This window comes from Mycobacterium lehmannii (assembly GCF_001499925.1).
GTDB lineage: Bacteria > Actinomycetota > Actinomycetes > Mycobacteriales > Mycobacteriaceae > Mycobacterium > Mycobacterium lehmannii.
On the sequence record NZ_LQIR01000003.1, the window covers coordinates 1 to 115,343 of the forward strand.

General features: G+C 66.3%; 106 protein-coding genes, 1 tRNA gene and 1 other RNA gene (1 of these 108 running past the window's edge). 56 read left to right on the forward strand and 52 right to left on the reverse strand.

Features of this window, described 5'->3' with window-relative positions:
- Positions 1-100 precede the first annotated feature (100 nt).
- Positions 101-1,318 (reverse strand): Rv3212 family protein, encoded by a 1,218-nt coding sequence (locus AU192_RS03405; RefSeq protein WP_064394330.1) that lies wholly within the window; start codon positions 1,316-1,318, stop codon positions 101-103.
- 18 nt (positions 1,319-1,336) lie between these two features.
- A complete protein-coding gene (locus AU192_RS03410) occupies positions 1,337-2,803 on the reverse strand; it encodes a DEAD/DEAH box helicase (RefSeq protein WP_064394331.1) in 1,467 nt (488 codons plus the stop codon).
- Between the two features lie 252 nt (positions 2,804-3,055).
- Here AU192_RS03410 and AU192_RS03415 point away from each other — a divergent pair, with 252 nt between their 5' ends.
- Positions 3,056-3,751 (forward strand): ferritin-like fold-containing protein, encoded by a 696-nt coding sequence (locus AU192_RS03415; RefSeq protein WP_064394332.1) that lies wholly within the window; start codon positions 3,056-3,058, stop codon positions 3,749-3,751.
- A gap of 1 nt (position 3,752) precedes the next feature.
- Here the strand turns inward: AU192_RS03415 and AU192_RS03420 are convergent, their stop codons facing one another.
- Positions 3,753-4,499, reverse strand: coding sequence for a hypothetical protein (locus AU192_RS03420; RefSeq protein WP_064394333.1), 747 nt, complete (start codon positions 4,497-4,499; stop codon positions 3,753-3,755).
- Positions 4,500-4,735: 236 nt separating this feature from the next.
- On the opposite strand from AU192_RS03420, the gene AU192_RS03425 reads away from it, so the two are divergent.
- A complete protein-coding gene (locus AU192_RS03425) occupies positions 4,736-4,981 on the forward strand; it encodes a DUF3107 domain-containing protein (RefSeq protein ID WP_064394334.1) in 246 nt (81 codons plus the stop codon).
- On the opposite strand, the gene fasR is transcribed toward AU192_RS03425, so the two are convergent.
- On the reverse strand, positions 4,968-5,630 hold the full coding sequence (gene fasR, locus AU192_RS03430; protein WP_064394435.1) for an HTH-type transcriptional activator FasR: 663 nt from the start codon (positions 5,628-5,630) through the stop codon (positions 4,968-4,970). The two genes, AU192_RS03425 and fasR, sit on opposite strands and share 14 nt — an antisense overlap.
- Before the next feature lie 184 nt (positions 5,631-5,814).
- Here fasR and AU192_RS03435 point away from each other — a divergent pair, with 184 nt between their 5' ends.
- From AU192_RS03435 to AU192_RS03445, 3 genes are all read left to right on the forward strand, one after another.
- Positions 5,815-6,843 carry a DUF3152 domain-containing protein gene (locus AU192_RS03435; protein ID WP_064394335.1) on the forward strand — a complete coding sequence of 343 codons (1,029 nt, stop codon included), beginning with the start codon at positions 5,815-5,817 and terminating at the stop codon, positions 6,841-6,843.
- A gap of 193 nt (positions 6,844-7,036) precedes the next feature.
- Entirely contained in the window at positions 7,037-8,215 is a 1,179-nt protein-coding gene (gene moeZ / locus AU192_RS03440; RefSeq protein WP_064394336.1) for an adenylyltransferase/sulfurtransferase MoeZ, read from the forward strand.
- 36 nt (positions 8,216-8,251) lie between these two features.
- Positions 8,252-9,106: a TIGR02569 family protein gene (locus AU192_RS03445; protein WP_064394437.1), complete on the forward strand. Its 855-nt coding sequence runs from the start codon at positions 8,252-8,254 to the stop codon at positions 9,104-9,106.
- Positions 9,107-9,224: 118 nt separating this feature from the next.
- Here AU192_RS03445 and AU192_RS03450 read toward each other — a convergent pair whose 3' ends face one another.
- Positions 9,225-9,521: an MGMT family protein gene (locus AU192_RS03450; protein WP_064394337.1), complete on the reverse strand. Its 297-nt coding sequence runs from the start codon at positions 9,519-9,521 to the stop codon at positions 9,225-9,227.
- 2 nt (positions 9,522-9,523) lie between these two features.
- Positions 9,524-10,297 carry an alpha/beta fold hydrolase gene (locus AU192_RS03455; protein WP_064394338.1) on the reverse strand — a complete coding sequence of 258 codons (774 nt, stop codon included), beginning with the start codon at positions 10,295-10,297 and terminating at the stop codon, positions 9,524-9,526.
- 64 nt (positions 10,298-10,361) lie between these two features.
- Here AU192_RS03455 and AU192_RS03460 point away from each other — a divergent pair, with 64 nt between their 5' ends.
- Both AU192_RS03460 and AU192_RS03465 read left to right on the forward strand, forming a co-directional pair.
- Positions 10,362-13,484, forward strand: a complete 3,123-nt coding sequence (locus AU192_RS03460) for an ATP-dependent helicase (RefSeq protein WP_064394339.1) — start codon at positions 10,362-10,364, stop codon at positions 13,482-13,484.
- The gene (locus AU192_RS03465; protein WP_082694894.1) at positions 13,421-16,714 is read left to right on the forward strand and encodes an ATP-dependent helicase; all 3,294 of its coding nucleotides are present in this window, start codon (positions 13,421-13,423) and stop codon (positions 16,712-16,714) included. Before AU192_RS03460 ends, AU192_RS03465 begins: the two co-directional genes overlap by 64 nt.
- Before the next feature lie 13 nt (positions 16,715-16,727).
- Here AU192_RS03465 and AU192_RS03470 read toward each other — a convergent pair whose 3' ends face one another.
- Entirely contained in the window at positions 16,728-17,123 is a 396-nt protein-coding gene (locus AU192_RS03470; RefSeq protein WP_064394341.1) for a DoxX family protein, read from the reverse strand.
- Between the two features lie 48 nt (positions 17,124-17,171).
- Between AU192_RS03470 and AU192_RS03475 the strand changes: the two genes are divergently transcribed.
- Both AU192_RS03475 and nudC read left to right on the forward strand, forming a co-directional pair.
- Positions 17,172-18,248, forward strand: coding sequence for a potassium channel family protein (locus tag AU192_RS03475; RefSeq protein WP_064394342.1), 1,077 nt, complete (start codon positions 17,172-17,174; stop codon positions 18,246-18,248).
- A gap of 10 nt (positions 18,249-18,258) precedes the next feature.
- A complete protein-coding gene (gene nudC / locus AU192_RS03480; protein ID WP_064394438.1) occupies positions 18,259-19,185 on the forward strand; it encodes an NAD(+) diphosphatase in 927 nt (308 codons plus the stop codon).
- Positions 19,186-19,189: 4 nt separating this feature from the next.
- On the opposite strand, the gene AU192_RS03485 is transcribed toward nudC, so the two are convergent.
- A complete protein-coding gene (locus AU192_RS03485) occupies positions 19,190-19,441 on the reverse strand; it encodes a mycoredoxin (RefSeq protein WP_064394343.1) in 252 nt (83 codons plus the stop codon).
- Between the two features lie 83 nt (positions 19,442-19,524).
- Between AU192_RS03485 and AU192_RS03490 the strand changes: the two genes are divergently transcribed.
- The 3 genes from AU192_RS03490 to AU192_RS03500 all read left to right on the forward strand — a co-directional run bounded on the left by AU192_RS03490 (position 19,525) and on the right by AU192_RS03500 (position 22,433).
- On the forward strand, positions 19,525-21,660 hold the full coding sequence (locus tag AU192_RS03490; protein ID WP_064394440.1) for an ATP-dependent DNA helicase UvrD2: 2,136 nt from the start codon (positions 19,525-19,527) through the stop codon (positions 21,658-21,660).
- Positions 21,661-21,816: 156 nt separating this feature from the next.
- Positions 21,817-22,008, forward strand: coding sequence for a hypothetical protein (locus AU192_RS03495; RefSeq protein WP_064394344.1), 192 nt, complete (start codon positions 21,817-21,819; stop codon positions 22,006-22,008).
- 143 nt (positions 22,009-22,151) lie between these two features.
- Complete coding sequence (locus tag AU192_RS03500; RefSeq protein ID WP_064394345.1) at positions 22,152-22,433, forward strand: WhiB family transcriptional regulator; 282 nt, start codon at positions 22,152-22,154, stop codon at positions 22,431-22,433.
- A 131-nt stretch (positions 22,434-22,564) separates the two neighbouring features.
- Here AU192_RS03500 and AU192_RS03505 read toward each other — a convergent pair whose 3' ends face one another.
- From AU192_RS03505 to AU192_RS03515, 3 genes are all read right to left on the reverse strand, one after another.
- Positions 22,565-23,905 carry a macrolide-binding ATPase MABP-1 gene (locus AU192_RS03505; protein WP_064394346.1) on the reverse strand — a complete coding sequence of 447 codons (1,341 nt, stop codon included), beginning with the start codon at positions 23,903-23,905 and terminating at the stop codon, positions 22,565-22,567.
- A 42-nt stretch (positions 23,906-23,947) separates the two neighbouring features.
- Entirely contained in the window at positions 23,948-24,778 is an 831-nt protein-coding gene (locus AU192_RS03510; RefSeq protein WP_064394347.1) for a hypothetical protein, read from the reverse strand.
- 69 nt (positions 24,779-24,847) lie between these two features.
- Complete coding sequence (locus AU192_RS03515; RefSeq protein ID WP_064394348.1) at positions 24,848-26,227, reverse strand: zinc-dependent metalloprotease; 1,380 nt, start codon at positions 26,225-26,227, stop codon at positions 24,848-24,850.
- Between the two features lie 162 nt (positions 26,228-26,389).
- Between AU192_RS03515 and AU192_RS03520 the strand changes: the two genes are divergently transcribed.
- The 6 genes from AU192_RS03520 (at position 26,390) to AU192_RS03545 (ending at position 34,101) form a co-directional block, all read left to right on the forward strand.
- Positions 26,390-27,412: a YlbL family protein gene (locus tag AU192_RS03520; RefSeq protein WP_064394349.1), complete on the forward strand. Its 1,023-nt coding sequence runs from the start codon at positions 26,390-26,392 to the stop codon at positions 27,410-27,412.
- Positions 27,413-27,489: 77 nt separating this feature from the next.
- Positions 27,490-30,501 (forward strand): UPF0182 family protein, encoded by a 3,012-nt coding sequence (locus tag AU192_RS03525; protein WP_064394350.1) that lies wholly within the window; start codon positions 27,490-27,492, stop codon positions 30,499-30,501.
- A 203-nt stretch (positions 30,502-30,704) separates the two neighbouring features.
- Positions 30,705-30,778, forward strand: a tRNA-Met gene (locus AU192_RS03530).
- 152 nt (positions 30,779-30,930) lie between these two features.
- Positions 30,931-31,674, forward strand: a complete 744-nt coding sequence (locus AU192_RS03535) for an MBL fold metallo-hydrolase (protein WP_064394351.1) — start codon at positions 30,931-30,933, stop codon at positions 31,672-31,674.
- 123 nt (positions 31,675-31,797) lie between these two features.
- Entirely contained in the window at positions 31,798-33,318 is a 1,521-nt protein-coding gene (gene mbtM, locus AU192_RS03540) for a long-chain-fatty acid--ACP ligase MbtM (protein ID WP_064394352.1), read from the forward strand.
- Between the two features lie 30 nt (positions 33,319-33,348).
- Positions 33,349-34,101: an alpha/beta hydrolase family protein gene (locus AU192_RS03545; RefSeq protein ID WP_064394442.1), complete on the forward strand. Its 753-nt coding sequence runs from the start codon at positions 33,349-33,351 to the stop codon at positions 34,099-34,101.
- On the opposite strand, the gene AU192_RS03550 is transcribed toward AU192_RS03545, so the two are convergent.
- On the reverse strand, positions 34,102-35,073 hold the full coding sequence (locus tag AU192_RS03550; RefSeq protein WP_064394445.1) for an NADPH:quinone oxidoreductase family protein: 972 nt from the start codon (positions 35,071-35,073) through the stop codon (positions 34,102-34,104).
- A gap of 146 nt (positions 35,074-35,219) precedes the next feature.
- Here AU192_RS03550 and AU192_RS03555 point away from each other — a divergent pair, with 146 nt between their 5' ends.
- Positions 35,220-36,188: an alpha/beta fold hydrolase gene (locus AU192_RS03555; RefSeq protein ID WP_064394353.1), complete on the forward strand. Its 969-nt coding sequence runs from the start codon at positions 35,220-35,222 to the stop codon at positions 36,186-36,188.
- Here the strand turns inward: AU192_RS03555 and AU192_RS03560 are convergent, their stop codons facing one another.
- The gene (locus AU192_RS03560; RefSeq protein ID WP_064394354.1) at positions 36,189-37,553 is read right to left on the reverse strand and encodes a flavin monoamine oxidase family protein; all 1,365 of its coding nucleotides are present in this window, start codon (positions 37,551-37,553) and stop codon (positions 36,189-36,191) included. It lies immediately after the preceding gene.
- 19 nt (positions 37,554-37,572) lie between these two features.
- Between AU192_RS03560 and AU192_RS03565 the strand changes: the two genes are divergently transcribed.
- A complete protein-coding gene (locus AU192_RS03565; RefSeq protein WP_064394355.1) occupies positions 37,573-38,562 on the forward strand; it encodes a TIGR03617 family F420-dependent LLM class oxidoreductase in 990 nt (329 codons plus the stop codon).
- 40 nt (positions 38,563-38,602) lie between these two features.
- Complete coding sequence (locus AU192_RS03570; protein WP_064394356.1) at positions 38,603-40,099, forward strand: flavin-containing monooxygenase; 1,497 nt, start codon at positions 38,603-38,605, stop codon at positions 40,097-40,099.
- A gap of 67 nt (positions 40,100-40,166) precedes the next feature.
- Here the strand turns inward: AU192_RS03570 and AU192_RS03575 are convergent, their stop codons facing one another.
- Both AU192_RS03575 and AU192_RS03580 read right to left on the reverse strand, forming a co-directional pair.
- Positions 40,167-41,279 carry an Rv3169 family protein gene (locus AU192_RS03575; RefSeq protein WP_064394357.1) on the reverse strand — a complete coding sequence of 371 codons (1,113 nt, stop codon included), beginning with the start codon at positions 41,277-41,279 and terminating at the stop codon, positions 40,167-40,169.
- Complete coding sequence (locus AU192_RS03580) at positions 41,279-42,412, reverse strand: phosphotransferase family protein (protein WP_064394358.1); 1,134 nt, start codon at positions 42,410-42,412, stop codon at positions 41,279-41,281. Before AU192_RS03580 ends, AU192_RS03575 begins: the two co-directional genes overlap by 1 nt.
- Before the next feature lie 43 nt (positions 42,413-42,455).
- Here AU192_RS03580 and AU192_RS03585 point away from each other — a divergent pair, with 43 nt between their 5' ends.
- Together AU192_RS03585 and AU192_RS03590 are read left to right on the forward strand one after the other, a co-directional pair.
- Positions 42,456-43,058 (forward strand): TetR/AcrR family transcriptional regulator, encoded by a 603-nt coding sequence (locus tag AU192_RS03585; protein WP_064394359.1) that lies wholly within the window; start codon positions 42,456-42,458, stop codon positions 43,056-43,058.
- 5 nt (positions 43,059-43,063) lie between these two features.
- Positions 43,064-43,744 carry a PIG-L deacetylase family protein gene (locus AU192_RS03590; RefSeq protein WP_064394360.1) on the forward strand — a complete coding sequence of 227 codons (681 nt, stop codon included), beginning with the start codon at positions 43,064-43,066 and terminating at the stop codon, positions 43,742-43,744.
- Between the two features lie 214 nt (positions 43,745-43,958).
- Here AU192_RS03590 and AU192_RS03595 read toward each other — a convergent pair whose 3' ends face one another.
- On the reverse strand, positions 43,959-44,732 hold the full coding sequence (locus AU192_RS03595) for an enoyl-CoA hydratase (RefSeq protein ID WP_064394361.1): 774 nt from the start codon (positions 44,730-44,732) through the stop codon (positions 43,959-43,961).
- Positions 44,733-44,809: 77 nt separating this feature from the next.
- On the opposite strand from AU192_RS03595, the gene AU192_RS03600 reads away from it, so the two are divergent.
- A complete protein-coding gene (locus AU192_RS03600; protein ID WP_064394362.1) occupies positions 44,810-46,264 on the forward strand; it encodes an FAD-dependent monooxygenase in 1,455 nt (484 codons plus the stop codon).
- On the forward strand, positions 46,261-46,866 hold the full coding sequence (locus AU192_RS03605) for a TetR/AcrR family transcriptional regulator (RefSeq protein WP_064394363.1): 606 nt from the start codon (positions 46,261-46,263) through the stop codon (positions 46,864-46,866). Before AU192_RS03600 ends, AU192_RS03605 begins: the two co-directional genes overlap by 4 nt.
- Here AU192_RS03605 and nuoN read toward each other — a convergent pair.
- From nuoN to AU192_RS03690, 17 genes are all read right to left on the reverse strand, one after another.
- Positions 46,863-48,437, reverse strand: coding sequence for an NADH-quinone oxidoreductase subunit NuoN (gene nuoN, locus AU192_RS03610; protein WP_064394364.1), 1,575 nt, complete (start codon positions 48,435-48,437; stop codon positions 46,863-46,865). The genes AU192_RS03605 and nuoN overlap by 4 nt on opposite strands.
- Positions 48,434-49,999: an NADH-quinone oxidoreductase subunit M gene (locus AU192_RS03615; protein WP_423202665.1), complete on the reverse strand. Its 1,566-nt coding sequence runs from the start codon at positions 49,997-49,999 to the stop codon at positions 48,434-48,436. The genes nuoN and AU192_RS03615 overlap by 4 nt, the downstream gene beginning before the upstream one ends.
- Positions 49,996-51,876 carry an NADH-quinone oxidoreductase subunit L gene (gene nuoL / locus AU192_RS03620; protein ID WP_064394366.1) on the reverse strand — a complete coding sequence of 627 codons (1,881 nt, stop codon included), beginning with the start codon at positions 51,874-51,876 and terminating at the stop codon, positions 49,996-49,998. The genes AU192_RS03615 and nuoL overlap by 4 nt, the downstream gene beginning before the upstream one ends.
- A 7-nt stretch (positions 51,877-51,883) precedes the next feature.
- Positions 51,884-52,183 (reverse strand): NADH-quinone oxidoreductase subunit NuoK, encoded by a 300-nt coding sequence (nuoK, locus tag AU192_RS03625; protein ID WP_064394367.1) that lies wholly within the window; start codon positions 52,181-52,183, stop codon positions 51,884-51,886.
- Entirely contained in the window at positions 52,180-52,950 is a 771-nt protein-coding gene (locus AU192_RS03630) for an NADH-quinone oxidoreductase subunit J (protein WP_064394368.1), read from the reverse strand. The genes nuoK and AU192_RS03630 overlap by 4 nt, the downstream gene beginning before the upstream one ends.
- Positions 52,947-53,492, reverse strand: coding sequence for an NADH-quinone oxidoreductase subunit NuoI (gene nuoI, locus AU192_RS03635; RefSeq protein ID WP_064394369.1), 546 nt, complete (start codon positions 53,490-53,492; stop codon positions 52,947-52,949). The genes AU192_RS03630 and nuoI overlap by 4 nt, the downstream gene beginning before the upstream one ends.
- The gene (nuoH, locus tag AU192_RS03640; protein ID WP_064394370.1) at positions 53,485-54,726 is read right to left on the reverse strand and encodes an NADH-quinone oxidoreductase subunit NuoH; all 1,242 of its coding nucleotides are present in this window, start codon (positions 54,724-54,726) and stop codon (positions 53,485-53,487) included. Before nuoH ends, nuoI begins: the two co-directional genes overlap by 8 nt.
- Entirely contained in the window at positions 54,723-57,113 is a 2,391-nt protein-coding gene (locus tag AU192_RS03645) for an NADH-quinone oxidoreductase subunit G (RefSeq protein ID WP_064394371.1), read from the reverse strand. Before AU192_RS03645 ends, nuoH begins: the two co-directional genes overlap by 4 nt.
- 51 nt (positions 57,114-57,164) lie before the next feature.
- Positions 57,165-58,481, reverse strand: a complete 1,317-nt coding sequence (gene nuoF, locus AU192_RS03650; RefSeq protein WP_064394372.1) for an NADH-quinone oxidoreductase subunit NuoF — start codon at positions 58,479-58,481, stop codon at positions 57,165-57,167.
- On the reverse strand, positions 58,478-59,341 hold the full coding sequence (gene nuoE / locus AU192_RS03655; RefSeq protein ID WP_064394373.1) for an NADH-quinone oxidoreductase subunit NuoE: 864 nt from the start codon (positions 59,339-59,341) through the stop codon (positions 58,478-58,480). Before nuoE ends, nuoF begins: the two co-directional genes overlap by 4 nt.
- Entirely contained in the window at positions 59,338-60,699 is a 1,362-nt protein-coding gene (gene nuoD, locus AU192_RS03660; protein ID WP_064394374.1) for an NADH dehydrogenase (quinone) subunit D, read from the reverse strand. Before nuoD ends, nuoE begins: the two co-directional genes overlap by 4 nt.
- Positions 60,699-61,415, reverse strand: coding sequence for an NADH-quinone oxidoreductase subunit C (locus tag AU192_RS03665; protein ID WP_064394375.1), 717 nt, complete (start codon positions 61,413-61,415; stop codon positions 60,699-60,701). Before AU192_RS03665 ends, nuoD begins: the two co-directional genes overlap by 1 nt.
- Entirely contained in the window at positions 61,412-61,966 is a 555-nt protein-coding gene (locus AU192_RS03670; RefSeq protein WP_015305533.1) for a NuoB/complex I 20 kDa subunit family protein, read from the reverse strand. Before AU192_RS03670 ends, AU192_RS03665 begins: the two co-directional genes overlap by 4 nt.
- A complete protein-coding gene (locus AU192_RS03675) occupies positions 61,957-62,331 on the reverse strand; it encodes an NADH-quinone oxidoreductase subunit A (protein ID WP_064394376.1) in 375 nt (124 codons plus the stop codon). The genes AU192_RS03670 and AU192_RS03675 overlap by 10 nt, the downstream gene beginning before the upstream one ends.
- A gap of 166 nt (positions 62,332-62,497) precedes the next feature.
- Entirely contained in the window at positions 62,498-62,899 is a 402-nt protein-coding gene (locus tag AU192_RS03680) for an Rv3143 family two-component system response regulator (RefSeq protein WP_064394377.1), read from the reverse strand.
- A gap of 15 nt (positions 62,900-62,914) precedes the next feature.
- Positions 62,915-63,448: a YceI family protein gene (locus AU192_RS03685; protein ID WP_064394378.1), complete on the reverse strand. Its 534-nt coding sequence runs from the start codon at positions 63,446-63,448 to the stop codon at positions 62,915-62,917.
- A gap of 53 nt (positions 63,449-63,501) precedes the next feature.
- Complete coding sequence (locus tag AU192_RS03690) at positions 63,502-63,894, reverse strand: nuclear transport factor 2 family protein (RefSeq protein WP_064394379.1); 393 nt, start codon at positions 63,892-63,894, stop codon at positions 63,502-63,504.
- Between the two features lie 48 nt (positions 63,895-63,942).
- Between AU192_RS03690 and AU192_RS03695 the strand changes: the two genes are divergently transcribed.
- Positions 63,943-64,569, forward strand: a complete 627-nt coding sequence (locus tag AU192_RS03695; RefSeq protein ID WP_064394380.1) for a class I SAM-dependent methyltransferase — start codon at positions 63,943-63,945, stop codon at positions 64,567-64,569.
- 55 nt (positions 64,570-64,624) lie between these two features.
- On the opposite strand, the gene AU192_RS03700 is transcribed toward AU192_RS03695, so the two are convergent.
- The 11 genes from AU192_RS03700 to AU192_RS03750 all read right to left on the reverse strand — a co-directional run bounded on the left by AU192_RS03700 (position 64,625) and on the right by AU192_RS03750 (position 74,602).
- Positions 64,625-64,978: a DUF6285 domain-containing protein gene (locus AU192_RS03700; protein ID WP_064394381.1), complete on the reverse strand. Its 354-nt coding sequence runs from the start codon at positions 64,976-64,978 to the stop codon at positions 64,625-64,627.
- Positions 64,975-65,946: a phosphotransferase family protein gene (locus AU192_RS03705; RefSeq protein WP_064394382.1), complete on the reverse strand. Its 972-nt coding sequence runs from the start codon at positions 65,944-65,946 to the stop codon at positions 64,975-64,977. Before AU192_RS03705 ends, AU192_RS03700 begins: the two co-directional genes overlap by 4 nt.
- Positions 65,943-67,181, reverse strand: coding sequence for an acyl-CoA dehydrogenase family protein (locus tag AU192_RS03710; RefSeq protein ID WP_064394383.1), 1,239 nt, complete (start codon positions 67,179-67,181; stop codon positions 65,943-65,945). Before AU192_RS03710 ends, AU192_RS03705 begins: the two co-directional genes overlap by 4 nt.
- A gap of 20 nt (positions 67,182-67,201) precedes the next feature.
- Positions 67,202-67,759: a TetR/AcrR family transcriptional regulator gene (locus AU192_RS03715; RefSeq protein WP_174523545.1), complete on the reverse strand. Its 558-nt coding sequence runs from the start codon at positions 67,757-67,759 to the stop codon at positions 67,202-67,204.
- A 69-nt stretch (positions 67,760-67,828) separates the two neighbouring features.
- On the reverse strand, positions 67,829-68,737 hold the full coding sequence (locus AU192_RS03720; protein ID WP_064394385.1) for a hydroxymethylglutaryl-CoA lyase: 909 nt from the start codon (positions 68,735-68,737) through the stop codon (positions 67,829-67,831).
- Positions 68,734-69,939: a CaiB/BaiF CoA transferase family protein gene (locus tag AU192_RS03725; protein WP_064394386.1), complete on the reverse strand. Its 1,206-nt coding sequence runs from the start codon at positions 69,937-69,939 to the stop codon at positions 68,734-68,736. The genes AU192_RS03720 and AU192_RS03725 overlap by 4 nt, the downstream gene beginning before the upstream one ends.
- The gene (locus AU192_RS03730; RefSeq protein ID WP_064394387.1) at positions 69,936-71,165 is read right to left on the reverse strand and encodes an alpha/beta hydrolase family protein; all 1,230 of its coding nucleotides are present in this window, start codon (positions 71,163-71,165) and stop codon (positions 69,936-69,938) included. The genes AU192_RS03725 and AU192_RS03730 overlap by 4 nt, the downstream gene beginning before the upstream one ends.
- Positions 71,162-72,256 carry a homogentisate 1,2-dioxygenase gene (locus AU192_RS03735; protein ID WP_064394388.1) on the reverse strand — a complete coding sequence of 365 codons (1,095 nt, stop codon included), beginning with the start codon at positions 72,254-72,256 and terminating at the stop codon, positions 71,162-71,164. The genes AU192_RS03730 and AU192_RS03735 overlap by 4 nt, the downstream gene beginning before the upstream one ends.
- Positions 72,257-72,344: 88 nt before the next feature.
- Positions 72,345-72,734 (reverse strand): nitroreductase/quinone reductase family protein, encoded by a 390-nt coding sequence (locus tag AU192_RS03740; protein ID WP_064394389.1) that lies wholly within the window; start codon positions 72,732-72,734, stop codon positions 72,345-72,347.
- 13 nt (positions 72,735-72,747) lie between these two features.
- Positions 72,748-73,911, reverse strand: a complete 1,164-nt coding sequence (locus AU192_RS03745) for an acyl-CoA dehydrogenase family protein (protein WP_064394390.1) — start codon at positions 73,909-73,911, stop codon at positions 72,748-72,750.
- Between the two features lie 133 nt (positions 73,912-74,044).
- Positions 74,045-74,602 (reverse strand): TetR/AcrR family transcriptional regulator, encoded by a 558-nt coding sequence (locus tag AU192_RS03750; protein ID WP_064394391.1) that lies wholly within the window; start codon positions 74,600-74,602, stop codon positions 74,045-74,047.
- Positions 74,603-74,912: 310 nt separating this feature from the next.
- On the opposite strand from AU192_RS03750, the gene AU192_RS03755 reads away from it, so the two are divergent.
- Positions 74,913-75,890 (forward strand): esterase family protein, encoded by a 978-nt coding sequence (locus tag AU192_RS03755; RefSeq protein ID WP_064394392.1) that lies wholly within the window; start codon positions 74,913-74,915, stop codon positions 75,888-75,890.
- An 89-nt stretch (positions 75,891-75,979) separates the two neighbouring features.
- Positions 75,980-76,978 (forward strand): acrylyl-CoA reductase family protein, encoded by a 999-nt coding sequence (locus AU192_RS03760; protein ID WP_064394446.1) that lies wholly within the window; start codon positions 75,980-75,982, stop codon positions 76,976-76,978.
- Between the two features lie 82 nt (positions 76,979-77,060).
- Here the strand turns inward: AU192_RS03760 and AU192_RS03765 are convergent, their stop codons facing one another.
- The 3 genes from AU192_RS03765 to hisN all read right to left on the reverse strand — a co-directional run bounded on the left by AU192_RS03765 (position 77,061) and on the right by hisN (position 80,579).
- Complete coding sequence (locus AU192_RS03765; protein ID WP_064394393.1) at positions 77,061-78,275, reverse strand: acyl-CoA dehydrogenase family protein; 1,215 nt, start codon at positions 78,273-78,275, stop codon at positions 77,061-77,063.
- A 22-nt stretch (positions 78,276-78,297) separates the two neighbouring features.
- Entirely contained in the window at positions 78,298-79,689 is a 1,392-nt protein-coding gene (locus tag AU192_RS03770) for an acyl-CoA dehydrogenase family protein (protein ID WP_064394394.1), read from the reverse strand.
- Positions 79,690-79,784: 95 nt separating this feature from the next.
- Positions 79,785-80,579, reverse strand: a complete 795-nt coding sequence (gene hisN, locus AU192_RS03775) for a histidinol-phosphatase (RefSeq protein ID WP_064394395.1) — start codon at positions 80,577-80,579, stop codon at positions 79,785-79,787.
- Between the two features lie 23 nt (positions 80,580-80,602).
- On the opposite strand from hisN, the gene AU192_RS03780 reads away from it, so the two are divergent.
- Positions 80,603-80,959 carry a hypothetical protein gene (locus AU192_RS03780; RefSeq protein WP_064394396.1) on the forward strand — a complete coding sequence of 119 codons (357 nt, stop codon included), beginning with the start codon at positions 80,603-80,605 and terminating at the stop codon, positions 80,957-80,959.
- A gap of 32 nt (positions 80,960-80,991) precedes the next feature.
- Here AU192_RS03780 and AU192_RS03785 read toward each other — a convergent pair whose 3' ends face one another.
- Positions 80,992-82,356, reverse strand: a complete 1,365-nt coding sequence (locus tag AU192_RS03785; RefSeq protein ID WP_064394397.1) for an FAD-dependent oxidoreductase — start codon at positions 82,354-82,356, stop codon at positions 80,992-80,994.
- Between the two features lie 163 nt (positions 82,357-82,519).
- Between AU192_RS03785 and prfB the strand changes: the two genes are divergently transcribed.
- From prfB to AU192_RS03855, 16 genes are all read left to right on the forward strand, one after another.
- The gene (prfB, locus tag AU192_RS03790; RefSeq protein ID WP_064394398.1) at positions 82,520-83,626 is read left to right on the forward strand and encodes a peptide chain release factor 2; all 1,107 of its coding nucleotides are present in this window, start codon (positions 82,520-82,522) and stop codon (positions 83,624-83,626) included.
- Positions 83,619-84,596 carry a mechanosensitive ion channel family protein gene (locus tag AU192_RS03795; RefSeq protein ID WP_064394399.1) on the forward strand — a complete coding sequence of 326 codons (978 nt, stop codon included), beginning with the start codon at positions 83,619-83,621 and terminating at the stop codon, positions 84,594-84,596. The genes prfB and AU192_RS03795 overlap by 8 nt, the downstream gene beginning before the upstream one ends.
- Positions 84,593-84,997 (forward strand): Rv3103c family proline-rich protein, encoded by a 405-nt coding sequence (locus AU192_RS03800; RefSeq protein WP_064394400.1) that lies wholly within the window; start codon positions 84,593-84,595, stop codon positions 84,995-84,997. Before AU192_RS03795 ends, AU192_RS03800 begins: the two co-directional genes overlap by 4 nt.
- Positions 84,998-85,033: 36 nt before the next feature.
- Positions 85,034-85,723 (forward strand): cell division ATP-binding protein FtsE, encoded by a 690-nt coding sequence (gene ftsE / locus AU192_RS03805; RefSeq protein WP_064394401.1) that lies wholly within the window; start codon positions 85,034-85,036, stop codon positions 85,721-85,723.
- Positions 85,723-86,619: a permease-like cell division protein FtsX gene (gene ftsX, locus AU192_RS03810; RefSeq protein WP_064394402.1), complete on the forward strand. Its 897-nt coding sequence runs from the start codon at positions 85,723-85,725 to the stop codon at positions 86,617-86,619. Before ftsE ends, ftsX begins: the two co-directional genes overlap by 1 nt.
- Before the next feature lie 2 nt (positions 86,620-86,621).
- Positions 86,622-87,128 carry an SsrA-binding protein SmpB gene (gene smpB / locus AU192_RS03815; protein WP_064394403.1) on the forward strand — a complete coding sequence of 169 codons (507 nt, stop codon included), beginning with the start codon at positions 86,622-86,624 and terminating at the stop codon, positions 87,126-87,128.
- Positions 87,125-87,970 carry an EamA family transporter gene (locus AU192_RS03820; RefSeq protein WP_082694895.1) on the forward strand — a complete coding sequence of 282 codons (846 nt, stop codon included), beginning with the start codon at positions 87,125-87,127 and terminating at the stop codon, positions 87,968-87,970. The genes smpB and AU192_RS03820 overlap by 4 nt, the downstream gene beginning before the upstream one ends.
- 118 nt (positions 87,971-88,088) lie before the next feature.
- Positions 88,089-90,353: a putative bifunctional diguanylate cyclase/phosphodiesterase gene (locus tag AU192_RS03825; RefSeq protein WP_242656894.1), complete on the forward strand. Its 2,265-nt coding sequence runs from the start codon at positions 88,089-88,091 to the stop codon at positions 90,351-90,353.
- A gap of 34 nt (positions 90,354-90,387) precedes the next feature.
- Positions 90,388-91,233: a maleylpyruvate isomerase family mycothiol-dependent enzyme gene (locus AU192_RS03830; RefSeq protein WP_064394406.1), complete on the forward strand. Its 846-nt coding sequence runs from the start codon at positions 90,388-90,390 to the stop codon at positions 91,231-91,233.
- Positions 91,234-91,345: 112 nt separating this feature from the next.
- Positions 91,346-91,715: a transfer-messenger RNA gene (gene ssrA, locus AU192_RS24955) on the forward strand.
- Positions 91,716-91,801: 86 nt separating this feature from the next.
- Positions 91,802-92,923 carry a tyrosine-type recombinase/integrase gene (locus AU192_RS03835; protein ID WP_064394407.1) on the forward strand — a complete coding sequence of 374 codons (1,122 nt, stop codon included), beginning with the start codon at positions 91,802-91,804 and terminating at the stop codon, positions 92,921-92,923.
- A gap of 177 nt (positions 92,924-93,100) precedes the next feature.
- The gene (locus AU192_RS03840; RefSeq protein ID WP_064394408.1) at positions 93,101-93,361 is read left to right on the forward strand and encodes a helix-turn-helix domain-containing protein; all 261 of its coding nucleotides are present in this window, start codon (positions 93,101-93,103) and stop codon (positions 93,359-93,361) included.
- Positions 93,358-93,510: a hypothetical protein gene (locus tag AU192_RS25630; protein WP_165593262.1), complete on the forward strand. Its 153-nt coding sequence runs from the start codon at positions 93,358-93,360 to the stop codon at positions 93,508-93,510. The genes AU192_RS03840 and AU192_RS25630 overlap by 4 nt, the downstream gene beginning before the upstream one ends.
- Entirely contained in the window at positions 93,507-95,705 is a 2,199-nt protein-coding gene (locus AU192_RS25340) for a DUF3631 domain-containing protein (protein WP_120275406.1), read from the forward strand. Before AU192_RS25630 ends, AU192_RS25340 begins: the two co-directional genes overlap by 4 nt.
- A 671-nt stretch (positions 95,706-96,376) precedes the next feature.
- A complete protein-coding gene (locus AU192_RS03850; RefSeq protein WP_064394409.1) occupies positions 96,377-96,589 on the forward strand; it encodes a hypothetical protein in 213 nt (70 codons plus the stop codon).
- A 401-nt stretch (positions 96,590-96,990) separates the two neighbouring features.
- Complete coding sequence (locus AU192_RS03855; RefSeq protein WP_064394410.1) at positions 96,991-97,419, forward strand: hypothetical protein; 429 nt, start codon at positions 96,991-96,993, stop codon at positions 97,417-97,419.
- 6 nt (positions 97,420-97,425) lie between these two features.
- Here AU192_RS03855 and AU192_RS03860 read toward each other — a convergent pair whose 3' ends face one another.
- Positions 97,426-97,773, reverse strand: a complete 348-nt coding sequence (locus AU192_RS03860; RefSeq protein ID WP_133148010.1) for a hypothetical protein — start codon at positions 97,771-97,773, stop codon at positions 97,426-97,428.
- 88 nt (positions 97,774-97,861) lie between these two features.
- On the opposite strand from AU192_RS03860, the gene AU192_RS03865 reads away from it, so the two are divergent.
- Both AU192_RS03865 and AU192_RS03870 read left to right on the forward strand, forming a co-directional pair.
- Positions 97,862-98,749: a hypothetical protein gene (locus AU192_RS03865; RefSeq protein ID WP_133148011.1), complete on the forward strand. Its 888-nt coding sequence runs from the start codon at positions 97,862-97,864 to the stop codon at positions 98,747-98,749.
- A 240-nt stretch (positions 98,750-98,989) separates the two neighbouring features.
- The gene (locus AU192_RS03870) at positions 98,990-99,574 is read left to right on the forward strand and encodes a recombinase family protein (protein ID WP_082694897.1); all 585 of its coding nucleotides are present in this window, start codon (positions 98,990-98,992) and stop codon (positions 99,572-99,574) included.
- On the opposite strand, the gene AU192_RS03875 is transcribed toward AU192_RS03870, so the two are convergent.
- Positions 99,575-100,219, reverse strand: a complete 645-nt coding sequence (locus tag AU192_RS03875; protein ID WP_242656895.1) for a DUF7255 family protein — start codon at positions 100,217-100,219, stop codon at positions 99,575-99,577.
- A 120-nt stretch (positions 100,220-100,339) separates the two neighbouring features.
- Between AU192_RS03875 and AU192_RS03880 the strand changes: the two genes are divergently transcribed.
- The 5 genes from AU192_RS03880 (at position 100,340) to AU192_RS03900 (ending at position 108,666) form a co-directional block, all read left to right on the forward strand.
- Positions 100,340-102,316, forward strand: coding sequence for a type I restriction-modification system subunit M (locus tag AU192_RS03880; RefSeq protein ID WP_064394413.1), 1,977 nt, complete (start codon positions 100,340-100,342; stop codon positions 102,314-102,316).
- Positions 102,313-103,656, forward strand: coding sequence for a restriction endonuclease subunit S (locus AU192_RS03885; RefSeq protein ID WP_064394414.1), 1,344 nt, complete (start codon positions 102,313-102,315; stop codon positions 103,654-103,656). The genes AU192_RS03880 and AU192_RS03885 overlap by 4 nt, the downstream gene beginning before the upstream one ends.
- Before the next feature lie 2 nt (positions 103,657-103,658).
- A complete protein-coding gene (locus tag AU192_RS03890) occupies positions 103,659-106,760 on the forward strand; it encodes a type I restriction endonuclease subunit R (protein ID WP_064394415.1) in 3,102 nt (1,033 codons plus the stop codon).
- A 13-nt stretch (positions 106,761-106,773) separates the two neighbouring features.
- A complete protein-coding gene (locus tag AU192_RS03895) occupies positions 106,774-107,682 on the forward strand; it encodes a hypothetical protein (protein ID WP_133148012.1) in 909 nt (302 codons plus the stop codon).
- A gap of 159 nt (positions 107,683-107,841) precedes the next feature.
- Positions 107,842-108,666 carry a GIY-YIG nuclease family protein gene (locus AU192_RS03900; RefSeq protein WP_064394417.1) on the forward strand — a complete coding sequence of 275 codons (825 nt, stop codon included), beginning with the start codon at positions 107,842-107,844 and terminating at the stop codon, positions 108,664-108,666.
- Positions 108,667-109,815: 1,149 nt separating this feature from the next.
- Here AU192_RS03900 and AU192_RS03905 read toward each other — a convergent pair.
- Positions 109,816-110,994, reverse strand: a complete 1,179-nt coding sequence (locus AU192_RS03905; protein WP_064394418.1) for a class I SAM-dependent methyltransferase — start codon at positions 110,992-110,994, stop codon at positions 109,816-109,818.
- A gap of 570 nt (positions 110,995-111,564) precedes the next feature.
- Between AU192_RS03905 and AU192_RS03910 the strand changes: the two genes are divergently transcribed.
- From AU192_RS03910 to AU192_RS03925, 4 genes are all read left to right on the forward strand, one after another.
- Positions 111,565-112,338 (forward strand): SDR family NAD(P)-dependent oxidoreductase, encoded by a 774-nt coding sequence (locus tag AU192_RS03910; protein ID WP_064394419.1) that lies wholly within the window; start codon positions 111,565-111,567, stop codon positions 112,336-112,338.
- Positions 112,339-112,404: 66 nt separating this feature from the next.
- The gene (locus AU192_RS03915) at positions 112,405-113,193 is read left to right on the forward strand and encodes an alpha/beta fold hydrolase (protein ID WP_064394420.1); all 789 of its coding nucleotides are present in this window, start codon (positions 112,405-112,407) and stop codon (positions 113,191-113,193) included.
- 65 nt (positions 113,194-113,258) lie between these two features.
- Positions 113,259-113,762, forward strand: a complete 504-nt coding sequence (locus tag AU192_RS03920) for a DUF2505 domain-containing protein (protein WP_064394421.1) — start codon at positions 113,259-113,261, stop codon at positions 113,760-113,762.
- Positions 113,763-114,179: 417 nt separating this feature from the next.
- Positions 114,180-114,431 carry a hypothetical protein gene (locus AU192_RS03925; RefSeq protein WP_064394422.1) on the forward strand — a complete coding sequence of 84 codons (252 nt, stop codon included), beginning with the start codon at positions 114,180-114,182 and terminating at the stop codon, positions 114,429-114,431.
- A gap of 30 nt (positions 114,432-114,461) precedes the next feature.
- Here the strand turns inward: AU192_RS03925 and ponA2 are convergent, their stop codons facing one another.
- Positions 114,462-115,343, reverse strand: partial view of a transglycosylase/D,D-transpeptidase PonA2 gene (gene ponA2, locus AU192_RS03930; protein WP_064394423.1) — the final stretch only. Its footprint extends 1,491 nt past the window's final position; only the last 882 of its 2,373 coding nucleotides appear in the window; its start codon lies off the right edge, out of view; it ends in the stop codon at positions 114,462-114,464.

Here is a 115,343-nt window from a genome sequence, read left to right on the forward strand (position 1 = left end):
CGAACGAGCCATACCTCATCGTTTCGTGCTCACCGGCCAACACAAAGGACATCCATCGGCATTTCGCAACAGCCACTGCGCGACTGGTAGTGCACCCAAGTCACGACTGGCCGAGGGCCACCAGTTCCTCGCCGCGCTGTTCGATCACCATCGAACCGGCCACCGCGGGCACTACCGGCGCCGCGCTCGGCGGCCGTGTCACGGGAATGTGGCGTTCACCCTGCCCGGTCGCGGGGTCGAACACGTCGTAGCCGTCGGTGACGGGGACCAGCAATCGCCCCGCCATGATCGTCGCCGGTCCCAGCGGCTTGTTGCGACCCTCGGGCGTGACGGTGTATCGGTATTCAAATCCGTTGGCGGAGAATACTATTACGCTGTCGCCGGTCCACCACGTGATCAGGTCACCCGCCCGCGACATCGTGGCCTGCGGCGACGGCGGGCTTGGCACCGGGGTGCTGGCGACCGTCGCGCCCGTCTCGTCGACGATGTTCACCACGGGCTTGGGTGTGGGCACGTAGACTGCGGTCATCGTGTCGGCCACGGCCACCACGCGTGCGCCCGAATCCGGTGCGACACCCGGTTGCTGGACATACCTCAACTCGGGGGTGTCCTCCTCGTCGGAGGGCCGCAGCAGCGTCAGGCGCAGATCGGGCTGCCGCGGGCACGCCTCGAGCACCGACACCGCGCTCGAACTCGCTTGAGCGGACACCAGCCGACACAGCGGCTGCGAGGGGACATCCGGCTTGATGCGAGCATCCAGCGCGCCGTAGCTCAGCATTCGGACCATGTCGGAACGCCACAGCTCGAGCCGGTTCTCACCCGCCGAGAGCACCGCGGTGCCGTCCGAAGACAGGGTCACTGAGGGGTCGGCGTAGGACGACCGCGCCGGACCGCGCATGCCGGTCTTGGCGTCGATCGTGCTGACCTGGCCACAGCCGCGGGTGTCGGGGTAGACGGCGACCGCGTACTGGTAGACGTAGCTGACCCCGCACAGGTCGAGATCACGCTCGTAACTCCACAGCGTGGTCCCGGTCGCGGGGTCGCGGCCCTCCACGGCCCGTCCGTCGCCGGTCACCACCGCACCGCCGACGACCAGCGGCATCGTGGTGGCTGCGCTGGGTGCGCTCCACACCTGGCGCAGCGACTGCGGAACCGCCTTGGCGGGGGTCAGTGCCGGAACCGGGCCGTCCGCGGGTCTGCTGATCGTGGCCCGCGCGTCGCTGGTCCACCACACCAGCCCGGCCGTCACCGCGACCACGACGCCAATCGCCAGCGCCACCATCACATCGGTGCGCGTGCGGCGTTCGGGTTTGACCATCGCGGGGGAGGCGGTGGACTAGCCGGTGCTGGCCGGAGCCTTGCGGGGTCGGCGCCTGCGCCTGCGCTTGGCAGGAGCCGTATCGCCGGACCCTTCGCCCGTCTCGCCGGAAGCCTGATCGGACGGCGTTGTGGACGCGTCCGGGTGGCCGGTGGCCGACTTGCCGCCGCGGGTGCGGCGACGTGTGCGGTTGCGGTTGCGCGCGGGGCGGTCGTCGGACTTCTCGGCCGGGGCGCGCCTGCTGCTCTGCACCTTCACGGGCTCGCCGACGGTGCCGGAGGCATCGGCGGGAATGCCCAGTTCGCTGTAGAGGTGCGGTGAGCTCGAATACGTCTCGGCGGGATCGGGGCAGCCGAGGTTCAGCGCCTTGTCGATCATCGTCCAGCGCGCCAACTCGTCCCAGTCGACGAGGGTCACCGCGACACCGGTCTTCCCTGCGCGCCCGGTGCGGCCGATGCGGTGCACGTAGGCCTGCTCGTCCTCGGGGATCTGGTAGTTGATCACGTGGGTGACGTCGTCGATGTCGATGCCGCGGGCGGCGACGTCGGTGGCGACCAGGACGTCGATCTCGCCGGTGCGGAACGCCTTGAGCGCCTTCTCGCGCGCGCCCTGACCGAGGTCACCGTGCACGGCGCCGACCTTGAAGCCGCGCTCGGCCAGTTCGTCGGAGACCTTCTGCGCGGTGCGCTTGGTGCGGGTGAAGATCATCGTCGCGCCTCGACCCTCGGCCTGCAGGATGCGGGCGACCATCTCGACTTTGTCCAGGGCGTGCGCGCGGTAGGCGAACTGCTCGGTGGTGTCGTGGGTGGCCGCCGAATGCGGGGCCTCGGCCCGGATGTGCGTCGGCTGGTTCATGAAGGTCCGGGCCAGCGTGATGATGGGGTCCGGCATCGTCGCCGAGAACAGCATCGACTGCCTGTTGTCGGGGATCTGGCGCAGGATCCGCTCGATGTCGGGCAAGAAGCCCAGGTCGAGCATCTCGTCGGCCTCGTCGAGCACCAGCATGGACAGTCCGCCCAGCTTCAGGTGCCCTTGCTGGGCCAGGTCGAGCAGCCGGCCCGGTGTGCCGACGACCACGTCGACGCCCTTCTCGAGCGCCTCGATCTGTCCTTCGTAGGGCCGTCCACCGTAGATCGAGGTGACCGACAGCTTGCGGTCGCCGACGGTCAGGTACTTCGCAGCGGCCGCCAGGTCGCCGTATACCTGCAGACACAGCTCGCGGGTGGGTACGACCACCAAGGCCCGCGGGACGCCCGTCAGGGGGCGGTCGGGGTCGGTGGTGATCCGCTGGAGCAGGGGCACGCCGAATGCCAGCGTCTTGCCCATACCGGTGCGGGCCTGGCCGATCAGGTCGTCGCCGGCCAATGCCATCGGCATGGTCAGCTCTTGGATGGCGAAGGGATGCTGCTTGCCGTCCTCGGCGAGAGCGCGGACAATTTCGTCGCGAACTCCCAGTTCAGCAAATGTGGGATTGAGATGCGTCATACGCGAAACGAGGCCTTTCAGTTGTCGTCCTCATGGCTTCCACGCGCGCACGAGTTCGACAAAAGCTGGCCTGTGAAGACCAAGGCCCTGCACTGAGGTAGGCGGACCGACTGCGTGCACGCACATTTCTTTGGGTCGCGGCGGGCTCTGTAAATGTTTTGCAGATGCCTTGAAATGCCACCGCCCGAACCCATCGTACCTGGCGGCGCTCGCCCGACGAGCCACCCGCCGTCGGCGTTTATTGTTGGGCCCATGAACGCGACGCCTCCGGCACCCGGGCAGACCGACTCGGCAACCTCGGGTGTGTCGGCCGACCATCCCGGCGTCAACGAGCTTTTCGCGCTGCTGGCCTATGGCGAGGTCGCCGCGTTCTACCGCCTCACCGACGAAGCGCGAATGGCGCCGAACCTTCGCGGGCGCATCAACATGGCGAGCATGGCGGCCGCGGAGATGAACCACTACGAGGTGCTGCGCGACGCGCTCGAGCGCCGCGGAGTCGACGTCGTGCCCGCGATGACGAAATACGCGTCCGCCCTTGAGAATTACCACCGGCTGACCACCCCGAGCACCTGGCTCGAGGCACTGGTGAAGACCTATGTCGGCGACGCGCTGGCGGCCGACTTCTACCTCGAGATCGCCCATGCCCTGCCCGACGAGGTCGCCGACGTGGTGCGCGCGGTGCTGTCGGAGACCGGCCACTCCCAGTTCGTCGTCGCCGAGGTGCGCGCGGCGGTGACGGCCAGCGACCGGCAGCGCCACCGGCTCGCGCTGTGGTCGCGGCGGCTCTTGGGTGAGGCCATCACCCAGGCGCAGTTCGTGATGGCCGATCACGACGAGCTCGTCGACCTGGTGCTGGCCAGCGGTGAAGGTCTGACCCAGATGACCGAGTTCTTCGACCGGCTCCAGCGGACACACGCCTCCCGGATGGAGGAGCTGGGCCTCGCCTGACCTACTGGGTGCAGGTCGCGATCATCGAGTTGTTGTTCTGCGCGGCGATCAGCGTGCCGGCGGCGTCGAGGATGCTGCAGTTCAGCTGGCCGCCGACGCTGGTCGCGGTGACCGATTTCAGTTCAACGCCCGGGTCGAGGACCACCTGCTTGACCCAGGGCAGCGCGACGTTGACGTCGGTGCGCAGCGCGCCCTGGCCGTCGGTGTAGATCACGGTCACCAGGTCGAGCAGCTGGCGGTTACCCGTCACCCGGTAGGTCACGGTGCGCGGTGACGGCGGTGCGGGCGGCGGAACGGCTGCCTGTGCCGTCGTGCTCGGTGCGGGCGGTGGCGTCGTCTCGGCGCTCGGGGTGACCGTCGTGACGGTCTCCGGCGGCAGCGAGGGAACGAGGGGCGCCGCCGTTCCCGCGCTCGGCGCGGTGGTGGCGGGAGCGCTCGACGGCACCGGCGCCTCCGATGTCGCGGTGGCCGACACCGAACCGCTGTCGCCGCCGCCGAGGATGATGCCGGTGGTGCCGATCGCGATGAAGAGGATCACCCCGGCGATGCCGGCGACCCACATCCAGCGTCGGTCGATGCTCTCCTCGTCGTATGACTGCTCGTAGTCGTCGTAGTCCTCGAACTCGGGCGAACCGGGGTAGTCGTAGTCGAAGTCTTCGGCAGGCGGCTCCGAGTAATCGGAGTAGCTGGGAATCCGCTCCGTCGGGGCCAGCGAATACGGTGAGTGCGCGGTGTAAGACCTGTTCATGTGGGTTTTCCCGGTGTCGTCTCGAGCGTAGAAGATCTTGCCGCGCCTGATGCTATCGAGGCAGAAGTGACAGATGAGGTTCAGCGGCTGGTGTGTTGGTTACGGTCCGGACTCGGTTCGGTCGCCGTAGGTCTCGGCGCTTCGCCGACCGCGAACTCACCGCCGTGGTGCGGTCGGTCAGCGGGTCGTCCACTAGCCTTGGCTCAAGTTCTTCGAAAACGAAAGGGGCCCAAGGCGTGGAGGTCAAGATCGGTGTCACGGACAGCCCGCGCGAGCTGAGCTTCAACAGCGCGCAGACACCCAGCGAGGTGGAGCAGTTGTTCACCGAGGCGCTGGCCAAGGATTCGGGTGTGCTGGCCCTGACCGACGAGAAGGGCCGGCGCTTCCTCGTGCAGACATCCAAGATCGCCTACGTGGAGATCGGCGCTGCCGATGTCCGACGCGTCGGCTTCGGGGTCGGGATCGGATCTAAGACCGGGTAAGCGGCACGTGTGACAGTCCGCCCCAAGCGAACTGGACCGTGCCCTCGACCGCGTCGTCCTTGGAGATCGGGCGGTCATTGTTGAGCCAGTAGCGTGCGGAGTCGACGCTGATGGCGACCAGGCCGACCGCGATCATCCTGGCCCGGTGCGCCTCGAGTCCGGAGTCGCGGCTGATCAGGTCGAACACTGCGTCGGTGCACGCCTCGGTGGCCACCTTCACCTGCGCGGCGACCTGCGGTTCGTTGACGTAGTCGTTCTCGAAGATCAACCGGTAGCCCTGGCCGTCGTGCTCGATGAAGTCGAAGAACGCCTGGACCGCCGCGCGCAACCGCTGCCGGTTGTCGGTGGTCGTGCGCAGCGCCTGGCGCACACCGGAGACGAGGTTCTCCACATGCTTGGCGAGTACCGCCAGGTAGAGCTCCAACTTGGACGAGAAATGTTGGTACAGAACGGGTTTGCTGACCCCGGCGCGTTCGGCGATCTCATCCATGCCCGCCGCGTGGTAACCACGGTCGACGAAAACCTCGCTGGCAGCGACCAGTAGCTGCCCTCGACGCTCATCGCGCGGCAGCCTGCCGCCGCGCCGATTCAACACTTCGCCGCCCGGCTGCGCGCCTCTCCTCGCGGCGGTGTTGGCGAGATCGCTCATCACATCCTTCATCTGCGTCGACGGGCACCGGTTATCGCAATGACCTTACTACCGTTGATAAAGCATGCAGGTGAGGCGCGGATCACAGCGCTTAAGGTGGTCGATGGCGCGCCGAAAGTATGAGGACGTCGGCCTGTGTCATCCTGTTGCGGTGACCTACGACTCCCGTACGCGAGGAGGACAGATGGGTCCCGAACCCGGCGGGGGTGTTCGCGTGCCCGCGCTGCGCAATGAATGGCGCGAGCCGTTGCGCGCCCAACGCGATCCCCTCGCAGAGAGCTCGGGACGGGTGAGGTCCAATCGCGATGAGCACCGCGGCTTCCGCAAGCAGTCGTGGCTCGGTCGCTTCGTCTCCACTTACGGCTGGCGGGCATATGCGTTGCCCGTTTTGATCGTGTTGACCGCGGTCGTCGTCTACCAGACCATCACCGGCACGGGCGCGCCCGCACCCAAGCAGGCCGAGGGCCCGGTGCAGGGCCCGCCGACCATCGGCGTGGCCAGCACCGCGATCATCGGTGCCCCGCCCAAGGGGTTGACCCAGTTCGACGCGGACCTGCCGACCGGAATCCTGCCCCAGGGTGGCCCGTTCACCGAGGCCGGAGCCAAGACGTGGCAGGTCGTGCCCGGGGCGACCTCGCAGGTCGGCCAGGGCACCGCGAAGGTGTTCACCTACACCGTCGAGGTCGAGGACGGGATCGACACCACGACATTCGGCGGCGACGAGGCGTTCGCCCGCATGGTCACCGAGACGCTGGCCAACCCCAAGAGCTGGACCCACAATCCGCAGTTCGCCTTCACCCGCATCGACGGGACGTCAGGAATCGAACCGGACTTCCGGGTGTCGTTGAGCACGCCGATGACCGTGCGCGAGGGCTGCGGCTACGACATCCAGCTGGAGGCGTCCTGCTACAACCCGGCCTACCGGGACGGGCAGCCGCGCGTGTTCATCAACGAGGCGCGCTGGGTGCGCGGTGCGGTGCCCTTCCAGGGTGACGTCGGCTCCTATCGGCAGTATCTGATCAACCACGAGGTCGGCCACGCGATCGGTTACCAACGGCACGAGCCGTGCGGGGGCAACGACCAACTCGCGCCGGTCATGATGCAGCAGACCTTCTCGACCAACAACAACGACGCCGCGCGCTTCGACCCGCAGTCGGTCCAGCCCGACAATCACACCTGCAAACCGAACCCTTGGCCGTACCCGATCGCCTGAGTTCCTTCCTTCCCCTGCCGCGAGTGACCGTGGCTGTGCGGCGACACGCCGTGCCTGGGCGTACAACGGCGGTCGCTCGCCCACGGTGAGCGGCCACGGTCCTGGGGGAAGCGATCGCCGCTCGTTGCTGTTGAATGTCGTAACTGCTGTGATGGTCATAGACGTTGAATCAGGTGGATCAAGGAGAAACACGGTGTCGACACCGTTGCCGCCGCTGGTAGAACCGGCGGCCGAACTCACCCGCGAGGAAGTGGCGCGCTACAGCCGTCACCTCATCATTCCCGACCTCGGACTGGACGGGCAGAAGCGACTGAAGAACGCCCGGGTACTGGTCATCGGCGCCGGCGGGCTGGGCTCGCCGACGCTGCTGTACCTGGCGGCCGCGGGCGTCGGCACGATCGGGATCGTCGAGTTCGACGTGGTCGACGAGTCCAACCTGCAGCGCCAGATCATCCACGGCCAGTCCGACATCGGCCGGTCGAAGGCCGAAAGCGCGCGTGACTCGATTCTCGACATCAACCCGCTGGTCGACGTGCGGCTGCACCAGTTCCGGCTCGAACCCGAGAACGCCGTCGAGCTGTTCGAGCAGTACGACCTGATCCTGGACGGCACCGACAACTTCGCGACGCGCTACCTCGTCAACGACGCCGCCGTGCTGGCCCACAAGCCCTATGTGTGGGGTTCGATCTACCGGTTCGAGGGCCAGATCTCCGTGTTCTGGGAAGACGCCCCGGACGAGCTCGGGCTGAACTACCGCGACCTGTATCCCGAACCGCCGCCACCGGGAATGGTGCCCTCGTGTGCCGAAGGCGGGGTGCTCGGCATCCTGTGCGCCTCGGTGGCATCGGTGATGGGCACCGAGGCCATCAAGCTGATCACCGGCATCGGCGAAACGCTGCTGGGCCGCCTGATGGTCTACGACGCACTCGACATGACCTACCGCACGATCAAGATCCGCAAGGACCCGTCGACCCCGAAAATCACCGAGCTGATCGACTACGAGGAGTTCTGCGGCGTGGTGTCCGACGCCGCCGCCGAGGCCGCCGCCGATGCGACGATCACCCCTCGCGAACTCAAGGAGCTGCTCGATTCGGGCAAGCCGTTGGCGCTGATCGACGTGCGCGAACAGGTCGAGTGGGACATCAACCGCATTCAGGGCGCCGAGCTGATCCCCAAGGGCGCCTTCGAATCCGGGGAGGCGCTGGCCAAGTTGCCGACCGACCGGACGCCGGTGTTCTACTGCAAGACCGGTGTGCGCTCTGCCGAGGTGTTGGCGATCGCGAAGAACGCCGGGTTCTCCGACGCGATGCATGTGCAAGGCGGCATCGTCGCGTGGGGTAGACAACTCGAACCCGACATGGTCATGTACTAACGGCTGGTTTGCCGAAACTCCGCTTACGCTGAGGTGGTGACTGTCGAACGGCCACCGGATCATGTGCTGGCCGCGTTCGGCCTGACCGGTGTTGAGCCCGTTGCACTCGGGCCGGGCTGGGAGGGCGGCTGGCGCTGTGGCGAAGTGGTGGTGTCGATGGTCGCCGACCACGCCCGCGCCGCATGGTCGGCCAAGGTCCGCGAGACGTTGTTCGTCGACGGGGTGCGCCTGGCGCGTCCGGTGCGTTCGACGGACGGGCGGTATGTGGTAGCTGGGTGGCGTGCGGACACCTTTGTCGCCGGGACGCCGGAACCCCGCCACGACGAGGTGGTTTCGGCCGCGGTGCGACTCCATGAGGCGACGGCCAAACTCGAACGCCCGAGGTTTCTGACACAGCCGCCGGTCGCGCCGTGGGCCGACGTGGACGTGTTCATCGCGGCCGACCGCGCCGCCTGGGAGGAACGGCCGCTGCACTCGTTGCCGCCGGGTGCCAAGGTGTCGCCGGGGTCGGCCGACGGGCAACGCTCGATCGAGTTGCTCAGTCAGCTTGCCACTCTGCGTAAGCCGACGAAGAGCCCCAGCCAGCTGGTCCACGGCGACCTCTACGGCACAGTGCTTTTCGCAGGCACCGCCGCGCCCGGGATCACCGACATCATCCCGTACTGGCGGCCGGCGTCGTGGGCCGCCGGTGTCGTCGTGGTGGACGCACTGTCCTGGGGCGAGGCCGACGACGGGCTGATCGAACGCTGGAGTCCGCTTCCCGAGTGGTCGCAGATGTTGTTGCGCGCGTTGATGTTCCGCATCGCCGTGCACGCCCTTCATCCGCGTTCGACGGCCGCCGCGTTCCCCGGTCTCGCGCGGACGGCGGCTCTGGTCCGCCTGGTGCTCTGAGCGTCGTGCTCTGACCGTCGCCCTCTGAGCATCGCGCTCTGAGCGTCGCCACGCCGAACGTGGGTTACCCGCACGCGCGCGGCGCTCGGAGCGTGCGTCAACCCCACACTCGACACCTTCAGAATTCGTGGCGCACGGCGCGCAGGTTCACCCGGCCGTCCTCGGCAAGCACACCCTCGGCGCGCAGTCGTTCGAGCTGTCGAGCGCTCAGGTGCGGCGCGGGCCGACCGGACGCGCGAATCACCCGATGCCACGGCAGGTCCGACGAGTCGGTGCGCATGATCCAGCCGACGATGCGGGGACTGGAAAGCCCGGCGGCATCGGCGATGTCGCCGTAGGTCGACACCCGGCCCGGCGGGATCGCGGCCACCAGCGCGCGCACGGCCTCCACCTGTTCGTCGGTGACCGGCGCCATCGCTAGGAGCCGAGCTGCTCGCGGATCAACGCCGCCGTCTCGGCGGGCTTGGCCTGCGCAACCATGTGGTCGCAGTCCCACTCCAGCAACGTGAAGTCCGCGCCGAGGCGCTGCGCCAGCGCCGTGACGATGTCGTCGGTCGCATACGGTGGTCTGGTGCGTGCTGCCCGCACGAGTGTCGTGGGAATACCCCTGGGGGGCAACGTGACCGGGCGAGCGAGCTCGCTCCAGTACGACAGCATCGCCGGGATGCTGATCCGCCAGCCGACCCGTCCGGACGGCAGATCGATCAGATGCTCGTCGAGCTCGCGATCCAGCTCGGCCGACTCGACCTCACCCCATGAGCCGTTCGCCTTCTCGGCGCGCGCCTCGGCGCGGTCGGTGTAGTCGGGGGAGGCGAACATGTCGTCGGCGATCTGGCGCATCCAGTCGCCGTCCAGGCCGACGGCCGGGTCCAGCAGGATGATCCGCGACACCAGGTCTGGCCGGGCGGCAGCCAGATTCAGCGCCACCGCTCCGCCGAAGGAGTGGCCGACCACCACCGCGGGACCCTCGAGCAGCGCGGCCAGCGCCGCGACGTTCGAGTCGATCGACCACGGAGCCGCCCAGGAGGCACGGCCGTGCCCGATGAGGTCTGGTGCGAGAACCGCGTACTCGCGCAAGTGGCGTGTGGCCAGCGTCTGCCATCGCTGCCCGTGCCCGGTCAGGCCGTGGATCGCCAACACCTGTGCGGGCCCGGCAGGCCCGTAGCGGTGAACGTGCAGGAGTTCGGTCACGGCTATCGATGCTGCCAGCCTCGGGCGACGGCCACTTGTCGGACCCCCGTGGTGTCATGCCCACATGTCCGCACCGCACACCGACCTCACGCCGAGCGCACTCACCGATCCCGGCGCGCGCGGCGTTTTCCGTGTGATCGGCGGACCCGGCACCGGCAAGAGCTCGCTGCTGATCCAGACGGCGGTCGCGCACATCGCCACCGGCGTCGATCCGGAATCGGTTCTGCTGCTGACCGGTTCGGCACGCCTCGGCGCGCAGGTGCGGGCGCGCATCACCTCGACGCTGTTACAGGCCGGCACCCGCACAGTCGTGCGCGAACCGTTGGTGCGCACCGTGCACTCGTATGCGTTCGCGGTGCTGCGGCTGGCCGCTCAGCGCAACGGCGATCCGCCGCCGCGGCTGATCACCAGCGCCGAACAGGACGGGATCATCCGGGAGCTGCTCGCCGGCGACATCGAGGACGGCGACCGCGCGGCGACGGCGTGGCCGCACCATCTGCGCCCGGCGTTGAGCACGGTCGGCTTCGCCAACGAGCTGCGAGACCTGTTGGCCCGCTGCGCCGAGCGCGGGGTCGATCCCGTCGAACTGCAGCGCATCGGGCGGCGCTCGGGCAGGACGGAGTGGCTGGCGGCCGGCCAATTCGCCCAGGCCTACGAGCAGATCATGCTGTTGCGCTCGGCCGTCGGTATGGCGGCGCCGCAGGCCACCATCCCCGCATTGGGAGCGGCCGAACTGGTCGGGGCGGCGCTGGAGGCGTTGGGCACCGACGGAGAGCTGCTGGCCGCCGAACGTGGTCGCGTCAAGATCCTCCTCGTCGACGATGCGCAGCAGCTCGATCCGCAGGCGGCGCTGCTGGTCCGGGTGTTGGCCCAGGGCGCCGAAACCGCCGTGTTCGCAGGTGATCCCAATCAGGCGATCTTCGGCTACCGCGGCGCCGACCCGGCGCTGCTGCGCGGTGACGAGCCGGCGATCGTGCTGACCGAATCGCACCGCTGCGCACCCGCGATCGCCGAGGCCATCACCGACGTCGCGCGACGACTGTCCGGTGTCGACGGGGGGCGCGTGCTGACCGGGGCGCCCGGCCGAACAGGCGCACTGGCCGTACGCATCGCCGCCTCTCCGCACGCGCAGGCGGCGATGATCACCGACGCGCTGCGACGGGCGCACCTCGTCGACGGCGTCCCGTGGTCCCAGATGGCCGTCGTCGTGCGTTCGATGCCCCGCCTCGGTGCGGCGCTGGCTCGCACACTGGCCGCGGCCGGAGTCCCGGTGGACGCGCCGTCGCCCGCGACACCGCTCGGCGACCAACCCGCCGTGCAGGCGCTGCTCACCGTGCTGGCGGCAACGTCGCAGGGACTCGACGCCGAGCAGGCGGTGTCGCTTGTGACGGGACCGATCGGCCGCGTCGATCCGGTGTCGCTGCGCCAACTTCGACGCGCGCTGCGACGCATCGACGGCTCGCAACCGCCACGAGATTTCGGCGATCTGCTGGTCGAGGCGGTGGAGCACGGAGTCGACGGATTGCCGGAGAACCTGGGCCGGCCCTTGGATCGCGTGCGCAAGGTGCTGGCGGCGGCCCGGCGCAGTGCCGAGACGGGCGCCGATCCGCGCTACACGCTGTGGCAGGCCTGGCAGCGCTGCGGGCTGCAACGACGCTGGCTGGCGGCGAGCGAACGCGGCGGTGTGTCCGGCACACAGGCCGACCGGGACCTCGACGCCGTCACCGCGCTCTTCGACGTCGCCGAGCAGTACGTGAACCGCACCGCAGGCGCGACGCTGCGCGGGTTGCTCGACCATGTCGCCGGTCTCGGATCGCCCGCCCGCGATGAGCGCGTGGACGCCGAAGCGGTCGCCGTGCTCAGCGCGCACGCCGCGACGGGCCGCGAGTGGGAGCTCGTCGTCATCGCCGGTGTGCAGGAAGGGCTGTGGCCCAACACCGTTCCGCGTGGCGGGGTGTTGGCCACCCAGCAGCTGGTCGACCTGCTCGACGGTGTCACCCAGCACGCTGCAAGCGTGTCGACGCGGGCGCCGCTGTTGGCGGAGGAACGCCGGTTGCTCATCGCCGCGATGGGTCGTGCCCGCAGCCGTCTGTTGGTGACGGCAGTCGACAGCGATAACGGCGACGAGTCGCTGCTCCCGTCGGCGTTCTGCTACGAGTTGGCCGCACTATCGGGCGATCGCGATTCCGACCTCACCGAGCCGGTCAGCGCACCGCGCGTACTGGCCCCCGCAGCGTTGGTCGGCCGACTGCGCGCCGTGGTGTGCGCGTCCGACGATGCGGTCGACGACACCGCAAGGGCTTGCGCGGCAACACTGCTGGCGCGGCTGGCGGCCGCCGACGTGCCCGGTGCGGACCCGGCGCAGTGGCAGTCGATGACTCCGCTGTCCAGCGAGGACCCATTGTGGAGCGGTGACGGCCACACCGTGACATTGTCGCCGTCGACGCTGCAGATGCTCACCGACTGCCCATTGCGCTGGCTGCTGGAACGGCACGGCGGCGCCGACGGTCGCGATGTGCGCTCGGCGGTCGGCTCGTTGGTGCACGCCCTGGTCGCCGATCCGGGGCGCACCGAGAGCCAGATGGTCAACGAGCTCGAGAAGATCTGGCCCAAGTTGCCATTCGAGTCACGCTGGTACGCCGACAACGAACTCGACAGGCATCGTGCGATGTTGGCGACGTTTGAGCAGTGGCGTGCGCAGACCCGCGGCCAGCTCACCGAGGTGGGCAGCGAGGTCGGTGTCGATGGTGTCGTGATCGAGGGTGTCGATGGTGGACCCGACGTGCGTGTGCGCGGACGTGTCGACCGCCTCGAACGCGACAGCGAGGGCCGGCTCGTCGTGGTCGATCTCAAGACCGGCAAGAGCCCGGTGACCAAGGATGACGCCCAGAATCACGCCCAGTTGGCGATGTATCAGCTGGCCATCGCGGAAGGTCTGCTGGGACAAGGGGACTCTCCGGGTGGTGGCCGCTTGGTCTATCTCGGCAAAACCTGCGCATCGGGGCCTACCGAGCGCACACAGGACGCGCTGACACCGGAGAAGCACGCCGAGTGGCGCGACACGGTGCGCGCGGCAGCGGCTGCCACCCAGGGCCCGCAGTTCGTCGCGCGGATCAACGACGGATGCGGCCATTGCCCCGTCCGGGCCATGTGTCCCGCCCAGGCCCGGACCGGAGGACAGCCATGACCGCGCGATACAGTCCACACGAACTCGCCGCGGCCCTCGGCCTTTTCGCGCCGACCGAGGAGCAGGCCGCCGTGATCGCCGCCCCGCCCGGGCCTCTGGTGGTCATCGCCGGCGCCGGCGCGGGCAAGACCGAGACGATGGCCGCGCGGGTGGTGTGGCTGGTCGCCAACGGGTACGCGCGTCCCGGCGAGGTTCTCGGCCTCACCTTCACCCGCAAGGCCGCCGGCCAGCTGCTGCGCCGGGTCCGCACCCGACTGGCCCGGCTCGCGGGCGCCGGCCTTCTCGGCGGCGCTGCCTTCGCCGACGAGCCACCGACCGTCAGCACGTATCACGCCTTCGCCGGTAACCTGCTGCGCGAGCACGGCCTGCTGCTGCCGGTCGAACCTGAGACCCGGCTGCTGAGCGAAACCGAACTGTGGCAGTTGGCCTTCCGCGTGGTGTGTCAGCACCCCGAACTGCACACCGAGAAGACACCGGCGGCGGTGACGTCGATGGTGCTGCGGCTCGCGGGTCAGCTCGCCGAGCACCTTGTCGACACCGACCAGTTGCGCGACACACACGTCGAGCTCGAGCGGTTGGTGCATACGCTGCCCGCCGGTCCGTACCAACGCGACCGGGGCCCCAGCCAGTGGCTGCTGCGGCTGCTGGCCACCCAAACCGAGCGCACCGAGCTGGTCCCGCTGATCGACACCCTGCACCAGCGGATGCGGGCCGACAAGGTGATGGACTTCGGCATGCAGATGGCGTCGGCGGCCAGGCTGGCCGAGAACTTCCCGCACGTGGGTGAACAACTGCGCCAGCGGTATCGGGTGGTATTGCTCGACGAATACCAGGACACCGGGCATGCGCAGCGGGTCGCCTTGTCGTCGTTGTTCGGCGGCGGAGCCGACGACGACCTCGCGCTGACCGCGGTCGGCGATCCCATCCAGTCGATCTACGGGTGGCGCGGTGCGTCGGCCACCAACCTGCCGCGCTTCACCACCGACTTCCCCCGTTCGGACGGCACGCCGGCGCCCACCCTGGAACTGCGCACGAGCTGGCGCAATCCGCCGCGTGCGCTGTATCTGGCCAACGCGGTTTCGGCGCAGGCGCGGCGTCGTTCGGTGGCGGTGCGCTCACTGCTGCCCAGGCCGGACGCACCGCTGGGCACCATCCGCTGTGCCCTGCTGAACGACGTTGCGGCCGAACGGGAGTGGCTGGCCGGCCATATCTCCGACATCTTCGAGCGGTCGCGCAAAGACGGGGTGCCAGCGCCGACGACGGCCGTGCTGGTGCGCCGAAACGCCGACGCCGCGCCGATGGCCGAAGCGCTCAGCGCCCGCGGGGTGCCGGTCGAAGTCGTCGGGCTGGCCGGCCTCCTTGGTGTGCCGGAGGTCGCCGACGTGGTGGCGATGTTGCGGATGATGGCCGACCCGACCGCGGGCAGCGCGGCCATGCGGGTCCTCACCGGGCCACGGTGGCGGCTGAGTGGCCGCGACATCACCGCGCTGTGGCGGCGCGCTGTACAACTCGACGACAGAGCCGAAGCCCCAGCCGGGGCCGCCGAACGCATCGCCGCCCAAGCGGCACCCGACGCCGATACCGCGTGTCTCGCCGAAGCGGTCACCGATCCCGGTGCATCTGCGGCGTATTCGCCGACGGGGTACGCGCGGATCGTCGCGCTGGGCCGCGAGCTGACCGCTTTACGGGCCCATCTGTCGCACCCGCTTCCCGAGCTCGTCTCCGAGGTGCGCCGCGTGCTCGGCATCGACACCGAGGTACGCGCGCGCCGCCCCGTCACGGCGGGCTGGTCGGGCACCGAACATCTCGACGCGTTCGCCGATGTGGTGGCCGACTTCGCCGACCGTCCCGGCGCCGATGTCAGCAGCCTGCTTGCCTACCTCGACGCCGCCGAGGAGGTGGAGAACGGCCTGGCCCCGGCCCCAGGGTCTGTCGCGGCCGACCGGGTGCAGATCATGACCATCCACGCGGCGAAGGGACTCGAATGGCAGGTGGTCGCCGTTCCGCACCTCAGCGGCCGCGTCTTTCCTTCGACCGGCACCGCCCGCACGTGGCTGACCGACGCCGGCGACCTCCCTCCGCTGCTGCGCGGCGACCGGGCCACGCTCTCCGAGCACGGCGTCCCGGTGCTCGACACCAGCGACGTCAACGACCGCAAACGATTGTCCGACGTGATCGGCGAGCACAAGCGAAGCCTCGAACAGCGCCGAATCGATGAGGAACGCCGCTTGCTCTACGTGGCGCTAACGCGCGCCGAGGACACCCTGTTCCTGTCGGGCCACCACTGGGGAGCCTCGGAGAGCAAGGCCCGCGGCCCGTCGGAGTTCCTCTGCGAACTCAAAGACATCATCGACAAGTCCGCCGACGAGGGCGAGCCCTGCGGTGTGATCGAACACTGGGCGCCCGCCCCACCCGATGGCGAACCGAACCCGTTGCGGGACAAGTTGGTTGAAGCTGTCTGGCCCGCAGATCCTGCGGGTGCGCGCCGCGCCGACGTGGCGGGTGGGGCCACGCTTGTGGCGGAGGCGATGTCGAACGCCCGCGACGACGAACCCATCGACTCCGCAGAAGGGTGGGAGGCCGACGTCGACGCGCTCATCGCCGAACGCACCCGGGCCGTCGAACCGTCGGCGCCTCCGCTTCCTCTACAGGTGTCGGTCAGCACCATGGTGGAGCTCGGCAAGAACCCCGAAGCCGTCGCGCAGCGGCTGCGCCGTAGGCTGCCGACGCGTCCGGATCCACATGCGTTGCTGGGCACGGCATTTCACGACTGGGTGCAACGTTTCTATCACGCCGAGCGGTTGTTCGACCTCGACGACCTGCCGGGTGCGGTCGATCATGACGCCGCCGTGGCCGAGGAACTCGCCGAGTTGCAGGCGGCGTTCGCGGTGTCGCCGTGGGCGGCGCGCACCCCGGTCGACGTCGAGGTGCCGTTCGACATGGTGATCGGCGGCAGGGTGGTCCGGGGACGTATCGACGCGGTGTTCGTCGACGACGACGGCGGAGCCACCGTGGTGGACTGGAAGACGGGCGAGCCGCCGAGCACCGCGGAAGCCCTACAACACAATGCGATTCAGCTCGCGGTGTACCGGTTGGCGTGGGCCGCGCTGCACGGATGTCCGGTCGAGTCGGTGCGGGCGGCGTTCCACTATGTGCGCAGCGGTACCACCGTCACCCCCGAGACGCTGCCCGGCGTCGACGAACTCGCCGGCCTGCTGGAAGCGGCCTGAAGGCCTAGGAGGCTTACGACTCGCGGTAGACCTTCACGGCCTGGACGATCATCGGAATCTGCAGCGGCAGGCGCGCGATCGCGACCAACCGCATCGGCAGCGGCTTGTCCCACCACAACCGGACCATGTTGACGTTGCCCGGGAACACCGCGACGAACAACGCTACCGCGGCCAACGCACCGAAGCGTCGCGTCTTCGGCGCCAGAAGCAGGCCCGCCACCCCGAGCTCGGCGACGCCCGAGGCGTACGTGTAGAACCGCGGACTGCCGGGCAGCTCGGCGGGGATGATGTCGTCGAACGGCTTCGGCGCGACGAAGTGCAATGTCCCGATACCCAGCAGGCCGGCCGCCATCCGGTAGGCGCGCGACGGGCTGGCCATTTGCTGCAGTTCGGGCGGGGGAGAGGTCATGATTACATTGTGGCGTGCACACCCCTGCGGGACCGGTAACGGGTCCTCGTGGCAAAAGGTAGGTTGCGGCGCCGGCTCGCCGCGATCGAGCAGGACCTGACTACACAGCCCGACTCGCGGCTCGTCGACATCCTGCGGATCCCCGAACCGTTCATCAGCCCGACCCAGCGGATCATCCGCCGCGTCATCTACGCGACGTTGGCGCTGGCCGCCGCCGTGCTCATCGTGTATTTCGACCGCGACGGCTACCGCGATGTCCAGGACAACCAGCTGTCGTTCCTGGACTGCCTGTACTACGCGACGGTCTCGCTGTCGACGACCGGCTACGGCGACATCACCCCGTTCACCCCCGAAGCCCGGTTGATCAACGTCCTGGTGATCACCCCGCTGCGCGTCGCCTTCCTGATCGTGCTCATCGGCACCACCGTCGAGACGCTGACCAGCCAATCGCGCGCGGCATTGAAGATCCAGCGATGGAGGAGCAGAGTGCGCAACCACACCGTCGTCATCGGCTACGGCACCAAGGGCAGAACGGCGGTCGCCGCGATGGTCGGCGACGAGGTCGCGCCCGCCGACATCGTCGTCGTCGACGAGAACGCCGGCGCTCTCGAACGCGCCCGCAGCGCCGGGTTGGTCACCGTCCACGGCGACGCGACCAAGGCCGACATCCTGCGCCTGGCCAGCGCCCAGCACGCGAAGTCGATCATCGTCGCCACCGACGACGACGCCAGCGCGGTGCTGGTCACCCTGACCGCGCGCGAACTGGCGCCCAAGGCCAAGATCATCGCCGCGGCCCGCGAGTCCGACAACCAGCACCTGCTCAAGCAATCGGGCGCCGACTCGACGGTGGTGTCGTCGGAAACCGCGGGCCGACTGCTCGGCATCGCCACCCAGACCCCCAGCGTCGTGCAGGTCATGGAAGACCTGCTGACACCGGACGCCGGTTTCGCGATCGCCGAGCGGGAGGTGACGCCCAAGGAGGTGGGCGGATCCCCGCGGCACCTGCACGACATCGTCCTCGGCGTGGTCCGCGGAGGGGAGTTGCTGCGCGTCGACTCACCGGAGGTGGACACCGTCGAGTCCGGCGATCGGCTGCTCTACATCCGCAATGCCGACGCCGAGTGACAGCCGGCAGATGACGCCGTTTCGCCTGCGCAACATACCGCTGCTGTCCCGCGTGGGTGCCGACCGCGCCGACACCCTGCGCACCGACGTCGACGCCGCGCTGGCCGGATGGCCCGACGCGCTGGTGCTGCGCGTCGATCGCCGCAACCAGGTCCTGATCGCCGACGGCAGCGTCGTCCTCGGCGGCGCCGCCAAACTGGGCGATCGGCCGCCGGAGCACGCGGTCTTCCTCGGGCGGCTCAACGACGGTCGCCATGTGTGGGCGATCCGCGGCGCCCTCGAGGGGCCGGAAGACCCGCACACCCAAACCGAGGTGCTCGACCTGCGCCGGGCCGGTCAGGTCTTCGACGACACCAGCGCGCAACTCGTCGCGACGGCGACCGCGCTGCTCAACTGGCACGACAGCGCGCGGTTCAGCAGCGTCGACGGCTCACCGACCAAATCCGCCAGGGGCGGCTGGGCTCGGGTCGACCCCGTCAGCGGTCGCGAGGAGTTTCCCCGTATCGACCCCGCGGTCATCTGCCTGGTGCACGACGGACACGACCGCGCGGTGCTGGCCCGCCAGGCGGTGTGGCCGGAGCGGCTGTTCTCGATCCTGGCCGGCTTCGTCGAGGCCGGTGAGTCGTTCGAGACCTGCGTCGCCCGCGAGATCTTCGAAGAGATCGGGCTGACGGTGACCGACGTGACCTACCTGGGCAGCCAGCCGTGGCCGTTTCCGCGGTCGCTGATGGTCGGGTTCCACGCCATCGGCGACCCCGAGCAGGAGATGTCGTTCAACGACGGCGAGATCGGCGAGGCCGGCTGGTTCACCCGAGCCGAGATCCGCGAGGCCCTCGACCACGGAGACTGGAGCACCAACTCGCCGTCACGGCTGCTGCTGCCCGGGTCGATCTCGATCGCGCGGGAGATCATCGAGTCCTGGGCCGCGCTCGACTGATCGCTCAGCCGCCGAGCTTCGCCTTCACCTCGCGTGCGGTCGGGTTCGTCAAGGTCGAACCGTCGGGCAGCTTCAGCGTCGGAACGGTCTGGTTGCCGCCGTTGGCGTTGGCGACGAACTCCGCAGCCGCGGGGTCCTTCTCGATGTCGACCTCGGTGAACGCGATGCCCTCGGCCTGTAGCGCCTTCTTCAGACGCACGCAGTAGCCACACCAGGTGGTGGTGTACATGATCACGGGAGTCTGTGCTGCGCTCATAAGGCGTTCAACGTATCCGATGAACCGAACATGCCCGACGGCGTACCGGTCATTTGTCACCGGCCCCTGCCAAGATGGACCGCATGTCGGTAGAGGTCGCTTCGGTGGGTAGCCGCCCGGACACCGTCGACGACCTCGACGACGAGCAGCGCGAGGCCGTGCTCGCCGCACGAGGTCCGGTGTGCGTGCTCGCCGGCGCAGGCACCGGTAAGACCCGCACGATCACCCGGCGCATCGCCCACCTCGTCGCGGCGGGCCACGTCGCGCCCGGGCAGGTCCTCGCCGTCACCTTCACCCAGCGCGCGGCCGGTGAGATGCGGGCCCGGTTGCGTGCGCTCGACGCGGTCTTCGGCGGCGTCGGCACCGGTTCGGTGCAGGCGATGACGTTTCACGCCGCCGCGCGCCGCCAGCTGTCGTACTTCTGGCCCCGCGTCGTCGGCAACACCACCTGGGAGCTTCTCGACACCAAATTCGCGGTGGTGGCCCAAGCCGCCAACCGGGCCCGGCTGTCGACCAGCACCGACGACGTGCGCGACCTCGCCGGCGAGATCGAGTGGGCCAAGGCGTCGCTGATCAGTCCCGAGGACTATCCGAACGCGGTCGCACAGGTCGGCCGCGACATCCCGTTCGACGCGGCGAAGGTGGCCGCTGTCTACACCGGCTACGAGGCGCTCAAGGCCCGCAGCGACGGGACCACCCTGCTCGACTTCGACGACCTGCTGCTGCACACCGCCGCGGCAATCGAGAACGACGCCGCGGTGGGCCAGGAGTTCCGCGATCGCTACCGCTGCTTCGTCGTCGACGAATACCAGGACGTGACGCCCCTGCAGCAGCGGGTGCTCGACGCCTGGCTCGGCGAGCGCGACGACCTCACCGTCGTCGGCGACGCCAACCAGACCATCTACTCCTTCACCGGCGCCACCCCCCGCTACCTCCTCGACTTCTCCCGGCGCTTCCCCGACGCGGCGGTGGTCCGCCTGGAACGCGACTACCGCTCGACCCCGCAGGTGGTGTCGCTGGCCAACCGGGTCATCGCCGGTGCGCGCGGCCGGATGGCGGGCAGCAAGCTGCACCTGGTGGGGCAGCGCGATGCCGGCCCCGCGCCCCGGTTCGCCGAATATCCCGACGAGGTCGCCGAGGCCAAGGCGGTGGCCAAAAACATCAAACGACTTCTCGAATCCGGCACGGAACCGGCCGAGATCGCGGTGCTCTACCGCATCAACGCCCAGTCGGAGGTCTACGAGGAGGCGCTCACCGAAGCCGGCGTCCCGTTCCAGGTGCGCGGCGGCGAAGGGTTCTTCAGCCGTCAGGAGATCCGCCAGTCGCTGGTGGCGTTGCAGCGCGCGGCCGAACGCAGTGCCGAACCCGACGTCGACAGCCCTCTACCCGAGGTGGTGCGCGCGGTGCTCGAACCGCTCGGGCTCACCTCCCAGCCGCCGCCGGGCACCAAGGCGAGGGAACGGTGGGAAGCGTTGACATCGCTGGCCGAACTCGTCGACGAGGAAGTCGCGCTGCGTCCCACCCTCGACCTGCGCGCACTGCTCGTCGAACTGCGCCAGCGCGCCGACGCGCGCCACCCTCCGGTCGTGCAGGGCGTCACGCTCGCCTCGCTGCACGCGGCGAAGGGCTTGGAGTGGGACGCGGTGTTCCTCGTCGGCCTCGCCGACGGCACGCTGCCCATCTCCCACGCTCTCGCGCACGGTCCCGACAGCGAGGCGGTCGAAGAGGAACGCCGGCTGCTCTACGTCGGAATCACCAGGGCGCGTGTGCATTTGGCGCTCAGCTGGGCGCTCGCCAGGGCTCCCGGCGGACGGCAGAGCCGCAAACCGTCGCGGTTCCTCAACGGCATCGCGCCGCAGTCGTCGAACACCAGCGACACACCTTCCAAGCCTCGACGTGCGCGCGGCGCCACCCCCCGCTGTCGGGTGTGCAACAGCGTATTGACCGCACCGGCCGCGATCATGTTGCGCCGCTGCGAAACCTGCCCGTCCGACATCGACGAGCAGCTGCTCAGCGACCTCAAGGACTGGAGATTGCGCACCTCCAAGGAGATGAGCGTGCCGGCGTATGTGGTGTTCACCGACAACACGCTGATCGCGATCGCCGAGACGTTGCCCACCGACGACGCCGCACTGGTCGCGATCCCGGGCATCGGGGCACGCAAGCTCGAGCAGTACGGCGCCGACGTGCTCGCCCTCGTCAAGAGCCGGACCCGGTAGGCGGGCGGGGACAGGCCGGCGACCCGCACGGCCAAACCTCGTAAAGATCGCGCCAAACCCGCTGGTCAAAAATCAATTGTCAGCCGCCGCTGTTACGCTTAGCCTCAACATCACACCGTTTGGGTGTCTTTTTGTGCGAAAGGAGGGACCGACATCATGGGTAGCAACTACGCGTTCACCGGCGTAGCCGTTGCTGGCATGACGCGGACCCTCCATGTCGCCGCCGCCGCGGCGCATCCCGCGTTCGCCGCCGCGCACGCCGCCGGTGCCGCCGCTGCCATCACCCCGCAGCGCAAGCGCCGCGCCGCCGCCGCGACTGTGTCGTCCGTCGATCGGGGCACCACCTAGGTAAGCCCACGATTTCGCCGAAAAGGCCACGGACCCGCAGTCGGATCCGTGGCCTTGGTCTTTTGGACACCACGCCAAAGCCCTGGTCCCGGATCCAGCGAGGAAATGATTCGAAACCCACCACGACCAGGGAAGGACTGGACATGTCACTCGGGACATGCCGAGAGAAGACGAAGCTGGCGGTGCCGTGTCACAGGGGCGATCCCGATATGTGGTTCGCCGAGAATCCCGTCGAACTCGAACGCGCCAAGGCGCTGTGCGCAGAGTGCCCGATCCGGCGTGAGTGCCTGGCCGCCGCGCTGGAAAGGCAAGAGCCGTGGGGCGTTTGGGGCGGCGAGATCCTCGAACGGGGCTCCGTCATCGCGCGCAAGCGGCCACGTGGCCGGCCGCGCAAGAACACCGTCGGGAACCCGGCAGCAGCATAGCCGCACACGGGGCGACCTGCGCGCGCTCGATTGTGAATCTGGCGACGCTCAACCCACGAGATGCGTCGTCAGATTCACAATCCGTACCGAGGGGCGGGGTGGGCGCATCCGACCCGCCCGGGGGGGCTGCGTCAGGCCGCTTCGTCGGCGAAGCCCGGAATGAGCTCGGTGGCAAGCTTTCTCGCTGGAACATGCGCATCGAGCTGACATGCGATCGCGACGTTGGACGCGATCACCCGCATCGGAATCGCGAGCTGGGCCGGGATGTCCATCTGCCGGGCGGCCTTGATCTGGCCTGCGGCGCGTTCGGGGCGCATATTGGCGGTCGTGATGCGCTGCAGCCACTTTCGGTTGTAGTGGAAGACCTCGACCTCGAGCGGTTCGACGTACTGGCGCATCATGTCGTCCATCTCGCGCTTGGACACCTGCTCGCCCTTCTGGATGAAGCCGATGTTCTGCATCGTCGTGAGCAGGTTGTCGTAGTCGTCGTTGAGCGCATAGCGCGTCGCCAAACCGATCTCGATCGGAATACCGCCGGGCATCGGGGCCACCGCGCCGAAGTCGATGACACCCATCTTCTCCTCGGGCAGCAGCATGAAGTTGCCGGGATGGGTGTCCCCGTGCATCATCTCGAGCCGGCGAGGGGCGTCGTAGGTCAGCTCGAAAAGCCTGGTGCCCATCAGGTCTCGTTGTTCCTGGGTGCCCTCTCGGATGATCACCGACATCGGCACGCCCTCGATCCACTCCTGGATCACGACCTTGGGCGCGCTGGCCACGATGCGGGGAACCACGAAGCGCGGGTGGCCTTCGTAGGCCTTGGCGAACGCGCGCTGGTTGTCGGCCTCCAGCCGGTAGTCGAGCTCCATCTCGGTGCGTTCGATGAGTTCTTTGACCACACTGTCGACGTCGGCGCCCGGGGACAGCTGCTTGAGGACGCCCACCATGCGCTGCATCGTCTTCAGGTCGGCCCGCAGCGCCTCGTCGGCGCCGGGGTACTGAATCTTGACCGCGACCTCGCGGCCGTCCGACCACACCGCCTTGTGGACCTGGCCGATGCTGGCCGACGCCACGGGCTGGTCGTCGAACGACGCGAACCGCTCCCGCCACTTGGTGCCCAGTTGCGCGTTGAGCACCCGGTGCACCTTGGCGGCGGGCAGCGGCGGGGCCTCCCGCTGAAGCTTGGTCAGCGCCTCGCGGTACGGCTTGCCGTACTGCTCGGGGATTGCGGCCTCCATCACCGACAGCGCCTGACCGACCTTCATCGCGCCGCCCTTGAGCTCGCCGAGCACGGTGAAAAGCTGCTGAGCCGCTTTGTCCATCAGTTCGGCGTTGACCTCGTCTTTCGACTTGCCGGTCAACCGTTTGCCGAAGCCCAGCGCGGCCCGCCCGGCCATCCCTGCGCCCAGGCCGGCCAACTTGGCGTTACGCGCAGCGCTGCCCCGTTTGATCTCACTCACCAGACCATCATCCATGACGCGGCTGCCCGCAGCGCAACGACTTGCCAACGGCCGATGTCAACACGCGCAGCGCGGATGGCGCGACCACCGCCGCGCCACCACCGAACCCACGTTGACGTCGAACTCCAACGTGGTGTCCAGCGTCGGCGGCGGTTCGGGGTAGCCCTCGACGTCGACGCCGCCGCGCACCGCGGCAAGGACCCGGTCGACCTGGTTGAGCGCCAGCGCCGCGGTGGCCAGCAGCGTGGCCCGGTCGGCGCTGCCGACGGTGTGGCGCAGTTGCGCTGCGAGGGCAGGCCACGCCGCGTCCCGGTCGCTGCGATGCAGGTCCGCGCAGGCCAAACAACTCGTCATACCCGGAAGAACCAGCGGCCCGACCAGGCCGACACCGTCGCGCACCCGCACCGGCAGATGGGCGACCCCGACCGCATGCAGTTCGCGCACCATGCGCGGATCGGCCACCAGGTAGTCGGTGAGAACCACGAGGTCGGTCGGCTCCGACGGCGCACCGGTGTCGGTACGGGTGCTGAGGCTCAGGCGCGCACCCGAACAGCGCAGCGCCGCGGCGAGCAGATCCGACAACGGCCCGCGTCCGTGGATGCGGACCGCGGCAGAACGGCCACGCCGGCGGGCGGCGGCGGTGACGACACCGGCGTCGACCAACGACGTCAGCAGGTTCTCGACGACCGCGCCGTCGGGGGCGAGCGCCGCAAGGTCGGCCACCCGTGCGCCGGACTGCAGGCGGCGCAGCATGTCGGCCAGCGTCGTCGTGGGCAGCCCGGCCGGCGGACGGATCACGACGGCGCGCCGCGGATCCCAGCCCACCTGCACGGCACCGTCGGGTCGCATCAGCACCGGCGTCGCGGCGCTCAACGCATAGCGCGTCATCGGTCGAGCGTGCCACGCCGACGGCGGGTCACCCCCAGTTATCCACAGGGGTCACCGGTGACCGACCGGCTACCGGTCGTCGTCGTCCGGTTTCTGGATGTCCTTCTCGAGATCGGCGATCGCCTCCTCGATGGCGCTGTCCATGCCGCTGGTGTCGCCGCCGATCATCCGGTCGATGAACCCGGCCGGTTCGTCGAGATCCTTTGCGCTGGGCAGCAGGTCGGGGTGCTGCCACACCGCGTCGCGGCGGTCGGAGCCGACGGCCTCGGTCAACCGCTCCCACAACGCGGCGGCCTCGCGCATCTTGCGCGGCCGCAACTCCAAGCCGACCAGGGTCGCGAACGTCTGCTCGGCGGGCCCGCCGGTGCCGCGGCGCCTGCGCAGCATCTCCGCCAGCGCCGACGTGCCGGGAATGCGGTCGCCGAGCGCGTCGGAGACGACGGTCTGCACCCAACCCTCGATCAGCGCGAGCAGCGTCTCCAGCCGCTCGAGCGCCGCGGTCTGCTCCGGCGTCGCCTTCGGCTCGAAGATGCCCTGGTTGAGCAGCTGTTCCATCTGGGCCGGGTCGGTCAGCGCGGCAGGGTTGAGGCCGGACGCCAGTTCCTCGATGCCGCTCATGTCGATCTTCATCCCGCGGGCGAACGCCTCGACCGCGTTGAGCAGCTGGCTGGCCAGCCACGGCACGTGGCTGAACAGGCGGTGATGGGCGGCCTCGCGGGCGGCCAGGAACGTCAGGATCTCGCTACGCGGTTGCTCGAGGCCCTCCGACAGCGACTCGACCGCCTCGGGCATCAGCGCGGCCACGCCCTTGGGGCCCAAGGGCAGCCCGATGTCGGTGGAGGTCAACACTTCTCGCGACAGCTTGCCCAGCGCCTGCCCCAGCTGTGAGCCGAACGCCATGCCACCCATCTGCGTCATCATCGACAGCAGCGGACCGGCCATGGTGCGCGCCTCCTCGGGAAGCGCCGATACCCACACCGTGGAGATCTGTTCGGCGACCGGGTCGCACAGCCGCTTCCACCTGTCGAGGGTGTTGTCGATCCAGTCCGTCGGGGTCCAGGCGACCGACTTGCTGGTTCCCGCGGGAAGCGCTGTCACCCCGTCGAGCCAGGTCTCGGCCAGGTGCACGGCGTCGACGATCGCGGCCGACGTCTTCTCCGGAATCGGAGCGACGAAACCGATCTGGCTCGACGCCAACTGGCGGGCCAGGTCGTAGTTCACCGGTCCGGATTGTTTGCCGCCGGCCATCGCGCTGGAGGCGCCGCTGAACATCTCGCCGAGCTTGCTGAAGATCTGCCCCAGCTGGGACATGTCGAACTCGGATCCGCCTTGAAAGCCCATGCCGAACGGGTCGCCGGGCCCCCCGGATCCGGAGTCGGGATCCTTCTTGCGCTTGTCGCGCTCGGGGTCGTCGTCGCCGGCGGAGAAGCCGAAAGGCACGTCAGCCATGTCCCCAACGGTACTCACCAGGGCGGCGCCTCGTGGGTGGGCGCCTCACGCTGACAGCGAACCCGCCCTGGACCGCCCGTTTCCGCGTTGCAGCGGGCTACCAGGCCGGCGACGGACGTCGTGGGCACGGTCGCTTGCAGCGCAACCTTTAGATTGGGCGGCGTGAACAGGCGGACTTTGACGTTGATCGTCGCGCTCGTGCCGATTCTGGTGTTCGGCGTGCTGGTGTCGGCGGTGACGGTGCCCTTCGTCTCCCTGGGGCCGGGGCCGACGTTCAACACGCTCGGCGAGTTCGACGGTAAGCCGGTCGTCGAGATCGAGGGCACCGATGTCTATCCGACCTCGGGGCACCTGAACATGACGACGGTGTCGCAGCGCGATCAGCTCAGGCTGGGCGAGGCGATGGCGCTGTGGTTGTCGGGCCGCGAACAACTTGTCCCGCGTGACCTGGTCTACCCGCCGGACAAGACCCGCGAAGAGGTCGACGAGGCCAACACCACCGATTTCCGCAACTCCGAACGCAGCGCCGAGTATGCCGCGCTGCATTTTCTGGAGTTCCCGATGGCGGTGACGGTGGAAAACGTCAACGATCCGGGCCCGTCGGCGGGAAAGCTGCGCGACGGTGACGCGATCGACGCCGTCAACGGCACGCCGGTGACCACACTCGAGGAGTTCCAAGCCCTTTTGAAGGACACCAAGCCCGGCGACACCGTGAAGCTGGACTACCGCCGCAAGGATGCGCCGTCCGGCGTCGCCACCATCACGCTGGGCAAGCACCCCGATCGCGACCAGGGTCTCCTCGGCATCGGCGTGCTCGATGCACCGTGGGCGCCGTTCTCGATCGAATTCAACCTCGAGAAGATCGGCGGCCCGTCGGCGGGCTTGATGTTCTCGCTGGCGGTGGTCGACAAGCTGACCACCGGCGACCTCAACGGCGGGAAGTTCGTTGCCGGCAGCGGCACCATCAGCGGAGACGGCGAGGTCGGCTCGATCGGCGGCATCACCCACAAGATGCTGAGCGCGCGCGAGGAGGGCGCCACCATCTTCCTGGTGCCCGCCGACAACTGCGAAGAAGCCAAGACGGCGCCGCAGGACGGTATGGAACTGGTCAAGGTCGAGACCCTGTCGCAAGCCGTCGACGCGTTGAAGACCTTGTCCGCCGGTGGCGAACGCCCCCATTGTTAGGTCATCGGCGAAAAGCCGTTGCGTAGAGTTGGGGCCACGTCGAGCACGACGTACAGGAACGGGACTGGAGTCAACGAGTGGGTATGCGGCCCGCGGCACGAATGCCGAAGCTGACACGACGTAGCCGAATTCTCATCGCGCTGGGAGCCGTGATCGTGCTCCTGTTGTTGATCGGCCCGCGGCTGGTCGACACCTACGTCGACTGGCTGTGGTTCGGCGAACTCGGCTACCGCTCGGTTTTCACCACGGTGCTGTTCACCCAGATCCTGCTGTTCCTGGTCGTGTCGCTGGTGATCGGTTCGATCCTGTTCGCGGGGTTGGCGCTGGCCTACCGGACCCGGCCGGTGTTCGTGCCGACCAACGGCCCCAACGACCCGGTCGCGGCCTACCGCACCGCGGTGATGGCGCGGCTGCGCCTCGTCGGCTTCGGGGTTCCCGCGCTCATCGGCTTGTTCGTCGGGTTGTTCGCGCTGGGCCAGTGGGAGACCGTCCAGTTGTTCCTGCACGGCAACAGCTTCGGGATCACCGACCCGCAGTTCGGTAAGGATCTGGGCTTCTACGCCTTCGACCTGCCGTTCTACCGGATGGTCCTGAACTACCTGTTCGTCGCGACCTTCCTGGCCTTCATCGGAAACCTGTTGGGCCACTACTTGTTCGGCGGTATCCGGCTCTCGGGCCGCGCCGGTGCGTTGAGCCGTGCCGCGCGCATCCAGTTGATCACCCTGGTCGGCATCCTGATGCTGCTCAAGGCGATCGCGTACTGGTTGGACCGCTACGAGCTGCTGAGCCACACCCGCGGCGGCAAGCCGTTCACCGGTGCGGGCTACACCGACATCAACGCGGTGCTGCCCGCCAAGCTGATCCTGATGGCGATCGCCGTGATCTGCGCGGCCGCGGTGTTCTCGGCGATCGTGCTGCGCGACCTGCGGATCCCCGCCATCGGCGTGGTGTTGTTGCTGCTCTCGTCGCTGGTTGTCGGCGCGGGCTGGCCGCTGGTCGTCGAGCAGTTCAGCGTCAAACCGAATGCGGCGCAGAAGGAAAGCGAATACATCAGCCGAAGCATCTCGGCGACCAGACAGGCCTACGGGCTCACCGACGACGTGGTGAGCTATCGCGACTATCCGGGTAACGCCCCCGCGACCGCAGCCCAGGTGGCCGCTGACCGCGCCACGACGTCCAACATCCGCGTGCTCGACCCCAACATCGTCAGCCCGGCATTCACCCAGTTCCAGCAGGGCAAGAACTTCTACTACTTCCCCGACCAGCTGAACATGGATCGGTACCGGGATGAGGACGGGAACCTACGCGACTATGTGGTCGCCGCGCGCGAACTCAATCCCGACCGGTTGATCGACAACCAGCGCGACTGGATCAACCGCCACTCGGTCTACACCCACGGCAACGGTTTCATCGCCTCGCCGGCCAACACCGTGCGCGGCGTGGCCAACGACCCCAACCAGAACGGCGGCTACCCGGAGTTTTTGGCCAGTGTGGTCGGCGCGAACGGTGAGGTGATCTCACCCGGACCCGCCCCGCTGGCCCAGCCCCGCATCTACTACGGCCCCGTCATCGCCAACACCCCGGCCGACTACGCCATTGTGGGGGAGAACGGTGCGCCGCGGGAGTACGACTACGAGAACAACGTCGAGACCCGCAACTACACCTACACCGGTGAGGGCGGCGTTCCGATCGGCAACTGGCTGACGCGCAGCGTCTTCGCCGCGAAGTTCGCCGAGCGAAACTTCCTGTTTTCCAACGTGATCGGGGAGAACAGCAAGCTCCTGTTCAATCGTGACCCGGCCAAGCGGGTCGAGGCGGTGGCGCCGTGGCTGACCACCGACACCGCGGTCTACCCGGCCATCGTCAACGAGCGCATCGTCTGGATCGTCGACGGCTACACCACGCTGGACAACTACCCGTACTCGGAGTTGACGACCTTGTCCTCGGCCACCGTGGACTCAAACGAGGTGGCGCTGAACCGGTTGCAGCCCGACAAGCAGGTGTCCTACATCCGCAACTCGGTCAAGGCCACCGTCGACGCCTACGACGGCACGGTGTCGCTGTACGCGCAGGACGAAGACGATCCGGTGCTGCAGGCGTGGATGAAGGTGTTCCCGGGCACGGTCAAGCCCAAGAGCGAGATCTCCGATGAACTGCAGGAGCATCTGCGCTATCCGGAAGACCTGTTCAAGGTGCAGCGTGCGCTGCTGGCGAAGTACCACGTCGACGACCCGATCACCTTCTTCTCGACGTCGGACTTCTGGGACGTTCCGCTCGATCCCAACCCCACCGCGAGCAGCTATCAGCCGCCGTACTACATCGTGGCCAAAGACCTTGCGGCCAACGAGCGTGCGGCATCGTTCCAGTTGACCAGTGCGATGAACCGGTTCCGCCGCGACTTCCTGGCCGCGTTCATGAGTGCCAGTTCCGACCCGGACACCTACGGCAAAATCACCGTGCTGACGATCCCGGGACAGGTCAACGGTCCCAAGCTGGCGTTCAACGCGATCAGCACCGATACGGCGGTGTCCCAGGACCTCGGTGTCATCGGCCGCGACAACCAGAACCGCATCCGGTGGGGCAACCTGCTGACGCTGCCGGTGGCCGAGGGCGGATTGCTCTATGTCGCACCGGTATACGCCTCACCCGGGGCCAGCGACGCCGCGTCGTCGTACCCGCGCCTGATCCGCGTGGCGATGATGTACAACGACAAGGTCGGCTACGGCCCGACGGTGCGCGACGCGCTGATCGAGTTGTTCGGGCCCGGCGCGGACGCCACGGCCACCGGCCCCGCGCCCATCGCGGGCACCGGCGGCGAGCAGCCCGCGGCGCAGCCACCGGCCGACGGCGAAGCTCCGACGGCTCGCCCGCCGGCCAACCAGCAGGGCCGGACGCCGCAACCGCCGGCGGCAGCGGTGCCGCCGGGCGGGCCGGTCGAGCTGTCGGGTGCGAAAGCCGCTGCGCTGCAAGAGGTCAACACGGCGCTCGACGGGCTGCGCCAGGCGCAGCAGGGCGGCAACTTCGCCGAGTTCGGCGAGGCGCTGCAACGCCTCGACGATGCGATGGAGAAATACCAGTCCGCGAACTGACCCCACCCTGGTTCCGCGAGCGGCCCACGCGTTCCGCGAGCGACCGTGTTTGTCCCGCGACACGCCGCCACAGTGCGTACATTTGCGGTCGCTCGCGAGGCGCCAACTGCCATGCAATCGCAGGCGTGACGCGATTCACCACCATCGGTGACCGCGCGATTTGGAACTGCGCGAGCGCCTTCGGTAACGTTGCGTTCACCCGACGCGGGGTGGAGCAGCTCGGTAGCTCGCTGGGCTCATAACCCAGAGGTCGCAGGTTCGAATCCTGTCCCCGCTACTAGGTGGAACGGCCCTCGGAGGACACTCCGGGGGCCGTTCTCATTCGCTTCCCATTGGCTACGCCGCTCCCGGAAGCGTCGGCCCGATGCTTGCCGCAGGAGAGTCCCGCACCGCACACTTCTCACGTGGACCCCACCGAAGGAGCCTGCGATGGCGTTGGTCGTTGATCCGCTCGACGACATCGGGGTGATCCGCCTCTCGCGGTGGATCTTCAACTGCTACCTGATCCGTGGCGACCGCGGCGTTGTCGTGGTCGACGCGGGCATGCCCGGCAGCGCCGACGACGTCGCGGGCGTGCTGTCGGTCTACCGCGGCACCGTCGGCGCGGTCGCAGCCACCCACGGCCACAGCGACCACGTCGCCGGGGCGCCGCGACTGGCCGCCGAACACCGCGTGGCGCTCCATCTTCCCGAGGTCACTCTCAGCTATCTGGACGGCACGCGGCAGCCCCGCACCCCGGCGCTGAGCAAGATCGTCCAGATCTGGCCCACCCTGATCAGCCAGCCGCTGGACCTGACCGGACTGCGCGGCTTCGCCGACGGCCCCCGCATCGCCGGGTACGGCGGAGGTAAGGGGATGGTCGGTGACGCCCTTGGCGGGGCGCGACCGCTGGCCGACGGTCAGCCGCTGCCCGGCGCGCCGGGCTGGGAGGTGCTGCACGTGCCCGGCCACACCGACGACTCGACCGCGTTCTGGCATGCCGACAGTCGGACCCTGATCTCCGGCGACGCGGTGCTCAGCGCGGGCGGGCAAGCCTGGTTCACCCCCGAGACCGTCGACGCCGCCGCCGCGAAACGCAGCGAGCAGCGCATGCGCGCGCTGCCCGTCGAACACCTACTGCCCGGCCACGGTCTGCCGGTGCACCGGGTCGACGTCTGGGCCGATGCCCGCTGAAGCTGGCCTACGAACGAAGCCTCCCACCCCGTAGGATCACCGCAAATTCCCGTAAGTTAGCTTAGGCGATATTTACTAGACCGAAAATCGCGAATTGAGCGGGTAAGCACTGCGAGGTTATAGATGAAATCGTTGGCTGCGACATTTGCCGAGCGGTTGACCAGCTCCGATAGCAGCCTCTACGTCTTCGACGACGGGACGTGGACGCGCCACCCCTGGCCGGAAGTGCACGCCCGCGCCGAGAATGTCGCCGACTGGCTGCTCAACGAGGAAGTGGCCGCGCTCGGCCTGGCGAACGAGCCCACCGTCGAACTCATCGCGGCCATCCTCGGCGCCTTCCAGGCCGGCGTGCCGGTGACCATCGCGCCCGGCCCCATCCGCGGCGCCGACGCCGACAAGTGGGCGCAATCCACGGTGGCCCGGTTCGCGGGCATGGGCGTCAGCCACGTGCTCAGCCGGGGGCGTCGGCTGGAGCAACTGGGCCTCGTCGACAGCGGCCCGATCGTCAAGGAACTGGATTCGGTTGCCCCGCTGACCCGATCGACGAACTTCCGGCGACCCGACCGAGCCGCCGAAATCGCGATCCTGCAGGGCACAGCAGGCTCCACAGGCGTGCCGCGCGCTGTACAGCTGTCGCCGGATGCGGTGCTCGCCAACCTCGACGGCCTGAACACGCGGATCGGGGTCGGACCGGGCGACGTCGGCTGCTCCTGGCTGCCGCTGTACCACGACATGGGCCTGAGCTTCGTGCTCGCCGGGGCGTTGGCCGGCATCGACGTGTGGCAGGCGCCGACGGCGGCCTTCCAGGCGTCGCCGTTTCGGTGGCTGAACTGGCTCACCGAGAGCCGCGCCACGATCACCGCCGCGCCCAACATGGCCTACGGCCTGATCGGGAAGTACTCGCGACGCGTCACCGACGTCGACCTCGGCAGCCTGCGGTTCGCGCTCAACGGCGGCGAACCCGTCGACTGCGCGCTCACCGCACGCTTCGCCGAGGAGATGGCCCGATTCGGATTCGACGCGGGCGCGCTCGCGCCCTCCTACGGCTTGGCCGAATCCACCTGTGCGGTAACGGTTCCCGAACCCGGTCGCGGCCTGGTCATCGACGACGCCGGTCATGCGCTGCTCGGCGAACCGATACCCGGCATGTCGGTGCGCGTCGACCAGCGCGGGGACGGCAAGGTCGGCGAGATCTTGATCCGCGGTACCTCGATGATGTCGGGTTACCGCGACGACCCCCCGCGCAACCCCGATGACTGGTTCGCCACAGGCGATCTCGGCTACCTCGTCGACGGCAGCCTCGTGGTGTGCGGTCGCGCCAAGGAACTGATCACGGTGGCGGGCCGCAACATCTTTCCCGCGGAGGTCGAGCGGGTGGCCGCGGGCGCGCCGGGTGTACGCGAAGGTGCTGTCGTCGCCGTCGGGGTGGGGGAGCGGTCGATCCGACCCGGTGTCGCGATCGTCGCGGAGTTCCGCGGACCCGACGAGGCGGGCTCTCGCGCCGACCTGATCGAGCGCGTCGCATCCGAATGCGGTGTGGTGCCCACGGACGTCGTCTTCGTCAAACCCGGCACGCTGCCGCGAACCTCGTCGGGCAAGCTGCGCAGGCTCGAGGTGAAACGCGACCTGCTGCAGCAGCAGTGAGCTCGACGGCCGCGTGACAGGATGGCGCGCGTGGGTGAACGCGTCAGCTTCCCGAGCGCCAGTGGGCCGGCCCTCGCGGGTGTGATCGACCTTCCCGACGGCGACGTGCGCGGGTGGGGCGTCTTCGCCCACGGGTTCACGCTGGGCAAGGACTCGCCGGCGGCCAGCCGGATCTGCAAGCAACTCGCCGCCGAGGGCATCGGCATGCTGCGGTTCGACAACCTCGGACTGGGCGACTCGGAAGGCGACTGGAGCGACGGGTCGTTCTCGCACAAGGTCGCCGACACCGTGCGCGCCGTGGAGTTCATGAACTCCGAGGGCCGCGAGGTGCGCCTGCTGGTCGGGCATTCCTTCGGCGGCTCGGCCGTCATCGCCGCCGCCCACGACTGCCCGACGGTGAAGGCGGTCGCGACCATCGCGGCCCCCTACGAGCCCGCCCATGTCGAACGGATCTACGACGCGGTCGTGGAGCGGATCGAAGAAGAGGGGGAGGCGCAGTTTCGCATCGGCGGCAAGGCGCTGACGCTGAAGCGGCACTTCGTCGAAGACGTCCGCAATGCCGACCTCCGCGATCGCATCCACACCCTGCGCCGAGCCCTTCTGGTGATGCATTCGCCCACCGACAACACCGTCGGCATCGCCAACGCCAGCGAGATCTTCCAGTGCGCGCGTCACCCGCGCAGCTTCGTCTCACTCGAAGGCGCCGATCACCTGCTCACCGAAAAGGATCAGGCGGCGCGGGCGGCGCGGATCGTCAGCGCCTGGGCCGACCCCTACCTGTAGTCACCGGACGGCGACGACGACCTTGCCCTTCGCCGAGCGATCCTCGAGCGCAGCGATCGCGTCGGCGGCCCGCTCAAACGGGAACACCTGCGGTTGCGGCGCCGACACCTTGCCCGACGCCAGAAGCGGTTCGAGTTCGGCCCACTGCTCGGCCAAGTAGTTGGGATGGGTGAAAGTCCAAGCGCCCCAACCGACTCCGACCGCATCGACGTTGTTCAGCAGCAACCGGTTCACCTTGACGGTGGGAATCTCGCCGCCGGTGAAGCCGACCACGAGCAGCCGTCCACCCGGGGCCAACGAGCGCAGCGAGTCGGTGAACCGATCCCCGCCGACCGGATCGACGACGATGTCCACGCCGCGGCCCTCGGTCAGCTCCTTCACCTTGTCCTTGAACCCCTCGACCGGCACGACGTCGGTCGCGCCTGCCGCCGTGGCCACCGCACCCTTCTCCTCGGTGCTCACCACCGCGATCACCCGAGAGGCACCCCATGCCGGCGCCAACCGCAGCGTCGACGTGCCGATGCCGCCTGCCGCCCCGTGCACCAGCACGGTCTCGCCCTCGGCCAGCCGGCCGCGGGTACGCAGCGCGTGGTGCATCGTGAGGTCGTTGAAGAGCAGGCCGGCGCCGGCCTCGAAGGAGACGTTGTCGGGCAGCTTGAAGACCCGTTCGGCGGGCAGTGCGACGACCTCGGCCATCGCGCCGCAGAGCATCGTCAGCGCCGCGACGCGATCGCCGGCCTTCACATGTGCGCTGTCCGGAGCGCTGCGCACCACGCCCGCGACCTCGCCGCCTGGCGTGTAGGGCATCTCCGGCTTGTACTGATAGAGCCCGCGCGACTGCAGCACATCGGGAAACGCGACCCCCGCCGCGTGCACCTCGATGACGACCGCGCCGTCGCCGTCCGGCTCGTCGACCTCGACGAGTTTGGCGGCTTGTGGTCCGTCGAGGCTGGCAATCTGAATCGCGCGCATGTCCGCCATTTAACTCGACTCGAAAGTCGGAGCCTCCGCCGCTGCGCCGATAGTCGCCGAAACCCGGCGGGGGGTGCCGCACGAAGCGCACACTGTTAGATAAGCTCACTTATCCGGCAACGTTGCCGAGTTCGAACGGAGCGCACATGAGCAGTGGTCCCCGCAGCCAGTCGAGGGCTTCGGCCTTCGCCCCCGCTCAGTCCCTCCCGTCCGGACGCGCCGTCGAGGTGCGCTCCAGGGACGGCATCCGCTTACACGCCGAGGTCTTCGGCCGCGAGGACGGTTATCCGATCGTGTTGGCGCACGGCATCACGTGTGCGCTGCGGGTGTGGGCCCATCAGATTGCCGACCTGTCGCGCGACTACCGCGTGATCGCGTTCGACCACCGCGGCCACGGCCGCAGCGCGGTGCCGGTGCGCCGCGGCGCCTACAGCCTCGACCATCTGGCCGCCGACCTCGATTCCGTGCTGGATGCGACGCTGGCGCCCGGTGAACGGGCGGTCATCGCCGGCCACTCGATGGGCGGCATAGCGATCACCTCGTGGGCCGAGCGCTACGCCGAGCGGGTGACCGAACGCGCCGACGGCGTTGCCCTCATCAACACCACCACCGGCGACCTGCTGCGCAACGTCAAGCTGCTGCCCGTGCCCGCGCCGCTGGCCAACGTCCGCGTCCGCACCGCGGGCACCTTCCTGAAGACGTTCGGTGCGACGCCACTGCCCCGCGCCATCTACGGACCGAATCAGCGCTTCGTCTCGATGCTGGCGGTCGGCCGCGACGCCGATCCGGCGATCGCCTCGTTCGTGCATGAACTGTTCGCCGCAACCTCGCCGGTCGGCCGCGGCGGCTGGGCCCGCACGCTGGTCGACCATCTCGGACCGCAACACATCGGGCTGACTAACCTGGTCGTGCCGACGCTGGTGATCGGCAGCCGCAAGGACCGGTTGCTGCCGCTGACGTCGTCTCGTCGGATCGCCGAGGCGGCGCCCAATCTGAGCGAGTTCGTGGAGTTGGCGGGCGGGCACTGCGCCATCCTGGAGCGCCCCGACGAGGTGAACATGCATCTGCGTGGCCTGATCCAGTCGGTGACCGCCGAACGCCGCGTCAGTTCCTGATCAACTACTCAGCGCGCGGTGCACTTCGTCTGCGGCGCGCCTGCCGGACCGGACGGCGCCGTCCAGAAAACCGGTCCACGCGTCAGCGGTTTCGGTTCCCGCCCAGAAGATCCCGTCGATCGGCTTGCGCAGCCAGGGGCCGTATGTCGTCCACGAGCCGGGCGGAACGGCCGCCGTCGGCCCTCCCGGCGCGAAATCCTCTGCACCCCAACAGTGGTCGAGATAGTCGATCGGGTCCAGCGCGGCGTTGCCGAACAGCCCCGCGAACCCCGTAAGCGCCCGCTCCCGGCGCTGTGCGGCCGGCAGCGAGTCGAACGAGCGGGCGTCGACGAAACCCAGCAGGATGCCGGGGCCACCTCCGTTGCCGTCGTTGGAGGGGCTGACGTCGAACGTGATGAACACCGGGCCTTCGTCGGAAAGCGCCTCTCCCGAAAGTCCTTTCGCGCGCCAGAACGGCTTGTCGTATGCGGCGTATGCCTTGCTCAGGTTGCCTTGGGGCCAGTGCTGCGCGAGCTTGCCGTACTCGGCGGGCAGCTCGGGTGAGAATTCGATCGACTGGCGGTGTTCGGGCGGGATGGCGACGACGACGGCTTTGGCGCGCACCGCACCTTGATCGGATGTCACGGTGAGCGTGCCGTCGCTGTGGCGTTCGATGCTGCGCACCGCGGCGTCGAGCACGACGCGCGGGCCCAGCTCCTCGGCCATCCGGATCGCGATCTGCTGGGTGCCGTCCGGGAAGCGGCTCTGCTGGGCGCCGCCTTCGACGTCGAGCATGCGGTCGAGCCCGCCTGCGGCCCTGACGTAGCGCACGGCGTGCAGCATCGACACCGCGTCGGGCTCACAACCCCAGGTCACCCGAGACATGATCGCCATCAGATCCCGCGTTCCGGCGCTCGCGTGCACCGACTTCAACCAGCCGTCGAGCGACAGAGAGTCCAGGGCGTGCGCGTGCGGGGCGGTCCACGGCGCCTCGACGGCCACTCGCCGACATGCGCGCTCGAAGCGCCACTGGATGCGCGACACGTCGAGCAGTTCGATGATCGACAGCCGGGGAATCGTGCTGCGGTACGAGCGGACCCGGCCCCGCCATCGGATCAGGTTCTTACCACCGCTGAAGGTGGGCACCGTCGCACAGCCCAGTTCGGCGGCCAGTTCTTCGACGGCGTCCTGCGTCGGTCCGATGAAGGTGCCGCCGAGGTCGACGGGCACGCCGGCGATCGTCGCCGTCGACGACCGCCCGCCGACCCGGTCGCGACCTTCGAGGACGACGACGTCGTAACCGAGCCGGACCAACTCGCGCGCCGCCGCCAAACCGGCGAATCCGGCGCCCACGACGACCGCGTCGGCACTGGCTTGGATCGTCACGCGATTAGGCTCTCACGCCGTGAAGGTCATGACAGCGTTGTTCGGCCCAACCGATGCGATCGAGCGAGCGCAACTGCTGCGCGACGCGGGCGCCAGCGGGGTGTTCACCTTCGAAGGACCGCACGACGTGTTCGCGCCGCTGACGCTGGCATCGACGGTGGGCGGTCTGGACTTGATGACCAACGTCGCCATTGCGTTTCCGCGCAACCCCATTCAGCTCGCCCACCAGGCCTACGACCATCAGGTGCTCGCCGAGGGCCGCTTCACGCTGGGCCTCGGAACGCAGGTGCGCACGCAGGTCGAGAAGCGATACGGTGCGGCGTTCGACCGCCCGGTCGCCCGGATGAAGGAGATGGTCGCCGCGCTGCGTGCGGTGTTCACCGCATGGGAGACCGGCGAACGTCTCGACTTTCGCGGCGAGTACTTCCGGCACACGCTGATGACCCCGACGTTCAATCCCGGTCCCAACCCGTACGGGCCACCGCCGATCTATCTCGGCGCGCTCGGCCCGAAGCTGACCCGCGCCACCGCAGCCGTCGCCGACGGCCTGCTGGTCATGCCGTTCGGCTCGAAGCGATTCCTGCACGAGGCGACGATGCCCGAGGTGCGCGCAGGCCTGTCGGAGTCGGGCCGGTCGCTCGACGACTTCGCGCTGGTGCCCGAGATCATCGTGTCGGTCGGCACGCACGATGCGGCCCACGAGGCCACCCGCCGGCTGCTGGCGTTCTACGGCTCCACCCCGGCCTACCGCCCGGTGCTCGACGTGCACGGCTGGGGTGAACTGCAGCCCGAGCTCAACGCACTGTCCAAACAGGGCCGGTGGCAGGAGATGGGCACGCTGATCGACGACGAGGTGCTGCACACCATCGCCGCGTGCGGCACCCCGGCCGAGATCGCCGCCCACATCCGCGACCGCGTCGACGGGGTGTCCGACCGCGTCTGCCTCTACCAGCCCGGACCCATCGCGATCGACGCGTTGGCCGAGATCGTCGACGCACTGACAGGTTGACTCCTATGGTGGTACTCAGCGGGACCAAAGGAGGTTGCGGATGAGTGCCAATGGGCGCGAAGAGCGTGTTGACGACTATTCCGATGTGCTGATCATCGGGGCGGGCATCTCGGGGATCGGCGCGGCCTACCGCCTGCAGGAGAAGAACCCGCACACGTCCTACAGGGTGCTGGAGCGGCGGGCCCGCATCGGCGGCACCTGGGACCTGCACACGTATCCGGGCATCCGCTCCGACAGTGACATCTTCACGTTGAGCTACCCGTTCGAGCCCTGGACCCGGCCGGAGAACGTGGCCGACGGGCCCGACATCCGCGACTACCTGGTTCAGACCGCGCGCAAGCACGGCATCGACGAGCACATCCGGTTCAACACCCGCGTGTTGTCGGCCGACTGGGACTCGTCGACCGATACGTGGACGGTGCACACCGAGCAGGACGGGACACCCAAGACGTACCGGAGTCGCTTCCTGTTCTTCGGAACCGGCTACTACAACTACGACGAGCCCTACCGTCCGGACTTCCCCGGCCTCGACGAGTTCAGCGGCGACGTCGTACACCCGCAGCATTGGCCGGAGTCGCTGGACTACACCGGCAAACGCATCGTGGTCATCGGCAGCGGCGCGACGGCGGTGAGCATGATCCCGTCGCTGACCGAGAAGGCCGGCCACGTGACCATGCTGCAGCGCTCGCCGACCTACATGCTGTCGGGGCCACGGATCAACCCCATCGTGCAGGCGCTGCGCAAGGTGCTGCCCGGCCGGGCCGGTTACTGGGGTGCGCGCATCTACAACACCATCTTCACGGTGTTCATCTATGCGTTCGCCAAGGTGGCGCCCAAGCTCAGCAGGCGCTACATCCGCAACTACGCCAAACGCAATCTGCCCAAGGGCTATCCGGTCGACGTGCACTTCAAGCCGCGGTACGACCCGTGGGACCAACGGTTGTGCGCGATGCTCGACAACGACTTCTACGACGCGATCAACACGGGCCGCCTCGACGTGGTGACCGACCAGATCGACCACATCGATTCGTCCGGCGTCGCGTTGCGGTCCGGGCAGCGGATCGACGCCGACGTGATCATCACAGCGACCGGCATCCAATTGCAGGCGCTCGGCGGGGTTTTGATCAGCATCGACGGCGAGGAGGTCAAACCGCAGGACCGGTTCGTCTACAAGGAGCACATGCTCGAAGACGTGCCCAACCTGGCCTGGTGCGTCGGCTACATCAACGCGTCGTGGACGTTGCGCGCCGACCTGACCGCTCGGGCGTTCGCAAAGCTGATCTCCTACATGGATTCTCACGGCTATACGCACGCATACCCGCATCTCGGGGACAAGCCCATGGCGGAGAAACCCGCGTGGAACATCAACGCCGGCTACGTACAACGCGCGGCGCATGTCCTGCCGAAGTCGGGTACGCACCGGCCGTGGAACGTCCGGCACAACTATGTGCTCGACGCGATCGACCACCGGCTCGACCGGATCGAGGAGTCGATGGTGTTCGGCCGCGCACCGGTGCGGGTGACAACGGTCGCCTGAAAGTCTGCGATTTCGGTGCGCTACTGATCGCGCAGCGACGGTTAGCGCACCGAACCGCTCAGCCGGCTCAGTCGGCCAGGGTCAACCAGTCCTTGAAGCCCGACGGGTCATGTCGACCGAGCGCACCGTGTTCGAACAGGCCCCACCCTTCACTGGTCTTACCCCCTTCGGTGCACTCGGCGCGGCCGACGTGGTCGATGACGCCGAACATGGCGCGGCCGTTGACCGCCGGATCGGTCATGTCGTAGGTGAGGCGTTCGGTGAACTTGTCACCCTTCCACACCCCGTGGAGCCAATCGGAGTCACCGCCGTACCCGCCGCCGATGTGGATCGGTACCGCCAGCTTCGACTCGACCTCGAACACCACCGGCGACCCGTCCGGGGTGGTCGCTTCGATGGTGGCGCCGTAGGGGATTCGGGTGCCCGAGGTGTAGTGGATCTTCACTCGCGGCCAGCCGAGTTGTTCGACGCGGCCGTCGCGCCAGATGCGGGTGCAGTCGTTGAGGCTGCGGAACCCGGTCGGATCCTCCTGGATGATCAGGCAGATCCCGAAGTCGTCGAACGCCATCGGCACGTACAGCCACCACATGCCCTCGAACGGGGGATCGGCGGGGCGGCCGGAGGGTTCCGCCTCGCCGATGGGGCGGATGCCCCACGACCGGTCGCGGCTGCCGATCCACACGTCCGGGTCGACGGAGATGTCCTCGCCGTCGATCGAGATCACCCCGCTCCACGACCCGACCTGCGCGAATCGCTGGGCGTCCAACGTGATTCGGGTGCCGGTGCGTAGGACGTGCCGCTGCTCCTGGATGGCGTCGAACAGACCGTTCCAGGTCAGGTCGACGGCGATGCCCTCGGTTTCCTCGAGCACGATCCGCAGCTTGCGCAGTGGTTCGGTGACCTCGACGCGGTAGCCGAGCACGTGCTGGTTGAGCCGGTCGGAGTCGATGCCGTCGGACAGATGCACCGCGGTCTGGGTGTCGCCGCGCCTGGCCAGGACGAACGCGTCCTTCACCCCCAGGTTCGGGTAGTACCCGATGCCGGTGATCACGAAGATGTCGCCGGTGCGGTCGTGGGCATTGAAGTAGGACCGGTCGTAGAAGTTGCGGTCGGAGGATCCCGGCCACGCGATCGGTTGGGGGATCTGGTGAATCGGGAATTCGTCGGTGGGACCGAGCATCAGGAGTCATCTCCAATGAGTCGTTTCAACAGCGCGCCGTGATAGAACAGCGATTCGACGTCGTCGGGTTGTTCGATCTCGCCGAACCGCACTCGCCGCGCGCTGGTGCGCATGAACACACACGCCCAGATCACACCGGAGTAGACGTAGAACCAGTTCAGGTCGCCGAGTTCGACCCCGGTCAGCGCCGCATAGGTCTTCTTGACGTCCTCCTCGCGCATGAAGTCGGGCAGCCCCGGCAATCCGGCAAGGCCGGCCAGCTCCTGGAAGACGTTGTGCGCGAATATCATCCACGCCGCATCCATCTCGCGCGGCCCGAGTGTGGCCATCTCCCAGTCGAGGACGGCCACCGGCTGGTAGCCGGAGTACAGCACGTTGCCCACGCGGGAGTCGCCCCAGACCAGGACGGGGTCGTTGCCCGCGGCGTCGGCCGGCCAGTTCGCCTCCAGCCAGTCGAGCGCGCGCTCGACCAGCGATGAGCGCCCGATGTCGGGGACAGCGAACTGATACCAGTCCTGGAGCCAGTTGAGATTGCGCCGCAACGCGTTCCGGTCGGATCCGTCGTCGAGAAATCCGAACACCGTCTCGGGTTCGGGAATCGAATGCAGTTTGGCGATCACGCCGACGGTCGCGTCCTGCAGTTCGCGGCGCTGTTCGGCGGGGGAGTCGGCGAACCAGTTCCCCCCGAACGTGTAAGGCATGACATCGGGCGGCACCCGGCCGTCGACGTAATCCATGAGGAAGAACGGAGTACCGAGCACGTCGCCGCTGTTCTCCAGCCAACGCACCTGCGGCACCGGAACGTCGGTCTTCTCCTGCACCAACCGGATCACGTCGAACTGATGATCCATCCGGTACGACGAGAACACCGGAACGTCCTCGGTAGTCGGCGCCACCCGCGCCACCCACTTCTGGTCCTGCGGTTGCCCATCGACGGACCATCGCCCGGTCAGGATGATCGTCTCCGAGGACATCCCATTGGCGTCGACGCCACTTTCCACGGTGATCTCTGGTGCTGCCCCGCCCGGCAGGACGGTCGACAGCCATCGGGACATCACACCGGGCAGGGTGGACAGATCGCGACTTGAATGTTCGAGGCGGCTGACGTCTTCGACAGCCGGTTCGTTGGCCACAGCCTCTTCTTTCGCCGATAATTACGATACGGTGGGTAGCGTTATGAAACCAGACGCGTCATCGGTTGACAAGACCCCGGGCGCCGGGCGGCCCCGGGATCCACGCATTGACGCTGCCATATTGCGCGCGACGGCGGATCTCCTTGCGGAGATCGGATATTCGAATCTGACGATCGCCGCGGTGGCCGAGCGGGCGGGCACCACCAAGACCGCGCTGTACCGCCGGTGGTCGAGCAAGGCCGAGCTGGTGCACGAAGCGGCGTTCCCCGCCGCGCCGACCGCGATCGCCACCCCGCCGGGGGACATCGCCGCCGACATCCGCGCCATGCTCACCGCCACCCGAGACGTATTCGCGTCTCCGGTGGTGCGGGCGGCGCTGCCCGGTCTGATCGCCGACATGGTCGCCGACGACGAGCTCAACGTTCGTGTGATGGACCGGTTCACCGGTGTGTTCGCGGCCGTGCGCGACCGGGTGGCCGACGCGGTTCGGCGGGGTGAGGTCTATCCCGACGTCGACCCGGACCGGTTGGTGGAGGTGATCGGCGGGGCGACGCTGCTGGGGATGCTGCTGCGGCCGGGCGAGCCGCTCGGCGACGACTGGGTTGAGCAGACCACAGCCATCGTCGTGCACGGTGTGGTGGCATAGAGGGCGTGTTTGACGCGTTTCCCTCCGATTGGCGTTCCGCCCTCGTGTTGGTGCCGCACCCCGATGATCCCGAGTACGGGTGCGCCGCGGCGGTGGCGAAGTGGACTTCTGCGGGCAGGCGGGTCCATTACGCACTGGCGAGTCGCGGCGAAGCGGGCATCGCGGGGATGGCCCTCGAACAGGCCGGCCCGCTGCGAGAGCACGAACAGATGCGATCGGCAGCGGTCGTCGGTGTGGCCGACGTCCGGTTCTGGGAGTTCCCGGACGGCGAGATCCGCAACAGCCCCGAACTGCGGGCCAGGATTGTCGAGACGATCAGTGAACTCCAGCCCGATGTGGTGATCAGCATCTACGGGGGTCCCGAGTGGGCGCCCGGCGCGCCCAACCAGCGCGATCACATGGAGTTCGCCGCGGCCGTCGTCGAGGCCTACGACAGCCTGCCCCACCCGCCGCGCTGGCTGTTTCAGAACGGGCCGCAGGCAACGCACGTCGAGGTGATCGACGACGGAGCCTTCGAGCGGGCGGTCACGTCACTGGCCGAGCACAGGGTTTACCTGTCGGTGCTCGACCCGCACACCCCGATCACGGTGCACGCGCGCAAACAGGTGGAGTCGACGACGGCCCCGCGCCCCGAGTTCGGCGGCAGCCGCACAGTCGAATTCATCCTGCTGCGCCAACGTCGCTAACCCCCTGTTGTGCCCGTCGCGCCCGTCCCCCCTTGTGGCGCGAGCGTGCGGGTCTGCAGTCGACACGCCGCGAAAACTCGACACTTTGCGCACGTTCGACGCCCGTGAGCGCGCGCAAAACGTCGCAGAACGCCCGCGTGTCGTCAGCAGACACGCACATTCGCGGCACAGACACGCACCGTCGCGGGGCAGGCGGCACAGAAGCTACAGAGGGTCAGCCGTCGATCTGGCGCTTGTTGCGCTCCGAGATGGCCTGGAACCGGTCGCCGAGACCGGCGAAGTCGCGGTGCTGGGCGAACGCGATCTTCTCCTCGGCGGCCAGCGCGGGATTTATCACCGCGGCCGCGCCCGTCGTGTAGATCTCCTTCAGGCCGAGCATGACTGTCGCAGGCACCTCGGCGATCTGTGCGGCCAGTTCGACGGCGCGGTCGACCAGCCGGTCGTGGGCGACGACCTCGGTGACCAGACCGATGCGCTCGGCGCGCGCGGCATCGACGACCTCGCCGGTCATCGACAGGCGCCGTGCCATCGCCAGCCCGACCAGCTGGGGGAGTCGGGCGGTCATGCCGCCTCCGGGCAGGATGCCGACCCTGGCGTGTGTGTCGGCGAAAACGGCGCGTTCGGAGGCGATGAGGAAATCGCAGCCCAGGGCCATCTCCAGCCCACCAGTGAAGGTCGCGCCGTTGATGGCGCCGACGATCGGTGTGCGCATGTTGCCCGTCGCGGCGATGCAACTCTGCGACCGGAACTCCTCGAAATAGCTCAGGCCGTCGCGCTGGGCCTCCTTGAGGTCGACGCCGGCGCAGAACGCGGGGTCTGTGCCGGTGAGGACCACGGCGTTGACGGACTCGTCGGCGTCGGCCTCGGTGAGCGCGCTGTAGGTGGCCTTGATCAGTCCGCGACTCAAGGCGTTTCGAGCCTCCGGCCGGTTGAGGGTCAGCACTCGCACGGGACCACGGTCGTCGACGAGCACCAGCGGTTCGGTCATGGGAACCGAATCTAGCGTGTGGCCGGGTTATCGCCTACGGTATTTACGAAACGGTACCGTAACGGAAAGAGGAGGCGATGGTTTCCGACGTTCTCGTGGTCGGGGCGGGGCCGACGGGTCTGGCGGCCGCATGTGGTCTGCTGCTGCAGGGTGTCCGTGTCCGGGTGATCGACGCGGCGGCCGCGCCCGCGACGACGTCGCGGGCCAACTTCCTGCACGCCCGCGGCTCCGAGGTGCTCGGCCGCCTCGGTGCGCTCGGCGACCTTCCCGAAAAGTCGGTGCGGGCGATGAGCATCCTGACCTACCTGGGCGACAAGCCGATCATGCGCATCCGCTTCGGCGATCCCGGTATGGATACCGCCGCTCCACCGATGGTGATCTCCCAAGCTGCGGTCGAGGCCGCTCTCCGGGACCGGTTCACCGAACTGGGTGGCCAGATCAGTTGGGGTACAAGGCTTACCGATGTCCACCAGCACGGCGGGACCGTCACGGCAGTCCTCGCCGGTGGGAACGACCTCACCGCCGACTGGCTGATCGGCTGCGACGGGGCCGGCAGCGCCACCCGTCGGGCCGCGGGCATCGACTTCCCCGGGGTGCGCCTCACCGAACGCTTCCTGCTCGCCGACCTCCGCATCGACTGGGACCTCGACCGCTCAGGCACGACCGGCTGGCTACACCAGGACGGCATGCTCGGAGCGATGCCGATGCCCGGCGGTCTGTGGCGCATCATCGCCTACGATCCGCATTCGGGGCAGCAAAAGCCCACGGACGACGAGATTCTCGCGCGGTTGCACCGGATCATTCCCGAGCGCACCGGCCGCTCTGCGCCGATCGAGCACGCGGAATGGCTGTCGATGTTCAGCGTGCACCGCCGATTGGCAACAACCTACCGGCGTGGCCGGGTGCTGATCGCAGGCGACGCGGCGCACACGCATGCGCCGTTCGGCGGACAGGGGATGCTGACGGGTCTCGGGGACGCCGAGAACCTTGCGTGGAAACTGGCGCTCGTCACGGCGGGCACCGCCGACGAGAGGCTGCTCGACACATACGAGTCTGAACGACGTCCGCTCGCCACCGAGGTGCTGCGCAACACGAGCGCGGTCACCAAAGTCAATGTGGCGCAGAGCAGCATAGGTCGCGTTATTCGCGACCGTGTCGTGGTCCCGGTGATGAACCTGCCCGCAGTGCAGCGTTGGGTGACCTACCGAACCTCGCAGTTGTGGGTGACGTACCGCCGGGGTCCGTTGGCGGATCGGTCTTGCCGATTGTCGGGCCTGCGTCCGGGGGACCGCGTGCCCGGGATCTCGGGCGACGAATTACACGGGCGCTGGGGGCTTTTGGGAGCTGACGACAATCTGGCGAGGATCGTGACCGAGCGCCTCGGCGAGACTCGGATCGCCGTCATCGATCGGCACATTGATGGCGATCCGATGCTGGTGCGCCCCGACGGCCACCTCGCCTGGCGCGGACGGCAGCCAAAGGCGTTGCGCCGATGGTTGAGTCGTGCGCTGGCAACGGGCAGCGTGCGATGATGGCGTCGAGTCGGGGCCGGCCACGCAGCAAGGACCTCGACACCGCCATCTTGCAGGCAGCGCTCGACGTGTTCGTCGAGCGCGGGATCGCGGGTATGAGCATCGAGCAGGTGGCCAAACGCGCCGGCGTCGGCAAACCTACGATCTACCGCCGTTGGTCGGGAAAGGAGCAACTGGTCGCGGATGCGATCGAGGCGCATGTGAGCACGGACATACAGTGGCCCACCCGCAAGGAGATCACCGCCGGCAGCGTTCATGATCTGGTGCGACACAACCTATCCGGAGCCGCTCGCACAGCGACCGATCCTCGCTTTCGCGCATTGATCGCGCAGATCTACGGGTCGGCCGTCACACATCCCGAGCTGATGCGGACGTACTGGGACCGCTACATCCAGCCCCGCCGCGACCTTGTCCTCGCCATGCTCGAGCGCGCGCAGCGCGACAGCGCGGTCGACGAGGACGCCGACCTCGAGGTTCTCGTGGACATGCTGGCCGGCGCGGTGACCTATCGGGTTCTGCAACCGAATCCGGTGACCGAGCGGCAGATGCGGCGCTACCTCGAATCCGCCTACCGCCAGGTCGGCCTGCTGTCACGCGACTAATGCAGGAACTGGTCGGCGTTGTTGGCGAGATCCAAAAGCGGTTGCGGCAGCGCGCCCAGCGCGAACGTGACCGCCGCGGTGACCGTCACGACCGTCGTGCTGAGCACACTCGGCACCACCAGTGTCGGGGCGTTCTCGGGCGGATCGGTGAAGAACATCAACACGATCACCCGCACATAGAAGTACGCGGCGATCGCGCTTGCAAGGACGCCGACAACCACCAACGGCATCGCTCCGCCCTCGCCGGCCGCCTTGAACACCGCGAACTTCGCCACGAAGCCGCTGGTCAATGGGATCCCGGCGAACGCGAGGAGGAACAGCGAAAAGACGATCCCCACAATCGGATAGCGACGCCCGAGTCCCGCCCAGCGCGCCATTGCGGTGTCTTCCTCGCCGGCACCGTCGCGAACCAGACCGACCACGGCGAACGCCCCCACGGTGCTGAAGCCGTACGCGAACAGATAGAACAGCGTCGACGACAGTCCAGCTTCGTTCGCGGCAATCACACCGGTGAGGATGAAACCGGTGTGCGACACCGCCGAATACGCCAGCATCCGCTTGACGTCGGTCTGGGTCACCGCTGCCACGGTGCCGACCACCATCGTCAGGATCGCGATCGCCCACAGCACGGGTCGCCAGTCGTCGCGCAGTTCGGGCAGCGCGACGTAGAACACGCGCAGCAGCGCGCCGAATGCGGCGATCTTCGTCGCCGCAGCCATGAACGCCGTGATCGGCGTCGGCGCGCCCTGATACACGTCGGGGACCCAGCTGTGGAACGGGACGGCACCGACTTTGAACAGCACACCGACCAGTACCAGCCCGATCCCGATCAGGGCCAGCGATGTCTTACCCGATCCCGCGGCGACGGCCTCCGCGATACCGACCAAATCCAACGTACCGGCGTATCCGTACAGCATGGCCACGCCGTAGAGGAAGAACGCCGACGAGAATGCACCCAGCAGAAAGTATTTCAGCGCCGCCTCTTGGGACAGCAGGCGACGCTTGCGCGCCAGCCCGCACAACAGGTACAGCGGCAGCGACAGGATCTCCAGCGCGATGAACATGGTCAGCAGGTCATCGGATGCCGGGAACAGCAGCATGCCGCCGATGGCGAACATCGTCAGCGGGAAGACCTCGGTCTGGATCACGCCGGCCTTGGTGGCCACTTGTTCGGCGACGCTGCCGGGTACGGCCGACGCCTGGGGGGTGAATCCGTCGAGGCCGCGGCGACCACCCTCGGCGACCTCAGCGCCGACCTGTCGCTCAGCGATCAGCAGGACGCCGAGCACACCGACGAGCAGGATGGTGCCCTGCAGGAACAGTGCGGGGGCGTCGATGACGACCGCACCCATCACGGCCGAGCGGCCGACGGAGCCGTGCAGGGTACGTGCGAGCACCACCACGGCGACCAGGGCGGCCGCCAGCCCACCGAAGCACAGCACCAGCTGGCTCGCGTACCGGTGCCGCCGCGGCAGGAACGCCTCAACGAGGACGCCCGCGATGGCGACCCCGAACACGATCAGCATCGGGCAGACCAGACCGTATTCGACGGTCGGCGGGGTGAGGGTCATGGTCTCGGCCCTTCCGCGACTCTGGGTACGGGATCAGGTTGGTCGATGGTCGTCAGGGTGTGATCGACCGCAGGGTTGATGACGTCGAGCGCGGGTTTCGGATACACCCCCAGCACGATCAGAAGGGCGATCAACGGTGCGACCACGACGAGTTCGCGCGGCACCAGGTCGCGCACCCGCTCGTTGCCCTCGGTGACGGCTCCGGTCATCATCCGCTGGTACATCCACAGGATGTAGATCGCCGACAGCACCAGCGCCGTGGCCGCGAACACCGCCAGCACCGGGTACCGCGTGAATGTGCCGATGAGCACCAGGAATTCGCTGATGAACGGCGCCAGACCGGGCAGCGACAGCGTCGCCAGTCCGGCGACGAGGAATGTGCCCGCCATCACCGGTGCCACCTTCTGCACACCACCGAACGCCCGGATCAGTCGAGTGCCCCTGCGCGACACCAGGAACCCTGCGATCAGGAACAGGGCGGCCGTCGACAGACCGTGGTTGATCATGTACAGCGTCGAACCGGACTGGCCCTGGCTGGTCATCACGAAGATGCCCAGGATGATGAACCCGAAGTGGGAGATCGACGTGTACGCGATCAACCGCATCACGTCGGTCTGGCCGATCGCGAGGATCGCGCCGTAGACGATGCCGATCACCGCCAGCGTGACGACCAGGGGTTGGAAATACGTTGACGCGTCGGGGAACAACTGCAGGCAGTACCGCAGCATCCCGAAGGTCCCGACCTTGTCCATGACCGCCATCATCAGCACCGCGCTGGCCGGGGTGGCCTCGACGGCCGCGTCGGGCAGCCAGCGGTGGAACGGCCACAACGGCGCCTTGACCGCGAACGCGAACATGAAGCCACCGAACAGCAGGTTCATCACGGCGGGGTTGACGGCGAACTCACCGCTGGACACCGCGGAGACGATCTCGCGGAAGTCGAACGTGCCCGCGGCGAACGCGTCACTCGAGGCGGTCACCACATACAGCCCGATCACCGCGGCCAGCATGATCAGGCCGCCGAACAGGTTGTACAGCAGGAACTTCACCGCCGCCTTGCTCCGGTTCTCGCCGCCGAAGCCGCCGATGAGGAAGTACATCGGAATCAGCATCGCTTCGAAGAACACGTAGAACAGCAGGATGTCGAGCGACACCAGCGACATCAGGACCATGCCCTCGACGGCCAGCGTCAACGCGAGGTAGGTCTGCACCGACCGTCCGCGCAGGCCGGTCTGGCCGTCGGCGTCGTTCCAGCCCGCGATGATCAGCAGCGGCACCAGGACCGCGGTGAGCACTACGATCGCCAGTGCGATGCCGTCGACACCCAGGATGTAGCCGGTGCCGAATGACGGGATCCAGCGGTGGGATTCGACGAACTGGTACTGCTCGCCACCGGGTTGGAAGCCGACCGCCACAACGGCGGTGATCGCCAGGACCGCGATCGAGACGGCCAACGCGAACCATTTCGCCAGCACCCGTTGGGCGGCAGGCAGCAGGATCGTCAGCGCGGCGCCGACGGTCGGCGTCGCCCACAGCACCGTGAGCCAGGGGAAGTTGTTCACCAGAGTTGCACCGCCAGGATCGCCGCGACCACCAGAACCGCACCCGAAAGCATCGAAAGCGCATAAGAGCGGGCATAACCCGTCTGTAGGCGCCGCAGACCCGTCGACAGGCGGCTGACCAGCCCTGCCAACCCGGTGGCCGCGCCGTCGACCGCCTCCTCGTCGATCTCGACGAGCCCGCGGGTCAGCAGTTGGCCGGGCCGCATCAGCGCCGCCTCGTTGAACGCATCGCCGTACAGATCATTGCGCGCCGCGACAGTGAGCGCCGAACCGTCCGGGACGTCTTCTGGCACAGGTTTTCTTCCGTACATGCGGTAGGCGATGAGGACGCCGACGGCGACGACGGTCAGGATCACCGTCGTCACCACCCAGACGGGTGCGACGTGGTGTACCTCGTGTGCGCCGACGACCGGTTCGAGCCAGTGCTCCAGCGTGCCGCCGATCGCGAACGCCGCCCCCGAGCCCACGGAGCCGATGGCCAGCAGGATCATCGGCCAGGTCATCACCGCCGGGGCTTCATGCGGATGCACATTGGGAGCCCAACGCTTCTCGCCGAAGAACGTCATCAGCATCACCCTGGTCATGTAGAACGCGGTGATGCCGGCGCCCAGGATCGTCACGCCGCCCAGGATCAAGCCCTTGACGCCGCCTGCGCCGAGCGCCGCTTCGATGATCCCGTCTTTGGAGAAGAATCCGGCCAGCGGCGGCACCCCGATGATCGCAAGGTAGCCGAGGCCGAATGTGACGAACGTGATCGGCAGCGCTTTACGCAGGCCGCCGTAGCGTCGCATGTCGACCTCGTCGTCCATCGCATGCATCACCGAACCGGCGCCCAGGAACAGGCCGGCCTTGAAGAAGCCGTGGGTGAGCAGGTGCATGATCGCGAACGCGTAGCCGACCGGCCCGAGCCCGGCGGCCAGCACCATGTAGCCGATCTGCGACATCGTCGACGCCGCAAGGGCTTTCTTGATGTCGTCCTTCGCGCAGCCGATGATCGCGCCGAACAACAGGGTGACGGCGCCGACGATGACGACGCCGAGTTGTGCGGTGGGTGCGAGGTCGAACACGGGTCCGGAGCGCACGATGAGGTACACACCCGCGGTCACCATGGTGGCGGCATGGATCAACGCCGAGACCGGTGTCGGACCCTCCATCGCATCGCCCAGCCAGGACTGCAGCGGCACCTGCGCCGACTTACCGCACGCGGCCAGCAGGAGCAGCAGGCCGATCGCGGTCAGCACGCCCTCGCCGGCGTTCGGCGCGGCGGCGAAGACGCCCGCATAGGAAATGGACCCGATGTAGGCGAACATCACCATCATCGCGATGGCCAGCCCCATGTCGCCGACGCGGTTGACGACGAACGCCTTCTTTGCCGCCGTCGCCGCCGACGGTTTGTGCGCCCAGAAACCGATCAGCAGATAGGACGCCAACCCGACGCCCTCCCAGCCAACGTAGAGGCCGAGGTAGTTGTCGGCGAGCACCAGAAGCAGCATCGCCGACAGGAACAGGTTCAGGTACGCGAAAAACCTTCGCCGCCCGGGGTCTTCGGCCATGTAGCCGACCGAGTAGATGTGGATCAGCGAGCCGACACCGGTGATCAGCAACACGAAACACATCGACAGCGGGTCGAGTTGCATGCCGAAGTCCACCTGCAGCCCGCCGACCGGAACCCAGGAGAACAACGCCTCGTGGATCGCGCGCTGTTCGGCGTCACGGCCCAGCATGTCGACGAAGAGCACGGCACCGACGACGAACGACCCGATGGCCGCGGCGCAGCCCAACAGGTGGCCCCAGGCGTCGGTCCGTCGTCCCCCGAGGAGCAGGATCGCCGCGCCGGCCAGCGGCAGCGCGATGGTCAGCCAGACAGGAATCGTCATCGCGCCTCTAGTTCTTCAGAAGGCTTGCGTCGTCGACCGAAGCCGACCGGCGGGTACGGAAGATGCTCATGATGATCGCCAGCCCGACCACCACCTCGCAGGCGGCGACCACCATGGTGAAGAACGCGACCACTTGGCCGTTGAGGTGGCCGTGCATGCGGGAGAACGAGACGAACGCGAGGTTGGCCGCGTTCAACATCAGCTCGACGCACATGAACACCACGATCGCGTTGCGCCGCAACAGCACCCCTGCCGCGCCTATCGTGAACAACAGCGCCGACAGATAGAGATAGTTGTCGGGATTCACTCCCCGCCTCCTCGGCCGTTCGTCACGGTGACGGTCCGCTTCTGCAGGATGGGGCTGACGGACAGCTCTGAACCGGAACCGTCAGGTAGGCGGGCGGCGATGTCGACGGCGTTGTTGCGCGCGAAGACACCGGGATTGGGCAGCGTCGTCGGATAGCCGCCCGGTTTGAACCGTTCTTCGGCGAGTTCGCGCTGGGTCTTGCGGCGTCCGAAGCGTTCCCGGTGCGCCAGCACCATCGCGCCAAGCGCGGCCGTGATCAGCAGCGCGCTGGTCAACTCGAACGCCCACAGGTAGCGCACGAAGATGAGCGCCGCCAAGCCCTCGACGTTGCCGCCCGCGTTCGCCTGCGCCAGGCCGGTGAAGCCGCCGACCGAGACGTTGCCGATGCCCGCGATGAGCAGCAGACCGAAACCGACACCGGTGACGACACCGGCAACCCGTTGCCCGCGAATCGTTTCCACGAGTGAGTCCGACGAGTCGACACCGATGAGCATCAGCACGAACAGGAAGATCATCATGACGGCACCGGTGTAAACCACCACCTGGACCACACCGAGGAACAGCGCGCCCTGGGCGATGTAGAACACCGCCAACACGATCATCGTCATGGCCAGAAACATTGCGGAGTACACCGCTTTCGGTGCGGCGATCACACCGAGCGCACCGACGACCGCCACGATCCCCAACACCCAGAACAGCACGGCCTCGGTGGTCGTGGTCTGCCCCGGGTTGTCGGCGGCCACGGCCGCGAGCAGGTCGAGCCTCATCGAACGTCCCCGGTGACCTTCTGGGTCTCTTGCTCCACGGGTCCGATATTGCCCAGGTAGTAGTCCTCGTCGGTGGCGCCGGGGGCCATCGGATGCGGCGGCGGCAGCATGCCGGACCGCAACGGCGCCAACAACTTGTCCTTACCCCAGATCAGGTCGGCGCGGTTGTCGTCGGCCATCTCGTAGTCGTTGGTCATCGTCAACGCCCGGGTGGGGCAGGCCTCGATGCACAGCCCGCAGCCGATACAGCGCAGATAGTTGATCTGGTAGACGCGCCCGTAGCGCTCACCGGGGGAATACCGTTCGTCCTCGGTGTTGTCGTCGCCCTCGACATAGATGGCGTCGGCGGGGCAGGCCCAGGCGCACAGTTCGCAGCCGATGCACTTCTCCAGGCCGTCGGGGTACCGGTTTAGTTGGTGCCGGCCGTGATAGCGCTTGGCGACGGGTCCCGGCTTCTCCGGATACTCCTCGGTGATCGGCCTTTTGAACATGGTTCCGAAGGTGACCCCGAAACCTTTCAGCGCGTCGAGGAACTTAGGCATCGGCTGGCTCCTTGGTTGCGGTCTGCGTGCTGCCCGGCAGGGGCGGGGTGGGGAAGATCTCCGGATCGAGCTTCTGCCGCGGGATGGCGCGAACGTTGCGTCGGCGCGCCGACCGCCACAGCGCCACGGCGATCAGCAGCACCGCGATGGCGCCGAGGGAGGCCAGCGTCGTCGTCACCTGACTGAAGCCCTCGTTGCGAAGCGCGCGCGCCGTGGCGACGATCATGATCCAGGCCAACGAGAACGGGATGAGCGCTTTCCATCCCAGCCCCATGAACTGGTCGTAGCGCATGCGGGGCAGCGTGGCGCGCAGCCAGAAGAACAGGAACATGAACCCCCACACCTTGGCGACGAACCACAGCAGTGGCCACCAACCGGTGTTCGCGCCATCCCACATGTTGAGGGGCCACGGGGCGTGCCAGCCGCCCAGGAACATCGTGGTCGCCAGCGCGGAGACGGTGGTCATGTTGACGTACTCGGCGAGCATGAACATCGCGAACTTGATCGACGAGTACTCGGTGTGGAAACCGCCGACCAGTTCGCCCTCGGCTTCGGGGAGATCGAAAGGCGCACGGTTCGTTTCGCCCACCATCGAGACCATGTAAACCAGGAACGACGGCAGCAGCAGGAAGATGAACCAGGTGCCGTCCTGGGCGGCGACGATGCCGGAGGTCGACATCGTGCCCGCGTAGATGAACACCGCCACGAACGACAGCGCCATGGCGATCTCATACGAAATCACCTGCGCGCTCGAGCGAATGCCGCCCAGCAGTGGATACGTCGACCCCGACGCCCACCCGGCCAGCACGATCCCGTACACACCGATGGAGGTTGCCGCCAGGATGTACAGGACGGCGACGGGCATGTCCGTCAACTGCAATGCGGTGCGGTGGCCGAAGATCGAGACCTCACCGCCCATCGGGATGACGGCGAAGGCGATGAAGGCGGGCACCGCGGCGATCACCGGTGCCGCAAGGTAGACGAACTTGTCGACTCCGGCGGGGACCAGACCCTCCTTGAGCGCGAGCTTGACGCCGTCCACCAGCGACTGCAGAAGTCCCCTGGGGCCCACGCGGTTAGGTCCGAACCGCATCTGCATGCGGCCCAGCAGTTTGCGCTCGATCAGGATCGCCGCGAGCACCGACAGCATCAGGAACGCGAAGATCGCGAGCGCTTTGGCGAGGGTCAGCCACCACGGGTCATGACCGAAGAGGGTGGGATCGGGATGGATCACGGTTCGGCCCGTCCGATCGACACGACATCCCCGGTGGACACCCCGAGGCTTCGGTGCACCGCTGAACCCGGCGAATTCAGGGGGAGCCAGATCACGCGGTCGCCCATGTCGGTGATGGCCAACGGCAGCGTGATCGTTCCTCGCGGTGTCCTCGCGGTGACCAGATCACCCTCCGCGGCGCCGATTTCGGCCGCGGTGGCGGCGGAAAGCCGTGCCACCGGAGCACGGGCGGTGCCTGCCAGATGCGGTTCGCCGTCTTGTAGGCGGCCTTCGTCGAGCAGCATCCGCCACCCCGCGAGCACGGCTTGCCCCTCGGCCGGCGGCGTCCGCTTCGGCGGAGCAACGTTCGGTGCCTCGGGCCGTCGACCCGCCCACATGCCCAAGCGCGATATCTCGTCCCCGGCGGCCGCTGCGGTCGGCAGGTTCAACGCGACACCGATCTCGTCGGCCAGGAAGGTCAGCACCCGCAGATCGGGGATGGCGTTGGTCTCCAGTGACGGCTGGAAGGGACGAAGTCGGCCTTCCCAGTTCAGGAATGAACCGGCTTTCTCCACTACGGGCGCGATGGGGAAGACGACGTCGGCGACCGCTGTCACCGCGCTCTCCCTCAGTTCGAGACTGACGACGAACGGTGTGGACTCGATCGCGGCCAGTGCCGCTTCGGGATCGGGTAGGTCGTCGACCTCGACGCCGCCGACGAGCAGGGCGCCCAGTTCGCCGCTGCGCGCTGCCTCCAATATCGCGGTGGTGTCGCGACCAGGTTCGGTGGGCAGCTCGCTGACGTGCCATGCCGCCGCGGTCTGCTCGACGGCCGCGCTGTCGACGATCGGCCTGCCACCGGGCAGCAGGTTCGGTAACGCGCCGGCCTCAGCCGCGCCTCGTTCGCCTGCCCGTCTCGGCACCCACGACAGCCGGGCGCCGGTCGCTTCGGCCAATTTGCTTGCCGCAGAGAGCGCTCCGGGTGAGGTGGCCAGACGCTCGCCGACCATGATGATCGCGCCCGGCAGCCGCAGCTGCGGGTCGTCGGCCAGCGCGTCCAGGGCGGCGGCCTCGTCGCCCGGGCCCGCGGTGACAAGGCGGCCTCGCAGCTTGGTCAGGGCGCGGGTGGCGAAGGGGGCGACGGAGATGACCTGCAGCCCCTTGTTGCGCGCGGCCTTGCGCAGCCGCAGGAACACGATCGGGGATTCCTCTTCCGGCTCGAACCCGGCCAGCAGCACCGCCGGCGCATTCTCCAGATCGGTGTAGGTCACCGTCATCGGCTGTCCCGCGACATGGGCGGCCAGGAAGTCGGCCTCCTCGGCGCTGTGCGACCGGGCCCGAAAGTCGATGTCGTTGGTGTTCAGCACGATCCGGGCGAACTTGGAGTACGCGTAGGCGTCCTCGACGGTCATCCGGCCGCCGACCAGCACGCCCGCGCTTCCGGCCGCGGCCGCCAGCCCGGTGCCGGCGACCACGAGAGCCTCCGACCACGAGGCGGGCCGCAACTTGCCGTCCTCGTCGCGGATCATCGGGGTGGTGATGCGGTCACCCTGGGTGGTGTAGGTGAAGGCCCAGCGACCCTTGTCGCAGTTCCATTCCTCGTTGACCTGTGGTTCGTCACCGGCCAAGCGGCGCATGACCTTTCCGCGCCGATGGTCGGTGCGCTGGGCGCATCCCGACGCGCAGTGCTCGCACACGCTGGGACTAGACACCAGGTCGAACGGCCGGGCCCGGAAGCGGTAGGCCGCCCCGGTCAGCGCGCCAACCGGGCAGATCTGCACGGTGTTGCCGGAGAAGTAGGACTCGAACGGTTCATCCGTCGCGATGCCGACCTGTTGCAGTGCACCGCGTTCGAGCAGTTCGATGAACGGATCGCCGGCGATCTGCTCGGAGAACCGGGTGCAGCGCGCGCACAGCACACAGCGCTCGCGATCCAGCAGCACTTGCGATGAGATGTTGATCGGCTTCGGGAAGGTGCGTTTGACGTCTTCGAAGCGAGTTTCGGCGCGGCCGTTGGACATCGCCTGGTTCTGCAGCGGGCACTCGCCACCCTTGTCGCACACCGGGCAGTCCAGCGGATGGTTGATCAGCAGGAATTCCATGATGCCCTGCTGCGCCTTGTCGGCCTCCGGTGAGGTGTACTGCGTGCGCACCACCATGTCCGGCGTGCAGGTCGTCGTGCATGACGCCATAGGTTTGCGCTGGCCCTCGACCTCGACCAGGCACTGCCGGCAGGCCCCCACCGGCTCGAGCAGTGGATGGTCGCAGAATCGCGGGATCTGGATGCCGATCAGTTCCGCGGCCCGAATCACCAACGTGCCCTTCGGAACACTGACGTCGAAGCCGTCGATGGACAACTGGACCATCTCGACTCCGGTGTCTGCCCCGGTGTCAGCGGTCTGCGTCATTGCGCCCCCTCTTCGCCGCGAACGTGCGGCCACTGCAGAAAATCGCCCCCATCAGGCCCCGACCCCTTCCGTCGCCATCAGCGTCGAGGCGTGCGGATCGAACGGGCACCCGCCGTCGAGGTGGGCGATGTACTCGTCGCGGAAGAACTTGATCGACGACATGATGGGTGCCGCCGCGCCGTCACCCAAAGCGCAGAACGCTTTTCCGAAGATGTTGTCGGAGATGTCGAGCAGCTTGTCGATATCGGCCTCGGTGCCCGCGCCCGTCTCCAGACGCTCGTAGATCTGAGCCAGCCAGTAGGTGCCCTCGCGGCACGGCGTGCACTTGCCGCACGACTCGTGGGCGTAGAAGTCGGTCCAGCGGCGCACGGCGCGCACCACGCAGGTGGTCTCGTCGAAGATCTGCAGCGCCTTGGTGCCGAGCATGGTGCCGACGCCGGCCATGCCCTCGTAATCCAGTGGTACGTCGAGGTGTTCATCGGTCAGCAGGGGAGTGGAGGAGCCGCCGGGTGTCCAGAACTTCAACTGGTGCCCGGAACGGATTCCGCCCGCATACTCCAGAAGTTCGCGCAGCGTGATGCCCAGCGGCGCCTCGTACTGTCCGGGGTTGGTGACGTGGCCCGACAGCGAGTACAGCGTGAAGCCCGGCGACTTCTCCGAACCCATCGACCGGAACCAGTCGATGCCGTTGAGCAGGATGGGCGGAACGCTGGCGATCGACTCGACGTTGTTGACCACGGTGGGACAGGCGTACAGCCCTGCGACAGCGGGGAACGGCGGCCGCAACCTCGGTTGTCCGCGTCGGCCTTCGAGCGAGTCCAGCAGCGCGGTTTCCTCACCGCAGATGTAGGCGCCCGCTCCGGCGTGCACGATCAGTTCGAGGTCGAAGCCCGACCCTTGGATGTCGTTGCCGAGAAAACCGGCCTCGTGCGCTTCGGCAACCGCGGCGTGCAGCCTGCGCAGCACCGGCACCACCTCGCCGCGCAGGTAGATGAAGGCGTGATGCGCGCGGATCGCATAGGCCGCGATGATCGCACCCTCGATGAGGAAGTGCGGGGTCGTCAGCATCAGCGGAATGTCTTTGCACGTACCGGGTTCCGACTCGTCGGCGTTGACCACCAGGTAGTGCGGTTTGGCGCCGGCACCGGTGTCGCTCTGCGGGATGAACGACCACTTCGTGCCGGTGGGAAAGCCCGCGCCGCCACGGCCCCGCAAACCGGACTCCTTCACCAGGTTGATGAGGTCGTCCGGGTCCATCGCCAGGGCCTTCTCCAGGGCGCGGTAGCCGCCGTGGCGGCGGTAGGTGTCCATCGACCATGGTTCCGGCTCGTCCCAGAACCGGCTGAACACGGGCGTCAGGTCTGTCATGCGCGGGAATCCGTTGTGTCTGGGTCGGTTTCGACGGTTTCTGACTTCGGCGGGACGGTCGCCGACGGGCCAGGCGCGGACGCGTTCCTGGTGGCCTCGACACCCGCGGTTTCGTCGTCGAGCGTCTCGGTGGAAGCGGCGGAGGCGTCGGCGTCGGGCGCCTGCATGCCGCGTTCGCGCGCCACCCGCAGACCCGCCAACGTGGCGTCGCCGACGTTGTTGCCACCTGAGCGTGGGTCGGGCAGACCCGCGAGTGTGCGCGCGGTCTCCCGGAACGTACACAGCGGCGTCCCCCGCGTGGGTTCGGGAGGTTGACCGTCGCGCAACGCGTCGACGAGGTCGCGCGCCGACGACGTCGTCTGATTGTCGAAGAACTCCCAGTTGACCATCACCACCGGTGCGTAATCACACGCCGCATTGCACTCGATGTGTTCGAGGGTGACGCGTCCGTCCGGGGTCGTCTCGCCGGCATGGACACCCAGATGTTCCTGCAGCGCTTCGAGAATCGCGTCGCCGCCCATCACCGCGCACAGGGTGTTGGTGCACACACCGACGAGGTACTCGCCGGTCGGTGTCCGCCGGTACATCGAGTAGAAGGTCGCCACCGCGGTGACCTCGGCGTCGGTCAGCCCCAACTGCTTGGCGCAGAACGTGATACCGGCGGGGGTCAGGCATCCGTCCTCGGACTGCACGAGGTGCAGCAACGGCAGCAGCGCCGAACGCGCCTGCGGGTAGCGCGAAATGATCAGCTCGGCGTCGGCGGTGAGCCGCGCCACGACGTCATCTGAATATGAGACCGGCCCGTTGATCGGCGGGCCGGGTTCCTCGGGTCGCTGCCCGAGCTCGAGGAATACGCTCACCTGTCCACGCCTCCCATCACCGGGTCGATCGACGCCACCGCGGTGATCAGATCGGCGACCATGCCGCCTTCACACATCGCGGCGACGGCCTGCAGGTTGTTGAAGGACGGGTCCCGGTAGTGCACCCGGTAGGGCCGGGTGCCGCCGTCGGAGACCATGTGCACGCCGAGTTCGCCTCGCGGAGACTCGACCGCGACGTAGACCTGGCCCGCGGGCACCCGGATACCCTCGGTGACGAGCTTGAAGTGGTGGATCAGCCCCTCCATCGAATGACCCATGATCCTGGCGATGTGCTCGGGCGAGTTGCCCAGCCCGTCCGGGCCGACCTTCAGATCGGCCGGCCAACCCAACTTCTTGTCCTCGATCATCACGGGCCCGGGCCGAAGTCGGTCCAGGCACTGCTCGACGATCTTCAGCGACTCGTGCATCTCCTTGACCCGGATCAGATACCGGCCGTAGGAGTCACAGCCCTCGTCGGTGATCACGTCGAAGTCGTATGTCTCGTAACCGCAATACGGTTGGGTTTTGCGCAGGTCGTGCGGCAGCCCCGTGGAACGCAGGCAGGGCCCGGTGATCCCGAGCGCCATGCACCCGGTCAGATCGAGATAACCGACGCCGACCGTGCGGCCCTTCCAGATGTAGTTCTCGTTGAGCAGGTCCTCGAGGTCCTTGAGCCGCTTGGGCATCAGGTCGAGCACCTCACGGATCTGCGGCACTACCTCGTCGGGAAGGTCCACCGCCACCCCGCCCGGACGAACGTACGCACTGTTCATTCGCAGGCCCGTCACCGTCTCGAACACCGACAGGATCTGCTCGCGTTCACGGAATCCGTAGAACATCGCGCTCATCGCGCCCAGTTCCATCCCGCCGGTCGCCAGCGCGACAAGATGTGAGGAGATCCGGTTGAGCTCCATCATCATCACGCGAATGACGCTGGCGCGCTCGGGGATCGCGTCGGTGACACCCAGCAGTTTCTCGACGCCCAGACAGTAGGCCGTCTCGTTGAAGAACGGCGACAGATAGTCCATCCGCGTGACGAACGTGACGCCCTGCGTCCAGTTGCGGAACTCGAGGTTCTTCTCGATTCCGGTGTGCAGGTAGCCGATTCCGCAGCGGGCGGAGATGACCGTCTCACCCTCGATCTCGAGGACCAGCCGAAGCACACCGTGGGTGGAGGGGTGCTGCGGACCCATGTTCACGACGATGCGTTCGCCTGCGTGGGCCGCGGCCGCGTCCTTGGCGGCCTGGACCACTTGGTCCCAATCCTGGCCGCCGACAACGATTACCGTCTCGTTGTTGTCCGATGCGGCAGAGGATGAAGCGCCGCCCTGCGTGGGCGGGACGTGCGAAATGCTCATCAGCTGTAGGCCCTCCGTTGATCGGGCGGAGGAATCTCGGCGCCGTGATACTCCACCGGGATGCCGCCCAACGGGTAGTCCTTGCGCTGCGGGTGCCCCACCCAGTCGTCGGGCATCTCGATCCGGGTCAGGGCGGGATGCCCGTCGAAGATGATGCCGAAGAAGTCGTAGGTCTCGCGTTCGTGCCAGTCGGTGGTGGGATAGACCTCGAACAGCGACGGGATGTGCGGGTCATCGTCGGGTGCGGCGACCTCGATCAAGATCCGCCGGTTGTGGGTGATGGACATCAGCGGATACACCGCGTGCAGTTCGCGCCCGACCTTGTCGGGGTAGTGCACCCCACTGACTCCGAGGCACAACTCGAAACGCAACTGCGGATCGTCCCGCAGCGCACGGGCCACGATAGGCAGCTGGTCGCGCTGCACCTCGAGGGTCAGCTCGTCGCGGTGCACCACGACCCGCTCGATCGATGCCGCGTAACCGTCCTCGCCGAGCACCTCGGCGAGCCGATCGACGATCTCGTCGAAATAGCGGCCGTAGGGACGTGGTGAGCTGCCGGGCAGCGCGACGGGTCGCACCAGGCGCCCGTAGCCGGAGGTGTCACCCGACCCCTTAACCCCGAACATTCCGCGGCGGACACCGATGATCTTCGGTGCGCCCGCTTCGGCGCCGTTGCCGTTCGTCGCGTTCTGCTTCTCATCCGGGCCGGCGGTCATCGCAGCAGCCCCTTGAGCTCGATGGTCGGCGTGACGGCCAGCGCGGCCTGCTCGGCCTCGCGGATCGCCTCTTCGCGGTGCACGCCGAGCGGCATCTCCTGAATCTTGTCGTGCAGCTTCAGGATCGCGTGCAGCAGCATCTCCGGGCGCGGCGGGCAACCGGGCAGGTAGATGTCCACCGGGACGACGTGATCGACACCCTGGACGATCGCGTAGTTGTTGAACATCCCGCCCGAGGATGCGCACACTCCCATCGCCAGAACCCACTTCGGCTCGGCCATCTGGTCGTAGATCTGCCGCAGCACCGGCGCCATCTTCTGGCTGACCCGCCCCGCGACGATCATCAGGTCGGCCTGGCGGGGCGTGGCCGAGAACCTCTCCATGCCGAACCGTGAGATGTCGAACCGCGGGCCTGCCGTGGCCATCATCTCGATCGCGCAGCACGCCAGCCCGAACGTCGCGGGCCACAGCGAGCCCTTGCGGATGTAACCCGCCACTTTCTCGACCGTGGACAGTAGGATCCCGCCCGGCAACTTCTCCTCTAGTCCCATGCCAGACCTCCCCGTCGCCACACATAGGCGTAGGCGACGAACACCGTCGCCATGAACAGCAGCATCTCTATCAGCGCAAACAGCCCAAGATTGTCGAAAGCAACCGCCCACGGGTACAGGAAGACGATCTCGATGTCGAAGATGATGAACAACATCGCGGTCAGGTAGTACTTGATCGGAAACCGCTGGCCGGTCGGCTGACCGGACGCACCCCCGTGCGGCACCGGCTCGATGCCGCATTCGTAGGCCTCGAGCTTGGCCCTGTTGTAGCGACGCGGGCCGACCAGCAGAGCAATGGCAACCGAGCCGACCGCGAACGCCGCCGCAATAGCGCCAAGCACCAGGATTGGCGTGTACAAATCCATACCGAGCAAACGCTCCCTCGTGGGCTGTTCGATGTGAGCTTACCCACACCCTAGCGCCCTTTGGGATGCGCGCCACACCTTTTGGTTAGTATCGCTATTGGCAACGCGTGGCTATGTCGTCATGCCTCGAATAGGCAAGTGCGACAGCGGTTTACGTGTTTTCTGGCTATTGCACCAGGGTGCGCAGCAGCGAGGCCACGGCGTCGCCGAGCCGGATCGGATCGATCGGGTGGGGAACCGCGGCTTCGGCGCGCGACCAGCGGGCCAGCCACGCGTCATCGGGACGGCCGGTGAGCACCAGGATCGGCGGGCAATCCTCGATCTCGTCCTTGAGCTGCTTGGCGATTCCCATCCCGCCGACGGGGGTGGCCTCGCCGTCGAGGATCACCAGATCGAACCCACCTTCATCCATCTGGCGAATGACCATGGGGCCGGTCGCCACCTCGACGTAGGTCAGCTCTGGCAACTCCGGATGCACCCGCTTACCGAGCGCGAGTTGTACCTCTTCGCGGGTCCTGGGGTTGTCGCTGTAGACGAGGACCCGCAGCGGACGCGATGACTCGGCCATGCCGTGATCGTACGGCTAGCGGGTGTGCCGGAACACCAAGTCGCCGGAGATCGTCGACTTGTCACCGATCATGCCCACCAGGTTGCCGTCGACGCCGAACTCTCGCCGGCTGACGGTGGCCTCGGTGACCAGCCGCATCCCGCCGTCGCCGACCGGTGTGACCTTGGTTCGCAGCGTCAGGGGTTTGGTCGTGCCCTTGATGGTCAGTTCGGCGCGCAGGTCGATGGTGTCGCCGTCGATCGCGTCGGCTCCGGTGATGAGCACGCTGATCTCCGGATGGGTTTCTGCGCCAAAGAAATCGGCGGAGTGCAGATGTTCGTCACGCTTGCGGATACCGGTGCGCAGCGACGCGGCGTTGATCTCGATGTGTCCGGAAACCGTTTGCGGAGACGATAATTGGCCGTCACCGCTGAACTCGGTGAACCGGCCCTTGACGGGTACCAGGCCCCACATCGACTTGCTGCGCACCCCGATCGTGGACTGAGCCGGGTCCAGCGTCCATGTTCCTGTCGAGGCGGGATCGCTGAAAAGCTCACTCAGGCTTACCATGTGGTCTCCTAGCTCAGTTTGTCGGATGCTTGTGACCGGTGTCGTCGGCCGGGTCACGTAGTGGGCTCGAGCAACGGAGCGATCTCCGCTGGGTCGAAGTACTCGTCGATCCGGCTGATCCGCCCGTCGACGCCCAGTTTGATGATGATGCCCACGCGCATCGCGATGACGCCGCCGTTGTGTCCGGTCGCGTGCAGGATGTGCTGCTGGACCAGCCCTCCGTCGAACAGCTGACGATCGATGACCTGGTATCGGCGTTGTGAGGTGGTGTCGATGAACCAGTGCAGGACTCGAAGCGCCCGGTCCTTGTCACGGTCGCGGTCGGCGACCTTCCAGACCACGATGTCGTCGTGCCACAGCCGCGAAATGGCGTCGCGGTCGCCGGCCTCGATAGCCGCGAACAAGCGATCCGCCACGTCGGTGACAACGTCGTGGGCAACGGTCACGTGATCCTCCTTGACCTCAACACCGATTGAGGTTGAACACTGGCGGGCATGGATGTGACACCTACTCTCTCGCTATTCGACGACGCCTACAAGAGCGGAACCGCACCGTGGGTGATCGGCGAGCCGCAGCCGGCGATCGTCGGCCTGGAACGCGCGGGCCTGATCCGGGGCGCGGTGCTCGACGTCGGCTGTGGCGCCGGTGAGCACACGATCCTGCTCGCCGGCCTCGGCTACGACGTGCTCGGCGTCGACTACGCGCCATCGGCGGTCGAGCACGCCCGCAGAAACGCCGAGGTCAAGCGCGTCGAGGCGCGTTTCGAGGTCGCCGATGCGATGGATCTCGGGGAGGCCGCCTACGGCACCATCGTCGACAGCGCGCTGTTCCACATCTTCGACCAGACCGACCGCACCAGGTACGTGCGCAGTCTGCACGCGGCGTGCCGGCCGGGCGGCCAGGTCCATGTGCTCGCGCTCTCCGACCGCGGCCGCGGATTCGGCCCGCAGGTCAGCGAATCCGACATCGGCGACGCGTTCGGCGACGGGTGGGTCCTCGAGTCGCTGGAGGAGACCACCTACCGCGGCATCGTTCAGCCCGCCCAGGCCGACGCGATCGGATCGGCGCCCGGAACTCTCGTCGACGAACCGGCATGGCTGGCCCGAATCCGCCGCCCCTGACGCGATTTGTGCACGATCGGGAGCGCTCACCGCTCCTCGATGTGCACAAATCGCGTCAGTAGCCGGGGTGGTTGACGTCCAGGCGGTGCCGGACGATCGTCCGCAGCACCGGCAACAGCTCTGCGGAACGGCCGTCGAGCTCACCCGAGCGGATCGCCGCGGCCAGTTCGGGTTCGTCGTGGTAACCGATCTCGCGCAGGGCGTCGGTGACCTCCCCGGACGACGTGTCGAGTAGTTCGCGTTCGACGATGCGCAACACATTTGCCGCGACGCGGGCGTGGAAGTTGACCTGGCCCACCTCGGCGAGCAGGCTGTCGGGACCGGTCACGCTGCGGACGTCGTTCTCGAGGAAGCCGGCGACGGCGGCGACCAGTTCAGCCGCCGTCGGGCGGCCGTACAGCCAGGTCATCGCGGTCCACCTCCTTCGAGCAGATCCAAAACGTCCCATTCGGTTTCGCTGACGCGCCGTCCGATCGCGGCCAGCTCGACCGACTCCGTCTGCCCCGACAGATGACGTTCGGCCTGATATCGGCAGATGACGCCCCACCGCAGCGTGGCCACTGTCAACCACCACCGGAACGCCGCCCGATCGAGCGTCGTGTTCGCGGCAGATTCGTAGGCGGCCAGGAAGTCCTCGACGCTGCCCAACCCGCCGGCACCGTGATGCTCCGGCGCGCCGAAACGCCATGCCCGGATACAGAACCAGGCCAAATCTTCGTAGACCTCGCCGATGTGCACGAGCTCCCAGTCCAGCACCGCGGCCAGCCCGTTGTCGTCGACGATCAGGTTGCCCATCCGGAAGTCGCCGTGCACCAGAACCTGCGGCGACGGAGGCGGCCGGTTGGCCTCAAGCCAGCGGAATGCCCACTCGAATGTCGCTGTGGTGTCGCCCATTTCGTCGAGCCGGGCCCGCCACTCAGACAGCTGGTCCGACGGTGGCACGTCGATGCCCTGATGCTCCGCACGGTGAATGGCGGCCAGCGCCTCGGCGCACTGGTGCAGCAACCGTTGGCGGCCGGAGTCGTCCAGCGAGCGATAGATCCGCCGCACGATGGTCTCGCCACCGATGGCGTCGCAGATCAGGTACGGATTGCCCAGCGCCGCGGGGGAGTTGTCGGCTGCCAGGATGTGGGGCACGGGCGCCCCCGCGGCGGCCGCCCGCTGCTGTACGGCGGCTTCCAATTCCATGCTCGCGTGGACGTCGTCGGGCGGGCCCGTACGCAGGATCAGGGCGCGACGCGTGTCGGTGACCGCATCGAAGGCCCACGTCGTGCGGCTCGCGCCGCCGGTCAGCGCGTGCAGATTCTCGACGGCGACACCCTCGCCGAGCACCGGCCCGAGGACGCCGGTGAGGCCTTCGGCGAGTTCGCGGTTCAACGCTTGCCGAACCCGAACAGCCGCTGGGCCACCCGCCGGATCTGAATCTCCTCGGCTCCCTCGGTGATCCGGTAGCGCCGGTGATGCCGGTAGATGTGTTCGAACGGTTCGTGCCGGCTGTAGCCGACGCCCCCGAACACCTGCATCGCGCGGTCGGCGGCATCACAGACCAGCCGGTTCGCGCGATAGTTCGCCATCGACACCTTGTCCGAAACCTCCATGTGGTGGTTGCGGTCCAACTCCGTTGCCGCGTAATACACCAGCAGCCTCACCATCTGGGCCTCGGTCTGCAACTCCACCAACGGCCACTGCACAGCCTGGTTCACCGCCAGCGGCTTGCCGAAGACCTTGCGGTCGTTCGCGTACTGAACGGCGCGGTCGATGCAATACTGCGCGGCGCCGAGGCTGCTGGCGGCCTGGCGGATCCTGTTCTCGTGCAGGAAGGTCTGGCCCACCTCCAGACCGCGGTCGATCTCGCCGAGCACCGCGTCGGCGGGCACCCGGACATCCTTCAGCTCGACCTCGCCGTGGTCGGTCGGCATATTGAAGGACCACCAGTAGTACGGCACGGTGAATCCGGGGGCGTCGGTGGGCACCAGGAATGCGGTGATGCCGCGGGCCTGGCCGGCTTCGCCGGAGGTGCGGGCGAACACCAGATCGTGGGTGGCGCGGTGCACGCCGGTGTTGAATCGTTTGGCGCCGTTGATGACCCACTCGTCACCGTCGCGCACGGCGGTGGTCTCCATCCAGGTGGCGTCCGAACCGTGTGCGGGTTCGGTGAGGCCGAAGGCCATCGACCGTTTGCCGGTGATCAACGCCTCGGTCCACTCGGCCTTCTGCGCGTCGGTGCCGAATCGGTCCATCATGATGACCTGCGGGAAGTTGCCGACGATCGACGACTCGTTCTGCAGGTCGTTGTGCAGCCCGAGACCCTTGTGCGCCAGATGTTCGCGGATGACGGCCATGTCGATGTTGCTGCCGTCGCGGCCGCCGAACCGGGACGGCAGCCCATAGCGCAGCCAGCCCGCCGCGTCCGCGCGCCTGCGCATCTCGTCGAGCAGGTCCTCCCACTCCCGCCGGGGGATCCCGTCATTGTCCCAGTCCGTACGGGCATGTTCGCGACGCTTGTCGAAGTACTGGATGTTCTCGCGTTCCAGCGGTTTGATCTCCGTCTCGATGAAGGCGTCCATCTCGGCGAGGAGTGCAGGCAGATGGTCGGGCAGGGCGAAATCCACGTTGATTTCCTTTCCAGGGTTCAGAAACCGTACAGCGTCTTCTTCCAGATCCTCGACAGCGTCGCGATCGCATCCTCGTCGGTCAGCTCGATGCCCAGGCCCGATGTTCCGACGAAGACGGTGGTGAAGTTCTCGAACAGCAGCGCGATGGCCGCCGCGGTGTGCTCGGGATTGAGGTCGGCGCCGTAGCCCTGCTCTTGTGCGCGGCGCACCGAGGCCGCGAAGATGTCCATGCCGAACCGACGGAATTCGTTCTGCACGGCGGCGAATCGCGGTTGGGTCGTGGCCAGTTGCGCGACGGCGATCATGATCCCGATGTTCTGCTTGAACATGTCCCAGTAACCGGTGACCACGGTGCGGAAGAACCCGTCGTCATCCGGCGACTCGGGTAGGTCGAGTGCTCCGCCGGACGGTGCCACCACCTCGCGCAGAAACGACTGCGCGAGCACCGCCAACAGGTCTTCCTTGTCCGCGAAATAGCGGTAGAACGAAGCAGGCGACTTACCGGCCGCAGAAGTGATGTCGCCGAGCGTCGTACCGTGGAAACCACGTTCTGCGAACAGTTTCCGGGCGGCCATCTCGATGGCCTCGCGGGTCTGGCGGCCCTTGGCGCTCAGTGTCGGCGACGGTCCGGTGGGCACGTCTGCTCAGTTCAGGATTCGGTCGCCGGCGCGCAGCAGCGCACTCGGAAGATCGTGTCCGACCAGACGCTGCGCCACGCGCGCCGCCTCGATCGCGGCGTCCAGGTCCACGTCGACCCCGATCCCGCTGTCGCGCAACAGGTACACCAGGTCCTCGGTGGCGATGTTGCCGCTCGCACCGGGCGCGAACGGGCAGCCGCCCAGCCCGCCCACCGACGCGTCCAGCCGGGTGACGCCCGCCGTGACCGCCGCATAAGCGCTGGCCAACCCGGCGCCGCGGGTGTTGTGGAAGTGGGCGCCCAGCGGGATTTCATCGACCAGCGGGCGCAGCGCCTCGATCGTCTCGGTAACCCGCCGCGGGGTGGCGGTGCCGATGGTGTCGGCGATCGCCAACCGGTCGACCTCGCTCGACAACGCGGTCGTCATCACATCGACGACGCGCTGGTGGGGTGTCGGTCCGTCGAACGGGCAGTCCCATGTGGTGGCGACGATGACCTCGACGCTGGCCCCGCTGTCGTGCGCGATCGAGATGATCTCCGGAATCAACGCCGTCGCCTCTGCGGCGGTGCGGCCCACATTGGCCCGGCTGTGACCGTCGGCGGCCGAGACCACGTACTCGATCGACGACAACCCCGCCGCGATCGCGCGTTTGGCGCCGTTCGGACTGGCCACCAGCGCGGAGAACTCGATGCCGTGTGAGTCGCGGTACTCCTGCAGATGCGTGGCGAGGTCGGGGGCGTCGGCCAGGGCGGGCACCTTCGACGGCGAGACGAACGCCGTCGCCTCCATCTCCCGAACCCCGGTGGCAGCGACGGCGGCCAACAGTTCGAGCTTGGCCGACAACGGAATCGGGTCCTCGATCTGCAGTCCGTCACGCAGCGAAACATCGCGTATCTGCACGTGTTCCTGGTTCACAGCACTCCCTCCGCCCTCAGCGCGTCGAGTTCGGTCGAGCTCCTGCCGAGCAGGCCGCAGTAAACCTCGTCGTTGTGCTGACCGGGTGCGGCGGGCCCGGCGTAGCGCACGGTCCCGGGCGTCTCCGAGAGCACCGGCACGACGCCGGGACCCAGGACGGACCGTCCGACCCGCTCGTCCCAGTGCTCGACCAACATGTCACGGGCCCGCAGCTGCGGATCTTCGACGACCTCGGCGACGGTGTTGATCGGCCCGGCGATCACGCCTGCGGCACTGAGGGTTTCGATGATGTCATCGGGTTGGCGTTCGGCGGCCCAGTCGCCGATGATCTTGTCCAGTTCGTCCTGATTACGCCCGCGCGCAACGTGATTGGCGAACCGGTCGTCGGTGGCCAGTTCGGGTCGGCCCATCGCCTCACACAGCCGGCGGAAAACGGTGTCCTGGTTGGCCGCGATCACCACCCAGCTGCCGTCGGCGCTGCGGTAGATGTTCGACGGGGCGATGCCCTCCAGTCGCGTCCCCGACGGGCCGCGTACCACACCTCCGACGTCGTAGTCGGGGATCGTGGATTCCTGGACCGCCAGGCAGGCCTCGGTGAGCGCCGCGTCGACAACCTGGCCATCCCCGGTCACCGAGCGGCGGTACAGCGCCGCCAACGCGCCCTGGGCAGCGAACATGCCCGCGAGGCTGTCGCCCAGCGACAAGGCCAGCCGAGGCGGCGGGCCGCCGGGAAAACCGTTCATGTGCCGCAGGCCGCTGGCGGCCTCGGCGACCGAGGCATAGCCCGCCTTGTGCGCCTCGGGCCCGGTCTGCCCGTAACCCGAGACGCGGACCAGGATGATGCCCCGATTGCGTTCGCGCAGCACGTCGTAGCCCAGATTCCACTTCTCCAACGTGCCCGGTCGGAAGTTCTCGACGATGATGTCGGAGCGCTCGACGAGGTCGAGAAGCAGCGCCCGTCCACCTTCGGTCCGCAGGTTCAGCGTGACGGCTTTCTTGTTGCGTGCGTGCACGGTCCAGAAGAAGTGATGCCCGTCGAGCTCGGCCTGCCCCCATGTGCGCAGCGGATCCGGGGCGCCCGGCGGCTCGATCTTGATCACTTCGGCGCCCATGTCGCCGAGCAGGCGTCCGGCGAACGGCCCGGAGATCAGCGTGCCGACCTCGATGACGCGGACGCCGTCCAGCGGACCCGTCACGCTCACTGTGTTGAACCCCGGGTCGCTTCGCTCCAGCCCGCCGATGAGAATCCGTGCCTGTGCAGCCAGTCGGTGACGACGCCGACGGCTTCGCGCAGCTTGTCGCGCTGGTCGGCGCCGGCGTAATAGTGGTTCGCGCCCGGAATCTCGTGCATCTCCTTGTCATGATGCCCGATCGCCTCGTACAGCCTGCGCGTGTGGCTCGGTGTGCACGCGTCGTCGGCGAGGTTGCCGATCACCAGGGTCGGCACCGCGATGTCCGGGCCGCACGCCACCGCGTCGCCGTTGGCGTCGTCGTAGCTCCACTGCGACAGCCAGCTGCGCAGTGTGCAGAACCGGGCCAGCCCGACCGGGCTGTTGTTCACCACCTGAGGGTCACCCAGGTAACAGGTCCCCGGGGTGCGTTCGTTCGGGTCGACGGCGGGGTCGAGCCAGCGGGGGTCGGCCATCGTGCCGTGCACGACGAACGCGAACTCGTCCTCGGGCCGCCCCGCGGCCTTCAGCTCGTCCAGTTTTCCCTTGACCCACTTGGTGATTCGTCGGTTGCGGTCGATCTGCGCCTTGCGGTAGCGGTCGAGGAACTCCTGCGAGTAGGGCGGCTGGTTGGGGTTCTCCGGGTTGTACAGATCCAGTTCCGGATCGCGCTTAGTCGGATCGGACTCGTCGAGGATCGACGCGTCGAGCCACTCGGTCAGGGTGCCGTGGCGGCTGATGTGGGCGGCCAGCAGCATCAGGCCGTCGGCGGGGATGAGGCCGAGCTTGGTCAGATCCGGCCCGTCACCCGACGGGCTGGCGGTGATCGTGGGGTGCTGGGCCTGCTGCTGGTAGAACGCCGACAGCGAGCCGCCGCCGCTCCATCCGGCCAGCACCACCTTCGAATAGCCCAAGCGGTTCTTGGCGTCCTTGATGCATTCGCCGAGGTCCTCGACGACCTTCTCCATCAGCAGCGCGGAGTCGGTGCCGCGAAACCGGCTGTTGCAGTAGATGACATGGTGTCCGGCTCGCGCGAGCCCGTTCATCATCGGCAGGTATGCGCCGCCGCCGATCGGATGCATGAACACCAGCACGGTATCGGAGGGTTTGTCCTTGGGCCGCAGCAGGTGGCTTTCGAGCACCACCAGCTCGGCTACCCCGCCGTAGACGTCGCGCACGCCCGAAGTGTTCTGGTAGGCAACGAGATAGGGGATGCGGTCGTATTCGTAGCGCACCGGCGCCTCGGTCGTCTGGGTCATGCGTGCTGGCCCAAATCGTTGGCGAGCACCTCGGCCGACGGCGTCAGCCGCCGCGTCGTGTCGACGGAGATGACGTACCAACCGACGCGGTCCTGTTCGTCGAACTTGCGCCGCGCGCGTTCGCGGGCCTTCTCCGGTGCGCCGTGGTGCACACCCTGCGGGGCGTGGCTGACCAACCCGGGCGGCATCGGGATACCGAACAGGTCGCCGCCGTGGAAGAAGGAGACCTCGTCGTAGTCGACATTGCGGTGGTACCAGGGCGGACGTTCGGTGCCGGGGACGCTCTCGGCGGGCCGGGGCAGGAAGTTCATCACCGCCACACCCGTCGCCTGCATGAACAGGTGCACGGTCGGCGGCAGGTGCACGCTCTCGCTGGCGATCACGTTGTAGTCGGCGATGTTGAAGGTGAACGGGAAGTTGTCGCCGCGCCAACCTTCGACATCGATCGGATTGTGTTGGTAGAACAGCGATGTCGGCCCACCCTCGTGGACGAGGCGGACTTCGTATTCGGATCGCCCGTCGTCGTCGATCGGCTCCGGCTCGGGGACCGTCGTCTGTGACGGGTCGAACGGGAAGTGCCTGCCGAGCGGCCCGGGCGGTGGGACGCGGAACTCGGCGGTGGCCTCGATCATCAGCAGCGTCGTTTCCTCGTCGGGAACCTGGCGCCACGTCGTCGCCTTCGGCACGTAGACCCAGTCACCCTCGCGGTAGCGCAGCGGTCCGAACTCTGTCTCGAGCCGACCAGAACCCCGGTGCACGAACGACAGCAGGTCCCCGTCGACGTGCCGCACGTAGAACGGCATCTCCTCGCTGCGCCGGCTCAGCGAGATTCGGCAGTCGGAGTTGCTGAACAACAGCAGCGGCGCGCCCGCGGCATCGGTGGCGTCGCTGGGCTTGAGCTCGCTGGTCATCACGTCGACCGGCCGCAGCGGTCCCGACGCCCGGTATGCGGTGGGGTCGTGGCGGCGGTAGATGTTGGCGGTGCGGCCGACGAATCCGCCACGGCCGAGTTCGTCGTCCTTGAGGCCGTCGAGGTCGGCGTGCAAGCGCTTGGGAGTGCGGCCTTTGCGCAGGTGGACAAACGATTCCATGATTGGCTCCATCGACGATGACGGCGGGGCGCGGGGGACACCCGCGACCAAGAACTAAAACTGACTTTAGTTTTACTTACGCCGCGAGTCAATCCTCGAGATCGACCCGGATGGTGAGCAGGTTCGTGCCGAAGGTCCGCACGCCGAAGCTGTTGAACTGCGGCAGCGAGCGCAACCGCTCACGCGCGTCATCGTCGGCCACGATGTGCGCGGTTCCCTTGTGCCACTTGCCGTTCAAGCGGACTCGCACGGCGGGATCGGCCTGGATGTTCTTGACGTATTGCGACTTCTCGCCGAACTCGGAGACGAACCAGAACTCATTGCCCACCCGCCGCCCGCCCAGCGGAGTGCGACGAGGTTGGCCGCTCTTGCGACCCGTCGTCTCAAGCAACGTCTGAAACGGCAGGAGCCGCATCATCGGGTTCATGACGTTCTTCTGGAACATCTTGGTGACTTGGTCGCGCAAGTCTTCGGCCATGGGTTCCCTCCGATCACACCATCGCGGTTCGTGACACTTTCATTCCCAATCTCAGGGCTCCGGCGAGCTCTCGGCTCGTGTCGTAGTCGAAGACGACGTGCCCGGCCACCACGTCGACGTCGCGCTTGATCCGTTGCAGCGGGTTGTCGACGAAATGCGCGCTGGCACCCGACGCCTCGAGCAACAACCCGATCACGTGTCGCGACTCGTGGACGATGTGTGCCGCAGCCATCCGGGCCGCCCCGCGCACCGGTCTCGGTACCGCATCACCGGTCGCGACGATGGCCTCGATCTCTGCGATGGTGTCTGCCAGAAGGCCGCGCAGCGCCCGCAGGCGTACCTCGGCCTCTCCGAGGCGGGCCTGCGCGATCGGCTTGTCCTTTTGCATGACGCCCTCATACGCCAGCACTCGCTCCGACAACCGCTCGGCGTAGATCTCGGCGACACGTTCGGCGCCGCCGAGTGCCGGCATCGCCGCCAACAGCGCCAGGGCGGGCACCATCGGCCAGCGGTAGGTGTCGGCATCGTGCAGTGCCGCGCCGGGCGCGGTACCGGTGTAGATGTCGACGACGCGGACCAAACGGTGTTCCGGGACGAACGCGTCGTTGACCACGACGTCGTTGGAGCCGGTGGCGCGCATGCCGTCGGTGTGCCACACGTCCTCGATCGCGACGTCTTCGATGGGCAGCAGCGCGAGCGCCGGGAAGATCGCGTCGTCGGGGCCGCACAGCGCACCGACCATGATCCAGTTGCCGTGCATCACGCCGGTGGCCCACGACCAGCGGCCGCTCAGTCGTATCCCGCCGTCGGTGGGCAGCCCTCGGCCGGTCGGCGCCAGGGGAGCGGGGGCGAGAAATGGGCGGGCCGCGAAGGCCTCTTCCTGGGCCCGCTCGTCGAACAACGCCAGGATCCAGTTGTGCAGGACATAGAAGCCGATGGTCCACGCGCTCGACGCGCAGCCGTGTGCCATTCGCCGGACCGGATCGAAGATTGCCGGCAGCGGTGCCTGCATGCCGCCGTATCGCGCGGGCACCAGCAGGTCGGTGAGCCCCGATGCGGTCAGTTCATCGACCGTCGCGTCCGGCAACTGGCGCAGCCGCTCGGCCTCGGCGGCCCGTCCGGCGAGCCGAGCGACGAAATCGGCGTCGACAAGGGGGAGAGCCGAAGCGGCCGTCATGGTCCGAACGCTACCATACTTTTTTGTATGGAACGCCCCCGGCCCTGAGCGGCCGAGCGGGCATGTCTGCAGCCGACACGCCGCCGAATCGCGACGTCATGCGCACCGTCGTCGCGCACCGAGCGTGCGCGAACTACCGCGTGAGCATGATGTCGAGGAACCGTTCCCGCCGCGCCGCAGCCTTGCTGCTGGCTTTCGCGCCGGACAGATGCAAGAAACCGATCCCCGCCGCGAAGGTGGCGTTCGCGCGCAGATCGGCCTCATCGGGGTCGAAGCCGTCCTCGACGAACGCCTGGCGCACGGCCTCGAGAACCCGCCGATCCGACGCCCGTACCCCCGCGGCGACCTCTTCGTCGGTTCGCGCCCACTCCCGCATCGCCCGTTCCAGCGTCCGATGTCGGGCATCCACCAGCGCACTCATCATTTGCGAGAGCCGCTCGCGCGGTGGCAGGTCGCTCAGCGCCGCAAAATGACGCCGGTCGTCGTCGCGCACCTCGCCCCACGCCCGGACCAGCGCGGATCGGTAGCCGGCCATATCTGGGAAGTGCCAGTAGAAACTGCCCTTGGTGGCGCCGACGCGCTCGCACAGCGCGTCCAGCTTGAGCGCCTTGATGCCCTGCTCGGCGAGGATCTCGTATCCGGCCTGAATCCAGTCGTCGACCGACAGTCGCGGCGTGCGGGCCGGTGCCATGACCGCAGCCTACGGGTGCCGCGATCGGCCCACCGATGCCCGGTCGAAGCCTTTTTCGACCGTTGCGTCAGTGGTAACTTGCTCGCAAAATCCGGCGCGCCAGGCGGCCCTGGGTTTCTCCTGCGCTGATCATCGTGTTTTACTGCACACGCGACAACTGAAATTTTCTCGGTCCGCTCGACGGCCCCGGGCTCAGTCGAGCGGGCATGACAACGCAGTGCACACATTGCTGCGGTGTCGATGGCGATCGCTCGATCGCAGACGGAACGGCCTCCAAAGTGGCAAACCGGAAGATGGATGGACTTGCAGTATGAGCTTGATTGACAAGATTCGCGGCCCATGGGCGCGGCGCTTCGCGGTGGCGGCCATCGCGGCGGCCCTGCTACCGGGATTCGTGAGCCTGGCCGGCCAGTCAGCCACCGCTGGGGCGTTCTCCCGGCCCGGCCTGCCGGTTGAGTACCTGATGGTGCCGTCGCCGTCGATGGGACGCGACATCAAGGTGCAGTTCCAGAAGGGCACCGGCTCCAAGGCGGTGTACCTGCTCGACGGACTGCGCGCTCGCGAGGACTACAACGGGTGGGACCTGGAGACCCAGGCGTTCGAGTGGTTCTTCGAGACGCCGCTGTCGCTGGTCCTGCCGGTCGGCGGCCAGTCGAGTTTCTACTCCGACTGGTATGCGCCGGCGTGCGGTAAGGCCGGATGCCAGACCTACAAGTGGGAGACGTTCCTGACCAGCGAACTGCCGCAGTGGCTGTCCGCCAACAGGGGCGTGTCAACGACGGGCAACGCCGCGGTCGGCCTCTCGATGTCGGGTAACTCCGCGCTGATCCTGTCGGTGTACCACCCCGACCAGTTCATCTATGCCGGGGCACTGTCGGCGTTCCTCAACCCGTCCGAGGGCCAGTGGCCGTTCCTGATCAACATGGCCATGGGTGACGCGGGCGGTTTCGACGCCAACGACATGTGGGGCCGCACCGAGGACCCGAACAGCGCGTGGAAGCGCAACGACCCGATGGTGCAGATTCCGCAGATCGTTGCCAACGGCACCCGGATCTGGATCTACTGCGGTAACGGCACGCCCAACGAGCTCGGCGGCGCGAACCTGCCCGCCGAATTCCTCGAGGGCCTGACGATCCGCACGAACATCACGTTCCGTGACAACTACATCGCCGCCGGCGGCACCAACGGGGTGTTCAACTTCCCGCCGTACGGCACGCACAGCTGGGAGTACTGGGGTGCTCAGTTGCAGGAGATGAAGCCTGACCTGATCTCGCATCTCGGTTCGTAAGACAAGTCAGGAGTCCCCGGACGCGACATGCGTCCGGGGACTCTTGCGTTCCCCGGCTTGCGCGTGGGCCCAGGTGAACAATGGACGTCATGAGCGCAGTCAACGCCTTGGTCGCACATCAGGACGCCGAAGGAGAAATCACCCTCCGGCACGAAGTCGTCGACGACACTTTCCTGCCGGAGGGTGACGTCACGATCTCCGTCGAGTACTCGGGGATCAACTACAAGGACGCCCTCGCCGTGACGCCCAAAGGCGGTGTGGCCCGGTCGTATCCGCTCATCCCGGGCATCGACGCGGCCGGTACGGTCACGGCATCGTCGTCATCGGAGTTCGCCGTCGGAGACCGGGTCGTCGCCCACGGCTACGACATCGGCACCGGCAGGCACGGTGGGTACGCCGACAGTGCCCGGTTGCCGGCCGAGTACCTGGTCAAGCTCGACGGGTTGACGACGGGAGAGGCCGCCGCAATCGGCACAGCCGGCTTCACCGCGGCCATGAGCGTCAACGCAATTCGCGACCACGGCGTGCGGCCGCAGGACGGGCCCGTACTGGTCACCGGTGCGACCGGAGGCGTCGGCAGCATCAGCGTCGACCTGCTGGCCGGTCTGGGCTACGAGGTGATCGCATCCACCGGGAAGGCCGAGGCGCACGACTATCTCATGGGCCTGGGCGCCTACCGGGTGATCGGACGCCTACCCGAGGAAGGGGAGAAGGTCCGCCCGCTGGGTAAGTCGAAATGGGCCGGGGTCGTCGACAGCGTCGGCGGCGACACCCTCGCGTACGCGCTGAGCACCCTCAATTACGCGGGTGTCGCGGCGATTTCGGGGTTGGCCAGGTCGGCCGACCTGGCCACAACCGTGATGCCGTTCATCCTGCGCGGCATCACCCTGGCGGGCATCGACTCCGTACAGCTCGCGATCGGTCCGCGTCGCGACATCTGGAAGCAGATCGAGGGCGAGCTCAAGCCGAATCATCTCACCGACATCACCAGGGACGTTCCGGTGCTCGAGGCGCCGCACACCTTGCGCACGATCATCGGCGGCGGCGTCACCGGCCGCACCCGGGTGGTCGTGCACGACGGGTTCTAACGAGTCATGCGCCAATTGTGAAATCAGCGACGCTTTTTCGGGATTTCCGTCGTCAGGTTCACAAACGGTGCACCAGCCCGGCCTACTTGAGTTCTGCCGACGACAAGCCGAGCAGCCGGCGCGCCACCACCAACAGCTGAATCTGCTGGGTGCCCTCGAAGATGTCGAGGATCTTGCTGTCGCGGGCCCACTTCTCCAGCAGGGTGACCTCCGAGTACCCGACGGTGCCGGCCAGTTCGACCGCCTTCAGCGTGATGTCGCTGGCCACCCGGCCGGCCTTCGCCTTGCCCATCGACGCTTCCTTCGAGTTCGGAATGTCGTTGTCGGCCTGCCACGCCGAGCGCACCATCAGTAGATACGCGGCCTCCCAATCGGATTCCATCCGCAGGAACTCCGCCGCGGGTGCGCTCTGTGCGTGTGACGGCTTGTCGTAGGAGATCTCGATGCCGGCCTCGGTAAGAATCTTGCGCAGCTCCTCGAGGGCGGCGCGGGCAATGCCGACGGCCATCGCGGCGACCACGGGCCGGGTGTTGTCGAAGGTCTCCATGACCCCGGCAAAACCCTTCTCCACGTGGATCTCCGGACTGCCCAACAGGTTGTCCTTGGGGATCCGGGCATTGTCGAATCGGATCACCGCGGTGTCGGAGGCCTTGATGCCGAGCTTGTCCTCGAGTCGCTCGACCGTCACCCCTGGATGTTCGCGCGGAACGATGAACGACTTGATCGCCGCGCGGCCCAGCGACTTGTCCAGCGTCGCCCACACCACGATGTGGGTGGCGCGGGATCCGGCCGTGACGAAGATCTTCTCGCCGTTGATGACGTACTCGTCGCCGTCCAGCCTCGCCGTCGTTGACACCGCCGCCGAGTCGGAGCCGAAGTCCGCTTCGGTGATCGCCATCGCGGCCCACACGTCCTTGCCGAGACGCTCGAGCTGTTCGGGCGTGGCCACGCTGGAGATCGCCGCGTTACCGAGCCCCTGGCGCGGCACCGACAGCATCAAAGCCACGTCCCCCCAACTGATCTCCATCACGTTGAGTACGGCCGACATGTTCGCGCCGTTGTGGTTGGCGTCCCTGGGCTCGTCACCGCCCGCGAACGCCTCGGCGCCTGCGAACGCGAACGCCTTGGCGTCCTGGATGCCCTCGAACAGGGTGGCCAGGGTGTCCAGCTCCACCGGATACTCGTGCTCGCGCAGATCCCACTTTCGAGAGATTGGGCGCAGCATCTCCGCGGCCCCCTGATGGGCCTTCTCGATGACTGCCTCGAGCTTACGCGGCAGCTCCAAATTGATTGCCATGATTCGACTTTCGCTCGTGAGACTAGATAACTACGACACCCTCGGCGACGCCGATGGCGCGCAGATCGCGATACCACCGCTCGACGGGATGTTCCTTGGTGTAGCCGTGGCCGCCGAGCAGCTGCACACCGTCCAGGCCGATCTGCATGCCCTTGTCGGTGCCCAGCCGTTTGGCCAGCGCGGCCTCGCGGGCGAACGGCAGACCCTGATCGGCCCGCGACGCGCCGCGCCACGTGATCAGGCGCAGACCGTCGAACTCGATCGCCATGTTGGCGCACATGAACGCGACCGCCTGTCGGTGCGCGATCGGTTCACCGAAGGCTTTCCGTTCCTTGACATATGGGACGACGTAGTCGAGCACCGCGTGAGCGGTGCCGACGGCGAGCGCCGCCCAGCCGAGCCGTGACAGCGCGAGCGCCTCCGAGTAGTCCTCGTCAGTTGCGCCGTCCTCGCCGAGGCGCGCCGACAGCGGCACCGTGACCCCGTCGAGTGCGACCTGGCCGATCGCCGCTCCACGAATGCCCATACCCGGGTCGGGCGTGATGCTCAGGCCCTTCGACGACGACTCGACGATGAAAAGCGTGGGCTTGCCGATGAGTTGCGCTCCGACGATGAACAGTTCGGCATTGGCGGCGGCCGGCACAAGCGACTTGACCCCGTCGAGGCGGTACCCGCTCGGGGTCCGGACCGCGGTGGTCTTCAACGCGGTGGGATCGAACAGCGCTCGCGGTTCGGCGATCGCCACGCAGGATTGCGGAACATTCTCGCCCGCAAACTCTTTCAGATAGGTGGCCTGCTGATCGGCGCTGCCCCAGTGTGTGAGCGCTGACGCGACACCCGCGGGGGCCAGGATGGGCAACGCGAGGCCCATGTCGCCGTAAGCCAGCGCCTCGGCGACCAACACGTTGGTGACCGCTGCGCGGTGCGCGGCGATGCCCTCGAAGTCCTCGGGCACGTTGATCGCGGTGATGCCGAGTTCGGATGCCTTTGCGACGAGGTCGACGGGGTAGTCGGCGGACTCGTCGGCCTCGCGCGCCGCGGGCCGGATGACCTCCTCGGCGAACTCACTGACCGTCTCGACGATCATCTGCTGTTCGTCGTCGGGGGTGAGGTCGAAGTAGTCCGAACCGCTCTTCTTCAACCGCGTCGGCCCGCTCTGGTTACCCGACACCCGCTTGAACTGCCTGCTGGCAGCGCCCGCGAACGAGAACACCTGCTTGACGCCGTACTTCAATCCGCGGTTGAGCGGATCGCGCAGGTTGTAGCGGTCCAGGAACTCCTGGCCGACCAGGGGAGTGACCAACGCCAGACCGAGATCGGTCGCCGACCGCTTGTGCTTTTTCAGGCCGACCGCGCTTTCTTTGTCGCTTCGCTTCGACTTGGATCCGTTTTTCGACGGCAGGGCTTTACTCATTTCGACTGCCTCGCTTCGATTTGTGACGTCCGACTCGTCGAACTGACTCCAGAGTAAGGTATCGGATCTGACTCATCGGTAAGGTGTTGTCGAACTCACAACCCAGGTGCCGACAGGCTGCGCAGCACCGCGTCGTGCAGCAGCCCGTTGGTCGCGACCGCGCTGCCGCCGTGCGGGCCGGCCTCACCCGCGAGGTTGGTGAAGCGGCCGCCGGCCTCGCGCACCAGGACGTCGAGCGGCGCCAGGTCCCACGTCGAGACTTCCGGCTCCATCGCGATGTCGACGGCCCCCTCGGCCACCAGGCAGTAGTTGTAGAAGTCGCCGTAGCCGCGCACCCGCCACACCGCGTCGGTCAGCGCGACGAACCGGTCGCGGATGCCGCGGTCGGCCCACCCCGAGAGGCTGGAGAACGCCAGGCTCGCCGAGCCGAGGTCCTCGACCTTCGACACGCTCAGCCGTCGCTCCGCCTGCCCGGACACCTGCGCGTACGCACCCCGTCCGGTCACCGCCCACCATCGCCGGTGCAGCGCGGGTGCGCTCACCACGCCGAGCACGGGTACGCCGTCGTGCAGCAACGCGATCAGCGTCGCCCACACGGGTACCCCGCGCACGAAGTTCTTGGTGCCGTCGATCGGGTCGATGACCCACTGCCTGCCCGCGAACTCCCTCGTGCCGCCGAACTCCTCGCCGAACACCGAATCGGCCGGGCGCTGCTCGCCGAGTCGTTGCCGGATCATCGATTCGACTTCGAGGTCGGCATCGGTGGCCGGGGTCAGGTCGGGTTTGGTCTCGACGATGAGGTCGACCGCGCCGAAGCGGGCCGTGGTCCGAGCATCGGCTTCGTCGGCCAGAGCGAGCGCCAATGCCAGATCGTCCGCGTCGGGATCCATGCCTGTCGTCCTACCATGTCGGGATGTGGGAATTCGCGGTGATACTGCTGATCGTCGGTGCGCTGGTGCTGCTGGCCCGACCGATGCTGATGCGCCGTCGCGGCACACCCAATGACTGGCCGTCGGGTCAACTTCTGGTCACCGGGGTCAGCCCGCGACCAGCCGAGGTCACCGGGCCGCAGTACGTCACGATCACCGGCGTCATCAACGGGCCCACGGTCAACGAGCATGTCGTGTACCAGCGGCTCGAGGTCGACGTCGACGACTGGCCGACGATGGGTCAATTGTTTCCCGTCGTCTACTCGCCGAAGAATCCGGACAATTGGCGATTCGCGCCGCAGGCCCCGCCACCCGAGGCGCCGCCACCGCCCTACTCCTGAGGCTTCAAGCCTGGTGCACGACGAGCCGATGCTCAGCCGTGCCCGATCCTCAACATCGCGGCCACAGTGGTCAGCTTCACGCGCGGACGGCCGTGCGGTTCGCCCGCTGACCGCTCGTACTCGTCGATCAGCCGCCAGTGGTCATCGGTGATCACCTTCGGCTGCCGCTCGACCAACCATTCGGCCAGCCGCCGCGAATGGTCCTCGGCGAAGTCGGCGAGTTGCGCTGCCGACAGGTCGGCGATCAGCGTGTCCACGGTCTCCTGCGAATCGCTCTTGTTGCTGCCGATGACACCCGTCGGACCACGCTTGATCCAGCCGACGACGTACTCGTTGCGGCTGCCCTCGACGCGCCCGTGGGTGTGCGGGATCGTGCCGCTGCGCTCGTCGAACGGCAGGCCGGGTGTCGGAACCCCGCGATAGCCGACGGCGCGCACCACGAGCTGGGCCGGCACCTCCTCGCGTTCACCGGTGTCCTTGGCCACGATGCGGCCGTTCTCCTCGACCAGCTCGTTGCGGCCGAGCACGATCGATTCGACGCGACCGTCCCCCTTGATCTCGATCGGGGAGGTTCGGAAGCGGAAGACGATGCGCCGCTTGGCGTTCTTCGGTGTCTGTTCCCCATAACCGCGCAGCACCTTGATGTTGTTGCGCACGGTCTTGCCCGCCGCTTCGAGGTCGTCGTCGGTGATGTCGGCGAAGTCGGCGGGATCGATGATGACGTCGACGTCGCCGAGCCCCTCGAGGTGCCCGAGCTCGCGCAACTCCAATGTGGTGAACGGCGCCTGCAACGGCCCCCGTCTCCCGACGACGAGGACCTCCTCCACGCCGCGGTCGTGCAGTGACTTCAACGCGTGGTCGGCGATGTCCGTCGCGGCCAGTACGTCGGGATCGGTGACGAGAATCCGCGCCACGTCCAAGGCGACGTTGCCGTTGCCGATCACCACGGCGCGACCGCTGGAGATGTCGGGTGCGATCTCCTCGAAATGCGGGTGGGCGTTGTACCAGCCGACGAAATCGACGGCGGCGACGCTGCCGGGCAGGTCCTCACCGGGGATCCCCAGCGCCCGGTCGGACTGGGCGCCGACGGCGTAGACCACCGCGTCGTACTGTTCGGCCAACTCGGCGGGGTGCACGTGCTCGCCGACCGCGACGTTGCCGAAGAAGCGGAACCGCGGATCCAACGCGGTCTTCTCGAACTGGGCGCTGATCGACTTGATCTTCGGATGGTCAGGTGCCACACCCGAGCGCACCAGGCCCCACGGGGTCGGCAACATCTCGAGCATGTCGACGCGTACGTCGGCGTCGTCCTGGGAATCGGCGAACTTGAGTAATGACGCCGCGGCAAAGTAGCCCGAAGGCCCTGAGCCGACGATCGCCACGTGATAGGGGCGCATGGACACCTTTTGTCGAAGCTTCCTTCTCGCTGCCCGGCCTCGCGCAAGGGGCTGTCGCGTCGAAGCCGACTGGTTACGCATCCGATGCTAGAACGCGGACGGGCCTTGTTGCCGCCAGTCGCGAGAACCGGCGCGTGTCGGCTCACGGGTAACCTGAACTCCCGTGGATCCTGACCGTCAAGCCGACCTCGCTGCCCTCGACGCCACCCTGACCACGGTGGAGCGGGTGCTCGACGTCGAAGGCCTCCGCGGTCGCATCGAGAAGCTCGAGCACGAGGCCTCCGACCCGAACCTGTGGGACGACCAGACGCGCGCTCAGAAGGTCACCAGTGAGCTGTCGCACACCCAGGGCGAGCTGCGGCGCGTCGAGGAACTCCGGCAGCGCCTCGACGACCTGCCGGTGATGTACGAACTGGCCGCCGAGGACGGCGGCGAGGAGGAACTCGCGGAAGCCGACGCCGAGCGGGCCAAGCTGCGCGAGGACATCGAGGCGATGGAGGTGCGCACCCTGCTGTCCGGCGAGTACGACGAGCGCGAGGCCGTCGTCACGATCCGTTCGGGCGCCGGCGGGGTGGACGCCGCGGACTGGGCCGAGATGCTGATGCGCATGTACATCCGCTGGGCCGAACAGCACGACTATCCCGTGGAAGTCTTTGACATCTCCTACGCCGAAGAGGCGGGCATCAAGAGCGCGACGTTCGCGGTGCACGCACCGTTCGCCTACGGAACCCTGTCGGTCGAGCAGGGCACCCATCGCCTCGTGCGCATCAGCCCGTTCGACAACCAGAGCCGCAGGCAGACATCGTTCGCCGACGTCGAGGTGCTGCCGGTGGTGGAGACCACCGACCACATCGATATCCCGGAAAGCGATGTGCGCGTTGATGTCTACCGCTCCAGTGGCCCAGGTGGCCAGTCGGTCAACACCACCGACTCGGCGGTCCGGCTGACCCACATCCCGACAGGCATCGTGGTGACCTGTCAGAACGAGAAGTCGCAGTTGCAGAACAAGGTTTCGGCGATGCGGGTCTTGCAGGCAAAGTTGTTGGAACGCAAACGTTTAGAAGAGCGTGCCGAGATGGACGCCCTCAAGGGTGACGGCGGCAGCTCGTGGGGCAACCAGATGCGGTCCTACGTGCTGCACCCCTACCAGATGGTCAAGGATCTGCGCACCGAGTACGAGGTCGGCAACCCCGCCGCGGTGCTGGACGGCGACCTCGACGGATTCCTCGAGGCGGGCATTCGTTGGCGCAAGAGTCAAGACGATGGATAACAGTCTGATCGCACTGTCCCTCGGGGAGCGCTGGGAAGGCTTCTGGAAGGGCAGCATCGGCAACTGGATTCTCGACCGCGGTGTGACGATCGCGCTGCTGTTGATCGGCGGACTGCTGGCAGCGCGTTTCATCAACTGGGCAGCGCAGCGGATCGTGAGCCGCATCGACGCCGAATACCTGGAAAGCGATCAGCTGGTGCGTTCGGAGAGCGCCAAGCACCGCCAGGCCGTCGCTTCGGTGATCTCGTGGGTGACGGTGGCCTTGTTGTTCATCATCGTGGCGGTGCAGATCACCGACACGCTCGCGATCCCGATCGGGTCGCTGGTCGCGCCCGCCGCGGTGCTGGGCGCCGCGCTGGGCTTCGGTGCGCAGAAGGTGGTCCAGGACCTGCTGGCCGGTTTCTTCATCATCACCGAAAAGCAGTACGGCTTCGGCGATCTGGTGCAGCTCAGCATGGTCGGTGCACCCGAGGAGTCGCTCGGAACGGTCGAGGAGGTGACGTTGCGGGTGACCAAGCTGCGCACCGCCGAAGGTGAGATGTACACCATCCCGAACGGCAACATCGTTCGATCGCTCAACCTGTCGAAGGACTGGGCGCGCGCCGTCATCGACATTCCGGTGCCGACGGGGTCGGACCTCAACGAGGTCAACGAGCTTCTGCACACCGTCGCGCGCAAGGCAACAGACGATCCGCAACTCAGCGCACTCATGCTCGATGCGCCCCAGCTGATGGGTGTCGAAAGCATCGGGCTCGAGACGGTGAACCTGCGGATGGTCGCGCGCACACTTCCCGGTAAGCAGTTCGAGGTCGGCCGGCGCATCCGCGTGTTGGTGATCGCCGAGCTACGCCGCGCCGGGATCGTGTCGCCGACCGACAGTGTGACACCGACGGTGGGCGCCATCGTCCACCCGGCGACGGACGGCGGCGCGGGAAATGAGACGCAGGGCTCGGCGGAGCAGAAGAAGTGAGGAACTGGCTGAGCGCCCGTTTCGGGCGGATGCGGGTGTCGACGGTGGTGCTCATCGCGGCGTTCGTGGCGCTGTTCTGGGTGAACCAGACGTTCGAGCCCAAACCCCCCGAACCGCCCGCGCCCGCTCCTGCGGTGGTCCCGCCGGGGTTCGTGCCGGACCCGAACTACACGTGGGTGCCGCGCACCAACGTGCGTCGGACCACCGAACCACCGACCACGACCACCACGAGCCCGACCGAAACCACGACGACCACCACGACGAGTCCGACCGAGACCTCGCCGACCAGCCCGACGACGCCGGAGATCGGGCCCGAGGGAACGCCCACAACGACGGATACGCCGCTGGTGCCCCCGGTCCCGCAACTGCTGCCACCACCGACGACGACTCCGCCCAGCTAGGGCGGCACTGTTTCACCGCTACACTGGCGACCCGTGATGATCACCCTCAACAACGTGACCAAGCAGTACAAGTCGTCAGCGCGGCCCGCGCTCGACAACGTCTCGGTCAAGATCGACAAGGGTGAGTTCGTCTTCCTCATCGGGCCGTCGGGGTCGGGCAAGTCGACGTTCATGCGGCTGCTCCTGGCCGAGGAGGCGCCGACCCACGGCGACATCCAGGTGTCGAAGTTCCACGTCAACAAGCTGCCCGGGCGCCACATCCCCAGCCTGCGCCAGGTGATCGGCTGTGTGTTCCAGGACTTCCGGCTGCTGCAGCAGAAGACCGTCTTCGAAAACGTCGCATTCGCGCTCGAGGTCATCGGCAAGCGCGCCGAGACCATCAACCGGGTGGTGCCCGACGTGCTGGAGATGGTCGGCCTGTCGGGCAAGGCCAACCGGTTGCCCGCCGAACTGTCCGGTGGCGAACAGCAGCGCGTCGCAATCGCGCGCGCATTCGTCAACCGGCCGCTGGTGCTGCTCGCCGACGAGCCCACGGGCAACCTGGACCCGGAGACCAGCAAGGACATCATGGATCTGCTCGAGCGGATCAACCGCACCGGGACCACAGTTTTGATGGCCACCCACGACCACCACATCGTCGACTCAATGCGCCAGCGGGTCGTCGAACTCGAACTCGGCCGGCTGATTCGCGACGAGCAGCGCGGCGTCTACGGAATGGATCGCTAGTGCGCTTCGGCTTCCTTATCAACGAGGTCCTCACCGGATTTCGTCGCAACGTCACCATGACCGTGGCGATGATCCTGACGACCGCCATCTCGATCGGCCTGTTCGGCGGCGGCTTGCTCGTCGTCCGGCTCGCCGACCAGTCCCGCAACATCTACCTGGACCGCGTCGAAAGCCAGGTCTTCTTGACCAACGACGTCTCGGCCAACGACCCGTCGTGTGACGCCGACCCGTGCAAGGCGCTGCGCCAGCAGATCGAGGACCGCGACGACGTGCGCTCGGTGCGGTTCCTCAATCGCGACGAGGCCTACGAGGACGCGATCACGAAGTTCCCGCAATACAAGGACGTCGCGGGCCGTGACGCGTTTCCGGCCTCGTTCATCGTCAAGCTCGACGACCCCGAGCAGCACAAGGAATTCGACGAGGCGATGGTCGGCCAGCCAGGCGTACTCAACGTGCTCAACCAGAAGGAGCTGATCGACCGCCTGTTCGCGGTGCTCGACGGCATCAGCAACGCCGCGTTCGCGGTGGCGTTGGTTCAGGCGGTGGGCGCGGTCCTGTTGATAGCCAATATGGTCCAAGTCGCGGCGTACACCAGACGCACCGAGATCGGCATCATGCGCCTGGTCGGGGCCAGCCGCTGGTACACCCAGTTGCCGTTCCTGGTCGAGGCGATGCTTGCCGCCCTGATCGGTGTGGTCATCGCGATCATCGGGTTGATCGTGGTGCGGGCGCTTTTCTTGGAGAACGCGCTCAACCAGTTCTATCAAGCGAATCTGATCGCCAAGGTCGACTACGCCGACGTGCTGTACTTCAGCGCTCCGCTGATGCTGTTCTTGGGGTTGGCGATGTCGGGTATCACCGCTTACGTGACACTGCGGCTTTACATACGAAGGTAGCCATGGCAAAACAGGGCGCCAAGAAAGCCGACCCGTCCCGGTCCAGCAATAACAAGGTCGTCGCGACCAATCGCAAAGCACGACACAACTATTCGATCCTGGAGACGTTCGAGGCGGGTATCCAGCTCGTCGGCACGGAGGTGAAGAGCCTGCGCGACGGACAGGCGTCGCTGGCCGACGCCTTCGCCACCGTCGACGACGGCGAGGTGTGGCTGCGCAACCTGCACATCCCCGAGTATCACCACGGCAGCTGGACCAACCACGTGCCGCGGCGCAACCGGAAGCTGTTGTTGCACCGCAAGCAGATCGATCAGCTGATCGGCCGCATCCGCGACGGCAACCTCACGCTCGTGCCTCTGTCCCTGTACTTCACCGACGGGAAGGTGAAGGTGGAACTGGCGCTCGCCCGCGGTAAAGAGGCCCGCGACAAGCGGCAGGACCTGGCGCGTCGTGACGCGCAGCGCGAGATCACCCGCGAGCTGGGGCGCCGCGCCAAGGGCATGACCTGATCGGAGTCGCGCTCGCGCTGGCGTCGGCGCTGGGCTACGGGATCAGCGACTTCGTCGGCGGGCTGGCCTCGCGCCGCGTCGCCGCGTTGCGCGTCGTGTTGGTCTCCTATCCGATCGCGTTGGTGGTGCTCGCAGTACTGGCGGTCCCGATCGGCGGGGACGTCTCGCACGGCGCAGTGGTCTGGGGCGTGCTGTGCGGGGTCGCGCAGGCGTTCGGTGTCTGGTGGTTCTACGCCGCGTTGGGTTCCGGGCCGATCTCGGTGGTGTCCCCGCTGACCGCGATCCTGGTGGCGGGCATCCCGGTGGGTGTCGGGCTGGCGCTGGGGGAGCGGCCCGGGCTGATCGCCGGCGTGGGCGTGGCGCTGGCGTTGGTGGCGGTGGTGCTGGTCAGCCGGGAGGCGTCCGACGAGGACGTCAAGGAGCACAGGTTCACCCCGACGGTGGCGTGGTTGACGGTCGGGTCGGGCGTGGCGTTCGGGTTGAACTTCGTGCTGATCGATCAGGCGCCGGTGGACGCAAAGCTGTGGCCGCTGGTGTTCGCCCGCGCATCGGCCACGGCGCTGGTGGTCCTCATCGCGCTAGTGAGCCGCAACCTGCGACCGCCGTCGGGCGCCCCGCTGAGGTTGGCGGTGCTCGCGGCATTCATCGACGTCGGCGCCAACATCGCGATGCTGCTGGCACTTCAGGCGGCGCTGCTGTCGCTGGCGGGCGTGCTCATGTCGCTGTACCCGGCAGCGACGGTGTTGCTCGCGATCGTGGTGCTGCGCGAGCGGGTCACACGCTGGCAGGTGCTCGGCATGGTGTTGGCGCTGGCTGCGGTGGCCATGATCGCCGCAGGCTGACGACACGACTATTTGGGCCGAGCCGACGAAAGCACTTCATTGAATAAGGCATCATGACGAACGGAAAGGCGGGGAAGGCGTGTTGCTCAGGGGTCATCGCTGGCGTTACGGCGTCGTCGTGGCCCTGCTTCTCTTAGTCGTGGTGAATGCGCTGGCACCGTGGGGATACGACCGCGCCGAGGCGGGGATGATCGCGGTGCAGGCGATCCTGGGCGCCGTGATCGTCGTCCGCGGCTTCGTGGTCGCTCGGAAGGTTGACGGCACAGCTCGATGGTGGCGGGTCCTGATCGCTGCCTCGTGCTTGAGCTGGCTCATCGGTGAACTGCTGTGGTGGACGGGCGGAGGTTCCGACGACGGTCGAGTGGCCGGTGCGAGAGAGACCGTGGCGTATCTGCTGCCCGCGGTGCTCATCTTCTCGGCAGTGGTCGTGCTCGGGCGCGTGGGCGTCGGGCGCACCAAAACCCCCGACCCCGTGCACCACTACTCGCTCGTCGCCTCCGTGCTCGACGCGATCGTGGCGGCCATCTCGTTTTCGCTGCTGTCCTACATGGCCGGATACGGTGCACTGGCCGCAGCGGCGTTCCCCCGGTCGGACAACCCGCCCATCCTGGTGACCTATTCGCTGCTCCAGCTGTGCGCGGTGGTGGCGGGGGTGTTCTTCGCCAGTCTCTATCGGCCAGGCCGGCCATATCGGGCGGACTGCCTGCTGTTGACCGGCGGGGTCATGTTGCTCGCGTGCGCCGACCGGTTGGTGGCCTACTTCCGGACCGTCGGCTTGCAGAACGGTGACTTGTGGGGCGGCGGCGCGTTCATCATCGGACTCATACTGGTGATCTACGCACTCGCCACACCGACGCCGCAGTCAGAAGCCGCCGCGCAAAGCAGCGATCGGCTGATGGACTGGGTGCAATTGGTCCTGCCGTTCGCCGGATTCGCCGGAATTGCAATGCTTTACGGCTACCACGTGATGATCGGCAAGGAGATCGACGGGGTGCTGGTTGTCGGAGCGGTGCTGATGGTTTTGCTCGTCGCCACGCGCCAGGCCTTCGCGATGCGCGCGCAGCACAGGTTGACGGTGCGGCTGCTCGACGCCCAGCGCCGGCTCGCGCACCAGGTTCATCACGACGCCTTGACCGGGCTGCCGAACAGGCTGCTGTTCGGCAAGGAGCTCGAAACCGCGGCAACCAGAGGCGGTTTCGTGCTGATCTTCGTCGACCTCGACGACTTCAAGGTCGTCAACGACCGGTTCGGGCACGCCGGCGGTGACGAGCTGCTGCGGGCCGTGGGCGAACGCCTCCGACGATGCGTGCGGGAATCGGACACCCTGGCACGCATCGGCGGTGACGAGTTCGCGATTCTGATCAACAGCGACGTGGCCGCACCTGAAGTCGTCGCCGACCGCGTCCGGGCCGCGCTTCGCGAGCCGTTCGCGGTTCACGGCTCGAGCGTGCGGGTCCGCGCGAGCATGGGCCTGGTGCGGCCGCATGCCGGTGACGACAGCCAGACGCCCGACGATCTGCTGCGTAAGGCCGACCACTCGATGTATGAGGGTAAACGCCTGGGAAAAGACATCGTCGTCGTCTACCCGTCGATGATCGGCCGGGCAGTGGACTTTCCCGCCGCGTTGCGTCACGCCGACGGCGAGCCGCCGGCCGGGTTCAGCCTCGTCTATCAGCCCATCGTTCGGTTACCGGAGGAGGTTCCGGTCGCCATCGAGGCGCTGGCGAGGTGGATCGCACCCGACGGCACGCAGATACCGCCCGAGACGTTCGTGGCCGCCGCCGAGGCCGCGGGGCTCGGCGATGCCTTCGACGCGATGGTGCTCGACCAGAGTTGCCGGGAAGTCACCGCGGCCGGTTCGGGTATCGATTTGCAGGTCAACATCGGGGCGGGACGCTTGCGCGACGGCGGATTCCGCGACGTGGTGGCCGGGACGCTGGCGCGCTACGGCATGGAACCCAGCCGGCTGACGTTGGAGATCACCGAGACCGTGCCGGTCGTCGATCTCGACGAGGCAGCCGCACAAATACGGCGGCTCAGGTCTATTGGCGTCAAGGTGGCCCTGGACGATTTCGGTGCCGGGTACAACTCGCTGACTTATCTGCACGCGTTACCCATCCAGATCGTCAAGCTCGACCGCAGCCTGTTGGCCGGACCCGAACCCGCGCAGGCCGCCACGCTGTACCGATCGGTGATCGCGGTGTGCGATCCGTTGGGCCTGGAAGTGATCGCCGAGGGCATCGAGACGGTGGAGCAGGCCGAGATGGTGTTCCTCGCGGGCTGCTCGCTGGCTCAGGGGTATCTGTTCGGGTCGCCCACTGCGATCACCGATCTGCCGCCGAACCTCATGCGGCCGACACACCGTAGCGTCGCGGGTTCCTAGCACGATCATCGGTGACGAGCGGTACGGTCGGGCGGTGAGCAGCCCCTCGCGTCCGGTCACCCAGCTCGACAAGACTGCGGTCGTCGAAGCATTGTTCGCCGAATGGCACACGATTGGTGACCTGTTGGCGGGCCTGGGCGAATCGGACTGGCAGGCCGCGACGTCGCTGCCCGGTTGGACGGTGCACGACGTGACGGCCCACATGGTCGGAACCGAGTCGATGTTGGCGGGCATGGACATGCCGCAGCCGGATGTCGATGTGTCGGTGTTCGAGCACGTGCGCAACGACATCGGTGTGCTCAACGAGCGGTGGGTGCTCGAGTTGCGGACAATCAGCGGCGCGGAGTTGAGGGACCGTTTCCAGGCCGTCACCGCCGAGCGTCGTGCGGCGCTGACCGCGATGGGCGACGACGAGTGGAACCAGGTGACCGCGACGCCGGCCGGCCCGGACAGCTACGGCCGGTTCATGCGGGTCCGGATCTTCGACTGCTGGATGCATGAGCACGACATCCGCGATGCGCTCGGGCGGCCGGCGTCGGACCCGACGGGCGCGCCCGCGATGCTGGCGCTCGACGAGATGGCGGCCAGTATGGGTTTTGTCGTGGGCAAACTGGGTGGGGCGCCCGACGGGTCGCGGGTGTCGATCGTGTTGACGGGACCGCTGGGCAGGACGATTAACGTCGCGGTCGAGGGCCGGGGCAAGGTCGTCGAGGACTTCGGCGATGCGGAACCGACGGCGACGATCACGCTCGATGCGCTGCTGTTCGCGCGGCTGGCCGGTGGGCGGGTCGCGTTGGCCGAGCACGCCGACGAGATTGGCTTCGGCGGCGACGGGGAGGTCGCCAGGCGTGTCGTCGATCACCTCAACTACGTGATCTGACCAGGGGCTTTGGGCCGGCGCGGGCATAAATACGTAGTGCCGGGCGTTGTAGGTCGCGTACCATGGAATGTCCTGCCGTAGATCGGCGGGCGCGTTGTTAGACAACTACACAGGGGCTGAACGGTTTCGACTTCGAGTGTCGAATCAAGGGAAGCGTGCCGGTGCAGGCAAGAGACCACCGTTAAGCGTCGTTGCAACCAATTAAGCGCCGATTCCAATCAGCGCGACTACGCTCTCGCTGCCTAAGCGACAGCTAGTCTGTCAGCCCGGGAGAGCCCTCGACCCGGTGCCTGGCATCAGCTAGAGGGATAAACCGGTGAGTTCGGTCGCGGGACTCATCGGGACATCAAACAGCGACTGGGATCGTCATCCTGACTTGTTCGCGTGATCAGGAGATCCGAGTAGAGGCATAGCGAACTGCGCACGGAGAAGCCTTGAGGGAACGCCGTAGGACCCGGGTTCGATTCCCGGCAGCTCCACCGAATAGAAGCTGGTCAGAGCTCTAAGGCTCTGGCCAGTTTTCTTTTCCATCAACATCTCATCAACATCGCGGTCTATAGTCGCCGCCATGGCATCGCTGAGACCATGCACCCGCAAGGACGGCAGCACCTTCGTCCAGGTCCTCTACCGCCTTGGCGGCAAGCAGACCTCGACCAGCTTCGAGGATCTCGTCGCGGCCACCAAGTTCAAGGGCCTCGTCGAGAAGTTCGGACCCGAGCAGGCACTGGCGGCTCTGGCCGCCGACTCGGCTGGTTCGACGACGACGGTGGCGGAGTGGGTCGAGCACCACATCGACCATCTGACTGGTCTGCGGAAGTCGACGCTCTGGGACTACCGGTCTTACTTAAAGAAGGACATCGGACCGTCGCTAGGGGAGCTGCCACTGACTGCGCTCACCCGCGAGCATGTGGCGAAGTGGACCCAGGATCTCGCCGCTGCCGGAGCCTCGGGCAAGACCATCAGCAACAAGCACGGCTTCCTGTCCTCGGCTCTCAACGCCGCCGTCCGCGACGGTCGCATCCCGAGCAACCCGGCACTGGGCCAGCGTCTGCCGACGACCGAGCGAGCAGACATGATCTGCCTCAGCCATCAAGACTTCGCCCGGTTGCTGGAGAACGTCAGCGAGTACTGGCGACCGATGGTGGAGTTCCTGGTCGCCTCCGGTGCCAGGTGGGGCGAAGCCGCCGCACTCAAGCCCTCGGACATCGACCTCAAGACAGGCACTGTGAGGATCACCAAGGCCTGGAAGCGGACCTACGATCGAGGCGGATACGAGATCGGTCCGCCGAAGACCAAGAAGTCGGTGCGGACGATCAACGTCCCGAAGGCCACCCTGGAGAAGCTCGACGTCACAAGTGAGTGGGTCTTCTTGAATAAGGCCGGAACCTTCGTGAAGTCGAACGGCTTCCACGACCGGGTCTGGTCCCCGGCGGTGGCCAGGACCTGGCCGTCGACCGACGCCGACGGCAACCCGATCACCGACAAGTCCGTCCCGATCCTCCGGCCCCGGATCCACGACCTCCGCCACACCTGTGCCTCTTGGATGGTGCTGGCCGGTGTCCCGCTGCCGGTGATCCAGCAGCACCTCGGCCATGAGTCGATCAACACGACCATCGGTCTGTACGCCCACATCGACCGCCGGTCCATGTCGGCAGCAGCAGACGCCATCGGCGCTGCTCTTGGTGTCTAAGCATTTCTAGTAGCTAGCAGGATATTGTGGCCCGCAAGGCATTTCGATCTGCTGAGCGTCGCTTATGCGTTCCCTCAAGGTTTTTCGTGTCTGCTACCGTTGTTTCGAGACCTGCCCCGCAGGATGTGCCGAAGGAGACCCCAAGGGTCTGATCAGTTCGATCAGAAGGGGTCCTTCGTGTCCACGACCAATCTCACCTACTCCAGCGCCGACGCTGCCGACAAGATGGGCGCACCATCCGAACGGTGGCTGATCGAGAAGCTGCGTTCCGGCGTGTTCCCAGGCCGCAAGGTTGGGCGGCACTGGCGGATGACGGAAGAGGACATCGCTGATGCCCTCACAGCCTGCTCCAACGAAGTACGTCGGATTCCGGCGGAGGCGATGCCTTCGCCGTCCGGCTTGACACTCACGTCACGCAAGCGGGTGATGGGCCTGTGACCGTCGATACGCCTCGGGTGAAGTCGTACTGCATGCCCTGCCGTGAGCAGGTGGACCGGGATCTGCTTGAGGACAACCTGAGCGACTCCGACCACCGCATCGGTGGCGGGCCTCACGCCCTCGACGAGATCGAGGTGTCGGCGCAATGACCGAAACGGAGAACCGGTCCGATGCGCGAAACATCGGACCGGCCCGAAACACTCACGCGACCAACGGAGCTGACAGCCAGGATACCCCCGTTCGGTATGGCCTGACTCTGCTCGACGACGACGAACGCCAGTTTCTTAAAGACCTCGATTCGCTTCGGTGCGCGGTCTGGACCAGCGGACCCCGCCGTGATGACGAGGCCGAGTTCTACCGGCCCCGCGGATGGCAAGCCGCCGACGATCTCTGGAACTCCGCCAGGTACGGGTCATTTAGCATGGGTGACTGCCTGTGCGCTAACACCGGCGGGCGCGTGATCGTGGTGGACGTGGACCCGCGCAACGGTGGTGACATCGACGCGGTGCGCCAGTGGCTTGGCGGTCTGAACGTGAGGATCTTCGCGGACGTCATTACGCCGTCAGGTGGCCGTCACTTCTACATCGACGGGGCTTGGCGCGAGGACATCAACACCGTGCACGGCAAGCTTCCCGGGTTGCCGGGGGTGGACCTGCAAGCCAAGGGTGCCAACGTGTTTCTTCCCGGTACTCGACGCCCGAAGTACGACGGCAAGGGCTACGAGATCGTGTTCAACGATTTGGCGAGCATGCGCATCGAGGGAGACGAGGCAGGCGCAGCCGCATTGGCCGCTTGGCTCGACGAACACCTGCGGAAGGCCGTGCCCGCCGTAGATGGCCAGCCGTGGGACGGGACACCTCCCGACGCCCGCCAGCGCGCCTACCTCAAAGCCGTGCTGACCAACTCCACCAAGGAGGTGGCCGAAGCCGCCGAGGGTCGCAGGAACGACACCCTGAATCGGGCCGCGTTCACGCTCGGTCAGTACGTGACGGGTGCGGGCCTGGACTGCGGACGCGCCGAAACCGCGCTACTGGAGGCGGCAGAGCGGTGCGGCCTGCCCCGTGAAGAAGCGGAGACCACCGTCACCAGCGGCATGACCGCAGGCCTAGACAATCCACGCGCGGTGCCCGAGCGTGACGACCCCGATCCGCGAGAATCGTTCGTTACCAGCCGCGAATGTGCAACCTCGGGATCGTCTACGCCGCCGGCGGACACACCTGTCCTTGATGGTCGAGATTTGCTCACCGAGCTACTTGACACTCTGCGCCGCTATGTGTGGTTCCCGGACGACCATGCCGCCGTCGCTGTGGCGCTGTGGGTAGCCGCAACCCACGCCATCGAGGCGTGGAACGCTGCGCCTCGACTTGTGCTGAACAGCCCGCAGAAGCGGTGTGGAAAGTCCCGCGCCCTCGATGTCATCAGCGGCATGTGCCACGCTCCGCTCATCACAGTCAACGCCTCGGTGTCGGCAGTCTTCCGCTCGCTTAACAGCGACCGACCGCCGACGCTCATCATCGACGAGGCGGACACGATCTTCGGCAACAGGAGGAGCGCGGAGAACAACGAGGATCTGCGCGGTCTGCTCAACGCCGGCCATCAGCGCAACCGGCCAGCACTGCGCTGCGTCGGGCCGCAGTTGGTTCCGACGGAGTTCCCCACGTTCGCCATGGTGGCGTTGGCAGGCATCGGTGCCATGCCTGACACCATCACCGACCGTGCGATCAACATCACGATGCGTCGTCGCACCAGTGACGAGCGCGTAGCGCAGTTCCGGTGTCGCCGGGACGAGCCGGTACTGCATCGGTTGCGGGACCGACTGGCTGTTTGGGCACATGTCCACGTCGACGAACTCACCGACGCCGTGCCCGACATGCCAGTTGAGGATCGCGCCGCCGACACCTGGGAGCCACTGGTGGCCGTTGCCGACATCGCCGGAGGCGACTGGCCCGCCAAGGCGCGTGCCGCTTGCCTGGCCATGGTCGAGGGCGCTGACGATGTCGACCAGGCTCGTTCGTTGGACGTAAGGCTGCTCAGCGACATTCGGCAGATCTTCCTCGACAAGACGGCGTCGTTTCTGCCCTCTATCGACCTAGTGGACGCGTTGCGACACTTCCCCGATTCACCATGGAGGGAATTTGACTACACAACCAACAAACTGGCTCACCGCCTCGCGCCATACGGGGTGAGGTCAGGTCACAACACCGAGAAGACCAAGCGTGGGTATCGGCTAGAGCACTTCCATGACGCCTTCGGTCGCTACCTGCGTCTGGACCCGTCCAGCCCGTCCGAAACGCATCAAGAACAGGACAGACGAGCGGACGGCCCGAAACACCCGGACACCTAGAGATGTCCGGGCATGCCTGAACCGTCCGGTCGTGTCTCCTGTTCAGAACAAGTTTCGGACGGCCTGGACGCTTCCGGACGCCCCGCGGGGACTTAGTACCACCCGAACGTAAAGCTTCTTGATTATGAGCCGCAGGCGGATTCAGCTTGCCTCTCCTGCGACATGGGCACCAGGCTGAATGCCGGTACACTGGGGTCCGTTCACTCCACGCCAGCGGATCTACACGCGGGTGGTCTGATGCGCCGGTAGCGGGTCGCAAGCACCGGTATTAGGTCGCGTGGAAGTTCAGCGGCAACGAATCTTCCACGTGGTCAACGGCATGCGCTCGGACGTTGCGAGGCAGGCCCGACGCTTTGGAGCCGCGTAGCGCGCACGCGGCTCCGAAAGGCGTTGCGCTGCAAGCAGCCTGTAAACCCTGTAGCGCAGATAAAATGAACGTAAGTACTCTCCAACAACTACCAAGCTTTCCGGGGCCGTACCCGGCGGAGTTTGCTGATCCACACGATGCCGCTGACCTGGAAGCTTGTCGGGAGCATTCCGAAAACTATTGTTGGAAGATGTAATTCGATCCGATGTTGAACCAAACGCCGGTGTCCGGCTTTCGCTCCTCAGTCCGTGCTGCTCCTTGCCTTACCGCAGGAAGTGTCGGTGTGCGATGGGACAATGAGTGAGTGGACGATGACGGGACGACCTACCTGATGACGGGTATCGAGTACACCTACGACGAGCTGATCGCCGCATTGGATGCCGAGGCCGCGACGCTCGACCCGGAGCAGTGGGTGGGCGGCTGGGATGCCCACGAATACCTCATCGACGCCCTTCTTGTGGGCACCATCGAGCGGGTGTACCCGGACGACGGTGACGGTGAGTGGTCGCGACGGTAGTTGCAACATATGCGGCGCGAGGTGGTTTGCGCTCGGGTGCAGTTCGATAGGGACGCAGGTATAGCCCCAGGGCGACGCACTACGGGCATCCACTGCGGGAATCGGCCGGGCCGCGCCTTTCGTGCACGGAGCCATCGAGGGAGTTGAATAGGCCTATGCAAGGTATGGAGTGGCGTGATGGCAGGTGGCGCACTTGGGCTGACGGAGTCCAGCCCGAACGCTGCCCCGGCTGCGGTTATCGGGGTGCATCGCTCGAGTACACCGATGAGCGGGAGCTTCGGTGCAGTAAGTGCGCTCCGCAGCTGTTTCCACCGGGTCGTGAGTAGGGCCCGTCAAGACTGAGGGGCGCGTCAAACCTAGGGTGATACGTCCTGAGCCTTCTGTGCACAACCCGTGGTCTAATGGCGATCGTGGTGGGGAAGTTCTGGCAACGCAAACCAGTCAAGCGCGGAGTCGCATATTCAGATTACGCACTGGAAAGGATGCGCCAACTAGAGCTGCAACCTTGGGTACGTGCCGAGATCATGGAGATCAACGCCAATGAGTTGGAAGAGGTTGACTCCCCGAACCCGTTAGAGGGCTATCTCGTTGGTCATCCAAGCATCATGTGGCGGCGTGCTGTCAGGCGTAGAGATATTCAGTCGTATCTAGGGTTCGAAGCAGAAAGCGACGACGAACTTTCCGACGCCTGTAACTATGTGTCCGTGTATCGGTGGGCTACGGACGATGAGGCCATCCGATATGAACTAGAGGGTGACACGCTCCTGGTTGTCTCGTTGATGACTAATCTTGAATTGGCCCGTTACATCGATGTCAGCAGCCCCGAGTAGCACTCGTTACCGACGGCGTGATCGCCTGGTCAGTTCGCGGTCCGCTTTGCTCGTATCCACCTCGACGTCTAACCCTGCTGCCGCGTCTTGGGCGGTGATAATTCCGCCAACGGTCGACTCGCCAATGAGCTGAGCCTTCACTTCCACATCTTCAAGCGCACGTGCGATCACGCGGGCCTCGAGCGGAACGCCTGCCAGCGGATAGATGACCGCAACAAACCGTCCGTGACGGGTGATGACCCCCGGCTTACCCGTCCTGTTGATCTCCTCGATCGTGCCCGCAGTGTCCTGGTTCAACTCGCGCATCGTGTAGAGGTGAACTTGATCGACACCGCTAGATAGGTCGTGTTTCACGGTTATCCTTTGCTTAACGTCCCCCTGGCAGCTCTGAACCTAGCGGTTCACAGCTTCAACCACGTCTCGAATGTACTACATTTGTCTGATGACGGAGCAGTCGCCCTCCGACGAGGACCGAGACGCACCGTTCGGCGGTCACTACCAGTCCGCGCTGGAGAATCTTCGCGCCACTGTGAAGTGGCTTGTGGCGTCAGCCGGTGCGGTCGTGGCGGCGATCATCGCAGGTGCACAGCTTATCGACTACTCGGACCGATCGTGGCTCGGAGCCGGAATCGCCGCGATCGCAGTTGTCGTCGCGTTGTCTCTGGCCATTGCACTCGTCGCACGCGCAGCAAAGATCTTGACTGTGCCACGGAGCACGATCATCGAGCTCGCTAACGCGGAGACCCGAGAAGGCCCGTCTGCAGACCAGCAGAGAATCGCCGGGATCTTCAAAGATCCCAACGTTGAGTGGATACTGGCGCGGAGTTCGTATCTTTTGGGGCAGTACAAGACTGTGTCGGAGCTCCGTGATGCGTACGACAGCGCAGTGGAGACCGTTCAGGCTGGTGTCGGCGATGGCGCCGCCAACCGTCGCCTCGGCATTCTTCGGAGCTATGTGACGCGGGTTGAAGATGCCGCGCACTATCGAGATACCGCTGACAGCTACAACGACCTTATGGGCAAGTTCCGCAATGGCTCTATCGCTTTTGTGGCGGCAGTGATTGCCTTCTCCATTTCAGGACTTTTCCAAGCGTCGCCTGAGCCAAAGCCGCACAACTTAATTACGGAACCGGTACCGGTCCGCGTTCAGTACCCGAACGACCCCGAGTCGATCGCACCTAGCTGTCGTGATCGCGCCGGTGTCGCAATTGACGGCACGCTCGCGCAACCTACCGTGGTCGTACCCGCAACCGCGGGTTGCGTGGCAGGAACGGTTGAACCGGGACACGGCGGCGCGGTCGTGATCCCGCAAATCTCGCCTGAGCCGTAGCAGCCCTGGCGGGACAAGTCCTCGCTTACGGCTGGTTTAGCCTGCAAGGTCGCCCAGGATCTCACCGTGCTAACTGTGGCCGTAGGGCTGTGCGAACTGTCTCAGAAACGATCACCTCTGAGACGCACCGCGGCGATCTCATCGGCCAGCAGTTCCGCCAGGTCGGCATGTCTCAAAAGTTCGTCTCGAAACCGAGTGTTTCAATACTAGCGACTAGAGCATTTATGAGACACTTGATCGGTGACCGCCTCCGCCACAACCACCGGTACCCGCATCGGCTACACCCGCGTCTCCACCGTCGCTCAGACCCTCGATCAGCAGAACGAGGCACTGCAGGCCGCTGGAGTCACAAAGACCTTTTCCGACGTGATGTCGGGGGCTCGCGACGACCGGCCCGGTTTGGCCGATCTGATGGCTTACGTCCGTGCGGGCGACACCGTGGTGGTGTGGAAGCTCGACCGACTCGGACGCAACATGCTCCACATTCTGCAGACGGTCCGCGACCTGACCGCCCGAGGCGTCACCCTCGTGTCGGTCACCGACGGCATCGACTCCTCGACCCCTGCTGGCCGGATGATGATCGGCGTCCTGGGGTCCTTGGCCGAATACGAGCGCGAGTTGATCCAGGAGCGGACCGCTCTCAAGCGGGCGGCGTCTCGGACGAACGGCACCAAGTTCGGCAGGCCCCGCAAGGTCGATGACGGCGAGCACATCGCCACCGCGATGCGGATGAAGGCCGACGGTCACACCGCCAAGGACATCGCGAAGTACCTCGGGGTGAGTCGGGCGACGCTCTATCGGTACTTGGAGAAAGCGCAGACTTAGTCACGTTATTGATGTCGTCCGCTGGGCGACGAGGTCGCCGAGCAGTTCGGGATCGATGGGGGCATCGTTGTTCAGCGCCGCGCCGAGTCTGATGCCACCAATGCTGTCCCACACCGACAGTCTGGCGAGACGCCACGTCTGAGATTCCGAGGCGGCGATGTCCTTGATCGCGTCGTACAGGGCGCGCTGCTTCCATCGTGGTGCACCAGCGTCCTGCAGACTGCCGGCTTCGCCGGCAGATCCGAACATCGCTTCACAAGAAGGGCTTGTCCACCGCTTGCCCCACTTGCCAGCTTGAAGGCACTCGTCCTCGTACCGCAGGCAGAAATCGGGGTAGGCGTCGCGCCAGGGCAGCTTGGCGGACTCCGGTGCTTGAAGGGTGCTGAACCGGTAGCGATTGAAATGAAGCTCCTCGTCTAGCTCCAACACCAGACCGTCGGCGAACGCCAAGTCCCACGCCCCAGGGCGAAAGACACGCATCGGCTGCAAACCGCCAAGCTTGCCGTACAGCGTAGTCACGGTCGTCTGCGCTTCGCCGGACAGTCCATCCAATCGAGGCGGTGAGGGTGTGTGTATCGCAGGTCGCAGCCCGGCGCGGAACAACAGTTGCTGCAGCACCGCAGCGCGGGCACCGGTACGGACCATCTCTACAGTCTGCCGGTCGTGTCCGACCTGCCGACTAGGCCCGCAATACCGGCATTAGCCCACCGTGACGCGGTAGTTTTCCCCTGTCTCGGAATCGGACCAGGGGAGTGAATCGAGAACATGGCGCAGACCAATGCCAACTTGATCTGGAAGATCGCTGACCTGCTGCGGGGGCCGTATCAGCCCAACCAGTACGGCGACGTGATCCTGCCGTTCACGATCCTGCGCCGCCTGGACTGCATCTTGGAACCGACCAAGGACGAAGTCCTGGCCGAGTACAAGAAGATCCAGGCAACCAAGGTCGATCCCGCCGTCATGCTCAAGGCCAAGTTCAAGTTGCCCTTCTACAACACCTCCCGATGGACCTTCGCTGCACTCGTCGGCGATCCCGAAGGCGTCGCCGACAACCTCATCGACTACATCGAGCACCTGTCACCCAATGTGCGCGACGTCTTCGACGGGTTCCGCATGATCGACCTCATCGGTGACCTCGCCAAGTCCGATCGCCTGTACCTGATCGTCAAGGAGTTCGCCGCCGTCGAACTGCACCCAAGGGTGATCAGCAACCACGACATGGGCTACATCTTCGAAGAGCTGATCCGCAAGTTTGCCGAGTCCAACAACGCCCAAGCTGGTGACCACTTCACCCCCCGCGAGGTCATCTCCCTCATGGTGGACATCTTGTTTCACACCCAAGACGACGTGCTGACCAAGCCCGGCACGGTCCGCACCATCTACGACCCCGCCGCTGGAACGGGTGGCATGCTCTCGACGGCCTACGACCATCTCACCGAGATGAACCCGAAGGCCCGCCCGGTGCTCTATGGGCAAGACATCAACCCGCGTTCGTACGCGATGTGCAAGTCCGACATGATCGTCAAGGGCCAGGACGTCGACAACATCTACCTCGGCGACACCCTCACCGACGACGGGTTCCGCACCAAGCACTTTGATTTCCTGCTATCGAACCCGCCGTTCGGGGTGGCGTGGAACACCCAACAGAAGAAGGTCACCGACGAGTACGAGCAGCGCGGCTTTGCCGGACGGTTCGGCCCCGGTCTGCCCAGGGTGTCGGATGGCTCGTTGCTATTCCTGTTGCACCTGATTTCCAAGATGCAGCCTGTCAAGGGTGGCGAGGGCGGCAGCCGCCTGGCCATCGTTCTCAACGGCTCGCCGCTATTTACCGGTGGCGCGGGCTCGGGCGAGTCGAACATCCGGCAATGGATTATTGAGAACGACCTGCTCGACGCGATCATCGCGCTGCCGACGGACATGTTCTACAACACCGGCATCAGCACCTACATCTGGATCTTGGACAACAACAAACCCGCCAAGCGCAGGGGCAAGGTCCAACTGATCAACGCCGTCGACATGTACGGCAAGATGCGCAAGTCGTTGGGGTCTAAGCGCAAGGAACTGCGGCCCACGGACATCGAGCGGATCTGCCACCTCTACGACAGCTTCCGCAATGAGCACGGCACCGACGAGCGCCCTGCCCACTCGAAGGTCTTTAAGGGTGAAGAATTCGGCTACTCCACCATCACGATCGAACGTCCATTGCAGCTTCGATTCACTCCAACCGAGGACCACGTTGAGGCAGTGCTGGCTCAGAAGAGCGTCGACAAGTTCAAGGACGGCGAGAAGGCCGCTATCCGAAACGCCTTGACCGGTTTGATCGGGTGGGAATGGAAGGACCGCGACGGATTCATCACCGAACTAAAAGACGCGCTCCGCAAGGCTGGGCTGACCAAACCGGCTGCCCCCCTCGTCAAGACAATCTGGTCGACCATAGGCGAGCACGACGACGCCGCCGTCATCGTCACCGACTCCAAAGGCAATCGCGAACCTGACCCCTCGCTGCGCGACACCGAGAACGTGCCCCTGGTCGACGACATTGAGGAGTACTTCGTCCGTGAGGTCGTGCCCCATGTTCCCGATGCCTGGATCGACCACGACAAGACCAAGGTGGGCTACGAGATCCCCTTCACCCGCCACTTCTATCGTTACAGCCCACCTCGCCCGCTCGAAGAAATCCAGAAAGACCTCCGTGCCCTCGTTGGGGAGATTCAGGGGATGCTCGACGAGGTCGGAGCATGAGTTGGCCCACCTATCCTGACCTGAAACCGTCTGGCATCGAGTGGTTGGGAGAGGTCCCAAGCCACTGGACTGTAGACCGCATTAAGTGGTCGGTCAGTAGCAGCCAGAACGGAATTTGGGGTGCCGAGCCAGATGGAGGTCCGGACGACATCCGATGTGTTCGCGTTGCCGACTTCGACCGCCCCAGACTGGCCATCCAGGATCGCGACGTGACTTATCGAAAGGTGAGTCGACCGGAGAGGCAAGGCCGCTTACTGCGAAAGGGGGACCTCATCCTTGAGAAGTCGGGTGGTGGCGAGAACAACCCGGTGGGATTTGTAGTGCTTTATGACCGGATGGACGCCGCGGTTACCTCGAACTTCGTTGCGAGGGTGACTCTCAGGCCGGGCATGGAACCTCGATTCTGGACCTACTTGCATTCGTGGTTGTATAACTCGCGCCTGACTCGTCGTTCCCTCAAACAGACGTCAGGGATTCAGAATCTCGATCAGCAGAGCTATTTCGACGAAAGGGTCTGCTTCCCTCCGTCACCCGATCAGATCACCATTGCCGACTTCCTCGACAGGGAGACAGCCAAGATCGATGCGTTGATCGCGAAGCAGGAGAAACTCACCGCCATCCTGCGCGAGGACCGTACCGCCACCATCACCCATGCCGTCACAAAGGGACTCAATCCCAATGTTGAGATGAAGGAAACGGGCGTCCCGTGGATTGGGCGCGTTCCCTTCCACTGGACAGTCGGAAAAATCAAGCATGGCTTCTCCGTAACGCTCGGAAAGATGTACCAGGGTGCGGCGCAGCACGCAGCGGATGTCGAGCTTCCCCACTTGAAGGCGGGCAGCCTGACACCGGCGGGCCTGCAGACTGAGAATCCAATGATGTGCTGGTTCACCCCAGGCGAGATTCGATCACTCACTCTCAAGAAGGGTGACGTGCTTGTCGTAGAAGGCGGTGCAATCGGGCGATGCGTCGTTCTCGATCGAGATTTGGAAGGATGGGGGTTCCAGAAGTCGTTGAATCGTGCTCGCGCACGTGGTGACGACTCTCCGGAATTCCTCGCCTACCTGATTGAAACTGCGACCGAATCGGGCCATGTAGCAGTGCTTTGCGGGAAATCGACCATCGGTCACTTCACTGCGGAGAAAGTCGCGGCACTCGAATGGCCACATCCAACAGTGCAGGAGCAGCGGGCGATTGTCGCGTTCCTGACAGCTCGATGCGCCGAAATCGACCTGCTAATCGCCAAGGCTAACGCGGTGATCGAGACACTGCGCGAGTACCGCTCGGCTCTCATTACCGATGCGGTGACTGGGAAGATCGACGTGCGAGGGGCGGCCTAGCGATGGCGCAGCAGCATCATGAGTCGTCGTTTGAGGTCGAGATCTGTGAGCACCTGGCCGCGCACGGCTGGCGGTACTCACCGACTGATGCAGGCTACGACCGCGAGCTGGCGATGTTTCCGGAAGACGTGTTCGGGTGGCTAGCCGACACGCAGGCCGATCAATTGGTCAAACGGGTCAAGCCGGACCTGACGGGTGAGGCGCTGGCGAAGGCGCGGCAGGGCGTCCTCAATACCTTGGTAAAGGCCCTTGAGGCTGATCCGAAGTCAAACGGGGGCACGTTGTCGGTGCTGCGGCGGGGGTTTAAGGACCTCAACGCGCAATTCCAGATGTGTCAGTTCCGGCCCAACACCTCGCTGAACGAGACCACCGCGAAGAAGTATGAGGCGGTGCGGCTGCGGGTGATGCGGCAGGTGCACTACTCCACGAAGAACGCCAACAGCATCGACTTGGTGTTCTTCGTTAACGGCATACCCGTCGCGACGGCGGAGTTGAAGACCGATTTCACCCAGAACATCACCGACGCGGTGCTGCAGTACAAGAATCACCGGCTGCCCAAGGGCGAACCGCTGTTGGCGTTCGGGTCTCGGGCGGTGGTGCACTTCGCGGTGTCCAACAGCGAGGTGCAGATGACCACCAAGCTGGCGGGCAAGGACACCTACTTTCTGCCGTTCAACCGGGGCGACAACCACCACGCCGGTAACCCACCGAACCCGCACGGATCACCGACGGCGTACCTGTGGCAGGAGATCCTGCAGCGAGACACCTGGCTCGACATCCTCGGACGGTTCCTACACCTGCAGGTCACCGACAAAATCGACCCGGTGTCGGACAAGAAGATCCGCACCCAGACAATGCTGTTCCCGCGCTACCACCAGTGGGACGCGGTGACCCGATTGATTCAAAACGCCCGCACCCAGGGGCCGGGACATCGATACCTGATCCAGCACTCCGCTGGATCGGGCAAGACCAACTCCATCTCTTGGTTGGCGCACCGGCTCTCGGTGCTACACGACGACGCCAATAAGCCGGTGTTCGACTCGGTCATCGTGATCACCGACCGCAACGTGCTCGATGCTCAACTGCAGGAGGCGATCCGTCAGATCGACAAGACCCCCGGCGTCGTCGCCCATATCGACGGTTTGGGCGGGTCAAAATCCCAACTATTGGCCGATGCCCTGCAGGACGGGACGAAGATCATCATCGTCACCATCCAGACGTTCCCCTACGCCTTGGATCTGATCCAGGGACAAACCTCGTTGAAGGGCAAGAACTTCGCGATCATCGCCGACGAAGCTCACTCCTCACAGGCTGGAGAGGCTTCCAAGCGTCTGAAAGCGGCTCTGGCCGCCTCTGAGCTGGAGGAACTGGAGGACGGCGGCACAGTCGATGCCGAGGACGTCCTGGCGGCGGAGGTCGCCGCACGGGCCGAATCGACGAACCTGTCGTTCTTCGCGTTCACGGCCACCCCGAAAGCTAAGACTCTGGAGTTGTTCGGCCACAGGGGCATTAGCGGTAAGCCGCACCCGTTTCATCTGTATTCGATGCAGCAGGCCATCGAGGAGGGCTTCATTCTCGATGTGTTGAAGAATTACACCCCGTACAAGACGGCGTTCCGGCTCACCCACAACGGACAGTCCTACGAATCACAAGCCACCAGCACCGGCACGATCGCGGTCACCGGCAGCGCCAGCAGTGACTTGGTGGATAAGTCGGCAGCGGTGAAGTCGGTGATGAACTGGGTCAAGTTGCATCCGACGAACATCTCCCAGAAGGTGCAGATCATCGTCGAGCACTTCCGCGCCAATGTCGGCTGGCGGCTAGATGGCAAGGCCAAGGCCATGGTCGTCACCTCGTCGCGCAAGGCGGCGGTGCGCTACAAGCTGGCCTTCGACAAGTACGTCGCAGAGCAGGGCTATGACGACGTCGCGGCGCTGGTGGCGTTCTCCGGCGAGGTCACCGACGCCGACTCCGGCGTGGACAAGGTCACCGAGACCTCGATGAATCCGGGGTTGAAGGGCCGCGATCTGCGCGATGCGTTCGCCGCCGACGAGTACCAGGTGATGTTGGTGGCCAACAAATTCCAGACCGGCTTCGATCAACCGTTGCTAGTGGCGATGTACGTCGATAAGCGCCTGTCAGGTGTCGCGGCGGTGCAGACACTGTCGCGGCTCAACCGGGTGGCACCCGGCAAGGATCAGACGTTCGTGCTGGACTTCGCCAACGGTGCCGAGGAGATCGTCGAGGCGTTCGAGCCCTACTACGAGGCGACCACGCTGGCAGACGTCACCGATCGCAATATCGTGCACGAGACCATGGCCAAGCTCGATGCCGCCGCGATCTACCAGGAATCCGAAGTGGAGGGGCTCGTCGCGGATTACCTGGCGCACAAGGGCAACAACGCGCTGACGAAGTGGGTGACTCCGGCCCGTGACCGCTTCCGGGACCGTGAGCGTATTGCCGACGACGCCAACGACAGGGCGGCGCTGGACGAACTCATCATGTTCCGTAAGGACGTCGGCACTTTCCTGCGGCAGTACGACTTCCTCTCCCAAATCTTCAACTACGAAGACCTGTCCCTGGAGAAGCTGTCCATCTACCTGCGGCACCTGGCTCCCGTCATCACTGCTGAGCAGCTCCAGCATGAGATCGATCTGTCCACCGTCGATTTCGACTACATCGCCCAACACGAACAGGGCACCACCGCAGGCAAGCTCGCGGGCGGTATTCCGCTCGAACCGGCCAAGGAAGCCGGGACCGGCAGCGTCAAAGACCCGGAACTGGTCGCCCTCGCCGAGATTATCGAGAAGATCAACGACTTATTCTCCGGCGATCACCCCGATTCCAGCGTGAAGAACGTTGTCACTCACGTGAAGGAACGACTCGAAGAGAGCGAAATCCTGCAGCAGCAAGCACAGCACAATTCGTTGGCCCAGTTCTCCGCTAGCCCGGACCTGCATAGCGAGTTCATGACGGCGGTCATCGGGGCAATGGCCTCGTCAGAAGATCTTTCGACACAGATCATCAACAACGCAGATCTGTCACAGAAACTGCTCGCCGAACTGGTGCCGATCGTCTATCGGGGTTTGAAGGCGAGTGCATGAGGACAGGGGACTGATGGATAGTGAGTGGTCAGAGGAAGTTCTCTTCCCGTCCGCCAACGCGATCGGATACCGACTCATTTTCGAGGCAGAAACCTGGCTGCGGAGAATCTGTTGGACGGCATTGATGCTATCTCAGGGCCCGAGTTGGGCAGGATCGTTGGACGAGTCGTTTCGTAAACGTCTTGAGTCGCAATCGGCCAACAACAGGTCGCGGTGGTATCTGGGCGTTGATGCAGAAGAAGAACTCCTGTGGTCCACCACTCACGGACAATTGGCTAGTCTCCTACGCCGAGATGTAATCCAAGAGCAGATCCATCATTTGTGCGGTTTTTACGGCGAGCTTCTCGCGAGCCGTCTGGAGTCGGTGGCGATGATTCGCAATACACTGGCGCACAGCCGAGCCATCTCTGATGATTCGATTACCATCTTGAACGCAGACCTGTCCGTTATCAGAGCGGCGGTTTCACGGTTTAAGTGGAGTGCGGTCTACACCGAGGGTGACCTTGTCTCCCTAGACGACGATGTGCCGGAAGATTTGTTTGACTTTTTGTTCGCCTTTAATGAGCGGCAGAATACTCTTCACGGTCAGCAGTTATTTGTAGAAGCCAACGCTGACTTCGTGTCCCTTATTCGGTTGCCTGCGCCTCCGTGGGGTTACCCCGACTGCGCCAAATTCAGGCGTCAGCTCGGCGAAGTCGCTCATTTGTTAGTTGCCGTCCTTGCCAACAAAGAGGGCAGCGAGTTTCAACTCTTGATGCCCCGGAATCTCTCTACCGAGGACAAAATTGAGGTGCTCTACCGATTCATGAATCCTGATCTGTTGCTCCATTCGTGGACTGAACTCCCGTTCGAAAAGCAGCCGACCCCCGCTTGCTGGTGGCCTCGATTATGGTTCTACGAGAATCGATATCCGGCCAAGTGATTATGCGGTGGTCCTCCAGTCGCGATCCGAGTGCGTAGTCAACACCAGCGCCAACACCTCGTTATATGTCGCAAAGTAACCATCAAGGCCAGATCGCGCCAAGCGCCGCCCGTGCTTCGGATCGCCGCGCAGGGAAGTTCGCGTCGATAGTCTCCATGCATGACGGCAATTTCACTGCGAAGCCTCACAGGCGATCTCGACCCAGTCGAGTGCAAGCTGCACTGTGCCGTTTTCAACGGCAATGACCATCCAATCGACGTCCTAACGCGCTCATGGGACGAGTGGGTCAAGTGGAGTCGGTGGCGGCCCGCCCGCAATGAGTTCAATCGGCAGTTCATCTTTACGCTAGCGCGGGACCGAAACGACCCGGCGCTCTGGCTATTCGGCGGCGTCTTCGAGGTCAAGTCCCGTGGCGACAAGCCGAACGCGCATTCCTACAAGATCGTCTTGCGCGACGATCTGATGGGTCCATACATCAAGCGGCTGTGGGTGAAATTCCGCCCGACTGGTCGGGCCATCCGGCTCAACATGGACACCTACATCGACGACATCGAAGTGGTGTCCATCTCAAAGCTGCCCTACACCGGTGAGCCCTTCCCTGGTCACGACCGCATCAACCACAGCATCGGCGTTCTGGAGACTGCGGTAACTCAAGAGTGGAACGACTGGCGCGGGGCCTTGCAGTACATGAAGGGCGTCTACGTCATCCACGACGTCGAGACCGGGAAGGCCTACGTCGGCGCTGCGTACGGAGATACCGGGATCTGGGCCAGACTGCGCCAGTACGTCGACGGGCTGCACGGAAACAACGTCGCGCTCAAGGAGCTGGTAGGGCAGAAGGGCGCTGAGTACGCCCGGTCTAATCTTCGATTCGCGCTGCTGGAGTTCTGGTCTATGCGTACCCCGGATCAAGAGGTCCTGGACCGCGAGTCGTATTGGAAGGACGTTCTGCTCACCCGGCAGTTCGGCTTGAACAAGAACTAGACGACTCGCGCCGTCCACGCCCGTTGATGCCATCAACGCCATTCGCGAATCCGCAGGTCATGTGGCGTGGTTTCGTGCGGTTTCGCGTCGTCTCCTCTTGTATTTCTGCAGGTCAGCGTGAAATTCGTACCGGTTTCGATTCCCGGCAGCTCCACTGGAAAGGGCCGCAGAAATGCGGCCCTTTTTCTTTGCCTGTTTGCTCTACGTCGACAGTTGTGTCAACAAACGTGTCCCAGGGGCGGTCACCATGGCTTCGATTCGGTTAGCAGCATGGACGGGTCCGCGATCTCGTCGGCATCGTCGGTCCGCTCAAGACGCTGGAGTCGGCCGACGCAGATCGTCACTGGTGGCTTACCCGCTTTCTTCAGAAGCGCAGTGCCCTCCGCTGTCAAAGTGGTCCGGCTGCTGCGCCTCGGCAAAACGACCTGACGCGTCACGATTCGCGGCCGCTCCCCCGGTCAAGTCACGGGTTCAAGTGCTCACCGTGGTAACTCAGAGTGGACAGGATGTCGGTGTCGCCGTTACCCGGGGCCTAGCGGGAGTTCTCATAGACGTTGCGGCTGCTGCTGCCGATGTGGCGATGGAAGCTCCGCAACCGCTCCGGCGTGCAAGTCCCCACATGTCCGTAGAACAAGACGGCAGATTTCGTGTTCCAGCAAACAAGTTATAGGGAAACCCCTGATTCCCTTTCGCCGTTTCAGGCGGAGACTCGGTGTTGTAGGTGGACCCCCAGGTGGGGAGGACGCCTCACATCCAATCAAAGTCGGGGCATGCCATACGAGTCGTGGCCGCGTTTGTCGTGGCGGCAACCGCCTTCGGGGCGGCGGTAGCGAAAAGTGCGGCACCCGTTGACTTGTACGACAGAAGGCAGGGCTTGACATGTTGAGACGATTGCTGACGGTTGGAGCCGTCGCGGCCTCGATCGGCGTTGGTGGGTGCGTAGGTGTGGGTGCGGCGTTGGCTGACCCTGCCGTGTGTGGCGTGCCGGGGACGCCGCCGTGTGCGCCGTCGCTCAGTCCTCAGCAGCAGTGCGCACTAGTCGCGTGGCGAACCTGGACGCCGTGCAACTGGGTGGGTGTGCAAGTTCCGATCGGTACACCGGGCAGCGTCGGCTGATAACGATGCGGTCGTGGGTTACGTCAATCGCGCTTACGCACGTGACCAACCCATGTCACTCGCTTTCCGGCAGATGACGAGCGCCTCGACGTAGTCCCAGCGATAGCGGTCGGGGGCCTCCGCGACGCGTTCTTCGAGCTCTTGGAGAAAAGCGGTGAAGAGGCCAGCCGCCCGTGCCTCCCCCTCGCGGGCGAATGCACGGAGGAGGAGCGGCCCTCCCCATGCGCCCACGCTCTGGACATAGTCGTGCGCGAACGCCGCGGGATCCCCGTGCCAGTAGGGGTTGTCGATGCGGAAAAGTTCGATGCTCTCGAGCTCGAGGCCGGCGAAGCGCCCGGCACCCGCCTCGAATGGGGCCCGGAACTCGCCGAGTGTGCGCGACCAGACCGGAACGACTGCCGCGTCGACCGTGGCGCCGCTTATTCGCCCCGCCCGGCGCCAGTCGGCGAGCAGGAGGTTCATGTCCCCGACGATCTCGACGTAGAGCCCCGTCCTGTCCGGGCATGGAGCCGGGGAGGCCGGGATGGCCGCGATGAACCAGCCCCCTGGCGACAGCTCGAGTGAGCGCATCTCGAGCATTTCTTCCCACTGGCGCGCCGCGGCGATGCGCCAGGTACGTCGCTCGTCCTGATCCACGTGGTCCGGGTATCCGGGAAAGACCGAGCCGCTGGAGACCAGGCCAGCGGCGTCGGCGATCCAGTGCATGGTCGTCCCGCTCACAGAGAGGTGCGCTGTGCCTCGTGGAAAGGCGGGGGCCTGATCGAGAGGGATTCCGGCCATGGAGACGACCGCGGCGGGAGGCGGGTCGCGATCGAGAGCTCGACGACAGGCCTTGCCGTGGGCCTCCGGCGAGCCGTAATGGGCGCCCGCGCCCGTATCGGCGATCCCGGGGCCGGACTCGGCCTGCCCAGGGGTCACGACCACCACTCCCTGGTCCTCCGCCTCGCCAAAGGCGTCTCGCAGGTGGGCAGCGGCGACCCGCCATCCGTTCGTCGGTAGGTCAACGAGCGCGTATATCAAAGGCCGGCCGGAGCGCTGTGCCACGAGATCACGGATGAGGCCGTGAGAGTTCACGCCGTCGGCGGCTCCCAAATCGGCCACGCAGAGCACCGGCTCGGCCGATAGCCTCTCCGCGGCGGCCAACACAGTTGGGTGAATCGCCTCAAAGCAGGCGCGCTGCGAGAGGGCGTGTCGCGCATAGTCGTCCGCCATGCTCAAGAGCTCGGGGCGACAAGACGGCGTGGTGCTTCCTTCCGCAGCGCCGCGGTCGGGAGGCCGTTTGGGGCCGATTTCTGCTGGAAGATCCATGCTCACTCCCGCCCCTCGGCGCGGCCGCCATGGTGAAACTATACTTTCCTGCATCGGCGAAATAGCTCATGTTGCTCCGTTAACAGCCCGCGTCGAACTCGACAAGACCACCGGTGACGCGATCCTTCACTCACCACACAGTCGTCTTCCGCTGATTTCTGCGTCTGGTCCGATCCGGCAGCTCCACCAAGAGGAGCTACTGGCCAGAGCAACCCGCTCTGAACAGTTCTCTTTTCGCCATCACCAGTGAAGTGAATTTGCCTCTGGCCCTGCTGATTTGGCCGTTTGTCCCGGAGCCTCTTGCGCGCGGACATAAGCTTCCGGCCACGAGGCGGCCGCCCTGATCGCGATGTCTCCCACGGATTTCCATTTCAAGATCGCACGACCGCGAGGTTGAGCTTGGCATTTACCGCGTCGACAACTTCGGCGCACAAAGGAGGTTGGAGCGTTGTCGACCAAGCTGAGGGCCCAGCTGTGACCCCAGAACTAGGGCGTCTCCACGGAAAGTCCGCCGTGATCACTGGGGCGGCGTTCGGGATCGGCCGGGCGACGGCCGTGCGTTTCGCGCGCGAAGGAGCCCGGTTGATCGTCACCGACATTAGGAGTGAGCCGCTGCTCGCGCTGGCCGACGAACTGCGGCAGTCCGGGGCGGAAGTCGAGACAGTGGTCGGCGACGTCTCGGTCGAAGGCGATGCGCAGCGGATGATCACAGCGGCGACCGACCGCTACGGACGGCTCGACGTGCTGGTCGCGAACGCTGGGATCATCCCGCTCGGCGATGCGCTTGAAGTCTCTGCCGCCGACTGGGACGAGGTGATGGCCATCGACGGCCGCGGAATGTTTCTGACGTGCAAGTACGCGATCGAGGCGATGTTGCCTACCGGGGGCGGCGCCATCGTCTGCCTCTCCTCGATCTCCGGACTGGCAGGCCAGAAGCGACAGGCCGCCTACGGGCCCGCCAAGTTCATCGCTACCGGCATGACCAAGCACCTGGCCGTCGAGTGGGCCGACCGCGGCATCAGGGTCAATGCCGTTGCCCCAGGGACGATTCGAACCGAGCGAGTCAAGCAGCTTCCTGATGAGCCGGGTGGGTCGGAGTATCTGGCGGCGATCGAGCGCATGCACCCGATCGGCCGTCTCGGTGAACCGGCCGAAGTCGCCAGCGCCATCGCCTTTCTCGCGTCCGACGACGCCTCGTTCATCACCGGAGCAGTGTTGCCCGTCGATGGCGGATACCTAGCGCAATAGTGTTCTAACCGTGAGTTAGCGCCCGCCACAAGAAATTGCCTCCACTCGAGCAAAGGAGCTCCGAGGATGCGAGTGACACGAACGGGCACTGGTGGCCCGCCCTTGGTCTTTGTGCACGGGCTTGCTTGCGATGGCACCGACTGGCAGGCCCAGGTCGACTGGTTCGAGACAAGAACCACCGTCGTCGTACGCGACTTACCCGGGCATGGTTGCGACACGGCCGCACCGGAGGACTGCACGATCGAGGAGTACGGCGCTGCGGTGGCCCGAGTCATGACGGAGTTGTCGCTGCCGCCGGCGATCATCGTGGGCCACAGCATGGGATGTCGTGTCGCTCTCCAGGCGTACCGGGTCCAGCCCGATGCCGTGGCCGGGCTCGTACTCGTCGACGGCAGCCGGATCGCCGACGGTGATCCCGCAGCCGCCGAGCAGGCCATGTCCGATGAGCTCGCAGGGGATGGCTACGGACAATTCATGAAGCGGTTCTTCGAATCGATGTTCGTCCCGTCGAGCGACCCCGTTCTGGCGAACCGGATCGTCGATCGAGGGGTCGGCTTTCCCGCCCCGTCCGGCAGGACGCTGCTGACAAGCCTGGCAGGTTGGGACGCCGGTGAGGTGGTGAGTGCACTCGACTCCGTGCGCGTCCCGCTGCTGGCGATTCAATGCACGACGCTCGACGCGGCACGCGAGCGTGTGTCGCTCGAATCGGGACAGAGTTCAGCCTGGATCGATCTGGTGCTCGCTCATGTGCCGCAGGCCACCGCCGCGATGCTGCCCGGGTCTGGCCACTTCCCGCAGATTGAACAGGCCGCCGAGATCACCGCCCTGATTGCCGACTTCTGCGACGCCATCTGAGCATCGCACTCTCGCCGAGGACCGCATCACCGATCGCCCCGCTCATGGAGCGATAGCCTTCTGACATGTCAAAGTCATTCGACTGCACGGTCGAATCTGCGGTCAGCGTCCAACAGATCCAAGCCGCGTTCTCGGAGCGCGGATACTGGCTTGCGCGGCTGGAACCGCATAGCGGTACGGCAGAACTGCGCTCGTTCGACGTCGACGCGCAGGGCGAGGTGCGGGTGACGGTAGCCCAGGACCTGCGAAACACCGTGCTGCCCGGCCTTTTTGGCAAGCTTTACCCCGGGGGTGTGGAACTGGTGCAAAGCGAGACGTGGACCGTCGACCGTGGGGACAAGGTGCGGGGGCTGATCCACGTCCAGGCCCACGGAGCGCCTGGCTCCGGCCGCGGCACCATCGAGATGACGCCGACGCGGGACGGTAAGCGCCTCGAGTGCAGCGGCATCGTCAAAGTCAAGATCCCGATCGTCGGCGGCAAGATCGAAAGCTACTTCGGTCGTCAGATGATGGATCAGATCCCCGAGATCCTTCGCTTTATCGCCCAGTGGACCCGCGAGCGCGCTTGACGTCGCGGCCGCGAGTGGACGCGCAGAGGCGCTACACGGCCGCTTCAGGTACTCCGGTGACTGCCTACCCCTATTGCCCAGCTCTGCGCGAATAATTCGCTGCGAGCGAGTTATTCGCTCGTAGGCGGGCAATGGCAGCAGTGGTTCCGGCGGCGATTGATGACGCGGGTGTCAACCGCCGCCCTCCGAACTCACGTTGGCCGAACCGCAGTCTCGGCGCAGGTTTCCGGCGAACCCGGAACGTGCCGCGACTGCCGATGCCAGATTCTGGGCGGCGTGCTGGGTGCCCAGGGCGCGGCCGCTCCAGAAAAGGCGCTGTCCGCAAACCGAAGTTTTCGCCGAATTCCCCGGTCAGGCGACGGCGATCGTGGTTCACTGACCTCCACGCAAATTCTTGACGGGCGTCAGGGGGTATCGGTGGCTGATCAAAGCGTCGACGATCGGGAGCAAGGCCACGACTCGGAGTTGGCCGTGGACGTCCGCGTCCGCGTGAACCCCGACACGGACGCCGAGGCACGTGGCGTCATCGTCGAAGACTTCGGTGAGATGACCGCCGTGGCCGTCGATATCGGCTCCAACCACATCGCGGATCCCGCCCGCCGCTGGGCAGTGATGCTCGACGAGGGCACGCTGCTGTTCGCTGACTCCGAACAACTCACACCCGAGTAGCTCCCGGCAAGCCCCTAACCCCGTCCGTCCTCAAGCAGGGGGCGGAGGCGGTGGCGGCGGCACACCCGGCGGAGGCGGCGGTTCCTCCCGACGCGGCGGCGGTGCCGGCGCGATCCCGGTGCTGGTGTTGATCGTGACGATGGACCCCGGGATGGTCCGCCCACTCGGCGTGGTCCCGACCACCGCACCGTAAGCGGCCCCGCTGTTGACCGGCGTCGTCTTCTCGGCCACCTGGAATCCGGCGTCCTTCAGCCGCTGCCGGGCCCGGTCGACATTCATGCCCGTCACGTTCGGCACCTCGCTTCCGGGACCGCCCTCGACGAAGCGGGGATCGGTCGGCGGCAGGCGCACCTCACCGAAATCGGTCGCGATCGGCTTCATCGCCTCGAACCAAATGCGCGCCGGCTCGTTACCCCCGTACAGGTCCCCGCTGTAGCACTTGCGAAGCGGGAACGAGCAGATCCCCGACGGTGAGTTGGAGTCATCGAAGACGTAGACGGCGCCCGCGAGCTGGTTGGTGAATCCCAGGAAGCCAGAGGACCGGTGGGACTCGGTCGTGCCGGTCTTACCGGACATCGGCAGATCCCAGCCCACCGAACCCGCGGCTCCCGCGGCCGTGCCGGCGCCCTTGTCGTCTTTGCTCAGCGCGTTCGCGAGGGTGTTCGCCAACCCTTCCGGAACCGCTTGGTCACACTTTTCCGCGGTGAACGTCACCTCGTTGCCACGACGGTCGATGATCTTGTCGATCGGGTTGGGCGGACACCACGTGCCGCCGGAACTCAACGTCGCGGCCACATTCGACAACTCGAGGGCGTTGAGCTGGAACGGCCCCAAGGTGAACGATCCGGCGTTCTGCCGCTTGATGTACTCGGCGAGGCTCTCATTGCTTCCCCGGTCGTACGGCCGCGCCGT

Coding starts and splice junctions, on each gene's coding strand:
- AU192_RS03410 (WP_064394331.1), bottom strand. CDS start 2,803: ATGACGCATCTCAATCCCACATTTGCTGAACTGGGAGTTCGCGACGAA.
- AU192_RS03920 (WP_064394421.1), top strand. CDS start 113,259: ATGTCAAAGTCATTCGACTGCACGGTCGAATCTGCGGTCAGCGTCCAA.
- AU192_RS03770 (WP_064394394.1), bottom strand. CDS start 79,689: ATGAGTAAAGCCCTGCCGTCGAAAAACGGATCCAAGTCGAAGCGAAGC.
- AU192_RS03495 (WP_064394344.1), top strand. CDS start 21,817: ATGGGTAGCAACTACGCGTTCACCGGCGTAGCCGTTGCTGGCATGACG.
- AU192_RS03760 (WP_064394446.1), top strand. CDS start 75,980: ATGAGCGCAGTCAACGCCTTGGTCGCACATCAGGACGCCGAAGGAGAA.
- AU192_RS03600 (WP_064394362.1), top strand. CDS start 44,810: ATGGTTTCCGACGTTCTCGTGGTCGGGGCGGGGCCGACGGGTCTGGCG.
- AU192_RS03450 (WP_064394337.1), bottom strand. CDS start 9,521: ATGGCGCCGGTCACCGACGAACAGGTGGAGGCCGTGCGCGCGCTGGTG.
- AU192_RS03745 (WP_064394390.1), bottom strand. CDS start 73,911: ATGACGGCCGCTTCGGCTCTCCCCCTTGTCGACGCCGATTTCGTCGCT.
- AU192_RS03665 (WP_064394375.1), bottom strand. CDS start 61,415: ATGACCGCCGGCCCGGATGAGAAGCAGAACGCGACGAACGGCAACGGC.
- AU192_RS03695 (WP_064394380.1), top strand. CDS start 63,943: ATGGATGTGACACCTACTCTCTCGCTATTCGACGACGCCTACAAGAGC.
- AU192_RS03675 (WP_064394376.1), bottom strand. CDS start 62,331: ATGGATTTGTACACGCCAATCCTGGTGCTTGGCGCTATTGCGGCGGCG.
- AU192_RS03415 (WP_064394332.1), top strand. CDS start 3,056: ATGAACGCGACGCCTCCGGCACCCGGGCAGACCGACTCGGCAACCTCG.
- AU192_RS03505 (WP_064394346.1), bottom strand. CDS start 23,905: ATGGATGATGGTCTGGTGAGTGAGATCAAACGGGGCAGCGCTGCGCGT.
- AU192_RS03465 (WP_082694894.1), top strand. CDS start 13,421: ATGCGGCCATTGCCCCGTCCGGGCCATGTGTCCCGCCCAGGCCCGGAC.
- AU192_RS03785 (WP_064394397.1), bottom strand. CDS start 82,356: ATGCGCCCCTATCACGTGGCGATCGTCGGCTCAGGGCCTTCGGGCTAC.
- AU192_RS03570 (WP_064394356.1), top strand. CDS start 38,603: ATGAGTGCCAATGGGCGCGAAGAGCGTGTTGACGACTATTCCGATGTG.
- AU192_RS03715 (WP_174523545.1), bottom strand. CDS start 67,759: ATGGCCGCCCGGAAACTGTTCGCAGAACGTGGTTTCCACGGTACGACG.
- nuoI (WP_064394369.1), bottom strand. CDS start 53,492: ATGCCTAAGTTCCTCGACGCGCTGAAAGGTTTCGGGGTCACCTTCGGA.
- AU192_RS03420 (WP_064394333.1), bottom strand. CDS start 4,499: ATGAACAGGTCTTACACCGCGCACTCACCGTATTCGCTGGCCCCGACG.
- AU192_RS03670 (WP_015305533.1), bottom strand. CDS start 61,966: ATGGGACTAGAGGAGAAGTTGCCGGGCGGGATCCTACTGTCCACGGTC.
- AU192_RS03730 (WP_064394387.1), bottom strand. CDS start 71,165: ATGACCCAGACGACCGAGGCGCCGGTGCGCTACGAATACGACCGCATC.
- AU192_RS03765 (WP_064394393.1), bottom strand. CDS start 78,275: ATGGCAATCAATTTGGAGCTGCCGCGTAAGCTCGAGGCAGTCATCGAG.
- mbtM (WP_064394352.1), top strand. CDS start 31,798: ATGAAATCGTTGGCTGCGACATTTGCCGAGCGGTTGACCAGCTCCGAT.
- AU192_RS03780 (WP_064394396.1), top strand. CDS start 80,603: ATGTGGGAATTCGCGGTGATACTGCTGATCGTCGGTGCGCTGGTGCTG.
- nudC (WP_064394438.1), top strand. CDS start 18,259: ATGACGCCGTTTCGCCTGCGCAACATACCGCTGCTGTCCCGCGTGGGT.
- AU192_RS03900 (WP_064394417.1), top strand. CDS start 107,842: ATGACGGCAATTTCACTGCGAAGCCTCACAGGCGATCTCGACCCAGTC.
- nuoN (WP_064394364.1), bottom strand. CDS start 48,437: ATGACCCTCACCCCGCCGACCGTCGAATACGGTCTGGTCTGCCCGATG.
- AU192_RS03865 (WP_133148011.1), top strand. CDS start 97,862: ATGACGGAGCAGTCGCCCTCCGACGAGGACCGAGACGCACCGTTCGGC.
- AU192_RS03605 (WP_064394363.1), top strand. CDS start 46,261: ATGATGGCGTCGAGTCGGGGCCGGCCACGCAGCAAGGACCTCGACACC.
- smpB (WP_064394403.1), top strand. CDS start 86,622: ATGGCAAAACAGGGCGCCAAGAAAGCCGACCCGTCCCGGTCCAGCAAT.
- AU192_RS03795 (WP_064394399.1), top strand. CDS start 83,619: ATGGATAACAGTCTGATCGCACTGTCCCTCGGGGAGCGCTGGGAAGGC.
- AU192_RS03485 (WP_064394343.1), bottom strand. CDS start 19,441: ATGAGCGCAGCACAGACTCCCGTGATCATGTACACCACCACCTGGTGT.
- AU192_RS03680 (WP_064394377.1), bottom strand. CDS start 62,899: ATGGCCGAGTCATCGCGTCCGCTGCGGGTCCTCGTCTACAGCGACAAC.
- AU192_RS03645 (WP_064394371.1), bottom strand. CDS start 57,113: ATGACGCAGACCGCTGACACCGGGGCAGACACCGGAGTCGAGATGGTC.
- nuoL (WP_064394366.1), bottom strand. CDS start 51,876: ATGACGATTCCTGTCTGGCTGACCATCGCGCTGCCGCTGGCCGGCGCG.
- nuoF (WP_064394372.1), bottom strand. CDS start 58,481: ATGACAGACCTGACGCCCGTGTTCAGCCGGTTCTGGGACGAGCCGGAA.
- AU192_RS03885 (WP_064394414.1), top strand. CDS start 102,313: ATGAGTTGGCCCACCTATCCTGACCTGAAACCGTCTGGCATCGAGTGG.
- AU192_RS03490 (WP_064394440.1), top strand. CDS start 19,525: ATGTCGGTAGAGGTCGCTTCGGTGGGTAGCCGCCCGGACACCGTCGAC.
- AU192_RS03630 (WP_064394368.1), bottom strand. CDS start 52,950: ATGAGGCTCGACCTGCTCGCGGCCGTGGCCGCCGACAACCCGGGGCAG.
- nuoD (WP_064394374.1), bottom strand. CDS start 60,699: ATGAGCATTTCGCACGTCCCGCCCACGCAGGGCGGCGCTTCATCCTCT.
- AU192_RS03470 (WP_064394341.1), bottom strand. CDS start 17,123: ATGACCTCTCCCCCGCCCGAACTGCAGCAAATGGCCAGCCCGTCGCGC.
- AU192_RS03500 (WP_064394345.1), top strand. CDS start 22,152: ATGTCACTCGGGACATGCCGAGAGAAGACGAAGCTGGCGGTGCCGTGT.
- AU192_RS03835 (WP_064394407.1), top strand. CDS start 91,802: ATGGCATCGCTGAGACCATGCACCCGCAAGGACGGCAGCACCTTCGTC.
- AU192_RS03750 (WP_064394391.1), bottom strand. CDS start 74,602: ATGGCACCGGCCCGCACGCCGCGACTGTCGGTCGACGACTGGATTCAG.
- AU192_RS03905 (WP_064394418.1), bottom strand. CDS start 110,994: ATGGCGGACGACTATGCGCGACACGCCCTCTCGCAGCGCGCCTGCTTT.
- AU192_RS25340 (WP_120275406.1), top strand. CDS start 93,507: ATGACCGAAACGGAGAACCGGTCCGATGCGCGAAACATCGGACCGGCC.
- AU192_RS03700 (WP_064394381.1), bottom strand. CDS start 64,978: ATGACCTGGCTGTACGGCCGCCCGACGGCGGCTGAACTGGTCGCCGCC.
- AU192_RS03535 (WP_064394351.1), top strand. CDS start 30,931: ATGGCGTTGGTCGTTGATCCGCTCGACGACATCGGGGTGATCCGCCTC.
- AU192_RS03550 (WP_064394445.1), bottom strand. CDS start 35,073: ATGCGCGCGATTCAGATTGCCAGCCTCGACGGACCACAAGCCGCCAAA.
- AU192_RS03915 (WP_064394420.1), top strand. CDS start 112,405: ATGCGAGTGACACGAACGGGCACTGGTGGCCCGCCCTTGGTCTTTGTG.
- AU192_RS03575 (WP_064394357.1), bottom strand. CDS start 41,279: ATGCTCGGTCCCACCGACGAATTCCCGATTCACCAGATCCCCCAACCG.
- AU192_RS03685 (WP_064394378.1), bottom strand. CDS start 63,448: ATGGTAAGCCTGAGTGAGCTTTTCAGCGATCCCGCCTCGACAGGAACA.
- AU192_RS03880 (WP_064394413.1), top strand. CDS start 100,340: ATGGCGCAGACCAATGCCAACTTGATCTGGAAGATCGCTGACCTGCTG.
- ftsE (WP_064394401.1), top strand. CDS start 85,034: ATGATCACCCTCAACAACGTGACCAAGCAGTACAAGTCGTCAGCGCGG.
- AU192_RS03735 (WP_064394388.1), bottom strand. CDS start 72,256: ATGGAATCGTTTGTCCACCTGCGCAAAGGCCGCACTCCCAAGCGCTTG.
- hisN (WP_064394395.1), bottom strand. CDS start 80,579: ATGGATCCCGACGCGGACGATCTGGCATTGGCGCTCGCTCTGGCCGAC.
- AU192_RS03875 (WP_242656895.1), bottom strand. CDS start 100,219: ATGGTCCGTACCGGTGCCCGCGCTGCGGTGCTGCAGCAACTGTTGTTC.
- fasR (WP_064394435.1), bottom strand. CDS start 5,630: ATGAGCGATCTCGCCAACACCGCCGCGAGGAGAGGCGCGCAGCCGGGC.
- AU192_RS03890 (WP_064394415.1), top strand. CDS start 103,659: ATGGCGCAGCAGCATCATGAGTCGTCGTTTGAGGTCGAGATCTGTGAG.
- AU192_RS03855 (WP_064394410.1), top strand. CDS start 96,991: ATGGCGATCGTGGTGGGGAAGTTCTGGCAACGCAAACCAGTCAAGCGC.
- AU192_RS03510 (WP_064394347.1), bottom strand. CDS start 24,778: ATGACGCGCTATGCGTTGAGCGCCGCGACGCCGGTGCTGATGCGACCC.
- AU192_RS03515 (WP_064394348.1), bottom strand. CDS start 26,227: ATGGCTGACGTGCCTTTCGGCTTCTCCGCCGGCGACGACGACCCCGAG.
- AU192_RS03595 (WP_064394361.1), bottom strand. CDS start 44,732: ATGACCGAACCGCTGGTGCTCGTCGACGACCGTGGTCCCGTGCGAGTG.
- AU192_RS03740 (WP_064394389.1), bottom strand. CDS start 72,734: ATGGCCGAAGACTTGCGCGACCAAGTCACCAAGATGTTCCAGAAGAAC.
- AU192_RS03435 (WP_064394335.1), top strand. CDS start 5,815: ATGGGTCCCGAACCCGGCGGGGGTGTTCGCGTGCCCGCGCTGCGCAAT.
- AU192_RS03555 (WP_064394353.1), top strand. CDS start 35,220: ATGAGCAGTGGTCCCCGCAGCCAGTCGAGGGCTTCGGCCTTCGCCCCC.
- AU192_RS03585 (WP_064394359.1), top strand. CDS start 42,456: ATGAAACCAGACGCGTCATCGGTTGACAAGACCCCGGGCGCCGGGCGG.
- AU192_RS03755 (WP_064394392.1), top strand. CDS start 74,913: ATGAGCTTGATTGACAAGATTCGCGGCCCATGGGCGCGGCGCTTCGCG.
- AU192_RS03460 (WP_064394339.1), top strand. CDS start 10,362: ATGTCCGCACCGCACACCGACCTCACGCCGAGCGCACTCACCGATCCC.
- AU192_RS03405 (WP_064394330.1), bottom strand. CDS start 1,318: ATGGTCAAACCCGAACGCCGCACGCGCACCGATGTGATGGTGGCGCTG.
- AU192_RS03895 (WP_133148012.1), top strand. CDS start 106,774: ATGGATAGTGAGTGGTCAGAGGAAGTTCTCTTCCCGTCCGCCAACGCG.